Origin of the sequence: Nocardia cyriacigeorgica GUH-2, assembly GCF_000284035.1 — a bacterium.
GTDB classification, from domain to species: Bacteria; Actinomycetota; Actinomycetes; order Mycobacteriales; family Mycobacteriaceae; genus Nocardia; species Nocardia cyriacigeorgica_B.
Window position 1 is genome coordinate 5,788,313 of sequence record NC_016887.1, and the last position, 112,572, is coordinate 5,900,884.

Annotated in this window: 109 protein-coding genes, 1 tRNA gene, 1 pseudogene and 1 riboswitch (1 of these 112 running past the window's edge); of the genes and pseudogenes, 49 read left to right on the top strand and 62 right to left on the bottom strand. The window is 68.7% G+C overall.

All coding sequences use genetic code 11. The features are described from left to right. Positions 1-52 precede the first annotated feature (52 nt). The 3 genes from NOCYR_RS25975 to NOCYR_RS25985 form a co-directional block, all read right to left on the bottom strand. Complete coding sequence (locus tag NOCYR_RS25975; RefSeq protein WP_014353392.1) at positions 53-1,267, bottom strand: O-succinylhomoserine sulfhydrylase; 1,215 nt, start codon at positions 1,265-1,267, stop codon at positions 53-55. Beyond that, positions 1,264-1,680, bottom strand: a complete 417-nt coding sequence (locus tag NOCYR_RS25980; protein ID WP_014353393.1) for a rhodanese-like domain-containing protein — start codon at positions 1,678-1,680, stop codon at positions 1,264-1,266. The genes NOCYR_RS25975 and NOCYR_RS25980 overlap by 4 nt, the downstream gene beginning before the upstream one ends. A 19-nt stretch (positions 1,681-1,699) precedes the next feature. Then, positions 1,700-1,814: riboswitch (SAM riboswitch) on the bottom strand. A 65-nt stretch (positions 1,815-1,879) separates the two neighbouring features. Beyond that, a complete protein-coding gene (locus tag NOCYR_RS25985) occupies positions 1,880-2,257 on the bottom strand; it encodes a hypothetical protein (RefSeq protein WP_148280763.1) in 378 nt (125 codons plus the stop codon). A 257-nt stretch (positions 2,258-2,514) separates the two neighbouring features. Between NOCYR_RS25985 and NOCYR_RS25990 the strand changes: the two genes are divergently transcribed. Next, positions 2,515-3,906, top strand: a complete 1,392-nt coding sequence (locus tag NOCYR_RS25990; RefSeq protein ID WP_014353395.1) for an FAD-dependent oxidoreductase — start codon at positions 2,515-2,517, stop codon at positions 3,904-3,906. A gap of 59 nt (positions 3,907-3,965) precedes the next feature. Beyond that, the gene (locus tag NOCYR_RS25995; RefSeq protein ID WP_014353396.1) at positions 3,966-4,835 is read left to right on the top strand and encodes an amidohydrolase family protein; all 870 of its coding nucleotides are present in this window, start codon (positions 3,966-3,968) and stop codon (positions 4,833-4,835) included. Between the two features lie 6 nt (positions 4,836-4,841). Here the strand turns inward: NOCYR_RS25995 and NOCYR_RS28010 are convergent, their stop codons facing one another. Continuing rightward, positions 4,842-5,570, bottom strand: coding sequence for a C40 family peptidase (locus NOCYR_RS28010; RefSeq protein WP_052315516.1), 729 nt, complete (start codon positions 5,568-5,570; stop codon positions 4,842-4,844). A 340-nt stretch (positions 5,571-5,910) separates the two neighbouring features. Between NOCYR_RS28010 and NOCYR_RS26005 the strand changes: the two genes are divergently transcribed. Together NOCYR_RS26005 and NOCYR_RS26010 are read left to right on the top strand one after the other, a co-directional pair. Next, a complete protein-coding gene (locus tag NOCYR_RS26005) occupies positions 5,911-6,153 on the top strand; it encodes a type II toxin-antitoxin system Phd/YefM family antitoxin (RefSeq protein WP_014353398.1) in 243 nt (80 codons plus the stop codon). After that, positions 6,150-6,569, top strand: coding sequence for a type II toxin-antitoxin system VapC family toxin (locus NOCYR_RS26010; RefSeq protein ID WP_014353399.1), 420 nt, complete (start codon positions 6,150-6,152; stop codon positions 6,567-6,569). The genes NOCYR_RS26005 and NOCYR_RS26010 overlap by 4 nt, the downstream gene beginning before the upstream one ends. Positions 6,570-6,653: 84 nt before the next feature. On the opposite strand, the gene NOCYR_RS26015 is transcribed toward NOCYR_RS26010, so the two are convergent. Both NOCYR_RS26015 and NOCYR_RS26020 read right to left on the bottom strand, forming a co-directional pair. Further along, a complete protein-coding gene (locus NOCYR_RS26015; RefSeq protein WP_231855994.1) occupies positions 6,654-7,034 on the bottom strand; it encodes a hypothetical protein in 381 nt (126 codons plus the stop codon). Positions 7,035-7,107: 73 nt separating this feature from the next. Next, complete coding sequence (locus NOCYR_RS26020; RefSeq protein WP_048833731.1) at positions 7,108-7,713, bottom strand: TetR/AcrR family transcriptional regulator; 606 nt, start codon at positions 7,711-7,713, stop codon at positions 7,108-7,110. Positions 7,714-7,782: 69 nt separating this feature from the next. On the opposite strand from NOCYR_RS26020, the gene NOCYR_RS26025 reads away from it, so the two are divergent. Beyond that, positions 7,783-8,346: a TIGR03086 family metal-binding protein gene (locus tag NOCYR_RS26025; RefSeq protein ID WP_014353402.1), complete on the top strand. Its 564-nt coding sequence runs from the start codon at positions 7,783-7,785 to the stop codon at positions 8,344-8,346. Position 8,347: 1 nt separating this feature from the next. Here NOCYR_RS26025 and NOCYR_RS26030 read toward each other — a convergent pair whose 3' ends face one another. Both NOCYR_RS26030 and NOCYR_RS29515 read right to left on the bottom strand, forming a co-directional pair. Next, on the bottom strand, positions 8,348-8,890 hold the full coding sequence (locus NOCYR_RS26030; RefSeq protein WP_048833732.1) for a hypothetical protein: 543 nt from the start codon (positions 8,888-8,890) through the stop codon (positions 8,348-8,350). Continuing rightward, positions 8,887-9,087: a hypothetical protein gene (locus NOCYR_RS29515; RefSeq protein ID WP_148280764.1), complete on the bottom strand. Its 201-nt coding sequence runs from the start codon at positions 9,085-9,087 to the stop codon at positions 8,887-8,889. The genes NOCYR_RS26030 and NOCYR_RS29515 overlap by 4 nt, the downstream gene beginning before the upstream one ends. A gap of 542 nt (positions 9,088-9,629) precedes the next feature. Here NOCYR_RS29515 and NOCYR_RS26040 point away from each other — a divergent pair. The 3 genes from NOCYR_RS26040 to NOCYR_RS26050 are packed head-to-tail and all read left to right on the top strand — an operon-like array spanning position 9,630 to position 11,109. Then, positions 9,630-10,493 carry a DUF5753 domain-containing protein gene (locus NOCYR_RS26040; protein WP_014353404.1) on the top strand — a complete coding sequence of 288 codons (864 nt, stop codon included), beginning with the start codon at positions 9,630-9,632 and terminating at the stop codon, positions 10,491-10,493. Between the two features lie 5 nt (positions 10,494-10,498). Beyond that, positions 10,499-10,885: a DUF397 domain-containing protein gene (locus NOCYR_RS26045; protein WP_014353405.1), complete on the top strand. Its 387-nt coding sequence runs from the start codon at positions 10,499-10,501 to the stop codon at positions 10,883-10,885. A gap of 2 nt (positions 10,886-10,887) precedes the next feature. Continuing rightward, the gene (locus NOCYR_RS26050; RefSeq protein WP_014353406.1) at positions 10,888-11,109 is read left to right on the top strand and encodes a hypothetical protein; all 222 of its coding nucleotides are present in this window, start codon (positions 10,888-10,890) and stop codon (positions 11,107-11,109) included. A gap of 16 nt (positions 11,110-11,125) precedes the next feature. Here NOCYR_RS26050 and NOCYR_RS26055 read toward each other — a convergent pair whose 3' ends face one another. Further along, on the bottom strand, positions 11,126-11,608 hold the full coding sequence (locus NOCYR_RS26055) for a DUF456 domain-containing protein (RefSeq protein ID WP_014353407.1): 483 nt from the start codon (positions 11,606-11,608) through the stop codon (positions 11,126-11,128). Positions 11,609-11,890: 282 nt separating this feature from the next. Here NOCYR_RS26055 and NOCYR_RS26060 point away from each other — a divergent pair, with 282 nt between their 5' ends. Then, positions 11,891-12,985 (top strand): CaiB/BaiF CoA transferase family protein, encoded by a 1,095-nt coding sequence (locus tag NOCYR_RS26060; protein ID WP_014353408.1) that lies wholly within the window; start codon positions 11,891-11,893, stop codon positions 12,983-12,985. Positions 12,986-13,188: 203 nt separating this feature from the next. Here NOCYR_RS26060 and NOCYR_RS26065 read toward each other — a convergent pair whose 3' ends face one another. Then, positions 13,189-14,676 (bottom strand): PLP-dependent aminotransferase family protein, encoded by a 1,488-nt coding sequence (locus NOCYR_RS26065; protein ID WP_048833735.1) that lies wholly within the window; start codon positions 14,674-14,676, stop codon positions 13,189-13,191. Between the two features lie 61 nt (positions 14,677-14,737). Here NOCYR_RS26065 and NOCYR_RS26070 point away from each other — a divergent pair, with 61 nt between their 5' ends. After that, on the top strand, positions 14,738-14,992 hold the full coding sequence (locus NOCYR_RS26070) for a hypothetical protein (protein ID WP_014353410.1): 255 nt from the start codon (positions 14,738-14,740) through the stop codon (positions 14,990-14,992). 85 nt (positions 14,993-15,077) lie between these two features. Further along, a complete protein-coding gene (locus NOCYR_RS26075; RefSeq protein ID WP_014353411.1) occupies positions 15,078-15,641 on the top strand; it encodes a methylated-DNA--[protein]-cysteine S-methyltransferase in 564 nt (187 codons plus the stop codon). 325 nt (positions 15,642-15,966) lie between these two features. Here the strand turns inward: NOCYR_RS26075 and NOCYR_RS26080 are convergent, their stop codons facing one another. From NOCYR_RS26080 to NOCYR_RS26090, 3 genes are all read right to left on the bottom strand, one after another. Beyond that, on the bottom strand, positions 15,967-16,896 hold the full coding sequence (locus NOCYR_RS26080) for a hypothetical protein (protein WP_231855995.1): 930 nt from the start codon (positions 16,894-16,896) through the stop codon (positions 15,967-15,969). Positions 16,897-17,081: 185 nt separating this feature from the next. Further along, a complete protein-coding gene (locus NOCYR_RS26085; protein WP_014353413.1) occupies positions 17,082-19,682 on the bottom strand; it encodes a helix-turn-helix transcriptional regulator in 2,601 nt (866 codons plus the stop codon). Positions 19,683-19,788: 106 nt separating this feature from the next. Then, a complete protein-coding gene (locus NOCYR_RS26090; RefSeq protein WP_014353414.1) occupies positions 19,789-21,081 on the bottom strand; it encodes an adenylosuccinate synthase in 1,293 nt (430 codons plus the stop codon). Positions 21,082-21,338: 257 nt separating this feature from the next. On the opposite strand from NOCYR_RS26090, the gene NOCYR_RS26095 reads away from it, so the two are divergent. Then, entirely contained in the window at positions 21,339-21,995 is a 657-nt protein-coding gene (locus NOCYR_RS26095; RefSeq protein ID WP_148280765.1) for a hypothetical protein, read from the top strand. Then, on the top strand, positions 21,992-22,771 hold the full coding sequence (locus tag NOCYR_RS26100; protein WP_014353416.1) for a site-2 protease family protein: 780 nt from the start codon (positions 21,992-21,994) through the stop codon (positions 22,769-22,771). The genes NOCYR_RS26095 and NOCYR_RS26100 overlap by 4 nt, the downstream gene beginning before the upstream one ends. A gap of 376 nt (positions 22,772-23,147) precedes the next feature. Here the strand turns inward: NOCYR_RS26100 and NOCYR_RS26105 are convergent, their stop codons facing one another. Continuing rightward, a complete protein-coding gene (locus NOCYR_RS26105; protein ID WP_014353417.1) occupies positions 23,148-24,296 on the bottom strand; it encodes an FUSC family protein in 1,149 nt (382 codons plus the stop codon). Between the two features lie 12 nt (positions 24,297-24,308). Continuing rightward, positions 24,309-24,752, bottom strand: coding sequence for a DUF3151 domain-containing protein (locus NOCYR_RS26110; RefSeq protein ID WP_048834461.1), 444 nt, complete (start codon positions 24,750-24,752; stop codon positions 24,309-24,311). Between the two features lie 660 nt (positions 24,753-25,412). On the opposite strand from NOCYR_RS26110, the gene NOCYR_RS28715 reads away from it, so the two are divergent. Both NOCYR_RS28715 and NOCYR_RS26120 read left to right on the top strand, forming a co-directional pair. Beyond that, positions 25,413-27,563, top strand: a complete 2,151-nt coding sequence (locus NOCYR_RS28715; RefSeq protein ID WP_014353419.1) for a hypothetical protein — start codon at positions 25,413-25,415, stop codon at positions 27,561-27,563. Positions 27,564-27,663: 100 nt separating this feature from the next. Further along, a complete protein-coding gene (locus NOCYR_RS26120; protein WP_048834463.1) occupies positions 27,664-28,722 on the top strand; it encodes a fused (3R)-hydroxyacyl-ACP dehydratase subunits HadA/HadB in 1,059 nt (352 codons plus the stop codon). A gap of 12 nt (positions 28,723-28,734) precedes the next feature. Here the strand turns inward: NOCYR_RS26120 and NOCYR_RS26125 are convergent, their stop codons facing one another. Then, positions 28,735-30,195: a DUF4185 domain-containing protein gene (locus NOCYR_RS26125; RefSeq protein WP_014353421.1), complete on the bottom strand. Its 1,461-nt coding sequence runs from the start codon at positions 30,193-30,195 to the stop codon at positions 28,735-28,737. A gap of 175 nt (positions 30,196-30,370) precedes the next feature. Here NOCYR_RS26125 and NOCYR_RS26130 point away from each other — a divergent pair, with 175 nt between their 5' ends. Next, the gene (locus tag NOCYR_RS26130) at positions 30,371-30,703 is read left to right on the top strand and encodes an excalibur calcium-binding domain-containing protein (protein WP_014353422.1); all 333 of its coding nucleotides are present in this window, start codon (positions 30,371-30,373) and stop codon (positions 30,701-30,703) included. A 14-nt stretch (positions 30,704-30,717) separates the two neighbouring features. Here NOCYR_RS26130 and NOCYR_RS26135 read toward each other — a convergent pair whose 3' ends face one another. Together NOCYR_RS26135 and fbaA are read right to left on the bottom strand one after the other, a co-directional pair. Further along, complete coding sequence (locus NOCYR_RS26135) at positions 30,718-31,836, bottom strand: BTAD domain-containing putative transcriptional regulator (RefSeq protein ID WP_014353423.1); 1,119 nt, start codon at positions 31,834-31,836, stop codon at positions 30,718-30,720. 28 nt (positions 31,837-31,864) lie between these two features. Further along, entirely contained in the window at positions 31,865-32,935 is a 1,071-nt protein-coding gene (gene fbaA / locus NOCYR_RS26140; protein ID WP_267469020.1) for a class II fructose-bisphosphate aldolase, read from the bottom strand. A gap of 168 nt (positions 32,936-33,103) precedes the next feature. On the opposite strand from fbaA, the gene NOCYR_RS26145 reads away from it, so the two are divergent. Both NOCYR_RS26145 and NOCYR_RS26150 read left to right on the top strand, forming a co-directional pair. Next, the gene (locus NOCYR_RS26145; RefSeq protein WP_249357974.1) at positions 33,104-33,769 is read left to right on the top strand and encodes a DedA family protein; all 666 of its coding nucleotides are present in this window, start codon (positions 33,104-33,106) and stop codon (positions 33,767-33,769) included. 5 nt (positions 33,770-33,774) lie between these two features. Then, complete coding sequence (locus tag NOCYR_RS26150; protein ID WP_014353426.1) at positions 33,775-34,461, top strand: DedA family protein; 687 nt, start codon at positions 33,775-33,777, stop codon at positions 34,459-34,461. Between the two features lie 51 nt (positions 34,462-34,512). Here NOCYR_RS26150 and NOCYR_RS26155 read toward each other — a convergent pair whose 3' ends face one another. After that, the gene (locus NOCYR_RS26155) at positions 34,513-35,184 is read right to left on the bottom strand and encodes a LuxR C-terminal-related transcriptional regulator (RefSeq protein ID WP_014353427.1); all 672 of its coding nucleotides are present in this window, start codon (positions 35,182-35,184) and stop codon (positions 34,513-34,515) included. Continuing rightward, on the bottom strand, positions 35,181-36,551 hold the full coding sequence (locus NOCYR_RS26160; RefSeq protein ID WP_148280766.1) for a sensor histidine kinase: 1,371 nt from the start codon (positions 36,549-36,551) through the stop codon (positions 35,181-35,183). The genes NOCYR_RS26155 and NOCYR_RS26160 overlap by 4 nt, the downstream gene beginning before the upstream one ends. A 106-nt stretch (positions 36,552-36,657) precedes the next feature. On the opposite strand from NOCYR_RS26160, the gene NOCYR_RS30670 reads away from it, so the two are divergent. From NOCYR_RS30670 to NOCYR_RS26180, 4 genes are all read left to right on the top strand, one after another. After that, positions 36,658-37,065: a DUF4190 domain-containing protein gene (locus NOCYR_RS30670; protein ID WP_014353429.1), complete on the top strand. Its 408-nt coding sequence runs from the start codon at positions 36,658-36,660 to the stop codon at positions 37,063-37,065. A 51-nt stretch (positions 37,066-37,116) separates the two neighbouring features. Continuing rightward, the gene (locus NOCYR_RS26170; RefSeq protein WP_014353430.1) at positions 37,117-37,800 is read left to right on the top strand and encodes a TrmH family RNA methyltransferase; all 684 of its coding nucleotides are present in this window, start codon (positions 37,117-37,119) and stop codon (positions 37,798-37,800) included. Between the two features lie 122 nt (positions 37,801-37,922). Further along, positions 37,923-39,011: a glycoside hydrolase family 76 protein gene (locus NOCYR_RS26175; protein ID WP_014353431.1), complete on the top strand. Its 1,089-nt coding sequence runs from the start codon at positions 37,923-37,925 to the stop codon at positions 39,009-39,011. Beyond that, the gene (locus tag NOCYR_RS26180) at positions 39,008-39,211 is read left to right on the top strand and encodes a hypothetical protein (RefSeq protein ID WP_048833739.1); all 204 of its coding nucleotides are present in this window, start codon (positions 39,008-39,010) and stop codon (positions 39,209-39,211) included. The genes NOCYR_RS26175 and NOCYR_RS26180 overlap by 4 nt, the downstream gene beginning before the upstream one ends. Before the next feature lie 16 nt (positions 39,212-39,227). Here NOCYR_RS26180 and NOCYR_RS26185 read toward each other — a convergent pair whose 3' ends face one another. Further along, positions 39,228-39,770 (bottom strand): dihydrofolate reductase family protein, encoded by a 543-nt coding sequence (locus tag NOCYR_RS26185; RefSeq protein ID WP_014353432.1) that lies wholly within the window; start codon positions 39,768-39,770, stop codon positions 39,228-39,230. 138 nt (positions 39,771-39,908) lie between these two features. Here NOCYR_RS26185 and NOCYR_RS26190 point away from each other — a divergent pair, with 138 nt between their 5' ends. Then, positions 39,909-40,133 (top strand): type II toxin-antitoxin system VapB family antitoxin, encoded by a 225-nt coding sequence (locus tag NOCYR_RS26190; protein WP_014353433.1) that lies wholly within the window; start codon positions 39,909-39,911, stop codon positions 40,131-40,133. Further along, positions 40,130-40,552 carry a PIN domain-containing protein gene (locus NOCYR_RS26195; RefSeq protein ID WP_014353434.1) on the top strand — a complete coding sequence of 141 codons (423 nt, stop codon included), beginning with the start codon at positions 40,130-40,132 and terminating at the stop codon, positions 40,550-40,552. The genes NOCYR_RS26190 and NOCYR_RS26195 overlap by 4 nt, the downstream gene beginning before the upstream one ends. On the opposite strand, the gene NOCYR_RS26200 is transcribed toward NOCYR_RS26195, so the two are convergent. Further along, positions 40,553-41,020 carry a nuclear transport factor 2 family protein gene (locus NOCYR_RS26200; protein WP_014353435.1) on the bottom strand — a complete coding sequence of 156 codons (468 nt, stop codon included), beginning with the start codon at positions 41,018-41,020 and terminating at the stop codon, positions 40,553-40,555. Positions 41,021-41,182: 162 nt separating this feature from the next. On the opposite strand from NOCYR_RS26200, the gene NOCYR_RS26205 reads away from it, so the two are divergent. Next, the gene (locus tag NOCYR_RS26205; RefSeq protein ID WP_048834464.1) at positions 41,183-41,629 is read left to right on the top strand and encodes a DUF3592 domain-containing protein; all 447 of its coding nucleotides are present in this window, start codon (positions 41,183-41,185) and stop codon (positions 41,627-41,629) included. Between the two features lie 38 nt (positions 41,630-41,667). Here the strand turns inward: NOCYR_RS26205 and NOCYR_RS26210 are convergent, their stop codons facing one another. The 6 genes from NOCYR_RS26210 to clpB form a co-directional block, all read right to left on the bottom strand. Next, positions 41,668-42,360 carry a lysoplasmalogenase gene (locus NOCYR_RS26210; RefSeq protein WP_014353437.1) on the bottom strand — a complete coding sequence of 231 codons (693 nt, stop codon included), beginning with the start codon at positions 42,358-42,360 and terminating at the stop codon, positions 41,668-41,670. A gap of 4 nt (positions 42,361-42,364) precedes the next feature. Beyond that, positions 42,365-43,423: a beta-ketoacyl-ACP synthase 3 gene (locus NOCYR_RS26215; RefSeq protein ID WP_014353438.1), complete on the bottom strand. Its 1,059-nt coding sequence runs from the start codon at positions 43,421-43,423 to the stop codon at positions 42,365-42,367. Positions 43,424-43,486: 63 nt separating this feature from the next. After that, positions 43,487-44,035, bottom strand: coding sequence for an orotate phosphoribosyltransferase (pyrE, locus tag NOCYR_RS26220; RefSeq protein ID WP_014353439.1), 549 nt, complete (start codon positions 44,033-44,035; stop codon positions 43,487-43,489). A 116-nt stretch (positions 44,036-44,151) separates the two neighbouring features. After that, positions 44,152-45,309, bottom strand: a complete 1,158-nt coding sequence (locus NOCYR_RS30955) for a hypothetical protein (protein WP_148280767.1) — start codon at positions 45,307-45,309, stop codon at positions 44,152-44,154. 85 nt (positions 45,310-45,394) lie between these two features. Beyond that, a complete protein-coding gene (locus tag NOCYR_RS26230) occupies positions 45,395-46,192 on the bottom strand; it encodes a DUF5666 domain-containing protein (protein ID WP_014353441.1) in 798 nt (265 codons plus the stop codon). Positions 46,193-46,263: 71 nt separating this feature from the next. Beyond that, positions 46,264-48,819: an ATP-dependent chaperone ClpB gene (gene clpB, locus NOCYR_RS26235; RefSeq protein WP_014353442.1), complete on the bottom strand. Its 2,556-nt coding sequence runs from the start codon at positions 48,817-48,819 to the stop codon at positions 46,264-46,266. A 330-nt stretch (positions 48,820-49,149) separates the two neighbouring features. Between clpB and NOCYR_RS26240 the strand changes: the two genes are divergently transcribed. Both NOCYR_RS26240 and NOCYR_RS26245 read left to right on the top strand, forming a co-directional pair. Continuing rightward, on the top strand, positions 49,150-50,307 hold the full coding sequence (locus tag NOCYR_RS26240) for an FAD-binding oxidoreductase (RefSeq protein WP_014353443.1): 1,158 nt from the start codon (positions 49,150-49,152) through the stop codon (positions 50,305-50,307). An 8-nt stretch (positions 50,308-50,315) separates the two neighbouring features. Continuing rightward, complete coding sequence (locus NOCYR_RS26245; protein ID WP_014353444.1) at positions 50,316-51,101, top strand: FAD-binding oxidoreductase; 786 nt, start codon at positions 50,316-50,318, stop codon at positions 51,099-51,101. Between the two features lie 7 nt (positions 51,102-51,108). Here NOCYR_RS26245 and NOCYR_RS26250 read toward each other — a convergent pair whose 3' ends face one another. The 6 genes from NOCYR_RS26250 to NOCYR_RS26275 form a co-directional block, all read right to left on the bottom strand. Beyond that, complete coding sequence (locus NOCYR_RS26250) at positions 51,109-52,278, bottom strand: globin domain-containing protein (protein WP_014353445.1); 1,170 nt, start codon at positions 52,276-52,278, stop codon at positions 51,109-51,111. A gap of 372 nt (positions 52,279-52,650) precedes the next feature. After that, complete coding sequence (locus NOCYR_RS26255; protein WP_048833740.1) at positions 52,651-53,052, bottom strand: heat shock protein transcriptional repressor HspR; 402 nt, start codon at positions 53,050-53,052, stop codon at positions 52,651-52,653. Continuing rightward, on the bottom strand, positions 53,052-54,212 hold the full coding sequence (gene dnaJ, locus NOCYR_RS26260; RefSeq protein WP_014353448.1) for a molecular chaperone DnaJ: 1,161 nt from the start codon (positions 54,210-54,212) through the stop codon (positions 53,052-53,054). The genes NOCYR_RS26255 and dnaJ overlap by 1 nt, the downstream gene beginning before the upstream one ends. 51 nt (positions 54,213-54,263) lie before the next feature. Next, positions 54,264-54,944, bottom strand: a complete 681-nt coding sequence (grpE, locus tag NOCYR_RS26265; RefSeq protein WP_014353449.1) for a nucleotide exchange factor GrpE — start codon at positions 54,942-54,944, stop codon at positions 54,264-54,266. Then, the gene (gene dnaK / locus NOCYR_RS26270) at positions 54,941-56,788 is read right to left on the bottom strand and encodes a molecular chaperone DnaK (RefSeq protein WP_014353450.1); all 1,848 of its coding nucleotides are present in this window, start codon (positions 56,786-56,788) and stop codon (positions 54,941-54,943) included. Before dnaK ends, grpE begins: the two co-directional genes overlap by 4 nt. Before the next feature lie 348 nt (positions 56,789-57,136). Further along, positions 57,137-58,567 carry an MFS transporter gene (locus tag NOCYR_RS26275; protein ID WP_014353451.1) on the bottom strand — a complete coding sequence of 477 codons (1,431 nt, stop codon included), beginning with the start codon at positions 58,565-58,567 and terminating at the stop codon, positions 57,137-57,139. A 23-nt stretch (positions 58,568-58,590) separates the two neighbouring features. Between NOCYR_RS26275 and NOCYR_RS26280 the strand changes: the two genes are divergently transcribed. Both NOCYR_RS26280 and NOCYR_RS26285 read left to right on the top strand, forming a co-directional pair. Then, positions 58,591-58,929 (top strand): type II toxin-antitoxin system RelE/ParE family toxin, encoded by a 339-nt coding sequence (locus NOCYR_RS26280; protein WP_014353452.1) that lies wholly within the window; start codon positions 58,591-58,593, stop codon positions 58,927-58,929. Beyond that, positions 58,929-59,210, top strand: a complete 282-nt coding sequence (locus tag NOCYR_RS26285) for a helix-turn-helix domain-containing protein (protein ID WP_014353453.1) — start codon at positions 58,929-58,931, stop codon at positions 59,208-59,210. The genes NOCYR_RS26280 and NOCYR_RS26285 overlap by 1 nt, the downstream gene beginning before the upstream one ends. Positions 59,211-59,300: 90 nt before the next feature. Here the strand turns inward: NOCYR_RS26285 and NOCYR_RS26290 are convergent, their stop codons facing one another. From NOCYR_RS26290 to NOCYR_RS26305, 4 genes are read right to left on the bottom strand one after another with little or no spacing between them, the layout of a single operon-like run. Continuing rightward, positions 59,301-59,942 carry an endonuclease gene (locus NOCYR_RS26290; RefSeq protein ID WP_048833741.1) on the bottom strand — a complete coding sequence of 214 codons (642 nt, stop codon included), beginning with the start codon at positions 59,940-59,942 and terminating at the stop codon, positions 59,301-59,303. A 45-nt stretch (positions 59,943-59,987) separates the two neighbouring features. Continuing rightward, complete coding sequence (locus NOCYR_RS26295; protein ID WP_014353455.1) at positions 59,988-61,502, bottom strand: dynamin family protein; 1,515 nt, start codon at positions 61,500-61,502, stop codon at positions 59,988-59,990. Positions 61,503-61,506: 4 nt separating this feature from the next. After that, on the bottom strand, positions 61,507-63,354 hold the full coding sequence (locus tag NOCYR_RS26300; RefSeq protein WP_014353456.1) for a dynamin family protein: 1,848 nt from the start codon (positions 63,352-63,354) through the stop codon (positions 61,507-61,509). 35 nt (positions 63,355-63,389) lie between these two features. Then, a complete protein-coding gene (locus NOCYR_RS26305; RefSeq protein ID WP_148280769.1) occupies positions 63,390-65,939 on the bottom strand; it encodes an IniB N-terminal domain-containing protein in 2,550 nt (849 codons plus the stop codon). A 238-nt stretch (positions 65,940-66,177) separates the two neighbouring features. Here NOCYR_RS26305 and NOCYR_RS26310 point away from each other — a divergent pair, with 238 nt between their 5' ends. The 6 genes and pseudogenes from NOCYR_RS26310 to NOCYR_RS26340 all read left to right on the top strand — a co-directional run bounded on the left by NOCYR_RS26310 (position 66,178) and on the right by NOCYR_RS26340 (position 76,414). Continuing rightward, positions 66,178-67,992: an Hsp70 family protein gene (locus tag NOCYR_RS26310; RefSeq protein ID WP_158430216.1), complete on the top strand. Its 1,815-nt coding sequence runs from the start codon at positions 66,178-66,180 to the stop codon at positions 67,990-67,992. Further along, on the top strand, positions 67,985-70,465 hold the full coding sequence (locus NOCYR_RS30680; RefSeq protein ID WP_014353459.1) for a LuxR C-terminal-related transcriptional regulator: 2,481 nt from the start codon (positions 67,985-67,987) through the stop codon (positions 70,463-70,465). Before NOCYR_RS26310 ends, NOCYR_RS30680 begins: the two co-directional genes overlap by 8 nt. 1,393 nt (positions 70,466-71,858) lie before the next feature. Beyond that, a pseudogene (locus NOCYR_RS31060) lies at positions 71,859-72,128 on the top strand (helix-turn-helix domain-containing protein); the annotation flags it as partial. Between the two features lie 2 nt (positions 72,129-72,130). After that, the gene (locus NOCYR_RS26330; RefSeq protein ID WP_228780738.1) at positions 72,131-73,303 is read left to right on the top strand and encodes a hypothetical protein; all 1,173 of its coding nucleotides are present in this window, start codon (positions 72,131-72,133) and stop codon (positions 73,301-73,303) included. 168 nt (positions 73,304-73,471) lie between these two features. Beyond that, positions 73,472-74,818: a S1 family peptidase gene (locus NOCYR_RS26335; protein ID WP_014353462.1), complete on the top strand. Its 1,347-nt coding sequence runs from the start codon at positions 73,472-73,474 to the stop codon at positions 74,816-74,818. Between the two features lie 321 nt (positions 74,819-75,139). Then, a complete protein-coding gene (locus NOCYR_RS26340; RefSeq protein ID WP_014353463.1) occupies positions 75,140-76,414 on the top strand; it encodes a S1 family peptidase in 1,275 nt (424 codons plus the stop codon). Between the two features lie 258 nt (positions 76,415-76,672). On the opposite strand, the gene NOCYR_RS26345 is transcribed toward NOCYR_RS26340, so the two are convergent. Next, positions 76,673-77,416 carry a hypothetical protein gene (locus NOCYR_RS26345; RefSeq protein ID WP_014353464.1) on the bottom strand — a complete coding sequence of 248 codons (744 nt, stop codon included), beginning with the start codon at positions 77,414-77,416 and terminating at the stop codon, positions 76,673-76,675. A gap of 462 nt (positions 77,417-77,878) precedes the next feature. On the opposite strand from NOCYR_RS26345, the gene NOCYR_RS26350 reads away from it, so the two are divergent. Together NOCYR_RS26350 and NOCYR_RS26355 are read left to right on the top strand one after the other, a co-directional pair. Next, positions 77,879-81,187 carry a (Fe-S)-binding protein gene (locus NOCYR_RS26350; protein WP_014353465.1) on the top strand — a complete coding sequence of 1,103 codons (3,309 nt, stop codon included), beginning with the start codon at positions 77,879-77,881 and terminating at the stop codon, positions 81,185-81,187. A 109-nt stretch (positions 81,188-81,296) separates the two neighbouring features. Beyond that, a complete protein-coding gene (locus NOCYR_RS26355; protein WP_014353466.1) occupies positions 81,297-82,064 on the top strand; it encodes an SDR family oxidoreductase in 768 nt (255 codons plus the stop codon). 24 nt (positions 82,065-82,088) lie between these two features. Here the strand turns inward: NOCYR_RS26355 and NOCYR_RS29845 are convergent, their stop codons facing one another. Then, entirely contained in the window at positions 82,089-82,250 is a 162-nt protein-coding gene (locus tag NOCYR_RS29845) for a hypothetical protein (protein WP_158430218.1), read from the bottom strand. Between the two features lie 165 nt (positions 82,251-82,415). Between NOCYR_RS29845 and NOCYR_RS26360 the strand changes: the two genes are divergently transcribed. Next, a complete protein-coding gene (locus tag NOCYR_RS26360; RefSeq protein WP_014353467.1) occupies positions 82,416-83,645 on the top strand; it encodes an acyl-CoA dehydrogenase family protein in 1,230 nt (409 codons plus the stop codon). Continuing rightward, positions 83,645-84,793 carry an acyl-CoA dehydrogenase family protein gene (locus NOCYR_RS26365; protein ID WP_014353468.1) on the top strand — a complete coding sequence of 383 codons (1,149 nt, stop codon included), beginning with the start codon at positions 83,645-83,647 and terminating at the stop codon, positions 84,791-84,793. Before NOCYR_RS26360 ends, NOCYR_RS26365 begins: the two co-directional genes overlap by 1 nt. A 45-nt stretch (positions 84,794-84,838) precedes the next feature. Here the strand turns inward: NOCYR_RS26365 and NOCYR_RS26370 are convergent, their stop codons facing one another. After that, positions 84,839-85,369: a YdcF family protein gene (locus tag NOCYR_RS26370; protein ID WP_014353469.1), complete on the bottom strand. Its 531-nt coding sequence runs from the start codon at positions 85,367-85,369 to the stop codon at positions 84,839-84,841. Between the two features lie 302 nt (positions 85,370-85,671). Between NOCYR_RS26370 and NOCYR_RS26375 the strand changes: the two genes are divergently transcribed. Both NOCYR_RS26375 and NOCYR_RS26380 read left to right on the top strand, forming a co-directional pair. After that, positions 85,672-86,994, top strand: a complete 1,323-nt coding sequence (locus tag NOCYR_RS26375) for a UDP-glucose dehydrogenase family protein (protein WP_048833745.1) — start codon at positions 85,672-85,674, stop codon at positions 86,992-86,994. Between the two features lie 145 nt (positions 86,995-87,139). Next, positions 87,140-88,459: an Hsp70 family protein gene (locus tag NOCYR_RS26380; protein ID WP_081505518.1), complete on the top strand. Its 1,320-nt coding sequence runs from the start codon at positions 87,140-87,142 to the stop codon at positions 88,457-88,459. Positions 88,460-88,465: 6 nt separating this feature from the next. Here NOCYR_RS26380 and NOCYR_RS26385 read toward each other — a convergent pair whose 3' ends face one another. Continuing rightward, positions 88,466-89,740 carry a YibE/F family protein gene (locus tag NOCYR_RS26385; protein ID WP_048833746.1) on the bottom strand — a complete coding sequence of 425 codons (1,275 nt, stop codon included), beginning with the start codon at positions 89,738-89,740 and terminating at the stop codon, positions 88,466-88,468. A 457-nt stretch (positions 89,741-90,197) separates the two neighbouring features. Continuing rightward, positions 90,198-91,442, bottom strand: coding sequence for a pyridoxal phosphate-dependent aminotransferase (locus NOCYR_RS26390; protein ID WP_048833747.1), 1,245 nt, complete (start codon positions 91,440-91,442; stop codon positions 90,198-90,200). Positions 91,443-91,774: 332 nt separating this feature from the next. Here NOCYR_RS26390 and NOCYR_RS26395 point away from each other — a divergent pair, with 332 nt between their 5' ends. After that, positions 91,775-92,269 carry a hypothetical protein gene (locus NOCYR_RS26395; RefSeq protein ID WP_148280771.1) on the top strand — a complete coding sequence of 165 codons (495 nt, stop codon included), beginning with the start codon at positions 91,775-91,777 and terminating at the stop codon, positions 92,267-92,269. A gap of 6 nt (positions 92,270-92,275) precedes the next feature. Here the strand turns inward: NOCYR_RS26395 and NOCYR_RS26400 are convergent, their stop codons facing one another. Continuing rightward, positions 92,276-93,565, bottom strand: a complete 1,290-nt coding sequence (locus tag NOCYR_RS26400) for an XRE family transcriptional regulator (protein WP_419538302.1) — start codon at positions 93,563-93,565, stop codon at positions 92,276-92,278. Between the two features lie 301 nt (positions 93,566-93,866). Between NOCYR_RS26400 and NOCYR_RS26405 the strand changes: the two genes are divergently transcribed. Beyond that, a complete protein-coding gene (locus NOCYR_RS26405; protein WP_014353476.1) occupies positions 93,867-94,316 on the top strand; it encodes a hypothetical protein in 450 nt (149 codons plus the stop codon). Positions 94,317-94,376: 60 nt separating this feature from the next. Here the strand turns inward: NOCYR_RS26405 and dcd are convergent, their stop codons facing one another. Then, the gene (gene dcd, locus NOCYR_RS26410; RefSeq protein WP_048834469.1) at positions 94,377-94,958 is read right to left on the bottom strand and encodes a dCTP deaminase; all 582 of its coding nucleotides are present in this window, start codon (positions 94,956-94,958) and stop codon (positions 94,377-94,379) included. Positions 94,959-95,033: 75 nt separating this feature from the next. Here dcd and NOCYR_RS26415 point away from each other — a divergent pair, with 75 nt between their 5' ends. Then, the gene (locus NOCYR_RS26415) at positions 95,034-95,414 is read left to right on the top strand and encodes a VOC family protein (protein WP_014353478.1); all 381 of its coding nucleotides are present in this window, start codon (positions 95,034-95,036) and stop codon (positions 95,412-95,414) included. Positions 95,415-95,536: 122 nt separating this feature from the next. On the opposite strand, the gene NOCYR_RS26420 is transcribed toward NOCYR_RS26415, so the two are convergent. Together NOCYR_RS26420 and NOCYR_RS26425 are read right to left on the bottom strand one after the other, a co-directional pair. After that, positions 95,537-96,967: an amidase gene (locus NOCYR_RS26420; protein WP_014353479.1), complete on the bottom strand. Its 1,431-nt coding sequence runs from the start codon at positions 96,965-96,967 to the stop codon at positions 95,537-95,539. Between the two features lie 233 nt (positions 96,968-97,200). Beyond that, positions 97,201-97,271 (bottom strand) — tRNA-Gly (locus NOCYR_RS26425). Between the two features lie 226 nt (positions 97,272-97,497). On the opposite strand from NOCYR_RS26425, the gene NOCYR_RS26430 reads away from it, so the two are divergent. Then, positions 97,498-98,085, top strand: coding sequence for a dihydrofolate reductase family protein (locus tag NOCYR_RS26430; RefSeq protein WP_014353480.1), 588 nt, complete (start codon positions 97,498-97,500; stop codon positions 98,083-98,085). Positions 98,086-98,179: 94 nt separating this feature from the next. On the opposite strand, the gene NOCYR_RS26435 is transcribed toward NOCYR_RS26430, so the two are convergent. Next, on the bottom strand, positions 98,180-98,524 hold the full coding sequence (locus NOCYR_RS26435; RefSeq protein ID WP_014353481.1) for a membrane protein: 345 nt from the start codon (positions 98,522-98,524) through the stop codon (positions 98,180-98,182). Between the two features lie 9 nt (positions 98,525-98,533). Here NOCYR_RS26435 and NOCYR_RS26440 point away from each other — a divergent pair, with 9 nt between their 5' ends. Next, positions 98,534-99,253: a helix-turn-helix domain-containing protein gene (locus tag NOCYR_RS26440; RefSeq protein ID WP_048833748.1), complete on the top strand. Its 720-nt coding sequence runs from the start codon at positions 98,534-98,536 to the stop codon at positions 99,251-99,253. A 2-nt stretch (positions 99,254-99,255) separates the two neighbouring features. Here the strand turns inward: NOCYR_RS26440 and NOCYR_RS26445 are convergent, their stop codons facing one another. The 8 genes from NOCYR_RS26445 to NOCYR_RS26480 all read right to left on the bottom strand — a co-directional run bounded on the left by NOCYR_RS26445 (position 99,256) and on the right by NOCYR_RS26480 (position 106,665). Continuing rightward, positions 99,256-100,263, bottom strand: a complete 1,008-nt coding sequence (locus NOCYR_RS26445) for a hypothetical protein (protein WP_014353483.1) — start codon at positions 100,261-100,263, stop codon at positions 99,256-99,258. Then, on the bottom strand, positions 100,260-101,474 hold the full coding sequence (locus NOCYR_RS26450) for a hypothetical protein (RefSeq protein WP_014353484.1): 1,215 nt from the start codon (positions 101,472-101,474) through the stop codon (positions 100,260-100,262). The genes NOCYR_RS26445 and NOCYR_RS26450 overlap by 4 nt, the downstream gene beginning before the upstream one ends. Beyond that, positions 101,471-101,794: a hypothetical protein gene (locus tag NOCYR_RS26455; RefSeq protein ID WP_014353485.1), complete on the bottom strand. Its 324-nt coding sequence runs from the start codon at positions 101,792-101,794 to the stop codon at positions 101,471-101,473. The genes NOCYR_RS26450 and NOCYR_RS26455 overlap by 4 nt, the downstream gene beginning before the upstream one ends. A gap of 160 nt (positions 101,795-101,954) precedes the next feature. Beyond that, positions 101,955-102,452, bottom strand: coding sequence for a flavin reductase family protein (locus NOCYR_RS26460; protein ID WP_014353486.1), 498 nt, complete (start codon positions 102,450-102,452; stop codon positions 101,955-101,957). Next, entirely contained in the window at positions 102,445-102,957 is a 513-nt protein-coding gene (locus NOCYR_RS26465; RefSeq protein WP_048833750.1) for an NADPH-dependent FMN reductase, read from the bottom strand. The genes NOCYR_RS26460 and NOCYR_RS26465 overlap by 8 nt, the downstream gene beginning before the upstream one ends. Before the next feature lie 17 nt (positions 102,958-102,974). Continuing rightward, positions 102,975-104,168: an SfnB family sulfur acquisition oxidoreductase gene (locus NOCYR_RS26470; RefSeq protein ID WP_014353488.1), complete on the bottom strand. Its 1,194-nt coding sequence runs from the start codon at positions 104,166-104,168 to the stop codon at positions 102,975-102,977. Then, the gene (gene sfnG / locus NOCYR_RS26475; RefSeq protein ID WP_014353489.1) at positions 104,165-105,280 is read right to left on the bottom strand and encodes a dimethylsulfone monooxygenase SfnG; all 1,116 of its coding nucleotides are present in this window, start codon (positions 105,278-105,280) and stop codon (positions 104,165-104,167) included. Before sfnG ends, NOCYR_RS26470 begins: the two co-directional genes overlap by 4 nt. After that, positions 105,280-106,665: a styrene monooxygenase/indole monooxygenase family protein gene (locus NOCYR_RS26480; RefSeq protein ID WP_014353490.1), complete on the bottom strand. Its 1,386-nt coding sequence runs from the start codon at positions 106,663-106,665 to the stop codon at positions 105,280-105,282. The genes sfnG and NOCYR_RS26480 overlap by 1 nt, the downstream gene beginning before the upstream one ends. A gap of 96 nt (positions 106,666-106,761) precedes the next feature. Here NOCYR_RS26480 and NOCYR_RS26485 point away from each other — a divergent pair, with 96 nt between their 5' ends. Then, positions 106,762-107,244, top strand: coding sequence for a GAF domain-containing protein (locus NOCYR_RS26485; protein WP_014353491.1), 483 nt, complete (start codon positions 106,762-106,764; stop codon positions 107,242-107,244). Positions 107,245-107,433: 189 nt separating this feature from the next. On the opposite strand, the gene NOCYR_RS26490 is transcribed toward NOCYR_RS26485, so the two are convergent. Beyond that, positions 107,434-108,864 carry an LLM class flavin-dependent oxidoreductase gene (locus NOCYR_RS26490; protein ID WP_014353492.1) on the bottom strand — a complete coding sequence of 477 codons (1,431 nt, stop codon included), beginning with the start codon at positions 108,862-108,864 and terminating at the stop codon, positions 107,434-107,436. Then, positions 108,861-110,072, bottom strand: coding sequence for an acyl-CoA dehydrogenase family protein (locus NOCYR_RS26495; protein ID WP_014353493.1), 1,212 nt, complete (start codon positions 110,070-110,072; stop codon positions 108,861-108,863). The genes NOCYR_RS26490 and NOCYR_RS26495 overlap by 4 nt, the downstream gene beginning before the upstream one ends. A gap of 95 nt (positions 110,073-110,167) precedes the next feature. On the opposite strand from NOCYR_RS26495, the gene NOCYR_RS26500 reads away from it, so the two are divergent. Then, the gene (locus NOCYR_RS26500; protein WP_048833751.1) at positions 110,168-110,470 is read left to right on the top strand and encodes a DUF1905 domain-containing protein; all 303 of its coding nucleotides are present in this window, start codon (positions 110,168-110,170) and stop codon (positions 110,468-110,470) included. 20 nt (positions 110,471-110,490) lie between these two features. On the opposite strand, the gene NOCYR_RS26505 is transcribed toward NOCYR_RS26500, so the two are convergent. The 3 genes from NOCYR_RS26505 to NOCYR_RS26515 form a co-directional block, all read right to left on the bottom strand. After that, a complete protein-coding gene (locus NOCYR_RS26505) occupies positions 110,491-110,820 on the bottom strand; it encodes a hypothetical protein (protein ID WP_014353495.1) in 330 nt (109 codons plus the stop codon). A gap of 163 nt (positions 110,821-110,983) precedes the next feature. Next, on the bottom strand, positions 110,984-111,280 hold the full coding sequence (locus NOCYR_RS26510) for a type II toxin-antitoxin system PemK/MazF family toxin (protein ID WP_014353496.1): 297 nt from the start codon (positions 111,278-111,280) through the stop codon (positions 110,984-110,986). Continuing rightward, the gene (locus tag NOCYR_RS26515) at positions 111,267-111,500 is read right to left on the bottom strand and encodes a hypothetical protein (RefSeq protein WP_014353497.1); all 234 of its coding nucleotides are present in this window, start codon (positions 111,498-111,500) and stop codon (positions 111,267-111,269) included. The genes NOCYR_RS26510 and NOCYR_RS26515 overlap by 14 nt, the downstream gene beginning before the upstream one ends. A gap of 107 nt (positions 111,501-111,607) precedes the next feature. On the opposite strand from NOCYR_RS26515, the gene NOCYR_RS26520 reads away from it, so the two are divergent. Next, the gene (locus NOCYR_RS26520) at positions 111,608-112,387 is read left to right on the top strand and encodes an alpha/beta fold hydrolase (RefSeq protein WP_014353498.1); all 780 of its coding nucleotides are present in this window, start codon (positions 111,608-111,610) and stop codon (positions 112,385-112,387) included. A gap of 51 nt (positions 112,388-112,438) precedes the next feature. On the opposite strand, the gene NOCYR_RS26525 is transcribed toward NOCYR_RS26520, so the two are convergent. After that, positions 112,439-112,572: the end of a crotonase/enoyl-CoA hydratase family protein gene (locus tag NOCYR_RS26525; protein ID WP_014353499.1), read on the bottom strand. It continues 631 nt past the right edge of the window; only the last 134 of its 765 coding nucleotides appear in the window; its start codon lies beyond the right edge, outside the window; its stop codon occupies positions 112,439-112,441.

The following is a 112,572-nucleotide window of genomic DNA, read 5'->3' on the forward strand; positions in this document are numbered from 1 at the left end:
CATGAAAAAGGCCGGCACCACCACCGGGCACCGGCCTTTCCGCAGCTGAGACTCAGCTCAGCGCATGCTCCAGATCGCCGAGCAGATCCTCCACATCCTCGAGCCCCACCGAGATACGCACGACCCCATCGGTGAGCCCGATGGTTGCGCGACCCTCCGGACCCATCGCGCGATGCGTGGTGGTGGCCGGATGGGTGATGAGGGTCTTGGCATCGCCGAGGTTGTTGGACAGGTCCACGATGCGCAGCCGATTCAGCACCTCGAAGGCGCGCTTCTTCGCCTCGTGCTCGGGCGCCTTCAACTCGAAGGTCACCACCGTGCCGCCGCCGCTCATCTGGCTCGCGGCCAGATCGTATTGCGGATGCGATTCCAGGAACGGGTATTTCACCCAGCTGACGGCGTCGTTGCCCTCCAGGAACCGCGCGATCCGCAACGCGGATTCGGTCGAATGCTTCACCCGCAGCGGCATCGTCTCCAGGCCCTTGAGCAAGGTCCACGCATTGAACGGACTCAACGCGGGCCCGGTATGGCGCATCAGATTCTTGACCGGACCACCGATGTATTCCTCGGAACCGAGGATCGCACCGCCGAGCACCCGGCCCTGTCCGTCGATGTGCTTGGTCCCCGAGTACACCACCACATCGGCGCCGAGTTCGAAGCCGCGTTGCAGCAGCGGCGTCGCGAAGACGTTGTCCAGCACCACTTTCGCGCCCGCGGCATGCGCCATCTCGCTCACCCGGCGCACATCGACCAGGGTCTGCATCGGGTTGGCCGGGGTCTCGAAGAACACCGCGGTGGTGGGCACCGACAGCGCCTGCTCCCACTGATCGAGATCCTCGCCGTCGACGAACACCGTTTCCACACCCCAGCGCGGCAGGATCTCGTTGCACACCACGAAACACGAACCGAACAGGCTGCGCGCGGCCACCAGCCGATCACCCGCGCCGAGCAGCGCACCGAGCGCGGTGAAGACCGCAGCCATACCGCTGGCGGTGGCGAAACACGCCTCGGCGCCGTCGATCAGCCGCATCCGCTCCTCGAACGTGGCGACCGTCGGGTTGCCGTAGCGGGAGTAGACGAAATGCTCGACGTCGCCGGTGAAGGCCGCCTCGGCCGCCTCGGCGCTCTCGTAGACGAAACCCGAGGTCAGGTACAGGGCCTCGGAGGTCTCCTCGAACCCCGAACGCCGCAGTCCACCGCGCACACCGAGCGTGGCGGGACCGACCCCCTCCGGCAGCGGCCGGTCGAACGCGCCGCCGGTGATCACGACTGCCGCCAGGGCAGGCCGTCGGCACGCCAGCCGGCGCCACCGCGGTGACCGGACTCGTCGAGCGGGCCCTCGAAACCCTCGCTGACGTTGTAGGACGGCTCGATGCCCGCACTGGTCGCCAGGGCGGCGGCATGCGCCGAACGCTGGCCGGAGCGACACAGGAACACCACGGGGGCATCCGGATCGCGGCCGTCGAGGATGGTGCGCAACTGCTGCGCGAACTCGGGGTTGCGCGCGCCGGTGCCGTCGACCCATTCGATCAGGACGGTCTGCCGGTCGATGGCGCTGGTGTCGGGGATGCCGACGAATTTCCATTCGGCCTCGGTCCGCACGTCCACCAGGACCGCTCGGGGATCGTCGCGCAATATCTCCCACGCCTGTTTCGGGGTGATGTCGCCGGCATAAGTCATGTGTGGCACCTTCCTCGAGAATCCGCACTTGCCGCATCTGGCTTCGATGCGCGCCAGGTCGTCACCCGGAGCACCCCACCGCGGAGGAGGGTTGCCGGCCAGCAAGCCGGGGCTTGACGCTGGCACTCATGACCTGAGATGAGATTGCCTGGCCGGGGGTTGCCGTGTCAAACCCCCGATCAGGGCGTTGCGCTGGGGTTCAGGGGCAGACCAGCCAGGTGTTGTCGACCCGTTTCAGGGTCCAGGTTCCGGTCGCCTCGGCGCCGTCGACCTTGCTGGTGACGGTGGCCGTCGCGCGGTCGCCGTCGACGTTCAGATCCTCTAGTTTCGTGATTTCTACGGCTTTTCCGGTCTCGCCCTCGTCCAGGCGGCCGGCCATCGGCGAGCGTTTCGGATCGAAGTCCGGGCACACCGCTTCCTCCGGCGGCAGCAGCCCATACCGCGAACTCACCTCGCCGAAATCCCGCACCGCGGCGGCCACCCGGTCGGCCTCTGTGACATTTTTCTCAACGGGCGAAACCACCTCGGCGATGACGATTACGGCGAGCACGAGGGCCGCGATCGCCGCGGCGATCATGAACGGCGCCATCGACCGGGTCGAATCGCCCGATTCGCGCTCGTCGGCCGGTTCGCGCCGGGCGTCTGCCGGATCTGGCTGCTGATCGCTCATGAGCTGATGATCCCTGGTCCCCCGAGGCCACCGGAGAGCCCCCCGATAGAATCGGCGGGATCGCGGCCGGTGCCGTGCAGGTGAAATCCAGCCGTGCGTCAAGTTAGCCTAAGCTAAACACCGACGCCCATTAACTGTCTCGACCAATAAGGTGCGCGTAAACGATGACCGAACAGACCGCAGCTGCACGCCCGCTCCGCATCGCGATCGTGGGTGCCGGACCGGCCGGTATCTACGCCGCCGACGCGTTGATGAAGTCGGATGCGGATGTGTCCATCGACCTCTATGAGCGCATGCCCGCGCCGTTCGGCCTGATCCGCTACGGCGTCGCGCCCGACCACCCGCGCATCAAGGGCATCATCACCGCCCTGCACAAGGTGCTCGACAAGCCGCAGGTGCGCCTGCTCGGCAATATCGACTACGGCTCCGACATCACCCTCGACGACCTGCGGGTCTACTACGACGCGGTGATCTTCTCCACCGGCGCCAACGCCGACCGCGCCCTGCCCATCCCCGGCATCGACCTGGACGGCTCCTACGGCGCCGCCGACTTCGTCTCCTGGTACGACGGCCACCCGGACGTGCCGCGCACCTGGCCGCTGGACGCGGAGAAGGTCGCCGTCCTCGGTGTCGGCAACGTCGCGCTCGACATCGCGCGCGTGCTCGCCAAGACCGGCGACGAGCTGCTGCCGACGGAGATCCCGCCGAACGTCTACAAGGGCCTCAAGGAGAACAAGGCCGTCGAGGTGCACGTCTTCGGACGCCGCGGCCCGGCCCAGGCCAAGTTCACCCCGCTGGAGCTGCGCGAACTGGACCACTCGCCGACCATCGAGGTCATCGTCGACCCCGAGGACATCGACTACGACGAGGGCTCCGAGGCCGCGCGCCGCCACTCCAAGCAGGTCGACATGGTCGCCAACACCCTCGAGCAGTGGGCCATCCGCGACCAGGGCGACCGCCCGCACCGGCTGTACCTGCACTTCTTCGAATCGCCCGCCGAGGTGATCGGCGATGAGAACGGCAAGGTCATCGGCCTCAAAACCGAGCGCACCCAGCTCGACGGCACCGGCAACGTCAAGGGCACCGGCGAGTACAAGACCTGGGATGTGCAGGCGGTCTACCGTGCCGTCGGTTACCTGTCGCAGAACATCAGCAACCTGCCGTTCGACGATCAGGCCGGCGTGGTGCCCAACGAGGCCGGTCGCGTGCTGGCCGACGAGGACGCCGACGGCGCCGCCCGGTACATGCCCGCCACCTACGTCACCGGCTGGATCAAGCGCGGCCCGGTCGGCCTCATCGGCCACACCAAGGGCGACGCCAATGAGACCGTGGCCTGCCTGCTCGACGACAGCAAGGACTTCACCCCCGCCGAGCGCCCCGAGCCCGAAGCGGTGATCGAATTCCTCGAGGGCAAGGGCATCCCGTTCACCACCTGGGACGGCTGGTACCGCCTCGACGCCCACGAGCGCGCCCTCGGCGAGCCCGAAGGCCGTGAGCGCGTCAAGGTCGTCGAGCGTGAGGACATGCTGCGCGCCAGCGAGCCGCACAAGGTCTGATCTGACCGCTCCCCCGGATCGGGGAAGCGCGAAATCCGACGCTGAGGCATGCTGTACACGTGTTCGATGCCCATGTCCACATCATCGATCCGCGGTTTCCGCTGATCGAAAATGAGGGCTACCTGCCGGAGCCCTACACCATCGACGATTATCGAAAGCGTATGTCGCGCTTCGACGTCACCGGTGGGGCCGTGGTCAGCGCGTCCTTCCAGGGCAGCGATCAGAGCTATCTGCGGGCGGCGCTTGCCGAGCTCGGTGAGGGCTGGGTGGGCGTCACCCGGCTGCCGCTGGATGCGGGCGATGAGGAGATCGTCGAGCTGGACAAGGTCGGGGTGCGGGCGCTGCGGTTCAACCTCAAGCGCGCCGCCGCCGACATCGCCGCCATGACGTTGCAGGCGGTGCGCGCCTATGAGCTGGCCGGCTGGCATGTCGAGGTCTATATCGACGGCCAGATGCTGGCCTCGCTGCAACCGGTGGTGTTGAAGCTGCCCGCGCTGTCGGTCGACCATATGGGCATGTCCGAGGAGGGGCTGCCGTTCCTGCTGGATCTGGTCGACCGTGGCGCCAGGGTGAAGGCCACCGGGTTCGGCCGCGTCGATATGGATGTCGCGACCGCCCTGCGCCGCATTCACGCGGTGAACCCGGAAGCCCTGATGTTCGGCACCGACCTTCCGGGTACCCGCGCGGGGCGGCCGTTCGAGGACTCCGACGTCGACCTGATCTGCGATGTCGTCGGCGCCGATATGCACAAGGTCCTCGAAGACAATGCCCGCGCCTTCTACCGGCTGCCGCCGGTCCAGCGTCCGGCCGACGATCCGGCTCCGACGCTGCCGCTGCATGCCCCGCCCGCGCCGACCATGCCGATTCCGCGCGCGGATCTGCCGAAATCCGAAGCGATGGATACGGTTCCGCTGCCGATCGTGGAGTGAGCGGGCTCAGTACCGGCGCGCGCCCGCGAATGGCATTGTCGCCATATCGGATTCGACGACGCCCTCGCCCGACGTGGCGGCGTGGATGACCTTGCCGCCGCCGGAGTACAGCGCGGAGTGGCCGCCGCCGTAGAACGACACCAGGTCGCCGGGGCGAAGGTCGTTGCGGGAGACCGGCATTCCGGTCGCGAGCTGCTGGTGGCTGGTGCGCGGCAGGTCCAGGCCGGCGTGGCGGTAGGACCACTGCACCAGGCCGGAGCAATCGAAGGCGTGGGGGCCCGTCGCGCCTGGGGCGTAGTTCGCGCCCAGCTTGCTGCGGGCGGCGGCTAGTGCGGCGTCACCACGGGTCTGCTCAGGGACAGCCGCCGGGGCGGGCGAATGCGGTCCCGGGAGTTGGGGTAGTGCGAAGGGGAACGGTAGCTGGGGAATCGTGAATTCCACCAGCTCCACGCTGACGGCCGGCTCCTGCGCCGCGAACTCCGCGGCCGCGGGATTATCGCCGAAGCTCAGGCGGGGAATTTCCCGTGCGGGAATGTCGTCGATTTTCGGGGCCGTGAAGCCCGGCGGCACCGGCGCATTTCCCGGAATTTCGAAGCTCCCGACGCCGGGAACCTCCAGCGGCTGCGCCGTCGCCGTACCCGGTAGCAGCGCCACCGCGGCCGCCGAACCCAGTGCCAGCAGGATTGCCCGGCGCAGCCGGCGAGAATATCGAACGTCGTCGTCAGATGATGCCATGATGCGGTCCTCCGATGCTCACATCGAGGCCGATGGCGGACGATCATTGTTCACCACGGCCTTCGAATTGATTCGAAAAACGTCACGGTGATCTGTTCGTTCGAGTCGATCCGAGCGTCGATCTTTCATTCATCGGCATGAGCAGTACAGCGGAACACGCGCTCGTTATATAACGAGATAATAACGAACGCTTATCACGAGTTAATTACATCGTCATGTTCGGCTAGATACACGCGCCGCGTACGCGGCCTACCAGACGTAGCCGGGACAGGTCCGCCGACACTGGCGCTCGGTTCACCTATCCGATAACGTAGGTACGTACCTACATGAGGAGGTATCGATGACCACGATGAGTGCTCGCGAGTTCAACCGCGACGTCAGCGCTGCGAAGCGCGCAGCAGCCGAAGGTCCGGTCGTGATCACCGATCGTGGAGAGGACGCCTTCGTGCTGCTCTCGATCGAGGAATACCGGCGGTTGCGCGCGGACAGCCAGGACATCGTGACCCGGCTGAGCATGGAGGACGACGACATCGACTTCGATCCCGCTCCGTTGCACGTCGAACTGCGGGATCCGCCGCTGTGACGTATCTACTCGACACGAACGTCATCAGTGAGTTGCGGAAATCGTCGCGAGTCGCAAACCCCTCAGTACGCGCCTGGGTCGCGGCGCGGCGTCCATCGGAGTTGTATCTGAGCGTGATCACCGTGATGGAAATCGAGATCGGGATCGGCCGAGTAGAAAGACGCGACTCCGTTCAAGGAAAGCGGTTGCGGTCATGGCTCGAGGATGAGGTGCTCGATGTATTCGCCGGGCGGATTCTCGACCTCGATCTGGCCTCTGCGCGTCGCGCAGCACAGTCGCACGTGCCAGACCCACGCCCCGAACGGGACACCATGATCGCCGCGACAGCGAGCGAACACGGCATGACAGTCGTTACGCGGAACACGAAAGATTTCTCGCAGCTAGGTGTACCGACGATCGACCCGTGGACGTCCTGAGCAGCCCACTTCGCCCCGTAGTCCAACGTTGTCCGTCGCGCGAGGAAACCGCCTCCCCCGGCTCGCTGACCCACACCCGTAGGGTCACAGCTTCGCCAGCCGCTCCTGCTCCTTCTGGTACGCCCGCCACGCCTGCTGCGTCGGCGTCGGCCGGGCGGTGAGCGCCTTCCAGCCGGTGGAGCGAACGAAGTTCACCACCATCAGCACCGGCAGGATGAACGCCTGGAAGAAGATCAGGTAGCTGCCGCCCTCGAACACGAACGCCAAATACCCCGCGTAGGCAAGAAACCCGGCCCCGAACGCCCCGTTGAGCCACCGCGATGTCTCACTCTGTCCGCCCTTGACAGCAGCCATCACCAGCATGAGCGTGCCGCTGAACACGAGCATCCAGACATACCAATCGAACACGGCGGTTCCTCCCGCGACATCGCACTGCCCCTTGCAGCGCCGGATGCCGATAGACAACCGCCCGCCCCTTGCCGAACCCTTTCGGAACCCTTGCGCCTGGCGGCACGGTTGCGGCGCCGAGGCCGAGAGGCTACTCGGCTTCAACCCTCGTGACCGCCCGCATAGCGGCGCGGCCGCGCTCAGGTGCGGTGGGGTCATCGAGGAGCTGGATCTCCTGGTTGATCGACATGGAGATTCCGATGAGTACCGTGGCGAGCTCGTCGGGTGGGCGGTGCGGACCGGCCGTTTCCTCTTGGGCCGCGGCGATTTCGGCGGCAAGATAGGTGCGCCAGTTGGTGATGACCTCACGGAGGCGGTCACGCAGCCTTCCGGGCCTGCCGTCGAGCTCGGTCGATGCCGATGTGACGAAACATCCACCGGGGAAAGGACATTCGGCCAGGTAATCGATCCACGCATCGATCAGCACCGCGAGACGACGCGCGCCCGGCGGTAAACCGGCCGACGGTTCGAGTACGGCGGCGCGGAAGATGCGCCCGGCTTCCTCCAGCGCGGCCAGTTGAAGTTCTTCCCGCGATCCGAAGGGGCCGACCACACCGGCCTTGCTCATGCCGAGAATCTCGGCCAGTGAACCGATCGTGAGACCGTCCAACCCCACAACGGAGGCGTTGTGGACGGCCGCGTGCACGATCCGCTCCTGGGTGTGGCGCGCCGCGGCGACCGAACGTCGTGGGGACATCGCACAATCATAGCGTACGGTCGTTCGCTATAGTTAGCGAACGACCGTACGTTAAACAGGAGATCTCCCATGACCACCGACCTGTTGTCACTCGACGCCACCGCCGTAATGCTGATCGGCCACGATGTCGCCGCCCTCGACACCGCCGAACTCGACCTGCCCACCCCATGCACCGGCTGGACGGTCGCCGACCTGATCGCGCACATGAACGAGCGCCACGCGGCCGTCATCGCCGCGACCAGCACACCCGTACCGGCTCCGACCGGCGACCCGCGCGACGCCTTCGCCGTCATCGCCGCACACTGGGTGACGGCGATGGAACAGACCGGCAGCAGCGTCACCCTCCCCCGCGCCGGCACGCTGCCCACCGAACAAGTCCTGTCGATCCACTTCGTGGACATGCTGGTGCACCGCTGGGATATCGCACGGGCACTCGGCATCTCCCGCGAAACCCCCGCCCGCCTCACCGAAATCGCCCTCCCCATCGCCCGCTCGATCACCGCCCCAGGCAGCCCACTCAACGGCCCGGACGGCGTCTACCACCCCTCGCTCACCGAGAACCCGACCCGACCGGCAATGGACAATATCGCCGCCCTACTCGGCCGCGACCCACACCACGCTCCCAGCCGATAGATCAGCACTGATCAGCGTGACGTCGCTCGTCAGCCGGCGCGTCCGTAATCATCTGCGAGGCGTTCGATGTCGTCCTATGACCTTTCCGCGGAACCGGCGTCGTCGATCCACACCAGGTCCGTGGCAGGTCGACGCGCCTGGACAGCGCCTGAGGCAACAAATCATCGTAGCCATCCCGAAGTTCGGCCAACTGCACCCACGCTCGATGCACCCGTTCATCGGCCGCGGGTAGACGTGCCAATTCCCGGCACGCCAACACATGCGCTTCCGCAAGGCGCGATACCACGGATCCGAATGACTCGGTCCCCTTCGTGGGACCGCACCGGTTGGTGGGCAACTGACCGGCGAGCCAGGTGTCGATTGCGGTTACGACCGCTCGGATTCGCACACGAATCTCCTGCTGCTGCGGCAGGCTCGCGGCGAGCTCCCCGTACAAGCCTGCCAGCTCAGCGGCCCACGCCAGCAGCGGCGAATCGGTCACCCGCCCGCACCGAACCGCCGACAACACTTCATCTGCCGACGGCAGGGGCTGGTCATCGTTCATGCCGTACGCCTGTCGCGCAATGGAATCGGCGCGTGTCCATTCGCACGTCGCGCGGCCTGCTCGTACTCGAGCCGCGCCTGGATGCTTCGCACCGACCAGCCCGTATCCACAGGAGGAGGTCGCAGCAGCAGCGAACCGAACCAGACCACGATCGCCCCGACACCGATTCCCAGGACGAATATGAGCACGTCAGCCATAGCCTTCACCTCCTAGCCGACCGACGGCCGAAACGTCGCGAGGGCATGACGACGGAATCAGGAGCGGGACAGTCGATCCCGAGCAGTGCCGCGAACTCACGCGCGGTGTACCCGAGCAGACCCACATCCGAATGCACGCACGGCCACACCGGATCGTCCATCCCCGGGCGCCCATCCAGGACTTCCGCTGCCCGGATCGCCGCCACCGCACACTCCGTCGGCACAGTCCGCCCAGGTAGCCACAACATCGACCACCGGTTCTGCCCCACGTACCACGCCGATCGCACCGAGCCGCTCTCCGGCCCGTCCCCCGACACGAGCTTCATCATCGACACCCCTCCGATAGACGGGCCGTTGTGGTCGTGACCATCACGGTCCGGTCGTTGTCTCGAGTTGGCATTCAGTTCGCCGCCCGGCCCTGCGATAGACCAGCGGTGACCGAGGCCACCTGACACTATCTCTGACAACTTGTCAGCGCAACTGTCTGTTGGCTGTTCTTCAACGCGGTACGATCAGCGGGCCAACATGAAAGGAGCTGCTGCGTGCCGAAATCGCCCACGGTTGCACGCTGGGAGTTGCTGCTTCGGATAAACCAGTGGAAGGCCGAGCAGCAAATCGATGTGAAGACCGCTGCCAAGGCGCTCAACATCACGACCAACTATTGGCACCAGCTGATGAGTGATCGGCGCGCGCTGACCGACGAGAACTTCCACGCGCTGTTGAAGCTGCTCGGTATAGCCGCGGCCGACAACGAGGAGCGGCGCCTACTCGAGTCACTCCGCTCCGATGCACGCGCACGGGGCTGGTGGATGGACTTCTCCGCGCTGTTCGATGCCGAGACTCTCCGCCTGTTCGGACTGGAGCACGGCGCCAAGAGTGTCCAGAGTTATGAGGGTTTGATCATCCCTGGGCTGTTGCAGACGGTGGACTACATGCGCGCGATCATGGAGTCGGATCTCGCCCGAATCCGCCCTGTTGACGCCGACCTCTACATCGAGGCTCGACTGAATCGGCAGAAACGACTGGCCGGCGACGACCCGCTGGATCTGACGGCGCTGATTCACGAAGCCGCACTTCACCAAGTGACCGGCAGTCCAGAAGTAATGCTCGGCCAACTGCGGCACCTCAGCGCTATCGCACAGACCGATACGGTCGAGGTCAGAATCGTGCCGTTCAGCGCGGCGGTCCGGCCGATTCTGTCGGGGTCGCCGTTCCACATCATCCATTTCGCAAGCCCAGTTCTCCCATCACTGGCATGGCATGAATCAGTTGCGACGCGCGGGATCATCGACGACAGCGTGCGAGTGCGTGAGCTACGCATTCTCTTCGGGCGGCAGCTCGACCTGGCGTTGAGCCCGGATGATTCGCTGGCCCTCATCGACCGCATGGCAGATGCGCTAGCCTGACTGGCATGAGTGCAGCAAAACCCGCCACCAGCAAGAACGGCGGTTTCTTCAAGTCGTCGCACTCCAACGACGGCCCCGCGTGTGTCGAAGTGAAGTTCGATGGCGAATGGGTGCTTCTTCGGGACAGCAAGCAGACCAGCGAATACGTCAGCGCTCCCGCCATGCAGCCCACCATCGCTCTCCCTGCTGTGCATTGGGCCGCCTTTCTCGATGCCGCCGTACAACGCGGCCCCGCGAGCATCGCCGACGTTGTCGCCATCGAACCCACGCGCGACAACGGCATAACTCTCCGCGCTCCCGACAACACCACACTCACCTACACGACCAGCGAATGGGACGCATTCGTTTCCGGTATCGAAGGCGGCGAATTCTCGCTCCTCGAAGCCGCCTGAACATGTCCCGCATTGATTCCGGTGTGCTCGTCTCGTGGGACGAGGAGTCCAACACCGCGTCGATCGAATTCGCCCAATGCGACCGACCGCGCTGGACCGTGCCGGTAACCGACAACGAAAAGTTGATCGCCACTTTGCGCTTCGCCGACGACGGAGAGCTCCTCGAAGTGGAGTTACTGGACGCCGAGAAGCAACTGCCCCGAGGCCTCAGGGCCGCGCGGTAGCCGTCCCGTATCCGGCCTAGACGACGATCGCGGCCGCAAGCCACACACCGGCTGCCAGCAACGCCCCGAGCAGTTCCACGAGGATGGACAGGCCGACCCCCTTCACCGCATGCCAGGTGGACTGCCAGGCCAAACGCTGGCCGCGGACGCGTTGGAGTTCGGAGATGTACACGCCGGCGATGAATCCGACGAACAGGCCGACGACGGGGATGACGAAGAAGCCGATGATGCCGAGGATGGCGCCGAGGTAGAGGGAGCGGTTGGGGACGCCGGCTTCTTTCAGTTTCCGGCCGGGCCAGGTGTATTTGATGATGCCCGAGATCACCAGCAGGACAGTGCTTATGGCGAAGACGGTCCAGGCGGTGGCGCCGCCGGTGAGGAAGGCCCAGACGGCGATGGCGGCGAAGATCAGGATGACGCCGGGCAGGATGGGGATGACGATGCCGAGTAGGCCGACCAGGATCACCAGGCCGACGACGAGCTCGCCCCACACGCTCACTGAATAATCCCTCCGTTGTCGGCGCGGCGGCCTTCGACCGATCTCCGCAGACCCTGATGCGCTCGCGCCGTGCGAACGGGATGCCCGGACGGCAGACACTCCCCGCTCACCGGGCGACCCTTCTACCCGAATTCTGTCCTATCGAGCGAGGTCGTGCAGCGTGGAGGTACGGGTCACAATGGTCCGGGCTATTGTCGTACTGTCAATACAGTCTCCGGGCCGCTCCCGGCGACGAGCACCGGCCCCCGGTGCGCAGGATTCGACGACGAACCGAGGTAGGGCGTGAGCACTCCATCCACCACGCAGGGCCCGCTCGCGGGCATCCGGGTTATCGAACTGGCCGGCATCGGCCCAGGTCCGCACGCCGCATTGCTGCTGGCCGATCTCGGCGCCGACGTGGTGCGCGTGCAGCGGGCGGGTCAACTGCCCGGTGGATTCGACCGCCCGCAGCTGCGCGGCCGCACCATTGTGGAGGCCAATCTCAAGGACCCGGCCGATGTCGAGAAGGTGCTCGGTCTGCTCGACAAGGCCGACGTGCTGATCGAAGGCTTCCGCCCGGGCGTCACCGAACGCATGGGCCTCGGCCCCGACGAGGTGCTGGCCCGCAATCCGCGGCTGGTGTACGGCCGGATGACCGGCTGGGGTCAGTTCGGACCGATGGCCGACCGCGCGGGTCACGACATCAACTACATCAGCCTCACCGGCGTCCTGCACGCCATCGGCCGCAAGGGCGAGCGCCCGGTGCCGCCGCTGAACATGGTCGGCGATTTCGGCGGCGGTTCGATGTTCCTGGTGTTCGGCATCCTGGCTGCGCTGGTGGAACGGCAGACCTCCGGTAAGGGGCAGGTCATCGATGCCGCGATGGTCGATGGCGCCCTTGCCCTTTCGCACATGATCTGGGGTATGCGCGGTTCCGGCGCCTGGTCGGAGGAGCGCGGGGTGAACCTGCTCGACACCGGCATGTCGTTCTACGACACCTACGAAACCGCCGACGGCAAGTACATGGCCGTCGGCGCCATCGAGCCGCAGTTCTACGCGCAGCTGCTGGCCGGTCTCGGCATCGACCCCGAGGGCCTGCCCTATCAGATCGACCCGGCGGGCCAGGACACGCTGAAGGAGCTGTTCGCCGAACGCTTCCGCACCAAGACCCGCGATGAGTGGACCGAGATCTTCATCGGCACCGACGCCTGCGTCACCCCCGTGCTGACCTTCTCCGAGGCCGCCGAGAACGACCACATCAAGGCCCGCGAAGCCTTGGTCGACCTGGAGAACATCACCCAGCACGCCCCCGCGCCGCGCTTCTCCCGCACCCCCAACCCCACCCCCACCCCGCCGCCGACGGTGGCCACCCCGATCGAATCGGTCTGGGCGGACTGAACCAGCATCGCCGGACGGCCGGGCTCCTCGGGGCCCGGCCGTTCGGCATTTTCATGACCGCGACCGATCCGGTCCGGCATCAAGCTTCGGTATGGCGTGGGTGACGCCGAGCGCCGACGACGTGACCAGCGCGCCTTCGCCGGCCCGGGTTCCCGCCTCCTCGACGGTGTGCAGCCTGAACCTCGCGCCCGGCGACGCGTCCGTCAGTAGCACGTCAACGGCTGAAGTGGTTCCGCTGCACGCGGACTCAAGGTTTCGTAGGCGCGGGCGATGGATTCGGTGGCGCGGCGGAGGTCGGCTTCGGGGTGGGTGAAGGGGAGGCGGAGGAAACGTTCGAAAGCGCCTTGGACGCCGAAGCGGGGGCCTGCGGCGAGCAGGACGCCGTGGTTCGGAGCGGTGGCGGCCAGGGCGGTGGAGACGGGGGCGGGCAGTTGGGCCCACAGGGACATGCCGCCGGCGCCCGGGGCGACCTGCCAGTCGGGAAGGTGGGTGGCGAGGGCGTCGAGCAGGGCGGCGCGCTGGTCGCGGAGTTGGGTGCGGCGCTGGGCCAGGATGGTGTCGGCGTGTTCGAGCAGGTAGGTGGTGGCGAGCTGGTCCATCACCGGGGTGCCGAGGTCGACGGTGGCGCGGATGCCCAGCAGGCGGGTGATCAGCGACTGTCCGGCGCGGATCCAGCCGACGCGCAGGCCACCCCAGAACGATTTCGAGGCCGAGCCGATGGTGATGATCTCGGTGCCGCGGGCGAAGGCCGCGGTGGGCGGGGGCGGGGTGGCGTCGGTGAGGGCGAGGTCGGCCATGGATTCGTCGATGATGATCGACATCCGGGTCTCGCGGGCGATGGCGGCCAGTTCGGCGCGGTCTTCGGCGGGCATGAGCAGGCCGGTGGGGTTGTTGAAGTCGGGCACCAGATAGGCGAGGGTGGCGGCGGTCTGCCGGGCGGCGCTTCGGATTCCGTCGAGATCCCAGCCCGATTCCGGGCGCAACGGCACCGGCACCGGGCGGGCGCCGACGTCACGGATGGCTTCGATGGCATTGGGGTAGGTGGGGTGATCGATCAGCACCCGCGCGGCCGGCGGGGCGAGCACGTTGAGCAGCAACCGCAGACCGTGCTGGGCGCCGAGGGTGATCAGGATCTGGTCCGGGTCGGTGGGCAGCCCACGCTCGGTGTAGCGGCGGGCCACGGCCTCGCGCAACGCGAGCACACCGACCGGGTCCATACCGTGGGTGGCCAGGTAAGACGGAATACCTTGTAGCGCAGTGGCATACGCCTGCTCCATCTCCGGCGGCGCGGTCATGGCGGCGTAGGTGAGGTCGACGGTGGGCTGGTCGGAGGCGGCCATCATGGCCAGGATGCCCTTGGCCGGGCGGCTGCCGTCGTGCTGGATGCTCGGCGGCAGCGCGACGGTACTGCGCGAGCCCTGCCGGGTGATCAGGTAGCCGTGCTCGCGCAGCAGCGCATAGGTGGACGTGATGGTGGTGCGGCTGACGCCGAGCGTGGCGGCGAGATCGCGTTCGCTGGGCAGGGCGATGCCCAGCGGGGCGCGCCCGTCGTGGATGAGTAACCGGATGCCCTCGGCCAGCGCCAGGTAAGCGGGGCGCGCGGGTTTGCGGGACGACCCGTCGGGTTCGGGGTCGCGCCAGCTGCCGAGGTCGCGAGCCAGGCCCGCCGCACCGATCACACGTGTCGTCATACAGTCCAGTATTGCGGTAGTGGCTCTTTATCGGCAAGGCCAGTTGGCGCACGCTGGGCGAATGACCCTGCTCGTCACGCTCTTCGTCATCGTCACGTTCAGCCTGCTCGGCTACTACTACGCGCCGCGTCACACCGAGGAGGGCTGGGAGGTGGACCGGCTGCGGCCGCGCGATCCGCTCGGCAATCTCCCGGTCTCGCACTATGACGAGCAGCGATTGTTCCGGGATATCGCCGCTGTCTACGCCCGGCGGGAGGAGCCGGACGATCCACGCCGCGGCGAGTCTCCGGAGCGGCGGCGGGAGTCGTCGGCGTGATGAGAGCTACCGATCGAGCAGTCCAGTTCTGGCAACTGGACTGCTCGATTCTTACTTGTCGGTGGTACCGGGCAGACTGGCGGCCATGAACGCAGCAGTCGGCTCGCCGGTTCAGGCGGCACTGTTCGACACCGCGATCGGTACCTGTGCCATCGCATGGCGCGCGGACGCGGTCGTGCGGTTCCAGCTACCCGAGGCGAGTCCGGAGGCTACTCGCGCCCGAATCCTGCGTGCGAGCCCGGAGTTCGGTGCCGTCGTCGAAGCCGAGCCGACCGCCGTCATCGCCGAAGCCATCGCGGGTATCCGAGCCCATCTCGACGGGCAGCTCGACGATCTGCGCTGGATCCCGCTGGACACCAGCACCATCCCGCAATTCCACAAGGCGGTCTACGAGACGACGCGCGACATCGACCCCGGCCACACCCTCAGCTACGGCGAGGTCGCCGAACGCGTCGGCGCGGCGGGCGCGGCCCAAGCGGTCGGCCAAGCCCTCGGCCGCAACCCCATCCCGCTGATCATCCCGTGCCACCGGGTCCTCGCCGCCGATTACGGCCTGCACGGCTTCTCCGCGCCGGGCGGGATCGGCACCAAGCAGCGGCTACTCCAGATCGAACGGACGCCGGGCATCGGGGAACCGACGCTGTTCTGAATGGGGATCGGGCCCTATCACCGACCTGGCCGCCATTGCCGCCGATCAACGGCGTGGGAGGGGTGCCGGCGAGCCGCAGCGGCGCGACTGTCGGATCTATCGTGTGGCGCCCCGCGCCGGCCCCGCCCATGCCACCGAGCACCCGCCGCCCGCTCGCTGTCGGCGCGACCAAGTGAACATACGGCGCCCGGGGAAACCTCATATCTCGCGTAGCCCCGGGATCCGCCGACGGCAATTCGGCACGAGCGGACCACCTCTCGACCCAGACTGCTCCGGCCACGACCGATCTGGCCGCCGTTGCCGTCGATCACGACGTGGGAGAGCCCTAGAGCGTGGCGCCCGCGCTGGCGCCGCCCATACCGCCGAGCACTCCACCGACCGCACCACCCGCGACGGCAGCCGGGATGCCGAGTGCGGCCGCGCCGACTCCGGCGCCGATGGCAGCACCGGCGCCCGTGGTCGCGGCGGCAACCGGCCAGGCCGCGACGAAGGCGGCGCCCAGCGCGGGCAGGGCGGCGGCACCGGCGGTCGGGACGGCGCTGGCGGCGGCGATGATCGCGCCCGCGGCGGCCGTGCCCGCCACGCCGACGACGAATCCGGCACCGGCACCGATCGCGGCACCACCGAGCCCGCCGACGACCGCAGCGGGCACACCCGCGATCGCCGCACCGGCCACGGCGCCGCCGACGGCTCCCGCCGCGGTGGCGGCCGCGATCTTGTCGGAGCGGCTCGGGTTGATGCCGATGGACCGTCCACCGGTGGCGATGGCGGCTTCGGCCTGGGCGGCGGTGCCGTTGACGCCGTCGAGCACATCGTTGGGCACTTCGTCCGGGACGGGGCTGGTGAAGTCGCCGATGCGCAGCGTCCGGGGCGGCGGCGCGATGGGCGCGACCGGCTCGACGGGCTGCGGTGCGTGCAGTTGCTGCGGCTGGATGGGCGGCGCGGGCTCGGACCGGTCCGGAATCGGGCGGGTCTGCGGCGGGGCCGGCTGGAGCGAGCGCAGCTCCGGCTCGACGTCGATCTCGGGCGCGAGCCGGTCGGAACCGCGCGAACCAGGGTCGACGACGCCGGGCTGACGCGGCGCCGGAGTGGCGGGGGCAGGCCCGGGAGTGACGACTCCGGGCTGGCTCGGCTGCGGATCCGCGAGCGCGGTCCCCGAGGCGGCGACCGCCAGCGCCAGCGGCAGCGCCCCGATCATCGGTCGCAGCGCCCGCCTGGCGGCCGAATTCTTCACTTCTTCGTACCGACGACCCACGCCGAACACCACCATCGAAACTCGTGCGATTTCCCCCGCCGTTCGGCGCGATCGCAGGCACGATATCCGTAGCCATCGGGAAGCTGTCAAATCGATTGGCGTGTCGACTCCGCCCGCGTCAGCCCTCTTATCAGCATCGATACTCGATGCGCATCACCGGCCCATTGTTTGCCGGCATCGGCGAATCAGGGCGGCGTCTCACCGCGCAGCAGCGCCGCCAGCGACTCCCGGTCCGTCACATCCATCTTGATGCAGGCCCGGTACAGGTGCCCCTCCACCGTGCGGACCGAAACCGTGAGCCGGTCGGCGATTTGGCGATTCGACAGCCCGGCCGCCACCAGATTCGCGATCTCGCGTTCGCGCGCGGTCAGCGGAAGTGGTTGCGCCGCTTGTCTCAGCGCGGGCGTGCTCGCCCCGCCGCAGGCTGCGGCGAGCCGATTGGCGGTGGCCGCCGATTCCAGCAACCGACGGCGATCGCCCGCGCGTTCGTGCGCCGAGGCGGCTTGCGCGGCGGCGTCGGCGGCCGACAGCAGCGCGCCGATGCGCTCGAATTCCGTTGCGGCGGCGTCGAGTCCGGGTCCGTCGTGGGCGGCGAGGGCGACGGCGTGGCGGGCCTGTACCTGCACCAGCACACCGTCGACCTTGGCCGCGAGATCGGCGAGCCGGCCCGCCACCGAATGCTCACCGAAGCGGGCCGCGGTATGCAGCGCCATCGCCTCGATCGCGTGCTGATGGGAGCGGGCGGCGGCGTCGGCGGCGTTCATCGCGATGCGAATGGCGGGCGTGATCGTGCCTTCGGCGCCGGCCAGCCAGGCCTTGGCGATCTCGAGCTGCGGTTCGTAAACGGCGCTGTGCCTGCCGCCGCGTTCGGTGGCCCCGGCGATGGCCTCGGCCGCGTCACCGGCCCGGCCGAGCGCCGAATACGCCTCGGCCAGCCGCAGCCGGGCCGGAAACATCCAGGCCGCAGCGCCTTCGGTGCTCAACGCGGCCAGCGCCTGTTCCAGATGCTCGATACCGTCCGGGAACCGGCCCTGCGCCACGTCGACGGTGCCCTGCAAGATCTTCGACATTCCCCAGGCCAGGTACTGCCCGGGCGCCGAATAGCCGAAATATGCGGTGGCGCAGCGGCGCGCGGCTTCCATATCGCCGGTGAAGGTGAGCGCGAGCACCTCGGCGTGCGTGGACATGAAACGGTTCAGCCCGTCGATATGGGATTCCACCTCGTGTCCACGCTGGGCGTACTGCCGGGCGGCCTCGCCGCGGCCCATCAGCGCCAGCGCCAGCCCGCCGCCGAAGGAGGCCCACCACACCGCCCACGGCGGGGCGTCCTCGGTATTCATCACCGATTCGGCGTCGTCGAACGCGTCGTCGAGGCGGTTCTCGTTCACCGCGCAGGCCGAGGCCAGTCCGGTGAGGATCGAAGCGATCTTCGGATGGCGCACCTTCGACCGCACCAGCGCGAGCACTTCGTCGGCGCGGTCGGCATCGCCCATGGCCCACAGCAGATTCGATACCCGGGTGCTGCCCCAGCGCGCCAGCTGCACCTCGTTGAGCTGGTCCGGGTCGAAGCTGGCCAGGGTGCGTTCGGCCTCGATGCGATGGCCCTGCCACAGCAGCGCCCGGGCCAGCAGATCCGCCGACTCCACCCCGCCGCGACGCTCCACCGCCGCGCGCGCGAACCGTTCGCCCAGCGGCAGATTCGCCAACCCGATGGCATCGGCGGCGGCGGCTTCGAACAGTTCCAGATCGGCGGATTTATCGCTGTCGAGGGCCAGTTCGGCCAGGCGGATCCGGTCGGCGGCGGAGTTGATCCGGCGCTCACTCAATGCCGAATACAACCGGCCGCGCAGCCGTCGCGCCGACGCGATGCCCAGCCTACGCCGGATGACTTCGCCGAACAGCGGATGGTTGTATCGCACGACCAGTTCGTGCGAGTTCTCCACCACCCGGATGACGCCGCGGTTCTCGGCCGCCTCCACCGCCTCCTCGCCGGCGAGCTCGGCCATCACCTCCAGGTCGATGGGCTCGCAGAAAGTGAGCAGCTCCAGCACCCGCAGCACCGGCTCGGGCAGCTGTTCGACCCGATCCTCCAGCAGCGCAGCCAGTTCCGAGGTCACCGCGGCCCGGCCGCGCAGCTGCCAGACCCCGTTGACCTGCCGCAGCGAGCCCGCCTCCAGCGCACCCTCGACCAGATGCCGCAGGAACAGCGCATTGCCGCCGGAGGATTCCCACATCAGGTTGGCGGTGAAGCCCTCGAGCTGGCCGCCCAGCATCGACTCCACCAGATCCACACTCTGCCGCTGGCTGAACGGATTCAGATCGATGCGCAGCAGATGCCCGTCTTTCCACAGCGAGGTGACCGCGTCGGGCACCTGGACGCCGCTGCGGACGGTGGCGACGATGCGGGCGGCGCGGTCGATCGCCAACTGCAACAACAGAGTCGCCGACAACTGGTCGAGCAGATGGGCGTCGTCGACGCCGATGATGATCGGTCCATCGGCCAGCAGCGCCTCGCGCGCCGCCGACATGAACGTCACCGGATCGTGGGCGGTGTATACCCCGACCATATGGGCGAATACGCCGAGCGGAATGCTGCGCGCCGACTCGGTACCCGCGACCCAGCGCACATTCCCGCCGACCGCCGCGGTGGCCTGTCTGGCGAGGGTGGTCTTGCCGACGCCGGCATCCCCGGTGAGTACGGCACCGACCGGGCCGTCGCCGGTGAGCGCGGAGCGAATCGCCTCGAATTCGGTCGCGCGTTCGATCATCGGCCAGTTCCGAGCCATTCACCTACTTTAGAGGCAACGGTGTTCGATTGCGCCGCCTCCGGCGTCGCGGGTTCGCGGCCTGGGTGGTTCCGGTCGCCGACGGCGCTGGTCTGCCGCTCGGCGGCTAGGACTCCAGCACGTCGTGGCGGACGATCGTCTGATCGCGTCCCGGGCCGACGCCGATGCACGACATCCGCGCACCCGACAGCTCCTCGAGCCGTCGCACGTACGCCTGGGCGTTCGCGGGCAGGTCCTCGAAGGTCCGTGCGTGCGAGATGTCTTCCCACCAGCCGGGCATCTCTTCGTAAATCGGCTTGGCGTGGTGGAACTCGGTCTGCGTGGTCGGCATCTGCTCGACCCGCTCGCCGTCGACGTCGTAGGCCACGCAGATCGGCACAGTCTCCAGGCTGGACAGCACGTCGAGCTTGGTGAGGAAGTAGTCGGTGATGCCGTTGACGCGGGTGGCGTAGCGGGCGATGACGGCGTCGAACCAGCCGCAGCGGCGGGCACGGCCGGTGGTCACGCCGACCTCGCCGCCGGTCTTGGCCAGGTAGGCGCCGGATTCGTCGAACAGCTCGGTCGGGAACGGACCCGAGCCGACGCGGGTGGTGTAGCACTTGAGGATGCCGAGCACCGTGTTGATCTTGTTCGGCCCGATGCCCGCGCCGACGGCCGCGCCACCGGAGGTCGGATTGGACGAGGTGACGTACGGGTAGGTGCCGTGGTCGACGTCGAGCAGGGTGCCCTGCGAGCCCTCCAGCAGCACCGTCTCGCCGCGCTCGAGCGCCTGGTTCAGCTTCAGCCGGGTGTCGCTGATGCGGTGCTTGAAACGCTCGGCCTGCTCGAGCACCTCGTCGACCACCTGCTGCGGCTCCAGCGCGCGGCGGTTGTAGATCTTGACCAGCACCTGGTTCTTGAACTCGAGCGCGGCCTCCACCTTCTGGGTGAGGATCTTCTCGTCGAGCACATCGGCGACCCGGACGCCGACGCGGGCGACCTTGTCCTGGTAGCAGGGGCCGATACCGCGACCGGTGGTGCCGATCTTGTTGTTGCCGAGGAAGCGTTCGGTGACCTTATCGATGGCCACGTGGTACGGCATGATCAGATGCGCATCGGCCGAGACCAGCAGGCCGGAGGTGTCGACGTCGCGCTGCTCCAGACCGGCCAGCTCGTCGAGCAGCACACCGGGATCGATCACGACACCGTTGCCGATGACGTTGGTGACGCCGGGGGTGAGGATGCCGGACGGGATCAGATGCAGTGCGAAGTTGTCACCGTTGGGCAGCACCACGGTGTGACCGGCATTGTTGCCGCCCTGGTACCGAACCACCCATTGCACGCGCCCACCGAGTAGATCGGTAGCTTTGCCCTTGCCCTCGTCGCCCCACTGGGCGCCGATGAGGACGATTGCCGGCATGGTCGTGTCTCCTACGGTTCGACGCGCAACACCGTGTGTGTTGCAGCTACCTGCCCGTATCGAGGCGGTGGCCGGAAGCACAGTCTAGTCGACCCCCTTATCCGTCCGGCCGAACCCTCGACCGCCGGCGGATCGCGACGCCGCAGGCGGCGCTGAACAAACAGGGCTATGGTTGCTGGAGCGGACAGACAGTCGTCCGGGTGAACGGGTAGGACGACCGACGGGAGTCGGCCGGATCGAGGAGGGTGTACGGCAGTTTGAGTACCCACGTTCTCCGTTGCGACGGCGCACCGGTACCGATTGCCCTCGCTTCCCAGCCCACCACCCAGACCGACGCGATTCCCGATACCGGCGAGATCGATGAGCTGCTGCCGGTGCTCGCCGCCGACAGCCTGCCGCGGTTGATCGTGCTCGGTGACGACGCCGCGCTGGCCGCGGTGCTCACCCATCTGATGCGCACCGAGCGGCTGAACGTGGAGATCGGGTACGTCCCGGTCGAGAAGACCTACGGCTCGCGCGCCTACGAGACCGGCACCGGTAATGCCGCCGCCAAACGCGCACTGGAGGGCCGCGCCACCGAGGTTCCGTTGATCCGCGACGACACCGGCACGGTGCTGGTGGGCCGCGCGACCCTGGTGGGCGTCGAGGACAAGCTCGAGGGCGAGGCCTACGTCGACGACACCCTGCTGTTCTCCGGCAAGGTCGCCGCGATGCTCGTCTCGCCCACCTTGGAGATGCCCGGCGTGCGCGCCACCGTCCAGCGCGGGGTGCGCAAGCGGAAATGGGTCAGCGGGCGCGCCGCACAACTCGGTACTCCGGGCGCGCGGGTCACCCGCGACGGCATTGCCAACGATCGCACGGTGCCGCGATCGACCTTTTACCGTCATCACGAGCCCTGGCTGCTGGTCCGATGAGCTTTCCCGCCCAGGCCCGCCGCTCCGGCGCGGTGCGGCCGAGCCCCGTCTTCCTGCTGGTCGTGGCGATCACCGTGCTGGGTGGTGCGCTGGCCTGGGACGCCGAGCTGGACTCGGTGCGCGCCAAGGCCGGGGTGTTCCTGCTGGTGGTGTTCGGCTGGATCGTCAGCCTGTGCCTGCACGAATTCGCGCACGCGTACGTCGCGTGGCGGGCCGGTGACCGCGAGGTGGAGCTGCGCGGGTATCTCACGCTGAATCCGTTGAAGTACAGCCATCCGCTGCTGTCGATCGTGCTGCCGATCGTGTTCATCGCGCTCGGCGGGATCGGTCTGCCGGGCGGTGCGGTGTACGTGCACGCACACAATTTCTCGACCCGGATCCAGCGCATCATCAGCGGTGCAGGTCCGGCGGTGAACGTCGCCTGTGCGGCGCTGCTGCTGATCATCGTGCGGTTGTTCGGCAGCGCCGAGGAGCATGCCGCGTTCTGGTTCGGGCTCAGCTTCCTGGCGTTCCTCCAGGTGACGGCCGCGCTGCTGAACCTGATCCCGATTCCCGGGCTGGACGGTTACGGGATCCTGGAGCCGTCGCTGAGCTACCAGACCCGCCGCGCGCTCGACCAGTTCAAGCCGTTCGGCATGCTGATCCTGTTCGCGCTGCTGTTCACTCCCGCGATCAACGAAGTGTTCTTCGACGCGGTGTACGCGCTCTACGAAATCTCCGGGGTGCCGTCGCTGTGGTCGCGCTGGGGCGGCTATCTCACCCGCTTCTGGACCTGACGGTTCTGGACGCAACGCAGGGCCGCCCGGCCGGTAGACCGGACGACCCTGGTCTTCGCCGGCGACCGCGGCCCCAGCGCGCCGGCCACCACACCAACAATGGCCGGTTGCGCGTCGCGGTCTGCGGCGAAGTATGTGACCGCGCCACCCCTCGTCGACGCGGTCGGTTTTCACCGTAGGCAGCGGCGGTGGGCGTCGCCTGAGTAGTGGACTACGCGAAGATCGTTTGCCTGCGGCCGCACCGTTGTCCGTCCGCCCGCAGGCCCGGAGGGCAGACGGGCGGCGGGTCGAGTAGTCGTTGTGCCGACGTCCGTTCGACGCTGGTCAGCGTCCGGCTCGGCTCGTTGCGGACCTGCTGGACCGGGTTCGGCCGACCTCAGTCCTGCGGCCGCACATACGGATTCGGCACCGTCGGCGGGAGCAGCGCGATCGCCGAGATGCGCTGCATACCGCAGACCTGCATGAGATCGACCACCGTCGAGCGCACCTGCGCGAACACCACATGCGCCGAAAGACCGGCCCCCGCAACGAGCTCCGGGCGCGCGCCCTTGGCCACCGAGCGCAGCACCCGCGCGGCCTCGGCCTGATCGGGCTGCTCACCCGGGTCGGCGAGCATCATCCGGCGCACCACGTCGACGGCGTGACCGAGGCTTTCCACCTCGTCGATCAGGCGTGGATCGAGGATCTCGTCGTCGCGGACCAGGGTGAGGCCGCGGCGCAACAGCACACGGGTGTTGCGCACGGCGTTGTCGAGCGGATCGGCGGTGGCGCGGATGCGTTCGAGGCGTTTACGAGAGTTCCAGTACAGCGGGGAGATCCGGCTGATCTCGCGGCCGCCCTCCAGGGTCTTGCGCAGGGAATCGAGCTGCGCTTGAGTGGCCCGGACCGAGGTCAGCGCGGTGTGCACCTTGTCGGCGTCCTGTTCGAGCAGGCCCGCGGCGCCGTCGATCAGCGCCTTGCCCATCACGCCCAGGATTTCCGCCGCCTGCTCCCTGGCCCGGCGCACCGGGTGCAACGGGATCGCGGCCACGACCACCACCCCCACCAGACCGCCGACGAGCGCGTCGATCATCCGGGAGAAACCACCACCGGCAGCAGGCGGGAGCAACGTCGCGACCAGCACCGCCGAACCCGCCGCCTGCATGGCGATGATGGTGCCGCCGTCGAGAAACACCGCCAGGCTCATGGCAATGCCGACGACCAGCGCGATCTGCCAGACGCCGGTACCGACCTGGGAAATGAACAGATCGCCGATGCCAATGCCGACCGCCACGCCGACGACCAGTTCCACCGACCGCTTCAACCGGGCGCCGAAGGAGATGCCGATCGACACCACCGCCGCGGTCGGCGCGAAGAACGGCTGGGCATGCCCGATCAGGTAATGCGCCACGAACCACGCCAGCGCGGCACCGAGCGCGCACTGCAAGATCGGCAGCGCGGACAGGCGCAGGCGCGTCCACGAGCTGCGCAACCGGTCCATGCCACCGGCCCGGGCGAGGGCGACGCGCGAGTTCGGGTCGATCAACTCAGGAGGGTGTCAGTCCAGGCCGAGTTCCGCGGCGGCGCGCGGATCGCAATCCTCGAGCAGGTCGAGGCAGCGCGCGTACTCGTCGGACTCGCCGATCGCCCGCGCGGCCCGGGCCAGCGCGCCGACGCTGCGCAGGAAGCCCTGATTGGGTTCGTGGCTCCACGGCACCGGGCCGAAACCCTTCCAGCCGTTGCGGCGCAACAGATCGAGGCCCCGGTGATAGCCGGTGCGAGCGAAGGCGTACGCGGCGACGACGTCATGGTTGACGGTCTCGCCGGCCTCCTCCGCCCGAGCCAGCGCCGCCTCGGCCAGATACGCCCACGCGATCGAAGCGGCCGGATGATCGGCCGCGACCTGCACCGGATCGGCCTTGGCGAGGAGCGCGTCCTCGGCATCGGAGATTTCCGGCAGCAGTACCGGTTGCGGACCGAGCAGATCACCGAACGAGGTCATGCGCTTCATTGTGCACCGCCGGTGCGGACGTGGGGATGCGCGGGGCGCTCGGTCCGGGATCGGGCTGCGCGTCCCGGTCGCCATGCTCGCCCGAGCCTGCCGTCCCACGCCTGCCAGAAGCGAAGGGCAGTCCGCTGGATGCGCGAGATGCCCCGGACTGAGATCGGCATATGCGACGCCGGATCAGTGCGGGCAGCAGTTACATGCTGACGCGATGCAATGGCCGAGGCGGACGAGAATTCGGCGACGCGAACGCAAGGCCGGTCGGCGCCGGCACGGGCCGCTCGATGCGCGGGCCGATCCATCCGGAGCCGGTCACCGCCACGCGGTATCGCTGGGCTCCGGGCCTGCCGACCCGCACACGCAGACGCAGGGGCGGTCGACGGCCAACGCTGGGGCGATCGGCGGTAAGGGTCGGCCGACGTATGCGCGGGCAAGGTCGATACGGACATAGGCCCCGGCCACGTGGACTGGTGTGGTTGAGGCCGGCACGCGCGCGGTTGACACCAACACGGCCGACCGAGGTGCGCGTTGGGGTCGTAGCTGAGAACGTGCTGAGGCGGGTGTGTCGAACCCGGTGGGGCAATGGCGGCCCGGGTGGGGCGGGGCGCATTAGGCTGGCCGTCGAGTTCACATTGTTCCGCTGAGCGAGGGGTAGTGGTGTCCGACCCGAACGACGACAAGAATCCGGTGCGCAAACCCGCCGACGCCCGCAACCCGGACGCCCCGGCCGCACCGCCCGCCTCTGCCGCCAACGGGACCTCCCCCACCTCGCCGACCGCCCCGACCACTTCCGACGCCGACGCCGACGCGCCCACCAAGGCGTTCAGGCAGGTGCCCGCCGGTGGCGCGGATGACCCGGCCGACTCCGGCTCCGGCGATCCCGCGCGCTCCACGGCCGAAACGCCCACTCCGGCAGGCACATCCGACGAGGCCGATGCGGAGACTACCGAGATCCGGCGCGGCGGAAAAGAGACCGCCACCGGCTCGAATACGCCTGCACCGCAACCTCCCTCCGGCGCCGACGCCGACGCCGACGCCGAGACCGAGGCCATCCCGGCACCGGCCGCCGCCACGAAACAGGACGAGCCACTCGCCGACGACTCCGACGCAAAAACCGTCGCCATGCGCCGCGTAGACCCAGCCACCGGCGCAGCCAAAGCCCCCGCGAGCGCCCCGAAAGCCGCGAGCGCATCCGAGACGAACAAGACTGCGGGCGGCGCGGGCCAGACCCCTGCCGGCGACGCATCCGCCGACCAGGCCGACGAACCCGCACCCGGCTCGCACAAATCCGCCCGAGCCGCCGCGGCCGGAGCTGCCGCTGGAGCCGGTGCGGCTACCGCCGGCACCGCCGCGGCCCGTCCGGCAGGCGACGGTGCAGCAGAAAAAGGCGCGCCGCCGGTCGACGCGGCCCAAGCGGCTCCCGCTGATGATGGTGATGAGACGAAGTCGGCAGGTGACTCCGAGTCCGTTGACGGGGCCGGCGCTGCTGGCGCCGAGGACGCTGCTGAGAGCACGGACAACGCCGGAGCTCCTGGGTCGGCGAAGGACGGGGACAGCTCTGAGGAGGCCGCCGGCGACCCCGATGCTGTGTCCGCAGATTCCGCCGCGGCAGGCGACGAGGGCTCTGGCCTCCAGGAATCCGCGGGCGACCCCGATGAATCGCCAGCGGACGCCACCCCGGCTGCCGGCGACTCCCCCGGCACCCAGGGCTCCACAGATGACGCCGACGACTCCGCAGACGCGAAGACCGTTCAGATGCGGGTCGTGCCGAATCCGGCGGACGCACAGACCGTCGCCATCCCGGTGCAGCGGCCGGCCGGTACCGACCGGGTGGCCGGGTCGGGTGGCCGGCAGCCGCTGAGTAAGCCGCCGAGCACGCCGCGGCCGGCGGCCGGGCCGAAGCAGGCCGGGACGCACGGGCCTTCGGGTCCGGAGCACGGCGGTGCGCCCCAGCAGGGCAAACGGCCGCAGCCCGGGGCTCCGCAGCAGGGTGGGCCGAAACAAGCCGGGCCCCAGGGGCCCCTCGCGGGCGGTGCCGCGCCTCGCAACCCACAGCAACCCGGACCTCAGAATCGTGGACCGCAGCAGGGCGGCCCCGGTCAGAAGCCTCCGCAGCAGCGCGGCCCGCAGCAACCCGCGCCGGCCCCAGGCGCCCAGCAGCGCGACGCATCGCAGCCCACAGGCTCCCCCGCGGGCGGCGCACCCGGCGGCAAGCAGCGCCCGGGCACTGCCCCCTCACCGGCGGATATGCAGCCGACGATGCCCGCCCAGTCCCTGTCCGGCGGCCCGCGCCCACCACAGCCGCGCCCGGTGGCCGCACCGCAGCGTGTGGAGCCGGCAGCCGCGGAGCCGGAGCAGAAACCGGGCCGCCGTTCCAATCGCTGGTTGTTGGCCGTGGCCGGGGCGGTGGTGCTGGTCGTCGGGCTCATCGCGGCGGTGCTGGTGGCGGTGGTCGGCGGAGAGGACAACTCGCCGGATGCGCAGATCCGCAGGACCATCGGCAGCTACACCCAGGCGTTGAAGAACGGCGATCTGGAGACCCTGCGATCCACCACCTGCGGTTCGCTGCACGAGTTCTACCGGGGCATTCCCGACGATCAGTTCGCCGGCGTGCATCAGCAGTCGGTGGAGCAGGGCAGCATTCCGGTAGTCGAGCACATCCAGGCCATCCGGATCACCGACAACACCGCCATCGCCCAGGCCACCGTCTACACCAAGGCGGATCCGGCACGCTCGGCCCGGACGTTCGATCTCCAGCACACCGACGACGGCTGGAAGGTGTGTGACCCGCCGGACAGCGCCCCGTAACGATGCGGCGGCGATAAGACCGCGTATCCGGTATCGAAGGTCACAGTTACCCCCTTCTAGCTGGTCGCTGGTCCGAATCGCCAGTAGCATGGCCCGGATCATGGGCAGGGAACAATCGATGGCGCGGCCGGACGAGGTAGTGCGGACGGCAACGCTCGCGGGGCGGAAATTCCGGATCCGGGATCACTATGAGGTCGGCCGGGAAAAGATCCGCGAGTTCGCGCGAGCTGTGCAGAACGAGCACCGCGCGCATCAGCACGAAGTCGACGCACGCAAGCTGGGCTACGAGGGCGTCATCGCCCCGCCGACCTTCGCGTCGGTGATCGGGATGACCGCAACCAGGGCCCTGCTGGACTCGGTGCTCACCGAATACGACCTGTCCCAGATCCTGCAAACCGACCAGGTCTTCCGGGTGCACCGGCCGATGGTGGCCGGTGACCGGATCACCAGCGAGGTGGAGATCGAGTCGATCCGCCAGTTCAGCGATAACGACTTCATCCACGTGAAGTTCGTGTTGAAGAACCAGGACGACGAGATCGCGCAGGTCGGCTCGTCCACCATCGTGGCGCGGCGCGGGGTGGAGGTGGCCCCCGATATCGCCGAAGCGGTCGAGAACATCATGATGCACGGCCGCACCGACGCCGAGCCCACCGCACTCGGCGACCTGGGCGCGCTGATCGAACTGGACGCCGACACGATCGACACCGCGTCGACCCCGGCGCCCGCCCCGGTGCACACCCTCCCGGAATTCGACCGCCTGACCGAGGGCGAGGAGATCGACCTCGGGACCGTCTGGCTGACCCGCGGCGACCTGGCGAACTACGCCGGCGTATCCGGCGACTCGAACCCCATCCACTTCAGCGAGCACGCCGCCAAACTTGCCGGCCTGCCGACGACGGTCGCGCACGGCCTGCTCACCATGGGCCTGGCCGGCGGCAAGCTGACCTCCTGGCTGGGCGACCCGACCGCCATCGAATCGCTGAGCGTGCGTTTCGCCGGCTATGTGCCGGTGGAGGCCGATGCCCGCAGCGCCGTCGAGTTCTCCGGCAAGATCAAGAAACTCGACCCGCAGCGGCGCACCGCGACGGTGGTGCTGTCCGGGAAGTCGCAGGGCCGCAAACTCTTCGGGCGCGCGATCGCCGAGGTCCGGCTGGGCTGAGCCGCGCGGGGTTCATTCCAGCTTCGCGTGCATCAGATAGACGTTGTAGTCACTCCACGTGGTGATGTTGAAGTACAGGTCGGTCCCCGACGACCACGGGTGGATGAATCCGCCGTACAGCTCCGGATAGTCGCGCACGGTCACCGTCGGCGTGCCCTCGGACCACACACCCTGCGGTGAATTCGCTTCCCGCACAACGATGGCGGCCTTCGCCGTGTCGAGGTAGCTCATCTGCCAGACGCCGCGTTCGGCGTCGTACCGCACGGACAACTCACCAGCCGGCCCGTTGACGACGGGCGTAGCGGAGGCAGCGCCACCCACCGGCGTCCACGACCCATCCCGCCAGTATTGATACGCCGTCTTGTTGAGAATCTGGTCTTTTGGCACCCGCGCCAGCCCGACGGCGCCGAGCCGGGTATTCGGCGTCCCGAACATGTACACGTGTTCCCCGTGCGGAACCATCGCGCTCACTTGGAAATTCGCCAGCCCGAAGATGTTGTCCCAGCGCGCGTGCGGGTCCTTGGTCCAGGTCTGGCCGTGATCGTCGGAGTAGGCGATGCCGCCGTAGTTGGTGAAGAAGGTGCCGGGCAGGCTGTTCCAGGTGCGAATCGACATATAGCTCATGTACTGCCGGTCACCGAGCGCGAAACCCGAGGTGGGGATGGTGGTGACCTCCACATTGTCGAGTTTGCGGCTGGAGAGCACCTCGGCGGCGTGGCAGCGGCTGTCGGTGACCATCCGGTCGTAGGTCATGCCGTCGTCGAGGGTGCGGTCGGTGCTGAAGGCCAGCACATTGCTGCGCCAGTCACCGCCCATACCGCCGGGTGGATGGAAGCCGCGCCCCACGGTGTCGCCGAACACGGTGGCAATCTCGCCGGGCGCCGACTCCCACATGATCCCCAGGTCGGTCCCCTGCACCTGCCAGCGCTTATCGGTCCGATTGACCGAACTCGCCCCGGTCTGCTTGGCCACTTCGCGCACCGCGCCGACCTTGGGAGCCGGCCGCGCCGCCGTCTGCGGTGCCGCCTCGACCGGTGGCTGGACCGCGGGCGGTGGCGGCGGCACCGGACCGGGATCGGGGCCCGGACCCGGAATTGCGAAGTGGAAGGGCTTGGGGCTCAACAGGATTTCCGGAATACCCAACTGCTCTGCCAGACTCGGCGGCTGCGCGGCCTCATCCGTGAGATCCGGGCACGGGTCGACACACGGATCGGCCGGCAGTTCCATCTGCACCCGAGTCGGCGGCGGCTCCGGCGGTTGCGGCGGCAGCACGGTGATCACCGGATACGGCACCGGCACCTCGAGTGTTTCGGGGATCAGCGGTTCATGGGTGGGCGGCGGATCGCTGCGGCACGGGCCGGTCCCCGGCACACCCGCCTCCGGACCCGCACCCGCCGTCATCGGCTGCGCGCACACCAGCGCACCCGCGCCGAAGACCACCGCGCCGAGCGCGGCCATCACCCGCCTCGCCATCGTCGACCCCTCGTTCCATGGCTATCCGTGGAAGTTCCGCACCAGCGTGTGACCCTACCGGCCCACCGGCCGCCGAACCGGCCGAACTCGCGCGAATGCCGGTGGTGGCCCGGCCGGATCAGGCGGATAATCGGCGCAGAGTCAGAGCACGTCCGCAGCGTTGTCAGGATTCACCATGAAATTCGCGCCCATCCCCCGCCGGGCGCTGCCCGGTGCGGCGGCCGCCTGCCTGTCCGGAATCGCCATCGCGCTCGCCCCCTTGGCCATCGCCGCACCGGACCGACCCGACGGCCACAGCACCACCGACTGGCAGACCTCACCGAACCAACTGGACGAACCCCACCAGCGCCCCACCGGCTCGACCACTCCGAAAGCGTCGCCGTTCTATCTGACCTGCGGCGAAGCCCGACGCGACGGTGCAGCACCGATCCTGCAAGGCCAGCGCGGTTACTCCGTGCGGCTGGACTCCGACGGTGATGGGATCGCCTGCGAGCCCGGCGAACCGTGACGGACCGTCGGTAACTACCGCGCCGCCTGAAAGACCAGTACAGTCCCGCCGATCCGGATGGCATCCCCGTCGGCGAGCAACGCGCCGGTCTCGATCGGCAGCTCGTTGACAAACACCCCGTTGGCCGAATGCAGATCCTTGATCAGCAGCCCGGCCCGGCTCGGCAGGATCTGGGCGTGATAGCGGCTGGCCTTGGGATCGTCGATGACCAGGTCGTTATCGGTCATCCGGCCGATGCGCAGGCCCGCCTGGGCGACGACGACCGCGCGCCCGTCCGGCATCAGGATCTGCCCGCTGCGCACCGCGCTCGGCACCTCGGTGACGGTCTCGGTCATCGCCGCGGCCATCCGCTCGGCCCGCTTGAACTCGACGGTGTTCAACGGTTCCTGGCGCAACACCCGCTGCTCCAGCTCGATCAACGCCGGTCCCGGGTCGATGCCGAGTTCGTCGGCGAGCACGGTACGCACCCGCCGACAGGCGTCGAGGGCGTCGGCCTGCCGGCCGGACAGGTACAGCGCGGTGATCAACTGCCCCCACAGCGGCTCCCGCAACGGATGCTCGGTGGTCATCGCCACCAATTCACCGACCACCGAAGATGCACGTCCACACGCGATTTCGGCATCGATGCGAGCCGAGGCGGCGAGCAACCGCTCCTCGTCCATGGCGGTGGCGAAACCGTCGGCGAATTGCAGCCCCGCCAGATCGGCCAATGCCCGGCCGTCCCATTCGCGCAGCGCGGTGCCGAACAGGTGGGCGGCCGTGGCATGGTCGCCCACCTCGGCGGCCCGGGCGGCGGCATCGCGGGCAGCCTCGAAACGTCCGAGGTCGCAGGCCTCTTCGGCGATCTCCAGCCGATAGCCGGAGGACTCGGTGCGCAACACCGCGGCCGGATCGATCCCCGAATTACGCAGCGCCTTACGGATATTCGACACGAATACCTGCAGGCTCGCGGCGTAGGAATCGGGCGGATCCTCGTTCCACACCATGTCGGCCAGCGCGACCGACGACACCGCGCGCCGCCGATTCACCGCCAGCGCGGCAAGCAACGCCCGCGGCTTGGGCCCGCCGACCGCCACCGGCTCACCGCCGACGAGCAGCCGCACGGGCCCGAGCAGGCGCACCTCGAGACTCATGTGCTGTTGCCCCCGCCAGGGTTGTGGGTCAGGCGCTGATCGACCGTCCCGCGGACTTCAGATCATTGCACGCCTCGACCACACGCGCCGCCATGGACGCCTCGGCCTTCTTCAGGTAGCTACGCGGGTCGTAGGTCTTCTTGTTGCCGACCTCGCCGTCGATCTTGAGCACACCGTCGTAGTTGGTGAACATGTGACCCGCGACCGGCCGGGTGAAGGCGTACTGGGTGTCGGTGTCGACGTTCATCTTCACCACGCCGTAGCGCAGCGAATCGTCGATCTCGGACTTCAGCGAGCCCGAACCGCCGTGGAAGACGAAGTCGAACGGCTGCGCGTCGGCGCCCAGGCCCAGCTTGGCCGCGGCCACCCGCTGGCCCTCGGCCAGCACCTCCGGCCGCAGCACCACATTGCCCGGCTTGTACACGCCGTGCACATTGCCGAAGGTGGCGGCGAGCAGGTACTTGCCGTTCTCGCCCGCACCCAGGGCGTCGATGGTCTTCTCGAAGTCGGCGGGCGAGGTGTAGAGCTTCTCGTCGATGGCGGCCTCGACACCGTCTTCCTCACCGCCGACGACGCCGATCTCCACCTCGAGGATGATGTTGGCGGCCCGGGTGGCCTTCAGCAGGTCCTTGGCGATCTCGAGGTTCTCGTCGATCGGGATGGCCGAACCGTCCCACATGTGCGACTGGAACAGCGGGTTGCGCCCGGCGTTCACCCGCTCCTGCGAGATCGCGATCAGCGGGCGGACGAATCCGTCCAGCTTGTCCTTGGGGCAGTGGTCGGTGTGCAGCGCGATGGTGACGTCGTACTTGGCCGCCACCACGTGCGCGAACTCGGCGAGCGCGACAGCACCGGTCACCATGTCCTTCACGCCCTGGCCGGAACCGAACTCCGAGCCACCGGTGGAGAACTGGATGATGCCGTCGCTGCCGGCGTCGGCGAAGCCCTTGATCGCCGCGTTGATCGTCTCCGACGACGTGCAGTTGATCGCGGGGAATGCAAAGGAGTTCGCTTTGGCCCGACCGAGCATCTCGGCGTAGACCTCCGGAGTCGCGATGGGCACTGTGAAGACCTCCGTGTTTTGTGCGGCAAAAGACAATTTTGTCAGGCCCACCCTAAGACAGCAGGCTTTCGGCCGATATCAGGGGATCGATGCGCGGGCAGGATGGTGTTGGGGTCCCGACCCGGTACTGTGGGCCGGGTGATTGCGCTCGCAGCCTCCGACGCGGTGACAAGCAACCTTGCCTTGACTCAGTTGCTCGATCCGATGTACCTGCTCACCGAGACCTGGCTGCAGCACGCCGTCCTCCCGGCCATCCTGGTCATCGTCTTCATCGAGACCGGTCTGCTGTTCCCGCTGCTGCCGGGCGACTCGCTGCTGTTCACCGGTGGCCTGCTGGCCGCGCAACCGGATCCGCCGGTATCGATCTGGGTGCTGGTGCCCGCCGTCACCTTCATCGCCTTCGCCGGCGACCAGTCCGGCTACTGGATAGGCCGGGCCATCGGGCCCGCGCTGTTCCAGAAGGAAGACAGCCGGTTCTTCAAGAAGCACTACGTCACCGAGACGCACGCGTTCTTCGAAAAGCACGGACCGAAGACCATCATCCTGGCCAGGTTCGTGCCGATCGTGCGCACCTTCATGCCGGTGCTCGCGGGTGTGTCCACGATGAACTACCGCAAGTTCGTCGCCTTCGACATCGTCGGCGCGATCCTGTGGGGCGGCGGCGTGACCGTCCTCGGCTACTTCCTCGGCAACGTCGCCTTCATCCGCGACCACGTCGAGGCGATCTTCCTGCTCATCGTGTTCGTCTCGATCCTGCCCGGCATCATGGCCGTCGCGAAGAAGCTGCTCGGCCGCGGTTCGGCCGCCGAGCAGGCCGACCCCGCCCGTGATGTCGAGCTGACGGCGTCGACGAACGAGACCACGCGCTGATCGCAGTGACGCCGGCGTCCTCAACCCTCGCACTGGGCAGCTTCGAACCGCTGATCTCGGCGGGACCAGCACTCGTCTGGACGATCGTGCTGACGTTCGTCTTCCTGGAGTGCGCCTTCATCATCGGCCTGTTCCTGCCCGGCGATTCCATGCTGATCACCGCGGGCGTCGTCATGGCCTCGCACGCCTCCGGTGAGGCGCAGGTCTGGGGCCTGTCGCTGGGCACCATGGTCGCGGCCATCGCCGGCAATCAGGTCGGTTACGTCGTCGGCAGCCGCACCGGCCACCATCTGGTGGCCCGCAAGAACGGCCGCTACATCAACACCCGCAACCTCGCCCGCGTCACCGAGATGCTGCACCGGCACGGCTTCGTCGCGGTGCTCGTCGCCCGCTGGATCCCCTGGGTGCGCACCCTGTGCCCGATGGTGGCCGGCGCGGCGGGCATGGACCACCGCAAATACACCATCGCCAGCACCATCGGCGCCATCCTCTGGGCCCCGGTCCTGCTGCTCATCGGCTACTACGCCGGCGGCTTCATCCAGCGAGTCCCCTGGCTGATGCCCGCCGTCGTCATCGTCCTCGTCGTCGGTCTGATCATCGGCACGATCCTCGGCATCCGCCAGTACCGCCAGGAGATGGCGCAGCCGGCGGAGGACTTCGATCTGGATGCGGCGGGGGTGCCGGAGCACTGAGCGTCCGGCGGGTGCCCGTCGGCGCGGGCAGACTCCCGCTGGCCGACGGATTCACCCCCGCAGCCGCAGCACCGCCATCACCCTGCGGTGATGTGTCTCCGACGGCGGCAGGTCCAGCTTGGTGAAGATGTTGCCGATGTGCTTTTCGACCGCCCGCTCGGTGACGGTCAGTGAGCGGGCGATGGCGGCGTTGGTCAATCCCTGTGCCATCAGCTCGAGCACCTCGCCTTCGCGCGGGGTGAGCCGGTCGAGGGCTTGTTGCTGGCGGGAGGCGCCCATCAATTGGCTCACCACCTCGGGGTCGAGAGCGGTGCCGCCGGTGGCGACGCGGTCCAGGGCTTCCATGAACTCGCGGACGTCGGCGACCCGGTCTTTGAGCAGGTAGCCGACGCCGTTCGCGCCGCCGGCGAGCAGTTCGGTGGCGTAGCGGGTCTCCACCCATTGGGAGAACACGAGCACGCCGGTGAGGGGAAACTTGCGGCGCAATTCGATGGCGGCGAGCAGGCCCTCGTCGGTGAAGGTCGGCGGCATCCGGACATCGACCACGGCGACATCGGGTGCGTGTTCGGCCACCACGTCGGACAGATTCGTCGCGTCACCGACCATCGCCACCACCTGATGCCCACGTTCGGTGAGCAGCCCGGCCAGGCCGTCACGCAGGATGGCGCTGTCCTCCGCGATCACCACGCGCAGCGAATCTGGTTGGGCAGCAGCGGTACTCATCGCGGACCCGCCGTGGGAAGGGTGATGGTGACGACGGTCGGCCCGCCGACGGGACTGTCGACGGCGAGGCTGCCGTCCACGCTCGCGGCCCGCGCCGCCAACCCGGCCAGCCCGCTACCGGCCACCGGCTCACCCGGAATCGGTTGCAGCACGCCGCCATTGCCATTGTCGCGCACCGAGACCACCAGCGAATCGCCGGACGGCAACACCGAGACCCACGCATGGCTCGCACCCGCGTGTTTCACCACATTCGTCAGCAGTTCGGCGACCGAGAAGTAGGCGATCGCCTCGATTGCCGGATGCGGCCGCACCGGCAGATGCACCCGCAGCTCCACCGGCACCGAGCAGCGCGCGGCCAACGTCTCGAGCGCCGGTTCGAGCCCCAATTCCAAAGCGGGCGGGTGGATTCCGCGCACGAGTTCACGCAGCTCGGCCAGTGCTTCCTTGGTTCCTGCGTGCGCGTCGGCGATCAGGTCGCGGGCATCGCCGCCGTGGCTGAGCCGCTCCTCGGCCCGGCCCAGCGCCATCGCGATGGTGACCAGCCGCGCCTGGGTGCCGTCGTGCAAATCGCGTTCGAGCCGGCGCAACGTGGCCGCGGAATCCTCGACCGCCACCCGGCGGCTTTCCTGCAGGTCGGCCATCCGCCGGTCCCGCGCGGTCGGCGCCAGCAGCCAGATCGCCAGCTGCCGATGCACCAGGCAGACGACCCGGAACAGCCACGGCAGCAGGAAGCAGCCGATCACGCCCACCGCCGCGAAGCCGAGCACACGAGGCCAGGTATCGATGTAGAAATCGCCGAAATTGGCCAGCGAATGCCGCTCCACCCCGTTGGCATCGATATTGGTCGGGGTGAACAGGTACCACGGCAGCGGCGAGATCGCGGTAAAGCCGATCATCGCGGTCGCGATCAGCACGAAGTACCCGCCGACCAGGCCGACGATCGACTGGACCACCACGAACGCCAGCGCCCGCCAGCTCGGCATATCGGTGAACGCCGAGGTGAGGAATCCGATCAGGCCGGGTTTCGGGGTGAACGGCGGCGGTGGGTCCAGCGGGGTGCCGAGCAGGTCACGCACCAGGGCGCGATAGATATGGCCCCACAGCCGTCCGCCGAGGATCACCAGGGCGAGGATCGGGATGCCGATGATCGTCAGTGAAACCAGCACGCCACCGCCACCGGCCAGGTACACGTAGGCGGTGCCGAGCCCGCCCAGCACACACGCCGCGATCAGATAGGCGAGCTCTTTCCAGGTCCTGGCCGTGAACGGCGCGCGGAGCACGGCGCGCAGCACACGCGTCCCCGTCGGCTCGCCGGTGACGGCCGGTTTGTCGAGTACCAACGTCGGGGTGACGGAAGAATCGGTCATGAGCTCCATGGTTGTCGAGGCGGATGGCCCGATCGAGGGCGCTGACCACCGAGTCGATGGTGTAGCTCGCCCCACCATGGTGCCTGTCCGCGGTTAACATCACCGCATGACATACCCACCGCAGCAGCCGCCCGGCTCCGACCCCTACGGTGCGAACCCTTACGGCTCGGACCCCTACGCTGCGCAGCCATACCCCGCGCAACCCTACGGCGCGCCCGGTTATCCCCAGCCGTATGGCTACGGCCCGCAGCAGGATCACCCGCAGGCCACCACCATCCTCGTGCTCGGCATCCTCAGCCTGGTCATGTGCGGTCTGCTCGGGCCGTTCGCCTGGTCGATGGGCAAGAAGGCATTGGCCGAGATCGACGCGTCCGGGGGGATGCTCGGGGGTCGGGGGAACGTCAAGGCGGGCTACATCTGCGGGATGATCTCCTCGATCCTGCTGATCGTCTCGATCGTCTTCGTCATCCTGTACATCATCATCGTCGTCATCGCGATCGGCGCCTCTTCCTAGTTCGCCCTGCCGGGCTCGGGGGCTCTCACCTCGGGAATTAGCATCGTCGGCGTGACAGATCTCGCGCCGGACGTGCCGGAACAGCTTCCCGGCCCCACCGAATGGGGCGAGCATCCGCATGGCGTCGGCCCATGGGCAGACGAATTCGGCGGGCAGCCACCGGACGATCCACGACTCGATCCGGTGCTGCTCGCCGAGGGCGATCGGCGCAATGTGGTCGACGCGTACCGGTACTGGACCCGCGAGGCGATCGTCGCCGATATCGACGCGCGCCGGCACCCGTTCCACGTCGCGATCGAGAATTTCGGGCACGACGCCAATATCGGCACCGTCGTCCGCACCGCCAACGCCTTCGCCGCGGCGGCCGTGCACATCGTCGGCAGACGGCGCTGGAACCGGCGCGGCGCCATGGTCACCGACCGCTATCAGCACATCGAGCATCACACCGATATCGCGGCGCTGCTGGAGTTCGCCCGGCGCGAGGACCTCACCGTCGTCGCGGTCGACAATGTGCCGGGATCGGTTCCGCTGGAAACGGTTCAGCTGCCGCGACGCTGTCTGCTGCTGTTCGGGCAGGAGGGTCCCGGCGTCACCGAACACGCCCGCGAGGCCGCGATGCTGACGGTGTCGATCGCGCAGTTCGGATCCACCCGCAGCATCAATGCCGGTGTCGCCGCGGGCATCGCGATGCACGCGTGGATCCGTCAACATGCCGATCTGACCACAGCCTGGTAACAATTGAGCGGCGAAAACCGGTAGCGACCTGGCACCATTGAGCTATGACCACGCGGAGGGACGCACGGCGTCAGGGGGATTTCAGCGAGCCGACGCCCGCCTTGTGGTCCGAACGTGCGGATATGGCCGAATCGGCGATCATCTCCCGGCATCTGCGCCCGCTGTGGGGGCTGCCCGGCACCACGCTCGGCGTGGTCGGCTGGCCCGCGACCAAGCGCGAGCGGCTGTTCCTGTCCTGGCACTACTGGTGGCAGGCCCACCTGATCGACTGTGCCGTCGACGCCGCCACCCGTGTGCCGACCCCCGCCCGCCGCAAACGGCTCGGCGCCCTCGCCCGCTCGCACCGCCTGCGCAACATCACCGGCTGGACCAACCGCTACTACGACGACATGGCCTGGCTGGCCATCGCCTTGGAGCGGGCCCAGCGCACCCAGGACACCGAGGAGGCGCCCGGCGCGCTGCTCGCGCTGGAGAAGGAACTCTACGAAGCCTGGGATCCCGACACCGGCGTCGGCATCCCGTGGCGGGTCGGCGCCGACTACTTCAACGCGCCCGCCAACGGTCCTGCGGCCATCGCCTTGCTGCGGCTCGGCCGGCACGAACGCGCCGCCGAGATGGCCGACTGGCTCGACGCGACCCTGCGCGACCCGGAAACCGGGCTGATCCTCGATGGCATCCACCTGCCGTCCGGGGAGATCGAACGCCCGGTGTTCACCTACTGCCAGGGAGTGGTGCTCGGTTTGGAGACCGAACTCGCCGTGCACACCGGCGAGGCGAAACACCTCGAGCGAGTCCATCGGCTGCTCGCCGCCGTCGAAGACCGGATGACCACCCGCGGCGTCGTCCAAGGTGGCGGTGGCGGTGATGGCGGACTGTTCAACGGCATCCTCATCCGCTACCTGGCGCTCGTGGCCTTGATGCTGCCCGGCGACGACGCCGAACAGGAAGCCGACCGCCGTTGCGCCGCATCGATCGTGCTGTCCTCGGCGAAGGCCGCATGGGCCAACCGGCTCGAAGTCGAAGGCGAACCGCTGTTCGGCCACGACTGGAGCACCCGCGCCCAGCTACCCGGCGGCAGCTCCGGCGCCGGCTACTTCACCTCCGGCGGCTCGGTCACCTCATCGAAGGTGCCCGAACGCGATCTGTCGGTACAGCTTTCGGGATGGATGCTGATGGAGGCGGCGCATATGGTGAGCGCGGCGGGGTTGTGAGCGGGATCGAGGCCGAGATTTCCATGGATGCGCCCACGTCGCCGGATCACTCCGCAGTCGAGCCGAACCAGCTCCGCAACGACGCGATCTACAACCACTACTTCGAGGTCGCCCGGAACTGGGACATCGAAAGGGCGGAGGAAGCCCACCGGGCCGAAAAAGGCACAGGCGATGGTCCTTTGGCCGGACGCGCGGACTGAGCCCGGCGATCCCCGCTCAGTCCAACCGATAAGCGAGCTTGGCGAACTGACCCATCTGCTCGACCTCGACCAACCGCATTCGGTCCGACAGGATCCGGCGTGGCAGCAGTGGGGCGCCGGCGCCGAGTGTCACCGGAGTGATGCCGACGATCACCTCGTCGAGTAGGCCGGCGTCGGCGAATTGGCCGGTTAGTTCGCCGCCGCCGACTATCCAGATATCGCGGTCGGCGGCGGCTTCGGTCATCTGGGTGTGGATGGGGCGTACGTCGCCTGCGACGAAGCGGAGGTTCGCGCCGGGGATCGGGGGCAGGTCGCGGTGGGTGAATACCCAGCAGGGGCGGTCGCCGTAGTTGTCCGGCCAGTATTCGGGTGGGTTGTTGGCGGCCATCCATTCGTAGGTTGTGGCGCCCATGCACATGGCGCCGACGCCTGTCAGGAAATCGTCGACGTCGCTGGTCGCGGTATCGGCGTCGGCCACGGCCATCAGCCAGTCCAAGGAGTTGTTCTGGTCGGCGATGTAGCCGTCGAGGCTGGTGGCGGTGTAGTAGCTGGTCGTCATGGTGGTCGATCTTGGCAGCGAAACCTGACAGATCACGTCAGGTCAAGTCAGGGACGCATCGTTTCGGGAGTGACTGAGTGGAACACGTATGTACAATTTGAAGGGCGAGACCCAGAATTCATGTACAGGAGGTGCGCCGTGTCGCTGACTCACATCGAGATCGACGATGAGGCCCTAGAGCAGGCGAAGCGCTTGGGTGGGCACCGGACCAAGACCGCGGCCGTGGCCGCCGCGCTGGCCGAGTACAACCAACGGCTCTCGCGCGCCGAGGCCTACGACCATTACTTCGAGCTCGCCCGCGAGTGGGACATCGAGGGCGCTGAGGCCGCGCATCGCGCTGAGAAGGAGCCCCCCACTCGATGATCGGCTATTTGCTCGATTCGTCGGCGCTGTGGCGCATACTTCGCGACAAGTCCCTGCACGATCGCTGGCGCACGCCGACGGCATCGGGCGAAATCCGCTCGTGCTACCCGCAGCGGGCCGAATTCATGCGATCAGCACGCAACCTGAAGGAGTACTCCGCGTTCTGCGGAATGTACGACAGCCTCTATCGCGACGTGGCGGTACCGAAATCCGCGGGCACGTGGATATCGGGCTTGCAGTACCGAGCCGCCGAGATGGGGAGCCACAGCTGTCTATCGGCTGTCGACCTGCAAGTCTGCGCGACCGCCGCGTACCACGGTCTCGTAGTCGTCCACGACGACAGCGATTTCGTGACTGCGGCTCGCCTCGCCACCGAACTCCGTCAGCTGAACGTCCACGACGGCCCGCCTGATCTCTGATCACTTCCCCGAGGCAGACGATCGCTCGTCGGATTCGGAAGGGTGCAGCCTCGTCACGTCGGCGATGGTATGGGTGTCCCAGTAGAACGGCCGGATCTCGGCGATCCGCGCGTCCTCCAGGCGCAAGGTTTGCAGGATCGGGAAGCGGAGTTCGCGGCCGGTGGCGCGGGCTCGGGCCTGGATCCGGGTGTGGACCACGGCGGTGCTGCCGGTGGCGAGGAACTGCTGGTCGAGGAAGTCGAAGACTTCCCAGACGGCGCTCATGGCGGTGAAGAAGCGTTCGAGGCCGGCGTGGCCGCGCCAGATTCCGCCATATGGGAGGGCGTCGGCTTGGTGGAGGACGACATCATCGGCGAAGTACGGGGCGAGGATGTCGAACGACGCGTTGCCCGGACCGCCCGCGGCGAGGTACCGGGCTTCGGCGGCGTACATGCCGGTGAGGACGTCGAGCGTGGGCTGATCGGACATGGGTCAAGCATTTCGCCGGGGCCGAAGCGGTGCTGGCGGTAAACGGCCGTCGCGTTCACCGGCAGCGAGCAGCGGCAGCCCAGCACGCCACGGCCGCCCGGCCGGTAACCGTCGCGCCCATGGTCACCGGGCATATCCTGGAACCACACAGGGGTGATGGCGATGGACCATGTACGCGTACTGCGGGTGGTGCTCGGGGTGACGGCCGGGTACCTGATTCTGCTTGCGCTGTGGTTGGGGTGGGTCGTGCAGCATACGCCGGACGGGACGGTGCCGTTTCAGATCATCGCGCTGGTAGGGATCTTCGGCTCGTGTATCGGGATCGGATTGATGTGGGTGGAGCGGCCTTCGAAGGCGGATCGGCGGTTGGCGCGGCATGGGATCGAGGGGTGGGCGCGGGTGGAGCATGTGCGGCCGCTGGCGTGGACGGATCATCACAGTGAGCTGACCGAGCTGGATCTGGAGTTCACCGTGCCGGGGGCCGAAAGTTACCGGGGGACGGTGGTTTACGACGTGACGCCGGCCGACAAGGAGCGGTTGGAGGTCGGCGAGGTCATCTCGATCCGGGTGGACCCGGACAACCGGGATCGGGTGATGTTCTGCCTGTGATTCCGGGGCTGCCCCGTGTCACCGCTGCACCACCCGGTTCAGCTCCGATTCACGTGCGCCTTCGGATCGGCAAGCAGGAACTGCGCGGCACCATACGTCGCCAGGATGAGCCCTTCGGTCACCCGACGCGACCGCTCACTGCGCGCGAACAACCGGCGCAGCACGATCAAACCATCCGACACCGTGAACAGCAGCGCACCGAGCCCGAGCCGGCTGCGCGGATCGGTGTTCGGAATATTCAGTCCCGCAATATTCTCCGCGCCAGGAGCCAGCGCTGGATCGGACGCCAGTACCGCCGCCGTGCCGAGCGTCGCACCATAGGCGGTCAGGGGCGCCGCGATCGCAGGCGCCTTGGCATGCAGCAACGCGCCCGCGCCGAGCCACGCCAGCACCCGCGGCACCGCGATCGCGGGCTGGGGCCGCGCACCCCGGCGCCACCACAGCGCCGCGTACCCGGCCTGCATCACCGCGAACGACGACGCACCGGCGATCAGCTTGCGGTCGTCGTCCGGATCGATGAGCAACACATCGCCGACGGTGGCGGCGCCGAGCGAACTCAGCAGCACGGTCCGGTCGGTCGGATCGAGTTCGGCGCAGCCACGCGCGACGTCGGCCGCCAGCAGCGGCATCATCAGCGGCTTGGCGACCCACTGGAGCTTGTCACGGCCGGTGAGCGCGCCGAACACCGTGACGGCGGTGGCGGCCAGGTACCCGGCGCGGAACGGGCGCATACCGTCAGAAGCTCGGCTCGGCGGGCTTCGGCGGCAGGGTGACGACCTGTCCGGCGTAGCTGAGCCCGGCGCCGAAACCGAGCAGCAGCGCCAGCTGACCGCCCTTGGCCTTGCCGGTGACCAGCATTTCCTCCATGGCCAGCGGAATCGAGGCGGCCGAGGTGTTGCCGGTGTTCTCGATGTCGTTGGCCATCGGGATGTCCTCGGCCAGGCCGAGGTTCTTCTTCATCAGCTCGTTGATGCGGGCGTTGGCCTGATGCGGCACGAACACCTCGATGTCTTCCTTGGACACCCCGGACGCGTCGAGGGCGTCGGCCAGCGCGCGCGGCAACGTCACCGCGGCCCAGCGGAAGACCTTCGGACCCTCCATGCGCAGCGACATCCGCCCGATCGGCTCCACTGCCGGGTCGGTGCCCTGCATGGCCTGGGCCTTGTTCATGAATTCCAGGAAGTCGACGTCCTGGGCGATGGCCTCGGCGTTCTCGCCGTCGCTGCCCCACACCGTCGGGGAGATGCCGTTCTCCTCGCTCGGGCCGACGACGACGGCGCCCGCACCGTCACCGAAGATCATCGCGGTGCCGCGGTCGGTGGGATCGAGCCCGACGGTCATCGTCTCGGCGCCGATGACCAGCACGTATTCGGCCGAACCTGCGCGGATGAGGTCGGCGGCGACGCCGAGGCCGTAGCCGAAACCACCGCAGCCGGAGGTCAGGTCGAAGGCGGGGATGCCGTTGATGCCCAGGTCGGCGGCGATGGTCGGGGCGCCGTGCGGGGTGAGCTTGAGCCAGCTGGAGGTGCACAGGATCAGCGCGCCGATCTTGGACCGGTCGATGCCGGTGTTGTTCAGCGCGCGGTCGCCGGCGGCCGCGGCGATGGAACGCAGCGTCTCGTCGCCGCTGATCCAGCGACGGTTACGGATGCCGGTGCGTTCGTAGATCCACTGGTCGGTGGAGTCGAGGACCTCGCACACCTCGTCATTGCTGACCACGCGCTGCGGCCGGTAAGCACCGATACCGAGCATCGCGACATTGTCGCGGCCCTTCTTGACTGCAATGCTCACCACGGCGACTCACACGACCCTTCAACTACCGAATAAATCAGCACCAGGCTAGCGGAGGGCAACTACTCAGCCCAGCGCGAGATCCTTCAGCCCGAGAATCGAGCGGTACTCCAGCCCCTCGGCGGCAATGACCTGATCGGCGCCGGTCTCCCGGTCCACCACGGTGGCCACGCCCACGACGGTCGCGCCGGCCGCACGCAGCGCGCGCACGGCGGTGAGCGGCGAGTTGCCGGTGGTGGTGGTGTCCTCGACGACCAGCACCCGCTTGCCGACGATGTCGGGGCCCTCGATCTGGCGCTGCATGCCGTGGGTCTTGGCGGCCTTGCGCACCACGAACGCGTCGATCGGACGGCCGGGCGCGTGCATCACGGCCAGCGCCACCGGATCGGCACCCATGGTGAGCCCGCCCACGGCGTCGAAATCCCAGTCGGCAACCAGCTCGCGCAGCAGTTTGCCGATCAGCGGCCCGGCCTGGTGGTGCAGGGTCGCGCGACGCAGGTCGACGTAGTAGTCGGCCTCTTTACCCGACGACAGCGTCACCTTGCCGTGCACGACGGCGAGTTCGCGCACGAGCGCCGCCAAACTGTCCCGGTCGGTTGTTGCCTGATCGATCATCTGAGTCCTTCCGCGTGTGTTCAACGAGTCGCGTCACAGCGGTTTCGGCGAAGTCCGCCCGCCAGCACCTGCGCGTCAAGGGTACGGCGTGCGCTGCGGGCGCCGAGCAGAGCGGGTTACTTCGGCACCGGCCCCTGATACGGGCGGAATCCGGGGTGGAACGGGCCGCCGGGTAGCTGGGGTGCGTCGTCGTCGGAGGCGGGGGCGCGGAAGTCGCCGGGACGGCTGCTGCGCTCGACGGATTCGATGCGCTCGGCGACGCGTTCCTCCCGCGCGGCCGGGCGGGCGTCGGGGACGACGGCCAGGCTGGGGCGGCGCGAGGGCGGCTCGGGCGCGTCGGGTCGGCTCACGACATCGCGGTCCGGGGTGGCGTCGGCCCGGGCGGGACGAGCGTCCTCGGACCGGCCACCGATCACGCCGGGCGCATCGCGCTCGGGTTCGCCGGGTTCGTCGTAGTCGGAGTCGTCGTAATCGGCGTCGTCGTAGTCGGAATCGTCGTAGCCGGTGTCGAACTCGTCGTAGTCGGTGTCCTCGGGTTCCGGGTCTTCGTCGCGGAACCGGGGCGTGACGCGGGCCGGGCGCTCCTCGGGTTCGTCGACGTCGGCGGCCCTGCCGCGCGAACGGCCGTGCGCACGCCCGGACTCGGGATCGAGCCCGCGCGGTTCGGCGACCGGCGGCAGCACATGCAGCAGCCCGGACAACCGCAGCACCGCGTCGATGGCGGTTTCCCATTCCTTGGCCGGGGTGCCGACCGAGAGCATGCCGAGGGTCCAGTTGCCCTCGCTCCACAGCATCTGCACCGTCTCCGGCAGTGTCTCGATGAACGCGACCATCCGCTGGTCGACGGCGTGCCGGGCGATCTCGGGATTGGTCGCGAAGACCACCCGGTCGCCGATGGCGCCGAGCAGTTCCAGATCGTGGTCCTTGGGCGGAGAGGCGGTCTTCAGGCGCATATCGACGTCGATATCGGAGCCGATCTGCCTGCGCACGGCCACCAGCGTCGCCGAATCCTCGAGGTCGAACAGCACGAACTTCTCGCCCTTGCGGATACCGGAGACCACGTCGACCGCGGACAGATAGCCCAGCTTGGCCAGCGCACCGCGCCGCCACGTCGAGGGCAGCGCCGGTTCCACCGACACATACGTATAGCCCTGGGCCTTGGCCCAGACCTGGCGTGCGTGACCGGTCCGCTGCCGCTGGAGCCGATCGAAATACAGCAGTACGACCGCACCCACGAGTGCGATCGCCGCCAACCCGAACCACATAGCCGTCATCGCCGTCTAGCCTATCGAGCCGACCGGGGGTTTGCCCGGCACCACCCGCGCGCGCCGCAGCGTTTGTGACCGATCACGGAACTTCTCATCGCCCGCCGCCGGGAAGCGCGGTGCTGATGATGATTTTCGCGTGGATCGAGCCGTCGGGCGCCTTGTCGCCCTGAACGACCACGAGTTCGCCGGTGGGAAGATCCGCGGGCGACCCACCCGACAGCGAGATCACCTGGGTGTTCGCGTCGGTGGTCACCGTGACGGTCGAGCCGCCGATCGAGCTGACCGTGAGTGTGCCGGCGTTGTTGGCGGTGATGGTGCCCATGGTGGCGCCGATACCGTCGATGCCTTCGATCCCGGGCAGGCTGGGAATCACCAGCGGCGGCGTATTCGGCCCCGGCGTCGGGTTCGGGGTGCGGCCGGCGGTGGGCAGCGAGGACGTCGCGGTATCACTGGCCGACGGCGTGGAATCGCCGCCACCGAACAGCAGCCCGGCGACCGCACCGGCCACCGCGATCAACAGCACCACGGCCAACCCGAGGCCGATCCACAGTCCGGTATTGCGCTTGGGCGGACGCGGCGGCTCCCCCGAGGGCGGCATCGCGCCGAGATCGCCCATCGCCGCCGGATCGGAGGTCGGCTGGGTCGGCGGCTGCCACTGCTGCCCTTCGTACCCACCCCACTGGCTGTCGTAGGTGGGCAGTTCACGGGTCGGGTTGGACGGCGGCTTCCACGGCTCGTACTGGTCGCCGACCGGATACGCCGTCGGCCCGTAGGCCTCGGTGTATTCGGTGGTGTGCAGCGGCTCGGTGCCGGAACCACCCGGTGGACCCAGGTGTTCGGTCGGCGAATCGTCCGGCCGCTGCCCCCACGGATCGTTCGGGTTGGTCATGCACCCAGCGTACGAGGGACGGGCGCCGCGGGCATTGCTCTCGACAGACCGCGACGCCCGTCCCTGGTGATTCACCTGCCGACGACGAGCCCGTCACCATCGGGACTGACGCCGACCTTGACGGTGTCGCCGTCGGTGATCTCGCCGGCGAGCAGTTCCTTGGCGAGGGTGTCGCCGATGGCCTGCTGGATCAGCCTGCGCAGTGGCCGCGCACCGTAGACCGGGTCGTAGCCGCGCACCGCCAGCCAGAACCGCGCCGAACCGCTGACGTCCAGCGTCAGCCTGCGCTGCGACAGCCGCTTCTGCAGCTGGTCGAGCTGGATGTCGACGATGGACTCGAGCTGTTCCTCGTTGAGCGAATGGAACATCACGACGTCGTCGAGCCGGTTGAGGAACTCCGGTTTGAAGGCCGAGCGCACGGCGTTCATCACGAAGTCCTTGTCGCCACCCGCACCCAGGTTGGAGGTGAGGATGAGGATGGTGTTGCGGAAATCGACGGTGCGGCCCTGGCCGTCGGTCAACCTGCCCTCGTCGAGGACGGCGAGCAGGATGTCGAACACATCCGGATGCGCCTTCTCGATCTCGTCGAACAGCACCACGGTGTAGGGCCTGCGCCGCACCGCCTCGGTGAGCTGACCGCCCTGGTCGTAGCCGACGTATCCGGGCGGCGCGCCGACCAACCGGGCCACCGAATGCTTCTCGCTGTACTCGCTCATGTCGATGCGGACCATGGCGCGTTCGTCGTCGAAGAGGAAGTCGGCCAGCGCCTTGGCCAGCTCGGTCTTACCGACGCCGGTGGGGCCGACGAACATGAACGAGCCGGTCGGCCGGTTCGGGTCGGCGACACCGGCCCGCGCCCGGCGCACCGCATCCGACACCGCCCGCACGGCCTCGTCCTGGCCGACCACGCGCCGCCCGAGTTCGGACTCCATGCGCAGCAACTTCTGAGTCTCGCCCTCGAGCATGCGGCCCACCGGAATACCGGTCCACGACGACACCACCTCGGCGATATCGTCGGGCCCGACCTCTTCCTTCAGCATCACCTCGCCGTCACCGGCCGACGCGGACGCCTTCTCGGCCTCGGCGAGCTGCTTTTCCAGCGTGGGGATCTTGCCGTAGCGCAGTTCGGCGGCCTTGCCGAGATCGCCGTCGCGTTCGGCCCGTTCGGAGGCCCCGCGCAGCGATTCCAGTTCCTCCTTGAGCGCGCGGACCTGGTCGATGGCGTTCTTCTCGTTCTGCCAGCGGGTGGTGAGCTGGTTGAGCTTTTCCCGGTCGTCGGCCAGTTCCGAGCGCAGCTTCTCCAGCCGTTGTTTGGACGCCTCGTCGGTTTCCTTGGCGAGGGCGACCTCTTCGATCTCTAGCCTGCGCACCGCGCGTTCGACCTCGTCGATCTCCACCGGCCGCGAGTCGATCTCCATGCGCAGCCGCGAGGCCGATTCGTCGACCAGGTCGATCGCCTTGTCCGGCAGGAACCGGGAGGTGATGTAGCGGTCGGACAGGGTGGCCGCGGCGACCAGCGCGGAGTCGGTGATGCGCACACCGTGGTGCACCTCGTAGCGCTCCTTGATGCCGCGCAGGATGCCGACGGTGTCCTCGACCGAGGGCTCACCGACGAGCACCTGCTGGAACCGGCGCTCGAGCGCGGCGTCCTTCTCGATGTGCTGGCGGTACTCCTCCAGCGTGGTGGCGCCGACCAGGCGCAGCTCGCCGCGGGCCAGCATCGGCTTGATCATGTTGCCCGCGTCCATCGCCGATTCACCGGTGGCGCCCGCACCGACGATGGTGTGCAGCTCGTCGATGAAGGTGATGATCTGCCCGGCGCTGTTCTTGATGTCTTCGAGCACGGCCTTGAGCCGCTCCTCGAATTCACCGCGGTACTTCGCACCGGCCACCATGGCACCCATATCGAGCGAGATGACCGACTTGCCGCGCAGCGATTCGGGGACGTCACCCGCGACGATGCGCTGGGCCAGCCCCTCGACGATGGCGGTCTTACCGACGCCTGGCTCACCGATCAGCACCGGGTTGTTCTTGGTGCGCCGCGACAGCACCTGCACCACGCGCCGGATCTCGGTATCGCGGCCGATCACCGGGTCGAGCTTGCCGGAGCGGGCGGCCTCGGTGAGGTCGGTGGAGTACTTCTCCAGCGCCTGGTAGCTGCCTTCGGGATCCGGGTTGGTGACCCGGGCGCTGCCGCGCACGGCGGTGAACGCCGCGCGCAGGGCGTCGGCGGTGGCGCCGTATTTGGTGAGCAGCATGGTGATGTCGGAGTCGCCTTCGGCCAGGCCGACCATGACGTGCTCGGTGGACACGTACTCATCGCCCATCTCGGTGGCCAGCCGCTGCGCCGCGGTGATCGCGGCCAGCGCTTCGCGGCCGAGCTGGGGGGTGGTGGTGGCGCCGGTCGCGCTGGGCAACCGGTCGATGATCTCTTGCGCCTCGCGTCGTACGACCGCCGGATCCGTACCGACGGCCTTCAGCAAGGGGGCGGCGATGCCGTCGGTCTGATCCAGCAACGCCACCAGCAAGTGCGCCGGACGAATCTCCGGGTTGCCCGCGGCCGAGGCCGCCTGCAAGGCAGCGGTCAGCGCCGCTTGGGTCTTGGTGGTGGGATTGAACGAGTCCACAAAGCACCTTCCTACTGGTCGATAATCTCCCCGGTGCCGGACGCGAACGGCGGGGTGCCGTCGCCATCGGCACGGTGTCCTACCGTTCAACGCGCGAAAGGTTGAGTCTGTTCCGCTCAACTTTGCCGATTTTAGCGGGTGCGGCAAGCCGGACTCGACCCGAACGCTACGCCGCGTGAACCGGGGTTGCGCCTCCGTCCTGTGACAAATGCCGGTAACCTGCCCATACCCACATGACCACGGCGTTTTCAGGGATACTTGCCTCGACGGAGGACCGCCGGTTACGGGTAGGTCCCCGGGCAGCTCTTCGAGGGAAAGGAAGCCCACGCCGTGGATGCGCGTTCGGCTGCGCTGGTCCGCGCCAACTTCCGTTCGGTGGTCGATTCACCGCACGGACCCGAGCGGTTGATCAGTGCGTTTTATGGTCATCTGTTCGCCGAGAATCCTCGGCTGCGGGATCTGTTCCCGCCTGCCATGGATATGCAGCCGAAACGCCTGGTCACCGCGATCCAGTACATGCTCGATCACCTCGAGGACTGGGACCGGGCGCAGAAGTTCCTCGAACAGCTGGCCCGCGATCACCGCAAGTACGGCGTGGAGGCCTCGCACTACGACCTGGCCGGGCGCGCGCTGTTCGCGGCCGCGCGCACCTACAACGGCTCGGCCTGGAACGACGAGCTGGCCGACGGCTGGCGCGATGTCACCCTGCTGATCGCCGCCGCCATGGCCATCGGCGCGAACTCCGACGATTCGCCGCCGTACTGGGAGGCCACCGTCGTCGGGCACCGGCACGTACTCGAAGACCTGGCGATCGTGCGCCTGCAATCCGACAGCCCGATCCCCTATCAGGCCGGTCAGTACGTGCCGGTCGCGGTGCCGCAGCGGCCGAAGATGTGGCGGTACCTGTCGCCGGCGATTCCGGCGAATCCGTACGGCGAGATCGAATTCCATGTGCGCAAGGTGCGCGGCGGCTGGGTGAGCCCGGCCATCGTCAACGACACCACCGTCGGCGACCGCTGGCTGATCGGCGGGCCGCTCGGTGGTCTGCATGTGGATCAGGACAGCGGTCGCGATGTGCTGATGATCGGCTCCGGCACCGGGATCGCGCCGCTGCGCGCCCAGCTCATCGAGATGGGTCAGCGCGGCATCAATCCGCGGGTGCACTTCTTCATCGGCGGGGTGTACCCCTGCGATCTGTACGACGTGGAGAACATGTGGCAGCTCTCGCAGAGCAACCCGTGGCTGACCATCGTGCCGGTGTGCGAGCAGAAGACCAACCCGTGGTGGTATCCGCATCCGGCCGCCGACGCGCCGTACGGCATGCACCGGCGGCTGGTCGGTAATCTCGGAGCGGTGGTCGCCAGCTTCGGGTCGTGGTCGGATCGGCAGATCCAGATCGCCGGTTCGGCGAAGATGATCGCCGACACCCGGCGCGCGCTACTCGCGGTGGGCACCCCGGAGTCGATCATCAGTTCCGATCCCGTCTGAGAGTAGGTATGGACATCGATCCGCATGCGCCCCGCAACGGCGCGATTCCGGAAGCGCCCGTGTGGAAATCGACGGTCGTCGGGCACCACCGGCTGCGCCATGATCTCGCGGTGATCCGCTTGATCGGCGAGTTCGTGCCGTTCACCGCCGGGCAGTCGGTGGAGGTGCGGGTGCCGCAGTTCCCCGGCCTGCGCCGCCGATTGTCCCCGGCGCTGCCGCCGTCGCTGGACGGCAAGCTGGAGTTCCATGTGCGGACGGTGCCCGGCGGATGGTGCAGCGGCGGGATCGTGGCCGATACCGCGGCCGGCGACGAGTGGACCATCGGCGCTCCCGCGGGCACGTTCTACGTCGACCCGGAGGGCGACGAGGTCGTGATGATCGCGGGCGGAACCGGTTTGGCGCCGATGCGCGCGCAGATCCTGGAACTGGCCCGCCGCGAGGTGCAGCCACCGACGTATCTGTTCGTGGGCGGGTCGTCGCCACGCGATCTCTACGCCGCCGACATGCTGGCCCTGCTGGCCGAGGAATTGCCCTGGCTGACCGTGGTTCCGGTGGTGGAGAGCCTGGAGGATCCGGATCCGATCGACGAGTGGCATGAGCGTGCGCGGGTGGATATCGGCTTCGCACCCGATGACATGCTGCAGGGGACACTGGCGGATGTGGTCGGCTCGCACGGCGCCTTCGATCGGCATCAGGTGCTGGTGTGCGGCTCCCCCGCGATGACGCGCGCCACCGTGCAACGGCTACTGGACACCGGGACGCCGGCCGAACGCATTCAGTACGAGGGCGGCTGACCCCGGCTCAGAAGAGCGGGTCGTGACGAATGTTCATGGCGCGGGTCCCGGTAGCCATCAGGCGGAACTTGGTGGTCTGCACCATGGAGGGTGAGCCGACGATCTGCACATCGCGGTCGGCCCATGCGCCGTATCCGGCGACGATCTTTCCGATCTGCCCGGTCACCCGTGGTTCGAGGCCGGGCCAGGTTCTTTCCGACTCGCCGGAATCGTAGTACCACCAGGGATTTTCGTCGCGCTCGGTGACCGGGGTGACGGTGAGCCATTTGTTGGCGACCGCGAGTTTGCTCAGCGTCTCCAGATCGTAGAGATCGCACGGATGATGACCGCCGACAAACAGGTGCACCTTCGGATTGATGCGGCGATGCGTCATCGCCATCAACTGCGCGCGTAGCGGCGCGATTCCGGTGCCGCAGCCGATCATCAGCATTTTGCGTTTCACATTGCGTGGAATTCCCAGCCCGCCCAGCGGCGAGCCGAACAGCCACTGATCACCGACGACGGTATTGCCGACCATGGCCGGGCTGACCCAGCCGCCGAGCACCGAGCGGATATGGAATTCGATTTCGCCGTTGGCATTCGCCGGAACCGCGGGCGACATATAGCGCCACATGCGCGGCCGGGACGGAATCTGCACGCTCACGTATTGGCCCGCGGCGTATTGCATGGGCTGGTCCAGTTGCAGCCGGACCACCGCCAGATTGCGCAGCACCTCGCGGCGTTCGACGACGGTGCCGGTCCACACCGGAGGCGTGCGTTCCTGTTCGGCGGCGCCGATCATGGTGTCCGAGATCAGGGTGAGGCCCTCGGTCCAGGCGCGCTCGACCTCGTCGGTCCACATCTCCGAACCGGCGAACCGGCGCATCGCCGCCTTCAGCGATTCCGCGACTGCCGTGTAATGGGCCCGTTGCACACCGTACTTGCGGTGATCGCGGCCGAGCTGGGCGAGAAACGGCAGCAACTTTTCCGGCTCCTCCAGCCGGTCGAGCGCGTAGCCGATGGCCTTGACAAGGCGATCACGCTGTGCGTCCATCGCCGCGGGAAAATAGTCGCGGATCGCCGGATATTCGGTGAACAAGATCGCATAGAACGACCTGGACAACCGCTCCGCCCCACCCTCTTCCGCGGCAACCGCCTTGAACGTCGTTCTGATCAGCGCGACGGACCGCGAATCCATGTGTGCCACAACCTCATTCCGCATTCGAGCACTATCCGTGCCGGCGAGTGAGGTGCTGCGGGACACTCGTCAGCAGCCGTGAATTGGAGTGTAGGCGAGGTTTGCCGGCAGCGGAATGGACAGACGAAACATCCCACGCGCAATTCCGGCAAAACAAGGGTATGGCGTACGAATTCGAACCGAAACCGACTGAAAGACCGGATAAACCGGGTGAAATCCGTCACTCGACCGCTCAATATGCAAGCTTCACAATGAAGTTCGCACCCGACAGCGATCTACTGGCAAATCCGAAACGTTTCTGGACGCAGCTCGGGCCCCGACCCGGCTCATCGACTGAACCGGACCGGGGCCCGAGAACTCATCCGTAAACGGCTACCGGCGATGACGCGGCTGCCACACCACCAGCGCGGTGCTGCGCTGCGGCGGGGTCAGATCCGGACGGTAATTCGCCCGGGCCCGTTCCAGTTCCGCACTCAGCTCGGCCACTCGCTGCTGCAGTTGTTCGACCTGATTGGTGAGTTCGATGATGCGTTTGATGCCGGCCAGGTTGACGCCCTCGTCCTGGGACAGCCGCTGCACCTCGCGCAACAGCTCCACGTCCCGGGCCGAATAGCGCCGCCCGCCGCCCGAAGTGCGTTGTGGCGTCACCAGACCCAGCCGGTCATACGTGCGCAAGGTCTGCGCATGCATACCGGCCAATTGGGCCGCCACCGAGATCATGAAGTACTCGGCTCGCGACGGCCCCCCTGACGCCTGCTTCGGATCTCCGGACATCACGCACCTGCCCATCCTGCTCGCGGATCGAAACCGCTGGCCTTCTCCGCCTCCTGCAGCGCGCGCAGCGCATCGGTGGCGTTGTCATCCAGTTTCTGCGGCACCGCGACCTTGACGGTGACCAGCAGGTCACCGGCTCCGCCGCCGCGCTTGGGCACACCGCGACCGCGCACCCGCAGGATGCGGCCGTCGGCCGTGCCCGGTGGCACCTTCACGCCGACCCGGCCCTCCAGCGTCGGCACCGACACCGTGGTGCCGAGGACCAGTTCGCTGTAGCTGACCGGCAGCACCAAGGTCAGGTCGTCGCCGCTGCGGCCGAAGACCCGGTCCTGGCTGACGTGCACGGTCACGAACAGATCGCCCGAGGGCGCACCGCGCAGACCGGCCTCGCCCTGCCCGGCCAACCGGATCCGCTGCCCGTCCGCCACACCCGGCGGGATGCGCACGGTGATGGTGCGGGTCCGGTTCTGGATACCGCTGCCATGGCAGTCCACACACGGATTGTCGATGATCGAACCGGTCCCACGGCAGTCGTCGCAGGGTTCGCTGAACCCGAACGCGCCCTGGTTGCGGCTGATCACGCCGGTGCCGTTGCAGTGCGGGCACACCCGCGGGCTGGTGCCCGGCTTGGCCCCGCTGCCGTGACAGGTGGTGCACGGCGACGGACTGGTCATCCGCAGCGGGACGGTGGCGCCCTGCGCGGCCTCGCGGAAACCGAGGGTCGTCTCGGTCTCCACATCGGAACCGCGCCGGGGCCGGCTCGCCGCTCGCGTGCCGCCCCGGTTGAACAGACCGCCGAACAGATCGCCCAGGCCGCCGTCGGCACCGGTGGCACCGGCGCCGAAGATATCGCCGAGGTTGAACTCCTGGGAGAATCCGCCGGCACCGCCGGGGGTGAATCCTCCGCGCGGATAACCACCGCCGGCGAACAGCTTGCGCGTCTCGTCGTATTCCTTGCGCTTGGCCGGATCCGACAGCACGGCATGCGCCTCGCTGACGGCTTTGAACTTCTCCTCGGCTTTGGTGTCGCCGGGATTGGCATCCGGGTGCAGGTCACGCGCGAGCTTGCGGTAGGCCTTTTTGATCTCGTCCTGCGAGGCACCGGAGGAGACGCCCAGCTCCTTGTAGAAGTCCTTTTCGATCCACTCCCGTTGGCTCACCGGGCATCTCCTCCTCTCGGTCCTCTTGTGCGGTGCGGCTCGGCCGCGCTCTTATCCTTCGTTCGCGCCGGCATCAGCGTCCGATGCCTCGGCCTGGTCCGGTGCGGGCGCCTCGCCCTCGTCGGCGGGGGCGGGGGTGGGCAGATCGCCCACGCCGTCGGTTACCCCCACCAGCGCGTGCCGAAGCACCCGGTCACCGAACCGATAACCCTTGCGCATCACGAGGCCGATCACCGGATCGTGTCCGGAACCCTCGTGCTGCACCGCCTCGTGCAGAGTCGGGTCGAAAGGCTCACCCTCCGAACCGAACTCCTCGAGACCCTGTTTGCGCAGCGCGTCGCTCAGCTTGTCGGCCACCGACTTCAGCGGTCCCGATTCCAGGTCGCCGTGCGCCCGGGCGCGATCGAGATCATCGAGCACGCCGAGCAATTCGGTGACAACGCCGGCCTTGGCCGCGTCGACAGCGGTCTTGCGGTCGCGTTCGACCCGGCGCCGGTAGTTGGCGTACTCCGCGGTCAGGCGCTGCAGGTCGGCGGTGCGCTCGGCGAGCTCGACCGCGGCGTCGGAGACGGGCACCTCGGCGGCGTCGGCCTCCGCGGCGTCCGGCTCCGCCGGGGCGGAACCATTGCCCGCCCCGGCTGCCTCCCGCACCTCACCGGTGTCGGGATCGATCTTGCGCTTGTCGACGAAGCTGATCGGCTCCTCGGAGTTCCCAGCGTTCGCGTTCGTCACTTCTTCTCCGTGTCGACGGGCTCGTCAACGACCTCGGCGTCGACGACCTGATCGTCGTCGGCCGTCGCGGAGGCACCGTTACCGGACGCGGCGGCGTCGGCGGCCGACGACTCGTAGATCGCCTGGCCCAGCGCCTGCGACTCGGTGGCCAGCTTCTCCACGGCCGCCTTGACCGCGGCGATGTCGGTGCCCTTGAGCGCCTCGTTCGCCTCGGCGATGGCCGCCTCGACCTTCTCCTTGACGTCGGCGGGCACCTTGTCCTCGTTGTCGGAGATGAACTTCTCGGTCTGGTGCACCAGCGACTCGGCCTGGTTGCGGGTCTCGGCCTCCTCGCGGCGGGCCTTGTCCTCGGCGGCGTGCGCCTCGGCGTCCTTGACCATCCGGTCGATCTCTTCCTTGGACAGGCCGGAGCCGTCCTGGATCTTGATCGTGTTCTCCTTGCCGGTGCCCTTGTCCTTGGCGGTGACGTGGACGATGCCGTTGGCGTCGATGTCGAAGGTGACCTCGATCTGCGGCACGCCGCGCGGGGCCGGCGGGATACCGGTCAGCTCGAAGGAGCCGAGCAGCTTGTTGTGCGAGGCGATCTCGCGCTCACCCTGGAAGACCTGGATCTGCACCGACGGCTGGTTGTCGTCGGCGGTGGTGAAGGTCTCCGAACGCTTGGTCGGGATGGTGGTGTTGCGCTCGATGAGCTTGGTCATCACGCCACCCTTGGTCTCGATACCCAGCGACAGCGGGGTTACATCGAGCAGCAGGACGTCCTTGACCTCACCCTTGAGCACACCGGCCTGCAGGGCGGCGCCCACGGCGACGACCTCGTCCGGGTTCACGCCCTTGTTGGGCTCCTTGCCGCCGGTCAGTTCCTTGACCAGCTCGGAGACCGCGGGCATACGGGTGGAACCACCGACCAGCACGACGTGGTCGATATCGGAGACCTTGATGCCGGCGTCCTTGATCACGGACTGGAACGGCGCGCGGGTGCGGTCGAGCAGATCCGAGGTGATCTTCTGGAATTCGGCACGGGTCAGCTGCTCGTCGAGGAACAGCGGGTTCTTGTCCGCGTCGACGGTGATGTAGGGCAGGTTGATCGAGGTCGACTGCGACGACGACAGTTCGATCTTGGCCTTCTCGGCGGCCTCACGCAGCCGCTGCATGGCCATCTTGTCCTTGGTCAGGTCGATGCCCGAGGTGCCCTTGAACTTGTCGACCAGCCACTTGACGATGCGCTCGTCCCAGTCGTCACCACCGAGGTGGTTGTCGCCGGAGGTGGCGCGGACCTCGACGACGCCCTCGCCGATTTCCAGCAGCGAGACGTCGAAGGTGCCGCCACCGAGGTCGAAGACCAGGATGGTCTGTTCCTTGTCGCCCTTGTCCAGGCCGTAGGCCAACGCGGCCGCGGTGGGCTCGTTGACGATGCGGAGCACGTTCATGCCCGCGATCTGGCCGGCTTCCTTGGTGGCCTGACGCTGGGCGTCTTCGAAGTAGGCCGGGACGGTGATGACCGCGTCGGTGATCTCCTCACCGAGGTAGGCCTCGGCGTCACGCTTCAGCTTCATCAGCACGCGGGCGCTGATTTCCTGCGGGGTGTACTTCTTGTCGTCGATGCCAACGGTCCAGTCGGTGCCGATGTGGCGCTTGACGGAACGGATGGTGCGGTCGACGTTGGTCACTGCCTGGTTCTTCGCCGGCTGGCCCACCAGCACTTCGCCGTTCTTGGCGAACGCGACGACCGACGGCGTGGTGCGCGAACCCTCCGAGTTGGCGACGACGACCGGCTCACCACCTTCGAGGACGGCGACGACCGAGTTCGTGGTCCCGAGGTCGATTCCGACCGCACGAGCCATTGTTTCCTCCTATTTTTCGACTGCCTGTGATGTCGGGGCGATCAGCCCGTCTCGGCGCTTCCCGCGCCGTTCGGACCAGCCCCTGACACTCCACGGAGCACGGCCCCAGCAATACTGAGCGTGGTCGGCTCAATCCTGCCCGTCGCCCAGACGGGCGTCAAGTCAAACTTGAGTCGCACACACTCAACGTTGCTCGATCAGCTCAACCAGCGGTGGTCGGGGTCTATTCCCGGCGACCGAAAAATTCTTCCAGACCCCGCCACCGCGCCCCGCCCATCTTCCTCCGCGCACCGGCAGCCGTTCGGCATTGCCGCCCCCGCCGTCGAGCCGGGGCGGCCTGCGCGTCGTTCAGTCCGGCCGCGTGGCCCGGGCCGGCCGCATGAACAGGGTGGCGAGCAGGGCTGCGGCGAGCAGCGCGGCGCACAGGTAGCTCGACAGTTCGACGGCCGACGACATGGCTTCGCGGCCGGCGGCGGCAATCGGTTCGGTGGCGGGATCGGCGGCGAGGGCGGGGACGGCCGAGCCTGCGCTGTCGGTGATCGCGGCGCCGAACTGCTCGACCTGCTGATCGGGCAGCCCTGCGGCGGTGAGCCGGTCACGGACGCCGGAGCCGAGCGCGCTGAAGAACAGGGTGGTGAGCAGCGCGATGCCGAGGGCCGAGCCGAGTTCGCGGGCGGTGCTCTGAATACCCGAGCCTTGGCCCGCGCTCGGTCCCGGGACATCGGCGAGCGCCACGTTGGTCACGTGCGCGGTGGCGAATCCGACGCCGATGCCATAGATGAACAGGGCGATCGCGATCGACCACCACGCGCTGTCGGCGGCCGCGAAGAGCCCGAGCAGGACCAGGCCGACAGCTTCCAGCGCCAGCCCGATCCGCACCTGGCCCAGCGCCGACACCGACGCGGTGAGCGAAAAGCTCGCCCCGCTGGCGCAGAAGCTGCCGATCGCGAGCGGCAACAGGGCCAGGCCCGTCTGCAAGGCGCTGTAGCCCAGGGTGAATTGCAGCCACAGCGGCAGCACCGCGATGATGCCGAACTCACCGAGTCCCACCAGTAGCGTCACCGCATTGCCCTGCCGGAACGAGCTGATGCCGAACAGCTTCACGTCCATCAGCGGTTCGCCGCCGGTGCGGCCGAGCCGGGCCTGGCGGATCCAGAACGCCGCCAACGTTGCCGCAGAGAGCACGAACGCGACGGCCACCGGCGATGGCCCACCGGTCCAGTCGAATCCGGCGATGCTCAGCGGTTCGGTGGTGCGCAGCCAGCCGTGCGCGCGGCCCTCGATCAGGCCGAACGACAACAGGCCAAGGCCACAGATCGACAGCAGGGCGCCGATGATGTCGACCCGCCCGCGCACCGGGGTCGACGCGGGCAGATACCGCAGCACGGCCACCGCGATCAGGATCACCGCGGGGATATTGATGCCGAAGGCCCATCGCCAGGAGAAATCGGCCAGCCAACCACCGAGCAGCGGACCCACGGCGGCGGCCGCGCCGATGGTCGAACCCCACACCGCGAACGCCTTGCCCCGCGCTTCCCCGGAAAAGGCCGCGTTCACCAGCGCCAGCGACGTCGGCAGGATCATCGCCCCGCCGACGCCCTGCGCGAACCGGGCGAGGATCAGCAGCCCGCCGCCCGGGGCGAGGGCGGCCAGCAGGCTCGTCAGCCCGAAGACGGCCAGGCCGATGAGGAACAGCTGGCGCGCGCCATACAGATCCGCCAGCCGGCCGGCGAGCAGGAGGAGTGCGGCGAAGACGATCGCGTAGGACTCGGCAGACATACAAAATTCTGTATAATCAATGAGTGAAGCCCATCGAATTCGTCGCCACCTCGCTGGCCGACCTGCGCGAGTTTCCGCTTGCCATCCGTCGGCAATGTGGCTACCAGCTGGACCGCGTCCAACGAGGGTTGGAGCCATCGGATTGGAAGCCCATGCCGAGTGTCGGACTAGGCGTCCGCGAGATTCGGGTGCGCGATGAGAGCGGTGCGTATCGGGTCATCTACGTTGCAAAGCTCGGAGATCGCGTCTTCGTGCTGCATTGTTTTCAGAAGAAGACCCAGAAGACGCGGCCGGCTGATATCGAGCTCGCCGCAAAGCGCCTGGCACAGGCCGTGGCTCGGATCAAGAACGGAGAGTGCTGATGGCCGACGAAACCTTCGGCAGCGTGTGGGATGCGATCGAGGACACCCCACAGGAGGCCGAGAACATGCGACTGCGGGCGCGGCTGATGATCGAACTGACCGCGCGAATCACCGAGCAGGGCTGGACCCAGACCGAGGCCGCACAGCGTCTCGGCGTCACACAACCGCGGATCTCGGACCTCATGCGGGGCAAGGTTCAGTTGTTCAGCCTCGATGCCCTGGTCAACATGATCGGGGCGGCAGGCATGCACGTCGAGGTGACTGTCAGTCCGGCTGCGTGACTCGGGGCGATCACGTGAAAGGGCCGCGAACGACGCAGGGCGGCAGGTAGTTCGACAGTAGACCACCGACGACCTGGCTGCGCAGCTCAGCTACCGCCCGCTGCGCACTTCCTCGGCGATGTCGTCGTCGAGCGTGACGCGGACCAGCGCAGCCGCGAGGTCGGCGACGTGGCCGCGCGGCGCCAGGTCGGCCAGGCGGTCCGGGTCGGCGGGGAGGTCGATGCGTTCGGCGCCGTGCAGTGCGCGCTCGTCGAAATGCGGGCGTGCCCAGGTCCATACGTCCTGTACTTCGCGCAGGAAGATGTCGGCGCCGACCGGGCCGATGCCCTTGAACTGCTGCAGGAGTTCGGCGGCGCGAGTGGGGTCGTGGGCGGCTTCGTCGGCGAGTTTGCGCAGGTCGCCGTCGTAGCGGTCGAGGATGGTCACGGCCATCGCACCGAGCCGGGAGGCGGTGGACTCGTCATAGCGGCGGTAGTGGGCACGGCCGAGCGCGTCCACCAGTTCCTGCCAGTCGGCGTCGGCGACGCGCTGCGGGGTGCGGTATCCGCTATCGATGAGTTCGTTGGCGGCGTCGACCGCGAGGTCGGCCGAGATGCGCGTACTGAGTAGCTCCGACAGCATCAGTAGCTGGAACAGCGGGGCCGGTTTATCGGCCAAGTCGATGCCCGCCGCGGCGGCGCACCCGGTACCCGCCCGGTCCAGCAGTGCGTGCACGACATCTCGCTGTCCCATCACCTTCCAGTGTGCGACGGGCGTCCGCGCGATGCACGGATCGGCTCAATTCCGTGCCGTGAGCTGGGCGAGAACGCCTTCGGCGCTGCGGGCCGCGGTGCGGCAGGCGGTGGCGGTGAACTGGTCGGCGAGCGGATGCTGGGCGCGCGCCCGCCACTTTCGCGTGGCGGCGACGGCTTCCTCGCGCTGGATGTGCGCGGGCGTCTCCGCGGGCACGCCGAGGCGCCGATGCGTGGCGACGCCGGAACCGCCGATGAGCCGGATCAGCTCGGCCAGTTCGGCGGCGGGCAGGCCGGGTTCCTCGGTGCGCAGCCGGCCGAGCAGGCGCAGTTCGGTGAAGCCGTGATTGTCGGCGAGCAGGGTGCGCACCTGCGGCAGCAGCGCGTCGGCGGCGGTGCCGGGGTAGGTGGTGAGTACCCGGTCGAGGGCACTGAGGGCGGAGTGGGCCTTGAGTTGATCGGCGCGCTGGCCGAACTGGACGTCGAGTACCGAGCGCAGTTCGTTCACGCCGCTGCGTTCGGTGAGTTCGGCGGCCAGCGTCGTCGAATCGCGGGCGCCCAGGCGCACCAGGGTGATCGCCAGCCGGATGCCGAACAGGCCGAAGCGATCGGCGAGCTGGGCGCGCAACTCCGGGGCGACCGGCAGCGGCAGGTCGGGGCGGGCGAAGCGGTCGGCGGACAGCAGCACGGAGGTCAGCTCCTCGACGGGTACACCGGCCAGCGCCTCGAACGCGGCGAACTCCTGCTGGCGCAGCGTCGCGGCCGCGAACGCCAACAGCCCCGCGACCGGAATCACGGCCTGGCACAGCCCGGTGCGTTCCAGTTCGGCGGCGAATCCGGCGGCGACCTCGCGGGCCGAATGCAAGGCGTCGATGCGGCCTGCGCCGATCTCATCCGCGCGCGACACCACCCCGATCACGCCGAGCGGTCCGGAACCGCCGCCGACGGAGCCGACGCGTTCGAGAAACCGGACATCGGCGTCGTCGAGTCGGCGTAGCAGGTAGACGACGGCATCGGCGCCGGGAATGCTCGCGTCCTCGGGCGTCAGCAGGCGGGCCGTGCGCGCCGAGACCTCCCGTGACAGCGAGGAGGTTCCCGGCGTGTCGATGATGGTGGTGGCGGCCAGGGTCGCGGCGGGCCACTCCACTTCGAGATGGTCCACCTCGCGCGGGGCCGGTGTGCCCCAGTTCAGGCCGTCGAGATCGAAAGTCAGGCCGTGCGCGCCGCCGCCGCGCCGGACGATCACGTTGGCCGCGCGACCGTCGGCGGCGAAGGCGGTGACCGTCGGCGTCGGCCCATTGCGGTACCACGTGACGACCCGCGTGCACTCGGTGGCGTCGGTGGGCGCGATCTGCTGGCCGACCAGCGAGTTCAGCAGGGTGGACTTGCCGGCCTTGAGCGAGCCGGCCAGCGCCACCCGCAACGGCTGGTCGAGCCTGCGGGCGCAATCGGCGAGCAGCGCGCGCGCTCGCGGCACCTCCGCCAGCTCCCGGCGCGCGGCCGCGATCAGCCCGCGGGCGTCGGTGACAATTCCCGGCTCGGTCTCGAGCTCCGCTCTCACGCGGTCACCGTACCGGGCTGGTATCCGGCGCGGCCGGGGTCACCTCCGGTGGGCGCATGGCGTCGGCGTGCGAGCGCAGCTGGGCGACCACCCGCAGCTGGCGTTCCAGTTCCGCACAGCGTTCGGTACGGCGGGCCGACTCCATCGTCGCGGCCTCCTGCGCTGCGCGCAGCGAATCGTCGATGGAACGGAGGCTGCGCTGGGCGACGCCGGTGTAGTGGTCGCGCAGCGCGCGGTGGATGCGGTGCAGGCGGTCCTTGGATTCCTTGGCCGCCTGGAAGGCCACGTCGTCGACGTAACGGCGGACCGCGACCTTGGCCTCGTTGCGGCGTTTGGCGAGTCTGGCCTGCTGATCATCGCGGAACGCCTTGCCGCCCACCAAGACTCCCGCGCCGAGCGAGATCGGATTGAGCAGCGCCAGCCCGGCGAAGGTGCTGGCCAGGCCCACCATGAGCACACCGCCGTAGGAGCCGCGCATGCCGACGAGCAGCTTGCTGCCGACACCGATATCCGGTTCCAGATCCGCGAGAGTGACCGCTGCCGAACGGGATTGGTCGTCCTGTTCCCCCGGCCGCACATCGGGCAGATCGACCGCGCCGAGTTCGGTGAAATGCTCGGCCACCCGCTCGCTGAGCCGGTCCGCGCGCGCACCGGTCCACAGCAGGTTGTCACCCAGCGCCGAATCGACGGTGCCGGTGAGCCATTCCTCGATGCGCGACCAGTGGCGGCCGGGGTCGTGGCCGTCGATCCACTCCTCGGCCTCGCGGGCGATGCTGCGCAGGCGATCACGCAGGTCGTGATCGACATCGCCGGCCAGGTCGGTGATCCCGTCGGCAAGTGTCTGCTGCCAAGCCGCAGTACGGCGATGCAGTTCCTCGGCGGCCGCCTTCGCCTCCTGCAACTCCGCGACCGCCGCGGCGCCCTGCCGCGGATCACGCAGCGCGACCAGTTCGCTGCCGAGGGCGAGAGCTAGATGTTCTGCGGCCGAATGGATATCGCGCGACACCGCGATCCGCGTCGCCCGCTGATCGCGCGCCACCACCTGCTCGCGCAGGAACTGGTAGAGCACGCCGAAACCCGATTCGGCACCGAGCTGCTTGTCTTGCAGCCGCAGCGCATGCGAACGCAGCAGCGACGACACCGCGATGATCGGCACCGGCAGCTGCGCGCGGTCCAGATGGGCCCGGTCGGCGGCGGCCACTTGGCGCCAATGCGGGTAGAGGTCGATCTTGGTGAGGACCAGTGCAACCGCCGGGCACAGCTGGCGGACCTGACGCAGGAACGCCAGCTCGGGTTCGGTGAGTTCGGTGGAGGCGTCCGACAGCACCAGCACCGCGTCGGCGGCCGGAGCCATGCCGAGAATGGTTGCGGTGCAGTTGTTTCCCTGTCCGATACCGGGGGTGTCGATGAGGACGATGCCGTCGGCGAGCAGTTGATTCGGTGCGGTGATCTCCAAGCGGGTGGCGCGGCGGTCGGCCACCACCGGGTTGCGGGTGGCGGCGGCGATGTCGTCGACGTGGACGCGCTCCTCGTGGGAGCGGTCGGCGCCGGCGAACACCAGGTTCGCGTCGGGTGCGGGGCCATGGGCCAGCACCGTCGGCACGGTGGTAGTGGCGTCATCGCCGACCGGGCAGAGATCGGCGTTGAGCAAGGCATTGACGAACCGGCTCTTGCCCTGATCGCGCTGCCCCGCGATCACGATCCGCCGCCGCGGATCGCGGACCCGGTCGGCCGCCGTTTCCAGGCGGGCGACCAGATCACCGCGATCCGCGGCGCGTGCGGCGGCAATGGTCTCACCGAGCACCGAGAGCAGCGACGCCGCAGGCGGTGTTGTGGTGGCCGGTACAACCATCTCGGTTGTTCTCCTTCTCGGTGCGACCGTTTGTGTCAGAGCAGGGAGTCGTCGGTGCTGTCGACGGTAGGCGCGGAGGTGATCGCGGCGCCCGAATCGGCGAACAGGCCGCTCTCGCCCGAACCGCTGATACCGCCGTCGAGGCCGGTACCGAAGGCGCTGGAGACGTCGACGGTGGACCAGGTGCTCGCGGTGGAGTCGATGGCGGAGCTCGCCGATCCTCCCAGGTCGGTGGTCGCGTCGACCGCGCCCGCAGCGGACGCGCCCACACCCGCCGCGGCATCCGCGCCAGCGGTTCCGGCCGCACCGGCTGCGGCATCGACGCCACCGCCGAGCCCGCCACCCAGTTCCATGCCGGCGTCAGCCGCACCACCGAGACCGGCACCCAGCTCGCCGGTGGCTCCGACGGCCGAATCGACTCCGGCGGACAGCCCGGTCTCCAGACCTGTCCCCAGTTGTCCACCGGCAGAGCCAGCGACGCCGGCGCCTGTGGACAAACCCGTCTCCAGGCCCGTGCCGAGTTCGGCACCGGCACCGACAACGGCGTCGGCCGCACCATCCACGCCCGCGCTCAGCCCACCCGTCGCGCCGGCGCCTGTGGACAAACCCGTCTCGAGGCCCGCCCCGAGCTGCCCTCCGAGGTCGGCACCAGCACCGATGACCGCGTCAGCCGCACCATCCACGCCCGCGCTCAGCCCACCTGCCGCACCAACGCCTGTGGACAAGCCCGTTTCGAGACCCGCCCCGAGCTCGGCGCCGGCGCCGACGACGGCGTCGGCCGCACCGTTCACACCGGTGCCCAGGCCTGTGGACAACCCCGTCTCCAGGCCGGCGCCCGAACTGAACTCGCTCTGGAATTCGCCCACAGCTTCCACAGCCCCATCCACACCGGCGGAAAGGCCGGAATCTCCACCGAACAACCCACCGAGCCCGAGCTCCAGCCCGGTCCCAGCTTCTCCCCCACCCTCGATCACACCTTCGAGCCCGGTGCTCACCCCACCACCGATCTCGGCCCCCGCCCCCACCACGGTCCCCAGCCCAGCAGCCATCGTCGCCCCCAGATCAGCCCCGGTCTGCACACCCCCCTCGGCCCCACCGGCCAACTCACCGCCGAGCACGGAACCAACCCCGGCCCCCAACCCGAGACCCGCATCCACGGCCCCGTCCACCCCTGTGGACAAACCACCCTCCACCGCGCCACCAATCCCTGCGGCCAAATCCGTCCCCAGCCCAGCCCCCGCCTCGAGCGCCCCCTCAACGCCTGTGGACAATTCGCCACCCAGGTTTGCACCGAGATCGGCACCTGCTTCCACGGCACCGCCGACTCCGGTCTCGAGGCCCGCGCCGATGCCGGTGCCGAGTTCCACACCGGTATCGAGGGTGCCTCCGACGCCTGCGCCGAGGTCGCCGCCGAGGTCTAGGCCGCCGTCGACGGCTCCGCCGATTCCGGCATCTAGGTCGCTGCCGAGGTCGAGGCCGGCATCGATTGCCCCGTCGGCTGCGCCGCCCAGACCGAGCTCGAGGCCGCTGCCGAGGGAACCACCGAGGTCGAGGCCACTGTCGATGGTGCCCCCCAGGTCTGTGCCCAGCTCGCCACCGAGTTCGAGTCCTGCGTCGATCGCTCCGTCGAGATCGGTGTCGATGGCACCGCCGACGCCGGCCGCGAGATCACCACCCAGCTCCAAACCGGCATCGAGCGCCCCACCGGCCGTGCCGTCGACTACGGCGCCGAGGTCCAGACCGGTGTCGATGGCACCGCCGATGCCCGCGGCGAGATCGCCACCCAGCTCCAAACCGGTGTCGAGCGCACCACCGATGCCGCCTGCCAGGTCACCACCCAGCTCCAGACCTGCGCCGACCGCGCCACCGATACCGGCCGCGAGATCACCGCCCAACTCCAGACCGGTGTCGACAGCACCACCGACACCGGCGGCCAAGTCACCACCCAACTCCAGACCGGTGTCGACCGCACCGCCGATGCCGCCGGCCAGCTCGCCGCCGAGGCTCACGCCGGTGTCGATGGCACCGTCGACAATCGCTCCGAGGTCGATGCCGGTGTTCGCGCCACCACCCAGATCGAGGTCGATGCCGGTATTCGCGCCACCGCCGAGATCGATATCGATGCCCGTGTTCGCCCCACCGCCGAGATCGATATCGATGCCGGTGTTCGCACCTCCGCCCAGATCCACGTCGATGTCGGTGTCGGCGGAGCCGCCGAGGTCGAGGCCCAGGTCGGCGCCGAGGTCGAGGCCGGCGTTGGCGGCGGCTCCTGCGCCTACCGCGCCGACGGCTCCGAGGGCGGCGCCGGCGGCGGTCTGGGCACCGGCGGCGATGATGGCCGACAGTTGCGAGCCGCCGCTGACCAGGGCGGATTCGGCGACCATGGGGGCTACGGCGGTGATGTCTTCGGGGGTGACGTCCGGTAGCCCGGCGTCGGCGAGGGCCTGGCAGGGGTTGAGGCAGTAGCCGGCCGCGGCATCCTCGTCGCGCAGCAGGTCGAGGATGAACTCGAGAATCGCGTTGGGTGTCATCGAGAATCGTCTCCTGGGCTCAGCGGACCAAGATCCGCGGTCGTTGGAATGCATTTCACGCTAGGGACGCGTGGCGTTACTCCGGAACGGGGCAAAGCCCCCCATTCGCGTCGATGCACCCATTAGGGGCATTGGCTTCGTTAGGGGAATTTCCCCGTATCGCCCCGAGCCGGTAACAGCGGACACCCAGCAACCGACATGCGGGATGAGTCGGGCGCCCCCCGATTCGTTTCCTAATCAAACAATCTCGGTATCGGCAGCGGCACTCAGTTCTCGAATGGGGATCTTCGGCATGACACAGCGTCTGGCGCTCGGCATTACCGTCGGGTCGGCGAATTCGGTTGCCGTGGTGGCACACCGGGACGGTGAACCCGGCATCGACAGCGCCCTGGTCCTGACCCATCCGACCGTGCTCCGTCTCGTTCCCGACGGCACCGCACTCTTCGGCACCGAGGCCGTGGCGGGCGGCAGGCACGCCCCGGGTGTGCGGATCGACGGGTTCGTCTCCCGCGTCGGTGACCCGGTGCCGATGCTCGCCGACGACGGCACCTCATACGCCGCATCCGACCTGGTAGCGACCGCTATCGCGCACCTCGTGGACGAAGCCGCCGACGCCCCCGCGACGATCGTCGCCTGCCACCCCGCGCACTGGACGCCGCATACCGTGTCCACCCTGCGCACCGCGCTCGACGACGCCGGCCTCGCCGATGTCGCACTGACCCCGGAACCCGTTGCGGCCGTTCGCTGGTCGCGCGCGGCGGGCCGTACCGGCAACGGTGACGGTGCCGTCCTCGTCTATGATCTCGGCGCCACCGGCCTCACCGTCTCCTTGGTCCGTACCGGTGATCGCCTGGAACTGCTCGGCGCCCCCGTGCATTCGACCGATATCGCCGGCACCGAATTCGATCTGCTGACCATGCGTTATGCGCTGGCAAATGCTCCCGGCGGAATTGCCGCCGACCCCTTCGACCCCGCGGTCGAACGCGAATTATCGGCTCTCCGGGAACGCTGCAGAATTGCGAAAGAAGAGCTTTCCACACATACCGCGACCGTGGTGACGACCGGCTTCGGCCCGGACGAAAGCACAGTCCGGCTGGTGCGTGACGAACTCGAAGATCTGCTCCGCACGCCGCTGCGCGATTCCATGAGCCTGATCCGCGACGCCGTACACCGGGCAGGCATCGACATCGGTGACGTCCATCAGGTCCTGCTCACCGGTGGCGGCGGTGCGATCGGGCTGCTCACCGAACTCATCTCCTCCGAGTTCGGGCTCCCGGTCGTCTCGGCGCCCGAACCGGCGCACACCAGCGCACTCGGCGCGTCGGCCCTGGCCGCGGATCTCGCCGACACCGCCGTCGAGACCATCGCGTTCGCCGCCATCGACGACCAGCGCGAAGCCCCCGGCGAGCCGGTCACCGAGCCCGTGAAAACCTCATCCCCACTACCCCTCCCGGCCGACACCGGCCGACCGGCCGCCGCCAAGACGCGCCGCCGCCGGATCGCCATCGTCGCGGCGGCCGCAGCCGCCATCGGCCTGCTGGCCACCGGAACCGTCGCGGTCAGCACGGGCGCAGGATCGGGCACCCAGCATCCCGCCGCCCCGGAGCACACCACCTCGTCGACAGCCGGCACGCCCGCGACAGCAGGGGGATCGACGGCCACCACCGGCGGTTCGCCCACCACCGGCGGCACCAGCGCAGGCACCGTCGCCGATTCCGGAACACCGAAAGACACTGCCGGTCAACCGAACTCCTCGACCGGGCCGGTCACCGTCGTCAACTCACAGCCCGGCACCGCCGCTCGCGAAGGCGCACCGGCGCCTGCCGGTCAGGCGCCGTCGCCCGCTGCCCCCGGACCCGGCCAGGCCCCGCAACCCGCACCTCAGGCTCCCGCACCGGCGCCACAATCCCCGCCGCCGGCCCCGCAATCACCTCCGCCCGCGCCCGCGCCGCAACCACCGGCTCCGGCCCCGCAGCAGCCACAGACGCCGAAGCTACCGACCGACGGCCTGACCGACACGCTCGGCGAAACCGTCGAAGGTGTCGGCGGCACAGTGGGCACGGTGCTGCGCGCGCCCGGCGAGATCCTCGGCGGTTCAGGTGGCTGAACCGGCACCTGCCGCGGCCTTCGAGACGCTGCCGTGCGCCCGAGAGCTGTTCCGGGAACTGGATTCCGGCGTTCCTGTGGTGCACCTGATCCGTGGACGTTCCGGCACGGGCAAGTCGACGCTGCTCGAGGCGGTGCGGGCCCGGCTGCGTGAACGCGGCGTCGTCGTCTCCGACATCCCGCGGTCCAAGGGCGAGTCGGGCGCGCTGGTGATCGACAACGTCGAGGCCCTCGACCACACCGAACTCGCCGCGCTGCGCACCGCCATCGAATCCGGCGCGAAGACCGTCGTCGCGGCCGGCCGCCCCCGCCATCATGATCCTCAGCTGCGCGCCCTGTTCGACGCGGCGTTGCGGCGCGGCCGGGTCGCGGAGCTGCGGCCGCTCGGTGTCGCCGAAATCGCGCCGTTCGCACGGGAACTCGGCCTCTCGGTACCCCGCGCGGTGGCCGCGCATATTCACAAGCAGACCGACGGTATCCGCGGCGGTGTGGTGGCGGCGCTGGCCGCGGCCTGCCACGGCCGGCTGGACGCGGGCATCGATGCCGTCGACGCCGCGGTCGATGACTGGGCCCGGGCCGTACTCGCCGATATCGATCCCGCCCTACTCGACACCTTGGCCGTCGCCACCACCGGAAGTGGTTTGGACGCAGGCGAACTCACCGAGGTCCTCGGCGTCGACCCCACCACGGCGCGCGATCTGATCGACCGTGCCCGCGCCACCGCCCTGATCACCGACGCCGACCTGCTGCTCGCCCCCGCCGTGCGGCCGCTGCGCGCACTGTTGGGCGAACGCCGCTTCCTGACCATCCAGCGCGATCTGCTCACCGCCCGCCTGAACGCCGGACTGCTGCGCGATCATACGGCCGTGCAGCTCGCCGAATCCGGGGTTCGCGATCCGCGGCTGGCCGAATTCCTCTGCGCCGCAGCCGAGAACAACGGCAACGACGCCGTCCGCTACTACGCCGCCGCCGCGCGGGCCGGGGCGAACCGCGACGTCATCGCCGTGCGCTGGGCCGAAGCCGCAGCCCATGGTGGCGATTACGACACCGCGCTGCGCCTCACCGAACCCTTGCTCGCCCGCGACGACGTCCCCGCCGCCACGCTCGCAGCTACCGCGCGCCTGACGGCCTGCATCCTGACGCGGCGCGGGCTGACCGAGCGCGCCGCCCGCCTCTATACCTGGCTGGGCCCGGACCGGGCGGGCGTCGAATGGGCCGAAGGCGCCGCGATCGGTTACCTCGCCGGTGCCGCGACGACCGCCGACGCCATGACCGCGGGCGCCGACCGATGGCCCCCCACCGAGGCCAACACTCCCATCCGGCTGCTCGCCGAGGCCCTCGGCCACACCCTCCGCGGACGCGAGGGCGACACCGCGAACGCGATCGCCACCCTGATTCGCGCCACCCACACCACCACCACGCGCTTCGCGCCGTGCACCCCCACCGCCGCCGCGACCCTGCTGTGCCTGAGCACCGGCGACCCCGCCCGCGCCGCCCAAACACTGCGCCGAGCCACCCCCACCGGCGCTCAGCTACCGGTGCTGTCGGCCTGGACGGCGTTGGCCGGCGGTGACGAAACCGGCGCCGCCACCGCGCTGGCCACCGTCGATTGGGACGCCCTCGACGTCCGCGACGCCCTGCTCGCCCACGCCGCCGCCGTCGGGTTGGCCCGCCGCAGCGGCGATCAGGCCGCACTGACCCAGGCCTGGCAGGCGGCCCAACCGCTGGTGGACGAGGTGGAGGCCGATCTGCTCACGCTGCTGCCGATCGGTGAGTTGTGGCTGGCGAGCATCCGCTGCCACGACGAGCGCCGGATGACCGCGCTGGTCGAAGGGGCCCGCGCGCTGCTGGATCGGCTCGGCCATCCGCCGGCCTGGGCCAACCTGTTCCACTGGTACGGCGTGCAGGCCGCCATCGCCCGCGAACGCCCGGACGAACTACTGCCGCACGCCCATGCGCTCAAGGCCGCCGCCGAGGCAGGCGATCGGCACGCCGCCGCCCTGGCCGACGCGGGCCGCACCTGGGTGCTGGTACTGCGCGGCGACGTCCGCGCCGACCGGGTGGAGGCCGCGGTGGCGGAGCTGGGTGCGATCGGCCTGAGCTGGGACGCGGCCCGGCTGGCCGGTGACGCCGCGCTCGCCGCCGCCGATTCGGTCACCGCGACCACCCTGCTGAAGCTCGCGCGCACCGTCCGCGCCGATGCCCGCCCGTCGACCGTCACGCCGGTCGCGCCGCCGCGCCGCACCCCTGCCACCGAGACCGGTAACGACGGGCTGCTCAGCGACCGGGAGAGCGAGGTCGCCGAACTGGTGCTGCTCGGCCTGACCTATCGCGAGATCGGCGCGCGGCTCTATATCTCGGCCAAGACCGTCGAACACCACGTCGCCCGGATCCGCAGGCGCCTCGGCGCCGGTTCGCGCTCGGAGCTGCTGGCCATGCTGCGCGCGCTGGGCTACGGATCGTTGCTGGTCTGACACCCGGCGGGCCGTTAACAGCGGCACTGCCGAGATCGACAACCTCGGTGGGAGGACGCAAACACTCGAACGCCTGGCGCGCTGCGCCTAGGCTCGGACGGGGGTTCAGATGACAGCCGAGATCGCGAACACGAAACGACCGAAACCCAACGGCGCACCGCCGGCCACCGATCCACCGGCGGCGAGTGTCTCCGCGACCCGGCCGGGCGCGATCGAAGCGCCCTCCCCGACCCGCGCACGGAATCCGGCCGGATCGGCCGAGCGCCACGGGGAGGCCGACCCCGGGCCGGGACATCGATTCGAATCCATGCCGTTCGCGCAGGCGATGTTGCGGGAGCTGCGCCGCCGCGATGGCCGGCCACCGGTCTACCTGATCCGTGGCCGCGCGGGCACCGGGAAATCAGCGCTGCTCGGCGCCGCCCGCGAGCTGCTGACCGCGCACAACGTCAAGGTGTTCGACGATCTCGCCGCGCTGCCGAAACGGCTGCTGGCCGACGATGGCCCGGAACCGGCCGCCCGGCGCGCCCTGCTCATCGATGACGCCCACCTGCTGACCGCCGACGACGTGCAGACTGTGAGCGCCCTGGTGAGCGCCCGCCGCCACACCGTCGTCCTCGCCGCGCAACCCCGTCCGCACGACCGCGACCTACGCGCCCTCACCGACACGGTGACCCGCCACGGCCGGGTGATCGAATTGCGCAGCCTCGGCCTGCCCGAACTGTTGTCGTTCGCGCGGGAGCTGGGGCTGCTGGTGCCCCGCCAACTGGCCGAATACATCCATTTGTGTACCGGCGGCATCCGCGCGGGCATCGTCGTCGCCTTGCGCGCGGCCTGCGCGGCCCGCCGCGATGCCGCGGTCGCCGCCGTGGATCTCGCCGTCGCCGAGTGGGCCGCGAACCTGCTCGCCGGCCTCGAACCGGACCTGCTCGACACGCTGGTCGTCGCCGGCGCGGGCACCGGGCTCGATGCGAGCGAGCTGGCCGAGATCTTCGATATCGACTTCGCCGCCGCCCAGGACCTGGCCGACCGAGCCCGGGCGACCGCCCTGGTCACCGACGCCGATCTGCTGCTCGCGGCCGCCGTCGAGTCGTTGCGGGAACAGCTCGGCGCGCAACGATTCGTCACGGTACAGCGGCGATTGCTCGGCACCCGGCTCGACGCCGGCCTGCTGCGCACCGATACCGCGCTGCTGCTCGCCGAATCAGGAGTGCGCGATCCGCGACTGGCCGAGTTCCTCGTTTCCGCCGCCGATCGCGCGGGCGGTGTCGAGGCGGTCCGGCTCTATTCGGCCGCCGTCGCAAGTGGCGCCGACCCGAGCGAGATCGTCGACCGCCGGGCCCTGGTGGCCCACCACGCCCACACCGCCGCCCCCATCGATCCGCCTCCCCAGCAGAGCCCTGCCCCGCCGACCCCGCTGACCGACCGGGAGCAGCAGGTCGCCGAGCTACTGCTGCTCGGCCTCACCTACCGCGAGATCGGATCCAGGCTCTACATCTCCGCCAAGACCGTCGAGCACCATGTCTCCCGGATCCGGCGCCGGATCGGTGCCGGATCACGAACAGAGTTATTGTCGATGCTCAGCGCAATGGGACACGGTCCGCTACTGGTGTGGCCGTCGCGCGGACCGATCCGGATCGAGCAGGACGCCGAAGCGAGGACATGAGGATGGCCACTGGGGTGGGCCTGCGTATCGCCGCCGAGGAGTGCACCGCGGCGATCGTGACCAACGACGGCGAGCCGGAATACATCGTCCGTGAACCGGTACTGCACATGTCCGATGAGGGCGACGCCGAACTCGGCGGCACCGCACCGGCCGGGCACACCCACACCATCACCGGATTCGCCGAAGCCGTCGGCGACCCGGCAGGCATCTCGGTCGACGACGGCCCCGCCTACCGGGCCGAAGACCTGGTGGCCACGGCCCTGTTCTGTCTGATCAACCTCACCGCCGACCATCTCAACGGCGCCGCGGAGTTCTACGCCACCCATCCGGGCGATTGGCCGCAGCAGCAGATCACCGCCCTACGCGATGCCCTCGACTACCTGGGCCTGCGTTCGGTGGTGCTGGTCAGCGAGGCCGAACTTCCCGCGGCGAGCGAACTGCCCGCCGACGCCGGCGCCGACACCCCCGCCCGGGTCTTCGCCTACGGCGCGGCCGCCACCGCGCTGACCGCGGTGCTGGCCACCCCCGCCGGCAATACCCCGCCCGATCCGGCGACGGCCGAGAACTCGACCCTCGACACCGACATCATCCCGGCCGTCCCGGCGCCGGAACCGGTGGCGCAGGCCTATTCGGCCGCGTTCCCGATCGCCGAACCGCCCGCCACCGAGATGGCGGCGGAGATGGCGGCGGTCGCACCCGACGCCACGCCCGCCGAGAAGGCCAAACCCGCCGATTCGGCCGGACGGCACAACCGCACACCGGTGCTGATCGCGGTGGCCGCGCTGTTCGGCTTGATCCTCGGCGGTATCGGCGTCGCGGTGCTGTTCCGCGCGGACGACTCCACCCCCATCCCGCCGATACCCGACGCCAAATCCGAACAGGTGACCGCGAGCCCCACCCCGGTCCCGCCCCCGCCCGGCCCGCTACCGGTCGCGCCGCCGCCGACCACCGTCGCGCCGCCGGTCACCGAGGAGCCGGAGACGGTCGTCCCCACCACCGAACCCGAGCCGGCACCCCCGCCGCCGCCGACCACACCGCCACCGACCACCTCCGAGCCACCGGTCAGCACCCCGTCGACCAGCCCGACCAGGCCGACGACGACCACGCGCCCGTTCCAGCCGATGCCCCAGCTGCCGCTGCCGCCCGCCCTGGAAATCCCCGGCACCCGCCGATAATCAGACACAAGTGGCGACCGATGTGATGTGTGGCATAAAGTGATCCGCTGACCGGTCACAGCGGGATCCCGCGCACCGCCGGTTCTAAGCTCCACGTAGGCTGTGCGCCAACGGATTCTGCCCGTGGCCACGGATTACCTGGCACATCTGTGCCGACGAAGGGACTTCATGCGCAAGTCGGTGGCGCGTCGCGCCGCGGTCAAAGCTGCCATCGCCTCGACCGTTCTCCTCGCCCCCATGTTCGGCACCAGCCCCGCCGTGGCCGAGGCCCCGCAGCTGAAACCCGGTGAGCTACCGGCCGAGCTGGTGCAGGCGATCTCGCGCGACCTGAAGATGACCCCCACCGAATACCTCGACCGCTCGGCCCGGGCCCAGCAGCTGAGCAGCTACGCGCGCGAGTTCCGCGCCGAACGCCCCGACGCGTTCGCCGGTGCCTGGATCGGCACCGACGGCAAGCCGGTGGTCGCGGTGACCTCGCCGGACGCCGCCAAGATCGCCGCCGCCGACGGTTACCAGACCCGCCTGGCCCCGGTCTCGGCCGACAACCTGGAAACCTCGCTCACCCAGCTGAACCAATGGATCGGCACGCTGCCGAACGAGCTGGCCGGCGCGATCAACTCGGTGGCCATCGACTTCCTCAACAGCCAGCTCGTGCTCAGCGTGGCCAACACCCCGGTCGGGCACATGCTGAACCTGCCGACGCTGATCGCCAATATCAAGGTCATCCTCTCGCCCGGTGGCGGCGGCCCGGTCGAACGCAGGCCGATGGGCGGCGACACCTACATCAGCGCGCCCGGCTCGCTGAAGGACACCGCGCTGCGCGGGGTCGATGTCTGCTCGTTCGGCTTCAACAGCGTCGACGCCGCCGGCAATGCGCTCAATATCAGTGCCGGACACTGCAATCCGAATCTGGGCAAGGGCGACCAGCAGGCCGGGGTCTACATGCCCAACGTGCGCGACATTCCGGCCAGCCCGGAACTGGGCACCTTCGTGCGCGCCAACCTCGGCGGGCAGAGCGGCCTGGACTACTCGGTGATCAAGCTGAACGACCGCGCGGTGCGGGCGGGCATGGACCAGCCGTCGGTGCGCGGCGCCAACGGCACCACGCTGACCGTCACCGGTATCGCCGACCCGGTGATCGGCGCCCCGGTCTGCAAGTCCGGCCAGTCGTCCACTTTCACCTGCGGGTTCGTGGTGGCCGACCGGGTGGAGACCCAGCTGTTCACCGCCGACGGCGAATCCAAGACCGTGCGCGGCTTCGCCAGCACCGCCTGCACCCTCGGCGGTGACAGCGGCGGCGCGATCGTCACCGGCACCCTGGCCCTCGGCATCACCAGCGGCTCCAATGCCGCCGAGGCGCCCAGCTGCGACGAGGCCAATATCGCGCTGGCCCAGTACGGCGGCACCGCCACCCTGGGCATCCCGATCCGCCCGATCCTCGCCGATATCAACGCCTCCGCCGGTGGTGGTGTCGGTAGCGGGATCACCGTGCGGACCCGGCCGAACGCGGGCTGAGCCGCAAGGGTTCCGAGCTTCCGATCCGGGCCGTCCGAGCGCTGCGAACCAGCGCGCGGGCGGCCCGGTTCGTTGTGTGCCGAAACGGCCGGATGACGGCGGCGTTCGTGGTGGTCGACAACGTTATCCGGGCAAGATCAGTGTCGACCTACAAACCCTGCGCGCCAGGCGTCCTCGCACCCCGCCTGATCTGTCCGGATTCGAGCAAACCGGTCGGCCGAACAAGTAGGCATCGCGCGCGAGACCCCATATAGTCTGGTCATGCTCCTGCCACGCATAGGTAAATTCCGGTCGCACCGGACAGCTCCGCAACGGACTGGGATGCGAAAAGCCGCGATCGCCGCCTCGGCCGCGATCCTGCTGTTCGGCCCCACCGCGGCGGTGGCGTCAGCACAGCCCGACACCGATCCCGGGCTGCCCGCCGAGCTCATCACCGCGGTCTCCCGCGATCTGAAGATCTCGGCCGACGAATACCTGCGCCGCGCCGACCTCGCCCAGCAGGTCGGTGCCTTCGCGACCACCGCGCAGCGGCAGTTCCCGCAGGTGTTCGGTGGTGCGTGGCTCGACGACGCGGGCAAGGCCGTCGTCGCCCTTGCGCCCGGCTCCGGATTCGACGAGGCCCGCGCGGCCGCCGAATCCGCCGGTTTCGAGGTGCGCAACGTCGCCAAGAGCCAGTCCGCGCTGCGTGGTGAGAAGAGCGCGTTCGAACGCTGGCTCGACGAACAGCCGGAGCCGGTGGCCTCGCTGGTGCGCGGCGTCGTCATCGACACCGTCAACAACAGCATCGCGGTGCGGGTGGACAAGCCCGGCCTGCCGATGCCCAGCTTCGTCGACCCGGCCCGCGTCATCGTGATGGCCCCGCCGGTGGCCGGTGAGGCGCTGCCGTCGGCCGAGCCGATCGCCGAGGTCACCGGCGCGTCGCTGGCCGGTGGCGACGGGTACGCCTCGGTCGCCGGGCGCACCTCGCTGCGCTGCTCGTTCGGCTTCAACGGCGTCGACCGCGACGGTGCCACCGTCAACATCACCGCAGGCCACTGCAACCCCGACATCGGCAGCGCCGGTGGCGGTAACGCCGCGGCCGTGCACGAACTGCTGCCCGGCGACAAGCTCGGCGGCAAGCTCGGCACCTTCAGCAAGTCGGTGCTCGGCAACCAGGACTACTCCATCGTCCGGATCGCCGACCAGGCCCGGGATCGCTTCGCCAACAACGCGGTTCGCGTGCCCGGCGCCGCGCCGATCATGGTCGACGGTGTCGCGACGCCCGTCGTCGGCGCGCCGGTCTGCAAGTCCGGTTCGCGCACCGGCTTCAGCTGCGGTGTGGTCAACGCCGTCGATCAGACCGTGCAGGTCGGCGACCGTCAGCTCACCCAGAGCTTCTCGGCCAATATCTGCGCCCTGCCCGGCGACAGCGGCGGCCCGATCGTGACCGGCCGCCTGGCCCTCGGCATTTCGAGCGCCTCCTCGGTGGCCGACTTCCCGATCTGCGAGATCCCCAACCTGATCGGCGCCCTCACCGGCAACGCCCCGCAGCTGTTCGCCCAGCCCGTGAGCGTGGTGCTCTCGGACAACCCGGGCCTGCGGATCCGCACCAACTAGGTTCCGCGCTTCGGCAGCGACGCCGAGAGGCCGGCAGCATTCGTGCTGCCGGCCTCTTTCGTTGTGCAGTGGAGGGTCGACCGCCGCTGCGGCGCAAGGGATACGGCCGTTTCACCGTCTGATCGCCACGCAGCGCCACGAACGAACGCCGGATGAACTCCGGGTTACCCGACGCCGCCAGAAGCTCCCGGAAACGCAAACCGGCCCGTCCCTTTCGGGACGGGCCGGTTGTTGCGGCGCGAACTGCCACTAGGGCAATTACTTGCCGCCCTTCATGTTCTCGTCGGACCACTTGGTGGTGCCGGGAGCCGCGTTCAGGGTGTTGATCAGGTCCATGCCGGCGATCGCCAGGGCCGGGCCACCCACGGCGATGGTGCCGAGGATGCCACCGATGCCGGCGAACGCGACGATGGTCGGGATGGCCGCGATGCAACCGACGATGGTGAGGCATTCGATCAGGCCGACGGCCGTTCCGATGATGCCACCGGCGACGACGCCGAGCGCGGTGCCGAGGAAGCCGCCCACCGCGGTGGCGATGCCGAACTGGCTGGCGAACTCGTTCTGCGCACGCTGGTTCTCGATCGGCGAGGCCACCGGCTTGAGGGCCATGTTCACCGCGTTGACCTTCTTGTCGGCCAGCTTGTCGGCGGGGACGGCGGCCTTGTCCGGGGTCAGCTCGAGGACCTTGCCCTCCTCCTTGACCACGGGCTTGACCGGCACCTCGACGTCGGCGACGTTGAAGGCGATCGGCAGCGACACCACCGTGGCGCCCTTCTCGTCCTTGATCACATAGATGTCGTCTTCCTTGACATCCTTCGAGGACTTGGCCAGCTCGAAGGTGCCGTTCTTCAGGGTGGTGACGACGGTCTTGTCGACCAGCTTGACGGAATAGCTGATGGGCTGCGCCGCCTCGGCTGCGGGTTCAGCGTGGGCCGTGCCGAACCCCATGGCCATCGCGCCGGTCACCATCGCGGCAACCGCGGTGGTCTTGCGGAGTTTCATTCAGTTTCCAATCCATCATCAGGTTGTCCGCATGCCCTGGACGCCTCACGAGCGAGCTCATTCATTCCGGTCGGCCGGACCGAAATCCCCTCCGAGCATTGTGAAGACAGACATACAGAACAGAACGCCGTGAGCCTAGACCAACAAAACTCCAGATGCGAGATTCATTACGTCTAGTTACGAGTCCGAGCGGGTAAGCCTGTCCTTATCTCCTACCCGGTTCTGCATGCCCTTTACGGTGTTGAACAGCTCAGGTCGCATATGGATCGAATCCACTTATGTGAGCTTGATCACAGCAGAATAGGCGGTCAACCCCCAGGAAGATGGGGCACCACCCGACCGCAGATCCTACGCTGGACACCAGTAGTTACTGGCGAGTAACTTACTGGCAGTTAGGATACGAGCCAACCCCGAGGCGCACCGCCTCGACAGCTCGTGTTGCCTCTAAAGAAAGGTCGCGACATGAATGCCCTGACCGTGACGCTGGGCACCCTTGGAGCGGCGCTCAGCCTCCTTTGTTGGGTGTCGTTCTTGGGCGGCGCCGGAAACATCGTGCGGACGATCATGATCGGTCAGTCCGCCCCCGACCGGTGGCGGCCGTTCTTCCCGCGCTTCAAGCAGATGCTGGTGGAGTTCATCGCGCACACCCGCATGAACAAGTTCCGCACCGTCGGCTGGGCGCACTGGCTCGTCATGATCGGCTTCCTCGCGGGCGCGCAGTTCTGGTTCATGGCCTACGGCCAGACCTTCAAGCCCACCTGGTCGTGGCCTTTCATCGGGGAAACCTGGTGGTTCCACCTCGGCGACGAAATTCTCGGCGTCGGCACCGTTGTCGGCATCGTCACGCTGATGGTCATTCGCCAGCTGAATCACCCGCGCCTGCCCGAACGGCTCTCGCGGTTCAGCGGATCCAAGTTCGGTCCCGCCTACTTCGTCGAGTGGGTCGTGCTCACCGAGGGCATCGGCATGGTGCTGGTGAAGGCGGGCGTGCTGTCGCTGCACGGGCACTCGAGCTGGACCGACCCGGTCACCGGCCAGATCGCCAAGATCATCCCGGCCAACGTCACGCTGATCTCGATCTTCGCCTTCATCAAGCTGATGTCCGGCATGGTCTGGCTGTTCTTCGTCGGTCGCAACATCACTTGGGGTGTGGCCTGGCACCGCTTCTCGGCCTTCCCGAACATCTACTTCAAGCGTGAGGATGACGGTGGTGTCGCCTTGGGTGCGGCGAAGCCGATGATGTCGAAGGGCAAGGCCCTGGACATGGAGAACGTGGATCCGGATACCGACACGTTGGGTGCGGGTCGGATCGAGGACTTCTCCTGGAAGGGCTGGCTGGATTTCACCACGTGCACCGAGTGTGGTCGTTGCCAGTCGCAGTGCCCGGCCTGGAACACCGGCAAGCCGCTGTCGCCGAAGTTGTTGATCATGTCGTTGCGTGATCACGGGTTCGCCAAGGCGCCGTACCTGCTGGCCGGTGGCCGCAAGGACATGGGCGGTGACGAGGTCGGCCTGGTCGACACCGACGGCAACCCGAACGAGGCCGCGCTGGCCAAGATCTCCGAGACCGCGCGTGCGGAGGCGCAGCGGCCACTGGTCGGTGGCGAGGATGTCAGCGGCATCATCGACCCGGAGGTGCTGTGGTCGTGCACGACCTGTGGTGCGTGTGTGGAGCAGTGCCCGGTCGATATCGAGCATGTCGATCACATCATCGATATGCGCCGCTACCAGGTGCTGATCGAGTCGGAGTTCCCCTCCGAGCTCGCGGGGTTGTTCAAGAACCTGGAGAACAAGGGCAACCCGTGGGGCCAGAACGCCAAGGACCGGCTCAACTGGATCAACGAACTCGACTTCGACATCCCGGTCTTCGGTCAAGACGCCGACAGCTTCGACGGCTACGACTACCTGTTCTGGGTCGGCTGCGCCGGCGCCTACGAAGACCGCGCCAAGAAGACCACCAAGGCCGTCGCCGAACTCCTCGCCACCGCCGGGGTGAAGTTCATGGTGCTCGGTCAGGAAGAGACCTGCACCGGCGACTCCGCCCGCCGTGCGGGTAACGAGTTCCTGTTCCAGCAGCTCGCCGCGCAGAACATCGAACTGCTGGACTCGGTATTCGAGGGTGTGGAGCAGAAGCGCAAGAAGATCGTGGTCACTTGTGCGCATTGCTTCAACGCGCTCAACAACGAGTACCCGCAGGTCGGTGGCAGCTATGAGGTGGTGCACCACACCCAGCTGCTCAACCGCCTGGTGCGCACCAAGCAGTTGGTGCCGGTGGCGTCGGTGTCGCAGAACGTCACCTACCACGACCCCTGCTACCTGGGCCGCCACAACAAGGTCTACAACGCACCCCGTGAGCTGATGGAGGCCTCCGGGTCGAACCTGGTCGAAATGCCGCGCCACGGGGAACGGTCGATGTGCTGTGGTGCCGGTGGTGCCCGCATGTGGATGGAAGAACAACTCGGCAAACGCATCAACATCGACCGCGTCGACGAGGCGTTGACCACCAACCCGGCCAAGATCGCTACCGGCTGCCCGTTCTGCCGCGTCATGCTCACCGACGGCGTCACCGCGCGTCAGGAAGACGGCAAGGGCGAAGGGGTCGAGGTCGTCGACGTCGCCCAACTCATGCTGGATGCGATCGAACGGGTCGAACCGTCGAAGCTGACCGAGAACCTGACTGTCATCCAAGAACCCAAGGCCGAACCCGAACCCGAACCTCAGCCCGAGGCCGAGCCGGAGCCGGTGGCCGAGGCCACGCCCGCGGCGGCCAAGGCCGCTCCGGCCGGTGGTGGGCTGGCCATGAAGGGCCCGGCCAAGGCACCCGGTAAGGGTCTGGGCATGAAGGGTGCGGCGAAGGCACCCGGTGCGAAGGCCGCGGCTCCGGCCGAGACCGAAGCCGCTGCGGCCCCCGCGAAGGGTCTGGGCATGAAGGGCGCTGCCAAGGCGCCCGGCGGCAAGGGACTGGCCATGAAGGGCGCCGCGAAGGCGCCCGGCGCCAAGGCCGAAGCTCCGGCCGAGGCCGCTGCCGAGGCCCCGGAGGCTCCTCCGGTCAAGGGACTCGGCATGAAGGGCGCGGCCAAGGCGCCCGGCGGCAAGGGCCTGGCGATGAAGGGTGCCGCCAAGGCACCCGGCGCCAAGGCGGCGGCTCCTGCTGAGGCGGCGCCGGCGGCCGAAGCGCCGGCCGAAACCGCTGCGGCGAGCACCGACACGGCTTCGGCTCCCACCGAGACCAAGCCGACCGTCGCTGCCAAGGGACTGGCGATGAAGTCCGGCTTCAAGCGTCCGGGACCGAAGGCCCCCGGCGCCAAGGCACCGGCGGCCGCTCCGGCGGAACCGGCCCCGGCCGAGCAGGCTCCGGCGGAATCGGCTTCAGCGTCCACGGAACCGGCCTCGGCGCAGGCCGCGACCGAAACCGCCTCGGCCCCTGCCGAATCCATGCCGACGGTCGCTCCCAAGGGCCTCGCCATGAAGTCGGGCTTCAAGCGCCCCGGACCGAAGGCCCCCGGTACCAAGGCATCGGCGGCTGCTCCGCCCGATGCGGCACCGGCTTCGTCCGAATCCGCTTCGGCTCCGGCGGAATCCGCGCCCGCCCAAGCGGAAACGGCCTCGGCGCCGGACACCGGTTCGGCGGCCACCGCGACGGAATCCGCCGAGTCGGAGACCCAGGCCCCCACCAACGGCAACGGCGCCACGCAGGCCCCGCTGCCCACCGCCAAGCCGGGCGGTCTCGGCTTCAAGTCCGGTGCGAAGGCACCGGGCAAGAAGAACTGACCGACCACAACTGAACAACCGTGATTCGACCCGGGCCCCGCACAGCGGCCCGGGTCGAGTCATTTCAGCGGCAGCCGAAATCCGCAGGCCCAGAGGGGAGCTGAACGAGATGAGCACGGTTCTGATCTCCGGGGGCACCGGTGCGCTCGGAAAGCTGATCGTCGAACGGTTGCGTTCGACCGAACACGAGATCCGCGTGCTGTCCCGGCGGCCCGGCGCGGGCACCCACGTGGGCGATCTCCAGACCGGAGCAGGTGTCGCCGAAGCCGCGGCGGGCGCCGATCTGATCATCCATGCCGCCTCCGATTTCCGGGCCTCCGGCCGTCACGACCTACGGCAAACCGAGAATCTGCTCGCTGCCGCCGGCGAGGCCCGGCATCTGCTGTACGTGTCGATCGTCGGCATCGACCGCATCCCGCTCGGGTACTACCAGCGAAAACTGGCCTGCGAACGGGCGATCATCGACAGCGGCATCCCGCACACCATCCTGCGCGCCACGCAGTTCCATGAGCTCATCGCTTTCGCCCTCCGCACAGTCGAACGCTGGCCACTAGCACCCTTGCCGCTCGAGTTCCGCTTCCAACCGGTCGCCGCCGCCGACGTCGCCACCAGAGCCGCGGAACTCATCGCCGACGACCCACTGGGCCGCACCCCCGACTTCGGCGGCCCCGAACTGTTCACCCTCGCCGAACTCACCGAAGCTTGGCGGCGCGCATACGGCCGCCCCCGCCACACGATCCGCCTCCCCCTCCCGGGCAAGGTGGCCCGCGCCTACCGTGCGGGCCACAACACCTGTCCCGACCACCGCGACGGCACCCAGACCTGGGCGCAATACCTCGATTCCGCCCCGGCCGCCGCCTACCGCCTGCGGGGATGAGGCGAGTGGCCGCGCACGCTGGGCCTACTCCTTTTCGGGGTGCTCCCGCTCGGGGCGCGGCACCGGCACCGGCACGTCGAGGTAATGCAGGTCCGAGCCGTCGGCCCGGATGCGGGCATCGGCGCGCGCTGATGCCGTATCGCGCCACGCAGCGACACAGATCGACAACCTGGTCATGACACCCATAGGCCCAGCATGTCAGCTTCCAACTGGCGAGGCCAGCACATCAGGAAGCAACCCTGATGGCATATGCCTTCAGTTTGACTCCGTGCGAGAATTGCGGATAACTTCTCTCATGGGTGCCCGGTTCGCGGGCGCTGCGGCGACTATGCACAGCCCTCGGGAGTATGGATGGATTTCGACTGGTCGGAGGCCGATTCGGCCTTTCGGGACGAGGTGCGGGAGTTCCTGCGAGAGAAGCTGACGCCGGAGTTGCGGGCGGCGGGGCGTTTGGCAACGAGCGTTTATCCCGACCATGAGGCCAGCATGCAGTGGCAGCACATTCTGCACGAGCGGGGCTGGGCGGCGCCCACCTGGCCGGTGGAGTACGGCGGCTGCGACTGGACCCTCACCCAGCACTACATCTTCAATCGGGAATTGGCGCTGGCCGGTGCGCCGCCGCTGTCGCCGATGGGTATCCGGATGGTGGCGCCGGGCATCATCGCCTTCGGCACACCCGAGCAGAAGCAGTTCTTCCTCAACGGCATCCTCACCGGCGAGGTGTTCTTCTGCCAGGGCTACTCCGAGCCCGAGGCCGGCTCCGACCTCGCGTCGCTGACGATGAGCGCGGTCGAGGACGGCGAGGACTTCATCTGCAACGGCAGCAAGATCTGGACCACCCACGCCACCGAGGCGAACTGGATCTTCTGCCTGGTCCGCACCTCGCGCACCGGCAAGAAGCAGCAGGGCATCACCTTCCTGCTGATCGATATGACCTCGCCCGGCATCGAGGTCCGGCCGCTGGTAATGACCTCCGGCGAGCAGGTGCAGAACCAGGTCTTCTTCGACAATGTGCGGGTGCCCAAGAGCAATGTGCTCGGCCGCGTCGACGAGGGCTGGTCGGTCGCCAAGTACGTGCTGGTGCACGAACGCGGCGGCGCGGCCGCACCGGCGTTGCAGGTGATGGCGCAGGATCTGGCCGAGGCCGCGGCAGTGCAGTCCGGACCGGACGGCGAACCGCTGATCGACGATCCCGCCTTCGCCGCGCGACTGGCCGATGCCCGCATCCGCGCCGACGTGCTGGAGATCCTCGAGTACCGGACGATCTCGGCGCTGGCGCAGGGCCGCGACCCCGGACCGGCCTCGTCTATGCTGAAGATCCTCGCCACCGAACTGAGCCAGCAGCTCACCGAACTGGCGTTGCTGGCAGCCGGACCGCGCGGCCGGGCCTACCAGCCGCACGCCACCAAACCGGGTGGCCCGATCGCCGATTTCACGCCACCGGCCGATGGTTATCACAGCGGGCCGCAGTGGCAGGCCGTCGCGCCGCTGCGTTATTTCAACGACCGCGCCGGTTCGATCTACGCGGGTAGCAACGAAATTCAGCGGAACATTCTCGCCAAGGCAGCATTGGGGCTCTGATGGACTTCTCACTCACCGATGAACAGCAGTTGCTGCGCGATTCCGTCGCGGGGTTCCTGACCGCGCGGTACGAGCTGGAGAAAAGTCGCAGCGCGGCCAAATCCGTGGCCGGCTGGCAGCCCGAGATCTGGCGCGGATTCGCCGAGGAGCTCGGCATTCTCGGCGCGACGCTGTCCGAGCGGGTCGACGGCATGGGCGGCGGCCCGACCGAATTGATGGTCATCGCCGAGGAATTGGGCCACGCCCTGGTGGTGGAGCCGTTCGTCGACACCGTCGTGGTCGGCGGCGGGTTGTTGTCGCGGGCGGGCGGCGAACGCGCCGACGCGGTGCTGCGCGAGATCGTCGCGGGCAGCGCGCGCACGGCCTTCGCGGCGCTCGAGCCGTCGGCGGGGGAATCGGCGCACGATATCTCGCTCACCGCCCGCAAGGACGGCGACGAATGGGTGCTCGACGGTTCGAAGATCGTGGTCACCAGCGCACCGCTGGCGACGCATCTGATCGTCTGCGCCCGCACCAGCGGAGACCGGCGCGATCGCGACGGCGTATCGCTGTTCCTCACCGAGTTCGACGCGGCGGCCCCATCGGCCGGGCTCGAGGTGCACAGCTACCGCACGATCGACGACCGGCAGGCCGCCGACCTCACCTTCACCGGCTTCCGCCTGCCCGCCGCGGCCCTGCTCGGTACCGAGGGCGAGGCGACCCCGATCATCGAGGCAACCCTGGAGGAGGCCATTGCCGCGATAGCCGCCGAATCGGTGGGCCTGATGCGCAAGGTCGTCGCCGATACCGTGGAATACAGCAAACAGCGTCAGCAGTTCGGTCAGCCGATCGGCCAGTTCCAGGTACTGCAACACCGCATGGTGGATATGTATATGGAACTGGAACAGGCCACGGCCGCAGCGTATTTGGCCGCCTTCGCGTTGTCCGGCTCGCCCTCGGAACGCGCTCGCGCCATTTCGGCGACAAAGGTCACCATTGCCCGCGCTGCCCGTTTCATCGGCCAGCAGTCGGTGCAATTGCACGGCGCGATGGGAATGACCGAGGAATTGGCCATCGGCCACTATTTCAAGCGGCTCACCGCGATCGAGAACGAATTCGGTTCCAGCGCTTACCATCTGAACCACTACGCGCGCCTGACCAGGCCGTGAACGTCCGCGCTGCCCGGTTCCGCCGCCGGGCAGCGCGGCTTTCACTCAGCAGTCCTCGAACACGGCCTTGACGTAGCCCGCGGACTGGTAGAGATAGTCGTAAGCCCAGCGCACCACGGAAAGCTGCGGTTTCGGATCCACGAAAAGCAATTCCCCGGACCAGCATTTGCCGAGAATGTAGCGGGCGCGGGAGATATGCGGCGTGAACGTCACCACGATGACGCGCGTCCACCCTTCCTCGCGCGCCCGCCGAGCCAGATAGCGCCCCTCACCCCGGGTCGTTCGCGGGTCGGGATCGAAGCATTCCACCTCGAAGCTGTATCCACCGTGACAGATCCGGTTGACCAGCGCACTGTGCTCATACGGATTCGACACCAGCACTCGCGGCGCGTAACCGTCCCGGGCGAGGGTCAGACCCAATTCCTCGCGCCCGTCGTGGGCGCCGCCGAGAATCAGGATCGCATCGGCAGGTGCGGGTTCTTCGGTCTGCGGCCGCACATACACCGGCCACAGCGCGGCCGTGACGATCGCGAGCACCACACCGAGAACCAGCACAGTCCCGCCGATCCGCCGCATCGGCCGATCCTATCCACCGGTGGTAACGGTCCCGCGCGATCGCGCAGCAGCTCGACAGCGCGTCAGCGGGTCGATCGGGTCCGCGCGGACTCGAGCTGCACTTGGACCGGCCGGTCGGCGTCGACCGAACGAATCCTCGATGACCTGCGTGCCTCCGGCGATCAGGTGCCTTTCCCGCCCGAGCCGGCGCAGTAGAGCGAATCCGCAGGTCAGGCGAGTTACCACTCCCTGTACATCTACTGTTGCCCCGACTCTTGCCTCGGTGTGGCGGAGTAGCCACCGGGGCGGCTTACCAATCGATCATGCGATGCACAGTCTTCGGAACCGGGTACCTGGGGGCCACGCACGCCGCGTGTATGGCCGAACTCGGGCATGACGTGATCGGGGTGGATGTCGATCCGGGCAAGGTCGCAAAGCTCTCGGACGGGGTGGTGCCGTTCTACGAGCCGGGGCTGGAGGAGGTGCTGCGCCGCAATCTGGACGCCGGACGACTGCGCTTCACCACCTCCTACGCCGAGGCGGCCGCGCACGCCGACGTGCACTTCCTCGGCGTCGGCACGCCACAGAAGAAGGGCGAGTACGCCGCCGACCTGAAATACGTGCACGCCGTGATCGACGCGCTGGCGCCGATGCTGGAGCGGCCGTCGGTGATCGTCGGCAAGTCGACGGTGCCGGTCGGTACCGCCGCCGAACTCGGTGCCCGTGCCAGGGCTTTGACCACCACCGAGGTCGAAGTGGCATGGAATCCGGAGTTTCTGCGTGAGGGCTTCGCGGTGCAGGACACGCTGCGCCCGGACCGGCTGGTGCTCGGGGTGGATCGCGACCGGGCCGAATCCGCCTGGGTGGAACAACTCTTGCGCGAGATCTACGCCGACCTGATCGACGCCGATATCCCGTTCCTGCTGACCGATCTGGCCACCGCAGAGCTGGTGAAGGTGTCGGCCAACGCGTTCCTGGCCACCAAGATCTCGTTCATCAACGCGGTCTCGGAGGTCTGCGAGGCGACCGGCGCCGACGTCACCGTGCTGGCCGACGCCCTCGGCTACGACGCCCGCATCGGCCGCCGCTTCCTCAACGCCGGACTCGGCTTCGGCGGCGGATGTCTGCCCAAGGACATCCGGGCGTTCATGGCCCGCGCGGGTGAACTGGGCGCTGATCACGCGCTGACCTTCCTGCGCGAGGTCGACAACATCAATATGCGCCGCCGCACCAAGATGGTGGATATGGCGACCAAGGCCTGCGGTGGTTCACTGCTGGGCGCGAACGTGGCGGTCCTCGGCGCGGCCTTCAAACCCGAATCCGACGATGTGCGTGATTCACCCGCGCTCAACGTCGCGGGAATGATGCAGCTCCATGGCGCGGTGGTCACCGTGTACGACCCGAAGGCACTGGAGAATTCGCGCCGGGTGTTCCCCACCCTGAACTACGCCACCTCGGTCGCCGAGGCCTGCGATCGCGCCGACGTGGTGCTGGTGCTGACCGAATGGTCCGAATTCACCGCGCTGCGACCGCACGACCTGGATCCGGTGGTGCACGGCCGGTCCATCATCGACGGCCGCAACTGTCTCGTACCGGCCACCTGGCGCGATGCCGGATGGGTGTACGCGGGGCTCGGCACACCGTAGAGTTGCCTGTCGAGGCGGGGGCCATCAGGTAAACGGCCAGCACTGCCGCGAACTCCACGGATCTCGGTCGGTAGGGTTCGGGGACGAGCCGCCACGAGGAAATTGCGCGAGCTCAGATGTCGTTGAGCGGGAAGATGAGCAGCTGATGGGTGCGGTACTGGGAGTTGCGGTGGGGGCCGGCGCCGTTCGCCTTGCCCGTCCCCGAACCGGGCACCCGCACGAGCTGCCTGCCCACTCGTTCGACATCCAGACCGTCGCCGTCGGCGAGCAGGACCCGGCCGAACTCGCCGCCCAGGCTGTCGGGGTGACGCTGGAGGCGTTCACCGACATCGCCGCCACCGCCATCGCCTACCGCACCGACCAGCAGGCCAGGTCGATCCGCGCGGCCATGGCCCGGCAGCAGATCACCAACTACGAGCTGGTTCCCGAACTCAACGCCATCGTCGAATTCGCCCAGAGCAGCGGCGATACCCGCGGGGCGTCGATGCTGGTGGTCTACGACCTCGGCAGTTCCGGGTTGTCGGTGAGCATTGTCGACGTGCAGACCAGGCAGGTCCGCCACACCGAACGCACCAGCGATATCAGCGGCGACTACATCGATTCGCTGATCCGCGAACAACAGATCGCCTCCGGCCGGATCGCGCACCCGCACGACCCGTCCGGGCTGGCGCAGCTGGACGCGCTGTGCCGGCAGGCCAAGGAACAGCTGTCCAGCAATACCGCCGTCGCCCTGCCCAGCGAGCAGGGTTTGGTGCTGTTAGCGCAGGAGAACTTCGAAGCACTGATCACTCTCGCGGTGGAATCCTCGGCGCGGATGACGCGCGAAGTGGTGATGCGATCCGGCCTGCCGGTCAACGGCGTGCTGGTGGTCGGCGGCGGCACCCGGATTCCGCTGGTCGCGCGGGTTTTGGAATATGCGATGGGCCTGCCGGTGGTGGTGCCGGAGAATCCGGAGACGGTCGCGGCCCGCGGTGCGGCGATGCTGGCTCGGACGGCGCCCGCGCCACGTCCGGTCGCCGCCGCGCCCAGTCCGGCCCCGGCGCCCGCCTTCACCGACGACGACCTGGCGCCGTCGTGGCTGTCGACCCCCACCGAACGCCGGCGCGGGCGCCCCGAGATCAGCGGCGCCGTGCTCACGGTGAGCGCGCTGGCCGTAGTGGCCGCGATCGGGCTCGGACTCGGCTACGGACCACAGGTGCTCGAGCGCGATTCCCATACCAGCGACGGCAATACCGCACCGCTGCCCACCACGCCCTCGCAGGCGAGTGCACCCCATCCGCAGACCGCCGCGCCCACCACCACCGAGGCCGAAGAGGCGATCGCCGAACCGCCGCCGCAACGTCAGCGGCCGGAGCAGCCCGCGCCCACGACCGTCGGGCCGAACACCATCGTGGTGGTGCCCGGCCTGCCGCCGATCATCGTTCCGACGATTCCGCCGCTGTTCCCACCCCCGCCGCCGGGCTGATCGGGCTCAAACTTTTGCGTGCCGCGGCCGGTTGCTCACCTGCGGCGCGGATTTCGCCGCACCGAACGGACGCGCCAGCAGCACCGCGATGCCGGTGGTCAGCGGCACCGACAGCGCGAGGGCGATACCGCCGACCGCCGAGCGCGCGATTTCGATGGCGACCGCGTCACCGACCAGCACATCGCGCATGGAGCGTCCGGCGACGCTGAACAGCAGCAGCAGCGGCAGCGCACCACCGGCGTAGGCGAGCACGAGCGTGTAGACGGTGCTGGCGATGTGGTCGCGGCCCACGCGCATCGCCGCGGCGAAGATCTCGCGGCGCGAGGCCCCCTCATCGAGCGCGGCCAGCTCGAACGCGGCCGAGGCCTGGGTGATGGTGACGTCGTTGAGCACACCGAGCGAGCCGATGATGAACCCGGCCAGCAGCAGCCCCGTGATGCTGACGTGCTCGAGGTAGGTGGCGACGTTGGTGTTCTGTTCCTCCGAGAGCCCGGTCAGGTCGGTGACGCCGATGGCGATCCAGGACAGCACCGCCGCCAGCACCATCGACGTCAGCGTGCCCAGTAGCGCCGAACTGGTTCGCAGGTTCACCCCGTGCGCGAGATAGAGCACCGCGTACAGGATCAGCGACCCCGCGACCAGCGCGACCGGAATCGCGGGTTTGCCGTCCAGCAGCGCGGGCAGCATGAACACCACCAGCACACCGAACGCGAACCCGAGCCCGAGCAGCGCCCGCAGCCCGCGCCAGCGCGCGACGGCGATGATCACCACGACGAACGCCAGCGCGATCAGCGTCAATGGCAGTCCGCGGGCGTAATCGTCGAACGAATACAGCGGTGTCCCGTCCGGCGCCGTCTGCCGCACGATCCGAATACTGTCCCCCGCCTTCAACTCCGGTTGCCCCGGCCCCGGCGCGATCTCCAGCAACGTGTGGTTGCCCTCGTGCGGCCCGGATTCGATGGCGATCAGACTGCGCTGACAGGTGTAGGCATTGGTGGCGGGCGGATCCGGCTTATCGGCGAACACCTTCCCCAGCGACGGACTGCCACAGGCCCCCATGTCCTGCAACACCACCGTCCCCGCCTCGGTCTCGACCGCCCCACCCCCCGCGTTCTGCATCGGCAGCGGAATATCCACCTGCTGCTCACTGGGCCACAACGCGATAGTGGCGATCACCACGACAACCCCGATGGCCGCAAGTAACCCGACAACAACCCGCGCCGCGGTAGCCCCGATAGCAATCGGCCCGGAGTGATCGTGATGGTGATGGTGGTCGCTCACGCGCCGAGCTTAATGGACGTGATTTTCAAGAGCAGCGCAAGCCGACCAAAATGCCCAGCTGGTCTTTTCACCAACCGCACCAACTGATCTCGCAAGATCCGGGTAACTCACCGGGAACGGGCTAACACGCCCATATGCACAACCCCCACTCGCCAACGCAAAGAACCCCGCGCCTAAGTCTGGCTAAAAATCCCGGAGAGGCGGGAGAGCCGGCGGAGAGCAGGGGGATGTCTCCGCCGGCCGCAGGGTGGCGCCCAGGGGGGTAGGCAGCCTGACCCACGAGGTCGGATTGCCCAGGGGGGGTAGACAACCCGACCGGGCGCTCGAAAGCGCCGATGCCCACTGTACACAAAAGAACTTGTTTTGCGCTAGTAAGTCTCCAAAAACCCCTATTACCCGGACACGAGGTCTGTTTTGACCCCCGGGAACCAGGGGCATGCCCGGTTGCGGTCGGCGGCTACTGCCGGTAGCTGGACAGGAAGTTGCCGAAGCGTTCGATCGCGACGGCCAGGTCACGGGCCCATGGCAGGGTGACGATGCGCAGGTGGTCGTGGTTGGGCCAGTTGAAGCCGGTGCCCTGCACCATCAGGATCTTCTCCTGCAACAGCAGATCGAGGATGAGCTTGGCGTCGTCGTAGATCTCGTAGACGTTCGGGTCCAGCCGGGGGAAGGCGTAGAGCGCACCCTTGGGCTTGACGCAGGAGACGCCGGGGATCATGTTCAGCCGCTCCCAGGCCACATCGCGCTGTTCCAGCAGCCTGCCGCCGGGCAGGATCAGGTCCTCGATGCTCTGGTGTCCGCCGAGGGCCACCTGGATGGCGTGCTGAGCGGGCACGTTCGGGCACAACCGCGACGAGGCCAGCAGGTCGATGCCCTCGATGAAGCCGGCCGCGTGCTCCTTCGGGCCGGTGATCGCCAGCCAGCCAGATCGGTAGCCCGCCACCCGGTAGGCCTTGGACAGACCGTTGAAGGTGAGGCAGAGCAGATCGGGGGCGAGGGTCGCCAGCGAAATGTGCTTGGCGTCGTCGTAGAGGATCTTGTCGTAGATCTCATCGGCCAGCAGCAACAGCTGATGTTTGCGCGCCAGGTCGACCAGTTGCTGCAACACCTCGGCCGAGTACACCGCGCCGGTGGGGTTGTTCGGGTTGATCACCAGCAGCGCCTTGGTCTTGTCGGTGATCTTCGACTCGATGTCGGCGATATCGGGCTGCCAGCCGTTGGACTCGTCGCACAGGTAATGCACCGGCGTGCCGCCCGCCAGGCTGGTCATCGCGGTCCACAGCGGATAGTCCGGGGCGGGGATGAGCACCTCGTCACCGTTGTTGAGCAGCGCCTGCATGGTGATGGTGATCAGCTCGGAAACACCGTTGCCCAGGTAGACGCTGTCCACGTCGAGTTCCGGGAAGCCGGGCACCAGCTCGTACCGGGTGACGATGGCGCGCCGGGCCGACAGGATGCCCTTCGATTCGGAGTAACCCTGGGCATACGGCAGCGCCGCGATGATGTCGCGCATGATCACATCGGGGGCCTCGAACCCGAACGGCGCCGGGTTGCCGATATTGAGCTTGAGGATGCGATGCCCCTCGGCCTCCAGCCGTGCCGCATGCGCGAGTACCGGTCCACGAATCTCGTAGACGACGTCCTGCAACTTGGTGGATTGTTCCAGCACACGCGGCGGGCGATGATGATGACCAGTGCTCACCGCTCCATGGTGCCATCCTCGGTATTCGCATCTCCGGCTCCCCGCCCCGTCATCCCGTAGGGTGACCGGCGTAACTGCGGGTGGAGGAGACCGGTGTGGACAGCGGAAACGGTGGGGCGGGCGGGCCGGATCAGCCGGGCGGGCCGAGCGAACCAGGCTGGACAGGCGGGCCGGGCCGACCTGCCGAATCAGGTGGACCGAGCGGGCAAGGCGGGCCGATGCATCCCGGCGCGCCGATGCCGTACCCCGGCCTCGCGGGGCTGCAGCCGCCCCCACCTCCTGGGCCCGGCCGTCGCCGAATCGCCCTGATCAGCGCCGCGGCGGTCGCGGCCGTGCTGGTGATCGGCGGTGCGGGAGTGGCGATCGGTGTCGCGATCGGCGACTCATCCGGTGCCGAGCAAGCCCAGCCGACGCAAGCCCAGCCGACGCAGACCGAGCGGCGGTCGCAGGATTCGCGAGCGGCGGCACAGCGGGCGGCGTGCGATTTCGCTGCCCTGACGTCCACCTACGACTATCGCGATCTGGATTCCTACCAGCGGGCCATCGACGCCGGCTCGACCGGTAGGTATAAAACCGACTTCGCCAGCGGCTTCCCCAATGTGCGCGAGTTCATCGTCCTGACCGAGATGTCGTCGACCAGCGATGACGTCCAGTGCACTTATCAATCCGGCGACGACAAGCGCGCCGAGGTGAACGTTCAATCCACGCACACCGTGACGAAAGCCTTCGAGCCTCCCCAGACAGTGCGTCAGGAATTCACGGTGACGATGGAACAGGTCGACGGGCGATGGCTGTGCGCCGCGATGGAGCCCACCCAGCCGAAGTAGCAGCGCTCACCCCGGAGAACCCGCCGCGAGCCCGTTAGCCGCGGTCGTGCCGCAGAACTCCTCGATGCGCTCGTCGAGCGCGACGGCCTCGGTGGCGCCGTCGAAGGCGGGGGCGGCGAGACGGCGCCGGACGCCGGTCAGCCGTTCCTCGAGCTGGGCGATGCGTTTGTCCTCGGCCAAGCCGAGCACCGGGTGCAGGGCCTCGGTGGCGCCGTCGAGGCTGCCGTTGATCAGGTGCGCGGCCGCCGAATCCACCCGTGCCAAAGCCTCGGCGCCATAGGAGCGCTGCCAGGCGGGGCCGGTGGAATACAGCGCGATCGCCTGCTCGGTGGCGACCAGCGCGGGCTCGGCCAGGCCGAGATGGATGTAGGTGGCGCCGGCGTAGTACTGCGCCTTGGCGTCCGGGAAACCGAACACACCGCCGATGCCGTCGTGCAGCGTGTCCGAACCCGAGCCGCCGCGGGCGTCGCTGGCGGCGCGCAGGCAGCGCTCGGTATCGGCGGCGCTGCCGATCTTGGACCAGATCCGGGCCTCGATATTGCTCAACCGCACCCGTGCCGTGGCCGAATCGGCGAATTCCAGTCCGCTCTGGGCCAGTTCGACCGCCCGGCGCGGGCGCTCGGACCAGTACTCGATCAGCGCGTGCATGCCGCGGGTCCAGGCCCGTAAACCGTTGTGCCCGCATAATTCGGCATAAGCGCGGGCGGCGCGGATCTGTTCGGCGGCGGCATCGTAATGGCCGAGGTCGGTGCTGGCATTGGCGAGCAACCCGGACAAGCTACCCGCGAGCAGATACAGATGGCTGGTATCGGCGGGACGCTGCTGACCCTCCAGCAACCGGTACACCCGCCGCCGCACCCGCAGCATCTCCACCATCATCGGGACCGGCGGAATATGCACGTAGTCGTTGGCGATTCGGGTGACATCGGCGTCGAGCTGTTCCAACGTCATCGCGCCGATATTGGTGCTCTCGGCCCGGCTCGCGTGTTCACTGGCCTCGTGGGCAGCCGCCATTATCAGATCCCTCTCCGAAATCGCTGCTAACGCATCGCCTCTCACCGCGCCGGCGTCTATGAGGTCCAAGAGTTCCGCGTCGCTGGAATAACTGCTGTGCGCCGAGTCGCCGGCTCGCGCGTCGAATCGCGGTGTGGCGGGCTGACTGATCAGCTCCGCGAACCGTGCCCGCACCACATCGTCGGACCTGGCCAGGGAGGTATCCAGCGCGGCCTGATTCACCGGCCGCGGATGGACCCGGCTACCGCCCGCCTCCCATTTGGATACCAGGCGCTGGTGCACCCCCAAATGGGCGGCAAACTCCCGGATACTCATCCGCATGGCGTCGCGCAGCGCCCGGGTCTCCTTCCCTGACCACTGCCGGACCACGTTGTCTTCCCTTCGAACGAAACGTCCTCCACAGGTTACGAGCAAATTGTGAGCGCTGCCACATGGCTTTTCGGTTCCGAATAACTGGCAGCGCAAGGGCAGTGGAACGCCGGCGTGTAGGCGCTTGTGGCACGCCGGGGATTACCGCGAGCCTGGAATCGGTGGCGAATCCGACTCCGACCGGCCCGGCGTCAGCGGGCCAGGGGGCTACGCGATGAACGTGGAAAAACTGAGGACGATCGATGATTGGGCGGCGTTCTACCGGCACGAATTCGGGCTGGTGGTCACCGAACGCGGCGGGTTCGTCATGCTACCGATCACCGCACGGGCCTGCGTGATTCATCTACCCACCTGGCGAGCCGAAAAGGTTCGCGCCGCGCTGGGACAGCAGGGTGTGCGAGTTCCCATGCTGGCCAGGCAGATCCGCTGGAGTTTCCTGGCCGCCCCCGACAGCAGGCCGGGCGCGCAGATCATGGAGGTGCTCAACCGCCTCGACATCGGTATTCCGGCGGTCGGCAGCGCGGTCATGCTGCCCACCGGTCTCGGGCGCTGGACCCGCGAAGGCTGTCACTGGGTCGAACCACCCGAACGCGGCAAGCCGCTGCCACCGTTGTCGACGATTGTCACCACCGCCCTCGCGGTCGGTTCGGATCGGTCGGCCTGATCCGGCCGCGCCCGGCCCGCGCGCATAGACGAGGAAGCTGTGCGCCGGGCCGGGCGGGGGTCAGCGGTCCAGGCTGGGCAGTGGGAAGTTCAGGTAGGCCTTCGACGGCGTCGGACCACGTTGGCCCTGGTACTTGGAGCCGGTGCTGGCGCTGCCGTAGGGATTCTCGGCGGGGCTGGTCAGCCGGAACAGGCACAGCTGGCCGATCTTCATCCCCGGCCACAGCGTGATCGGCAGGTTCGCCACATTCGACAGCTCCAGCGTGATGTGCCCGCTGAAACCCGGGTCGATGAACCCGGCGGTGGAATGGGTGAGCAGGCCGAGGCGGCCCAGGCTCGACTTACCCTCCAGCCGGCCGGCCAGGTCGTCGGGCAGGCTGCAGACCTCGAGGGTGGATCCGAGCACGAACTCACCGGGGTGCAGCACGAACGGCTCCCCCGGCGCGGGCTCGACCAGGCTGGTCAGCTCGTCCTGACGTTGCGCCGGGTCGATATGGGTGTAGCGGGTGTTGTTGAATACCCGGAACATCCCGTCCAGGCGCACGTCGATACTCGACGGCTGGATCAGGTTTTCCTGGAACGGCTCGAGCCCGAGACGCCCACCGGCGATCTCCGCCCGGATGTCACGATCGGAAAGCAGCACGCGCACGAGCGTAATGGCAGGCCATCGCGGCGCGGACACCGGGAAGTTGTCGTACCCCTGCGGCATCATCGGCCCATGTCCGATTCCGACGCAGGCGGCCACCGCCATCACGCCATCGACTACATCGAAATCGCCGTCACCGACCTGCCCGCGGCCAAACGCTTCTATACCGAGGCGTTCGGCTGGCAGTTCAACGACTACGGACCTGCCTATGCCGGCATCCGCAACCCTGCCGGACCGGAAAACGCCGAGGTCGGCGGCCTGGCGCAGGCCGAACAGGTGCGCGGGGGCGGGCCGCTGGTGCTGCTGTACTCCAAGGATCTGGACGGCTCGGTCCGGGCGGTGGAGGCGGCGGGCGGGACCGTCGTCAACGGGCCCTACGAGTTCCCCGGCGGGCGGCGATTCCACTTCACCGACCCGAGTGGGAACGAGCTCGGGGTGTGGGCGGCGAAGTAGGCCCGCGCCGGGCTTATGTCCGCCCTGGACCGTTGCGCAGGTTCGTACCGGATCGAGCGGGGCCCGCCCGGGGCAGCTGCCCGATGCGCACGGCCGCTTCCGGCGCGGTCGAGCCGAGGCGCCTAACTCGCGTTCTGTTCGCGCGGGGCCGCCACATCCGTGATCCGCGGGAACGGGCTGGCCGACTCGAACTGGTAGGCCAGGTCGAGCAGGGTGCGTTCGGCGCCGCGCCGGGCCGACAGCTGGATCGAGCCGGGCAGGTTCGCCGACATGCGCCCGTGTGGCAGCGATACGGCAGGGCCGCCGCCCACATTGTTGAGCGGGGTGAACCCGACGTAGTCGACGAGCTTGGCGAACAGCTCGTCGAACGGCAGGTTCGGCGATTGGTCGCCGATGCGCGGCGCCGGATGTGAGAGCACCGGGCTGAGCAGCACATCGACCTCGGCGAAATGAGCGTCGTAGAGCACCGGCGCCGCGCGTAGCCTGCGCACCGCGCCCGCAACGCTCAGCGGCCTGCTCGTCGCCAAGGCCGCCAGCCCCTTGGTGAACGGGTCACGCAGGCGCGGGTCGAAGTGCTTGCGCTGCGCGATCCGGAACGACGTCGACAGCAGCGCCGCGAGTGCCGCCCAGTACAGCTTGAAGTCCTCGACGAACTGCTCGTCGACCGCGAGCCGGGCCTCGACCAGCTCGTGGCCGAGGCCGGCGAACACGGCCGCGGCGGAGTCGAGCACGGCTCCGGTTTCCTCGTGCACTGCCCGCCCACGGACGTCGTGCCTGATCACGCCGATCCGCAGCCGCCGCTCGCTCGGGCCTTCCACCAGGCCGATCGGGGGCAGCTTGGTGTTGGTGTGGAAGCGTTCGGCGGCGGCCAGATAGTGCGCGGTGTCGCGCACCGAGCGGGTCACGACTCCTTCGGCGACCAGATGGACCGGCAACTGCCGGGCGCCAGGCTGATCCAGCAGCCGGGTGCGGGTCGGCTTCAATCCGACCAGCCCGTTGACCGCGGCCGGGATCCGGGTCGAGCCGCCACCGTCGTTGGCATGAGCGATCGGCACGACCCCGGCCGCGACCAGCGCCGCCGACCCGCCCGATGACGCACCGGCCGAGTGGTCGGTGTTCCACGGATTGCGGGTGGGCGGCCGGTCGGCGTACTCGGTACTGGCGGAGAGGCCGAACTCCGGCAGCGTCGACTTGCCGAGCGCGACGAATCCGGGATGCAGGAACTGGGCACCGGGGCCGGTGGTGCGCTTGGCCGGGCGCGGGTCGAACGCGGCCGATCCGTGACAGGTCGGCAGCCCGGCGATGTCGGTGTTGTCCTTGACGAAGACCGGCACACCGGAGAACACCCCGGAGGTGGCCCGCGCGGCGCGCGCCTGGGCGAAGCATTCCGCCTGAATGGCGTTGAGCTGCGGGTTGACTCGCTGCGCCCGTTCGATCGCGGCCTCGATCACCTCGGCGCGGCTCACCTGCCCGTCCCGAATCGCCGCGGCCAGGGCCACCGCGTCCAGCTCGCCGAGCGCGTCGTCGGTGAATGCGTGTGTGGGTGTGCTCATGTGCTGGGTGTTCCTTACTTCCGGTGCGCGCGGGCCGAGCGGTCGCGGTACCTGCCACTGCTTTCGCAGGATAACGACCCTCAGGCCGCGGCGACGCCGGTCGATGGTTTGCGCAGCTCAGCGCGTCCAACCCGTCTGGCAGCAGGTGGGTCGGCAGCAGCTCGAGCAGCAATCATCAACCCCCGACAAAAGCGAAGGCCCCGAGTGACTGATCACTCGGGGCCTTCGCTCGGAGCCGATGACGGGAATCGAACCCGCGCTACTTGCTTGGGAAGCAAGAGTTCTACCATTGAACTACATCGGCGTACGCCTTCGCGCGTCCGCGAGCTTATCAGACCAGGCGCTGCGCCGGTCAATTTCCTGAGCGTGCCCACCTGGTCAAGGTCATCGTCGATCTCATCGAGACCGACTCATATCCAGGACTCATCGGTGCGATGAGTTTGCCCGCTACGCGAAGTCTTAACTGTGACACTCCCGCGACACGCGAACCGGGAGCATCCCCATGCAGTGAACGAGAGCGGGAGGCCAGTGTGAACAATCCGATTCGCCTCTACATGTCGATGTCACTCGACGGATACATCGCCGGTCCGGACGACCGGCCCGGCCAGGAGCTCGGGCGCGGCGGCGGCCGTCTGTTCAACTGGCTCGACGACCGGGAATCCGACGGTCCCAGCGGTCAGGTGTATCGCGAGGCGCTGGAGACAGGCGCGCTGATCTCGGGTCGCCGCACCTTCGAACTCGCCGGGCGCTGGCAGGGCGACCATCACGACGGTGTGCCGATCTTCGTCCTCACCCACCGAGTGGCCGATGGGGACGTGCCACCGGGCCACGCGCGGTTCGTCACCGACGTCGACGACTGCGCCCGTCAGGCGCGCGCGGCCGCCGGGGACCGGCCGGTCATGGTGCACGGTGCGAGCGCGGCACAAGCGCTACTCAGAGCCGGGCACCTCGACGAGATGGAGATCCACCTGGTTCCGGTCCTGCTCGGCGAGGGCCGGCGGTTGTTCGACCACCTCGGTGGTGAGCACATCGAACTGGAGCTCGTCCGGCGGCTCGAGGACCGAGACGTCACGCACCTGCGCTTCCGGGTCCGCCGGCCCGATGCGGACGTCGCCTGACCCGGACGCCGCCCCCACCCGACTGCTCACGTGCAAGCACCCGGGGAAACAACGTCTGGGCACCCAGCCCGAACACTGCCCTTGACCGGATCGCTCACCCACCGGCCACCGCGACGTATCCGCCCCACACGAGGTAGGCCGCGTTGACTGCCACGCCGGCGGCCGACGCGCGCCCGGGCTCGGTCCGCAGGCGGTCCAACCAGACCAACAGGTAGACCGCGAGCATGGCCGCGGCGAGCGAGCCGCCGATGTCGCGGGTGACGGGCAGGATGACCATCGTGCCGAGCGCGATCTCCGCGATGCCGGACGCCGCGACAAGCAGTTTCGGTCGCGGCATCCACGGCGGCACCAGGTTCGCGAAGTAGGCGGGGGCCAGGAAGTGTGCGAGGCCGCAGGCGAGGAGGAACAGTCCGAGCAGGGTCGCTGCGATAGCGTACATGGGGTGAGCATGTCGCCGGAGGGCCTGTGGCGGCTTGAACGAAACGATCGCCGCGTGCTGTTCGCCTGCGACGCGACGACGGCCCTGTTCGCCGATACCGGCAGCGCGGCGGTCGGCGTCCACGACCATCCGGCCTGGAAACTGCTGCTGCCGTTGGGCGACAGTCCGGCCGAGGTCGAGCACAGCGGCCTCCTGGCACCGTCGGCGGTGCTGATCCCGCCCGGCTGGCCACATGCCAGCCGTATTTCCGATGGCTACGTCGGCGTCTTCTTCGACACCCCGCTCCTGCCGCGTGGCACCGGACCGATCGCGCTGTCTCAGCGCAGTAAGCACCGGCTCCGAGATGCGCTGGCGCTCCCCGATGACCTCGACGGCGCCCCCGACCTGGCTGCGATCCACCGTGAGATCACCCTGCTCACCGGCCGCACCGACCACCTCGATCCGCGGATAGCCCGGGCACTCGAGCATCTGGTCGACGCGCCCACGCTCGCCGACCTGGCAAGAACCGCAGGACTTTCCGCGCCGCGGCTGCGCCGCCTCGTCCACGACCAGATCGGCGTCCCGCTCACTCGCTTGCGCCGATGGCGGCGTCTGCGCACGGCCATCGGCGTCCTGCCCACGGGCTCGGTGGCCGACGCAGCCGCGCACGCACGGTTCGCCGACAAAGCCCATCTGGCGCGCACCGCACGGAACATGGTAGGCCGTGCGCCGTCGTCGCTGCTGCTCTGAACTCAGCTGGGCGCTTTTTCGATCCGGGTGATGCGGGTGTGGCCGTCGAGGGTGGCGACGGTGATGAGCTGGTGGAAGGTGTCGGGGGGCTCGCCGGGGTACTGCTGGACCAGGTCGACCAGGAAGCGCTGGGGGGCGGAGTTGGCCAGGGGGGTGATGGTGACGCAGTAGCGGGTGCCGAGGGGGACCTGGGCGATGCCGCGGTCGATGCCTGCGGCGTCGGAGACGGCGGCGTCGGCGGTGACGAAATTGCGGGCGCGGTGACCGTCACGGGCGACGTAGTAGGCGTGCTCGAAGCCGAAGATCGCGTCGGCGCCGGAACCCGTGCCGCCGGTGGGCGTTCCGGAGACGACGGCGCCGCCGGTGCCGTCGAGTTGCTGCACACAGCCGTCGGCCGCGTACGGCGGCGATTCGACCGGCGACTCGGGCGGGGCCGAGGTGGGTGCCGCGGTGCTGGTCGGCAGTTGGTTGCCGCCGTTGGGCTGACCGGACGCGTGCGGCGCCTGCCCGCGGACGTCGGCCGAGACGGCGCGCTTCTCGTCGCCGCCGGTCGAGGTGGAGATGACCACGGCGACGGCCGCGATCCCGATGGCCAGGCCCACGCCCATCAGAATGCTCAGCGCGCGGCCGCCACCGTTGCCGTCGTCGCTGGTCGAGCGCTTCGCCCGAGGCGTGCGCCGGCCACCACCGATCTTGCCGCTGCGATCGATCAACGGCGGCAACAGCGACGGCTCGTGATCGCGGTAGGCGGCGACCGTTTCCTCCGGCGCGTCGTACTCCGGTTCCTGCTGCCACTGCTCCACATCGTCGGCGACCGGTTCGGCAGCCGCGGGCGGTTCCAGTGGGCCGGTGGGTGTTTCGAGCCAGTCGTCCCAGCTGCCCTCGCGCTCACCGGGACCACCCGCACGCGCGGCGGCATCGCCCGCGGGCGGTGGCCTGCGCCGGCGCCCGCGTTTACGGGGCGGCACCCGCACCATCGGCAGCCCGGGGTCGAACGGGTTGTCGCTCATCGGTCGTCGTCGGCGCCGATCGCGGGTGCGGTGACCATGGTCGTCGTCGCCGGGACGGTCACGCCGAGCTGGCCGGGCCGCGGCTTGCGTTCCTGATCGCCGCCGCCCTGGCCGGTGCCGGGCGGAATGACCATGCCGCCGTGGTGCCCGCCCGAGTTCGGCGGCGCGGCGAACGGACCGTTACCACCGCCACCTCCGCCGTTCTCGGACGGTTTCGGCTCGGCCGGAAGCGAACGCGGCGGGGCCGGGGGCGGCGCGGCCATCGCCGCGCCGGGGGCGGACGGCGCCGTTTCCGGTTTCGGCGCGGGCCCGCCACCGAAGTCGAACGCCTTCGGCGGCACCGGACTACCCGGAGTGCCTGCGGGCGCGGTGGAGGCCGGGCCGGTCTTCGCGTCGTCGGCCTTGTCCGGGTTGAGCGCCTGCTCGATCGCGGTGCCGGCCTGCGCGCCGACCGTGTCGACCACCTTCAGGCCGACATCGGCGATCCGGTCGATGATCTTGGTGCCGAGTTCCACGCCCGCATCGATGGCGGTGGTGCCCAGCTGCACACCCGCCGCCACCAGCTGCTGCTGCAACTGCAACTGCATCACCAGTGCCGGGTCCATCGGCTGGCCGGGCACGGCGCCCGGCACGGTGGTCGTGGTGGTGCCGGGGACGGGAGTGGTGAGCACCCCTTGTGGGGTGGTCATGGTCATCGGGCCCATATCGCGCAATCGCTGCCGGTGACCGTCCATCTCGCCCTGGGCGGTATTCACCACACCCAGCGCCTCGCGGATGGCCTGGGCCGCGCGGTCGATCACCGCATCGGTTTCCGGGGCCGAGGTGGCGGTGTCGAGGATGGCGCGGGCGTCGCGACGGAAATCGTCGATGATGACGTCGACCTCGCGGGCGGCGCGGCTACTGGTGCCATGCGCGTCCGACAGCAACGCCGCGTACAGCGGGCCGCGATCGGCGACCGCGCCGATCTCACTGCGCGTGGTCCGGATGACGGGCACCGCGGTATCGGCGGCCTGCCCCGACCACGACGATTCCAGCGCGTGCAGCCCACGGGTCTGGGTGGATTCGGTGGCGTCGGCGGTGGCCGAGGCCGTGGTCAACGCGCCGAGCACCTGCTGATCGGGTGCGGGCGCGCCGGAACCGAGCCCGGACCGTAGCCGGCGCAGCGGTTCGGCCAGCACCGTCACCATCGGCGGATCGGAGATCGGTTTCATGCCTGATCACCCGCCCGGCCGAGCGCGGTGGCGGCGGTGGCGTCCAGGTCGGCGGCCGCGGCGGCCTGCCCCTGCACCGTCTGCCCGTAGGCGGTGACCAGCGTCGCCGCGGTGGTCAGCGCGGTGTGATCGTCGGCGACGGCCGCGACGAACTCGGTCGCGAAATCGGCACCGAGCAAACCCACTCCGGCGGCGATGCGCGCGATATCGGTACCGGGCTCCAACTGGGCCGCCGCACCCGCGAGCTCATCTGCCACCTGATCCGCGACCACCTTGTATGTGCTCACCGCATCCGGATCGATCCGCACAGTTCGCGCCACTTCGGCCCCCTTCGCTCGTCGTTCGGGTACGACTGGACTGTAGAACAAAAGCCCTGACCCAGCGTCTTCCACGATGGGTTACCCAGCGGGACACCGCAACCCCCACGACCGAAACGCGACGCCCGCGCGTGTCGCGCCCCCTACACGCACCGCCGCGCGCTCACCCCGCGCGCAGCAGCCGGAACCGGGAGCCGTGGAAGATGAGCGGTTCGCGGTGCGGATGGGTGGCGATCCGATCGATCCCGAGGATGACGACCTGGTGATCGCCCGCCGGGACCTGCGCCTGCACGGTTCCTTCGATCCAGGCCGACGCACCGTGGATGAACACGCCGTCCCCGCTACCGTGATGCAGCGCCAGCCCCTGGAAACGGTTGGCGGACCGGCTACCGAGGGCGCGGGCCGCGTCCTGCTGTTCGGTGCCGAGCAGGCTGAGGCCGAGTTGGTCCGCGCCCGTCAGCCGGGGCCAGGTGGTGGAGGTGTTCTGCACGCAGAACGACACCAGCGGCGGATCGAGCGACACGGGCACGAAGGTCGCCACCGCCAAACCGTGCGGGACGCCGTCGACGCGGGCGCAGACCGCAACCACCCCGCTGGGGAAGTTCGCGAACGCGCGACGCAGACCGGCGCCGTCGGCGGGTACGGAGAACAGTTCATCCATGATTCGGTACTCCCGTTCTGGTCAGCGCGTCGACCACCGGCCGCCACCGCCGCGCGTATTCGGCGATGACGCCGTCGTCCTGGAAGGTGCGATCCGACAGGTAGAGCCCGGGCAACGGCGTGGTGGCGCCGAGTTCCACCAGGACCGGTTTGAGCAGCAGGTCGGGCGCGAGAGCGTGCGCCGGGCCCGCACCGAGCATCAGAGGTACCGCCACCACGCCGGCCAATCCGGTTCCGCCGTCGAACTGTTCGAGGAACAGTTTCAGCAGGCCGGTGTAGGTGGCTTTGAAAGTGGGGCTGGCGAAGACCACCAACTCCGATTCGGCGACCGTGCGCACCGTCTCGGCGACCCGCGGATCACCCCACGACAGCAGGGCGGGCCCCAACGACACCAGATCCACCACCGTTGGCGTGGACTCCGGCCGCAAAGCTTCGGCGAGCAACGTCGCCGCGGTCGATGTGCGCGAGCCCGGTTTCGGATTGCCGACCACCACCGTCACTGCCACTTTCTTCTCCTCACTCCTCAGATCACCCCGTGTAGCGGCGGCGGGGTGCCGTGCAGCACCGACCGGCCGATGTGCTGGTATTTCCACCGCACCGGGTCGTGCAGGGTATGTGTGCGGGCGTTGCGCCAGAAATGGTCGAGGTTGGTTCCGGCTGCGGCGCTTCGGGTTCCGGAGACTTCGAAGAGAGCAGATGAGACCTCGTTCGCCGCGCGGTCGGCGACGATCTTGGCCGTGGCGACCGCCAGCGAGGCCTCGGCCGCGGTAGCGGCGTCCACAGCCGCACCGGCCGCCGCCAGCGTGGCTTCCGCCGTCCGCACCGTCACCGCCAGTTCCCCGAACCGCTGGATCAGCAACGGATCATCCACCGCCCGATCCACTCCGGCTTCGAACCACGGCCTGGATCGTGTCCGCACGAATTCCGTTGCCGCATCGAGGGACCCGCGTGCGATCCCGGTATCGATCGCGGCATGCACCAGCTGCGCGAACGCACCGTAACCGGTGGGTGCGCCGACCGCCGCCGCCCGGGCGACCAGCTGATCGCGGGCCACCAGCACCCCGTCCAACTCGACGGTGCCGCTGCCGGTGGTGCGCTGGCCGATGGCGTGCCAATCGTCGATGATCCGGACACCGTCGGTGTCGGCGGGCAGGAACGCGACGTACTCCCCCGGCGGCAGGCCGCTGCGCCCGTCCGGATCGTCGAGCCTGGTGAGCACTGCGAGGATGTCGGCGAACAGCGAGCCGGTGCAGTAGAACTTGGTGCCGTCGATGCGGAAACGGGACCCGGCCGGGCGGACGGTGGTGGCGATCTCGGCCACCGTCGCGCCCGTCCGCTCCGATTGCGCGTTCGCGATCCGGGCTCCGTCGAGCACCGCCCCGAAATACCGGCTGCGCTGCTGCGCCGAACCGGCCAGCCGCAGCAGGTTCAGATACACGAAATGGCTGTGCGGGATCTGCGCGATATTCGGATCGGCCGCCGCAAGAATGCGCACCACCTCGGCCACCACACTCGGCGCCAAGTCCGCCCCACCGAATTCGGCGGGAACGGTAACGGCGAGCAACCCCGATGCCGACAGCTGATCTAACTGGGCATAAGGCAATTCGCGGTCGCGGTCACGCGCTGCGGCGTCCGCGGCGAACTCGGCTGCCAGCCGGGCGGCGACCGAGCGGGCCTCGTCGGCGGAGGTGATGCGGTCGGCGGCGACAGCGGTCATCGGCCCGCCGCGACGGGCGTGCGCGCCGCCTCCAATTCCCGGACCAGGGGCAGCACCTTGGCGCCGAAATACTCGATTTCCTCCTGGAAGTGCATGAATCCGCCGAGAATCAGGTCGACGCCGAGGTCGCGGTAGGCGACGATCCGTTCGGCCACCTGCTCGGGGGTGCCGATCAACTGGGTGCGGAATCCGTCGTTGTATTGCACGAGGTCCTCGAACGTGGAATCGGCCCACATCCCCTTGCCGTCGCGAGTGGACGCGCCCGCCTGCTGAACTGCATCGCGGAACCCCTGCACCGCAGGCTTGTTCGCCTTCTCGATGATCTCGCGCAGGGTATCCCGCGCCTCCTTCTCGGTATCGCGGGCGATGATGAACCCGTTGAGCCCGAACTTCACCTCCCGCTGATGCTCGCGCGCGACCGCACGCAGATCGTCGAGCTGCTCGGTGACGCCGTCGAAGTCCTTGCCGTTGGAGAAGTACCAGTCGGCGAAGCGGCCGCCATTGCGGCGCGCGGCGGTGGAGTTACCGCCCTGGAACAGTTCGGGATTCGAGCGTTCCGGGGTATTGAGCGGTTTCGGCTTCAACGTGAAATCCCGGATGCGGTAGAAGTCTCCGCCGTAATTCACCTTGTCCTCGGTCCAGATCTTGCGGATCACCTCGAGGAATTCCGCGCTGCGCCGGTACCTTTCGTCGTGTTCGAGCCAGGGTTCACCGAGCGCGGTGAACTCACCGGCGAACCAGCCCGACACCACATTGATGGCGAAACGACCGTTGGACAGGTGGTCGGCGGTGGCGCCGAATTTCGCCAGCACCGCTGGATGCCACAGTCCGGGATGTACCGCCGCGATCACCTTCAATCGCTCGGTGGCGCCGAGCAGGGCCAGGCTGAACGAGGTGGACTCGTGCTGGTATTCGGCACCGTAGGAGGCGGTGTAGCGCACCTGCGAGAGCGCGTAGTCGAAACCGTTGTTCTCCGCGGTCTGCGCCAGTTTCTTGTTGTATTCGAAATCCCAGCCGGTGCGCTGCTCGATATCGCTGGTCACCAGGCCACCACTCACATTGGGCACCCAATAGGCGAACCGGATCCGGTCGGCGATCTGCTCGGTGCTCATCAGGCCACCGCCACTGCGGGCGCGAACGACGACCGCTCGAAACGGCCCGCGGGCGCGAACCGTCCGAGCAGCTCGGCGGCGTCGACTCCGGTGACCTGCGTGATGTAGGCGGCGGCGTCGGCGGCCGACTCTATGGCGAGCAGGGGCTGCGGCCGGTGTAGCAGACCCACCAGCGCCGAGGCGAACCGCGGATCGACGGCGGCGGCCGCGAAGAACGGTTCGGCGATCTCGCCGAGGGCGGGGTCGCTGAGGAACAGCCTGGTCACCTTGTTCGCGGCATCGCTGCGGGCGGCGAGGAAGCTGTCGTATTGCGCCTGGAGCCACGCGGCGTCGAACGGACCGTCATGCACGGCGGCGGCCGCGATCAGCCGCTGTGCCTGGATCAACCCGCTCTGCGCGCCCTGTCCGGCGATCGGGTCGTAGGCGACCGCGGTGTCACCGAGCGCGGCGACCACATGTCCGTTGGCGGTATGCCCCACGCCCGCCCGGACCACCGGCCGCACCGCACCCTTCAGCCAGGAATGCGGGTCCTCGGCGATCACCTCGGTGGCGAGCACCTCCGGCAGATCCCAGTCGGCGAAATCGCGGTAGAGGTCCTTGACGATCGCCAGCGCGGATTCAGCGGAATCGGCTGCGGCGAACCGCGATTCCCATTCGCTGCCGGGCCGCGCCCAGCCGAGGAACGCCCAGCTCGGGCCGGCGTCCTTGTGCAGGTACGGGCCCCACCAGCCTTCGCCCTGGTCGGCGATGATGGAGAAGCCGCTGTGTGCACCGCCCGCCGGTCCGCGATGGGCGAACACGCCCTGGTCATGTCCGAGCCCGGTGACGGTGACGGTCAACAGGGACCGCTGCGGCTTGTCGTAGACGGTGCGCCGCTGGTCGATGGCGAACAGATCGGACAGCCCGGCCTTGCCGGTCGCGACGAGGGTGAGATCGTTGGCGGCGGCAATGCTGTCCAGGGTTTCCGGAGTCACCGGCTCTACGAGGAAGGCGCCGCCGCGCTCCCGGAAGGCGGTCAGCCGCTCGTCGGCCTTGAGCCGGGTATCGACCGCGACGCCGACGTAGCCGTCGAACTGCCCGTCGAAGGCGATGAGCTCGGCCCCGTCGGGACCGGCGATGCGCGCGCTGAGCCCGGTGTGCCGTGGCGCGCGCCCGGTGTAGCTGTCCAAGCCGAGCGCGGCCTCGGCCTGCTGGGTCTCACCGAACTCGAGCGCGGTGCCGGTGGCGGGCACGTCGTCGCGCAGCGCGCGTTGGTCGCGATCGCTGTAGAGGGTGACGTCGAAGCCTGCGTCGAGCAGGCCGAGGGCCGCAGTGACGCCGGTCTGGCCGGCGCCGATCACCGCGGCCGTACGGGTGGAGCGGGAAGCGGATTGCTGCGTGGTCATGGGTGAATGGTGCTGGTGGCGCGCCTGTTGCGGCAGTATTGCGATCACGCAGAATCAATAGGGAGACCGTATGAGCTCCGGGCATACGATGACCGCATGTCGTTCACCGTCACCGAACTGAGCGGGGACCGCACCGAGCAGTACCGCGAGCTCGCCGAACAGGCGCGGGCGCTGGTCGCGGGCGAATCCGACCGCATCGCCAATGCCGCGAACCTGTCCGCCCTGCTGTTCCACACCCTGCCCGGCCTCAACTGGGCCGGCTTCTACTTCTTCGACGGCCACGAACTGGTGGTCGGGCCGTTCCAGGGCAAGCCCGCCTGCGTGCGGATCGCCCTCGGCAAAGGGGTATGCGGTACCGCCGCCACCACCCGCGTCACCCAACTCGTCCCCGATGTGCACGCCTTCCCCGGCCACATCGCCTGCGACGCGGACACCCGCTCCGAAATCGTGATCCCGCTGGTCCGGGAGCGCGAGCTGATCGGCGTCCTCGATCTCGACAGCCCCCAGCCCGCCCGCTTCGACACCACCGACCGGATCGGGCTGGAAGCCGTGGCCGCGATCTTCCTCGGCTCGTTCTGAGCCGGCCGGCCGCGCCACGACAGCGCCACGTCAACAACTACGGCGGCAGCGCGCTCATCCCGGCCGCCGAACACGGCTCGGTCCGTACCGTGCGCCGACTCATCGACGCCGGCGTCGCGCCCGGCGACCTACCCTGAGTACGCCGCAGCGACAATCGGTGCCGCGACTCACCCGGCGGTGATCACCGACTTACCCCGTGTGCGCGGCAGCGACCCGACGGACAGCCTCCTCCGGCAACACGGTCGAACCCGGGCCCCCGAGCCGATAACGCGCCCCGCGGTGCTCTTCCGGCAGCCGATCACCGGCGCCGAAGAGCGCGTTGCGCAGCGTGCCCGGCTGATACTCCGTGGCGTACACGCCGCGTTCGGTCAACACCGGAACTACATGCCGGACAATATCTTCGAAGCTTCCGGGCGTGATCGCGTATGCGAGGTTGAACCCGTCCAGGTCGGTGTCGTCGACCCATTCCTGCAACCGGTCGGCCACGGTCTCCCCGGATCCGACGAACACCGGGCCCATCCCGCCGATGCCCGCCCAGCGGCCGATATCGCGGACGGTCCATTCGCGCCCGTCGTCGTCGAATTCCTGGAACGCCGCGACCGCCGACTGGATCGCATTGCTGCGCACCTCGCCGATCGGGTCGTCGAGGTCGTAGGTGGACAGGTCGATGCCCATCCAGCCGGACATGAACACCAGCCCGCCCTCCACGCTGGCATAGGACAGGTATTCCTCGTGCTTGCGCTGCGCGGCGACGTCGGTCGCATCGGTGACGATGGTGGCCAGGGCATAGATGCGGGCCGCGTACCGATCCCGTCCCGCCGCTTCCAGCGCATCCCGCACCCGCGCGACCGTCTGCGCGAGCACGCGTTTCGACGGCCCGGCGATGAAGATCGCCTCGGCGTTCTCGGCCGCGAACCGCACCCCGCGCGGTGAGGCGCCCGCCTGATAGATGACGGGCGTGCGCTGCGGCGACGGCTCCGACAGATGCACGCCGGGCACGGTGAAATGCTTGCCCTGGTGCCCGATGTGGTGCACCTTGGCCGGGTCGACGTAGATGCCGCGCTCGCGGTCGCGGACCACCGCGTCGTCCTCCCAGGAACCCTCCCACAGCTTGTAGAGCACCTCCAGGTACTCGTCGGCCTGGTTGTAGCGCTCGTCGTGATCCAGCTGGTCGTCGGCGCCGAAATTCCGTGCCGCCGAAGGCAGATAGCCGGTCACCACATTCCAGCCGAGCCGTCCCTTGGTGAGGTGATCGAGCGTGGACAGCCTGCGTGCGAACGGGTACGGATGCTCGAATCCGGTGCCGGTGGTGATGCCGAATCCGAGATGTTCGGTGACCGCGGCCATCGCCGAGACCAGCAGCAGCGGGTCGGCCAGCGGGATCTGGGCGGCCTGGCGCAGGGCCGCGGTGTCGTCGCCGCCGTAGACGTCGTAGGTGCCGAGCACATCGGCGATGAAGATGCCGTCGAAACGCCCGCGCTCCAATAGTTTCGCCAGTTCCGTCCAGTAGGACAGGTCCTTGTAGCGGTGCGATTGGTCGTCGGGATGACGCCACAGCCCGGGCGACTGATGCGCCACGCAGTTCATATCGAAGGCGTTGAACCGAATCCGCCTGCTCATCGCGCCACCGCCGCCCCGCGCGCGCCCGCGCTCCACGCGAACGGCAGCTCGGTGCCGTTGAGCAGGTGATCGCCGATGGCGCGGGCCTTGAAGATGGCCGGGTTGTGCACCGAGATGGTGCGGGCATTGCGCCAATGCCGGTCCAGCCGCAGCCGCTCCGACACCACCGACGCACCGCCCACCTCGAACAGCTGAGTGGTCGCCGTCAGTACCGTATCGATGACGCCCAGCTGCGCCTGCGCTGCCGCCAATTCCGCCGCTGCCAGCGCCTTTTCGTCGCTCGCCCCGGCGGCCAGCACCTCGTCGAGCACATCGGCCACCGCCAGCACACTCGCCCGCGCCCCGAACGCGGCCGCCGACAACCGCCCGATCACCTGCTGCACCAGCGGATCTTCCCGCGGCAGAGCCGCGGCGGCGTGGGTATAGGTGCGGGTGCGTTCGGTGACCCACGCGCGGGCATCGCGTTCGGCGCGCGCGGCGATGCCGGCGAGCACGGCCAATTGGACCAGCTGAAGATACGAGGTGGCATAGGTGCGTCCGGGCGCGCCGTAGCCCGGCCCGAGTATGCGTTCCTCGGCCACGACCACATCGGTGAATTCGGTGGTCCCGCTGGCGGTGAGCCGTTGCCCGAAACCGTCCCAGTCGTCGTGCTGACGGACCCCGTCGGCGTCGGCGTCGACCAGCACCCCGACGCGCTCGCCGTCCCGGTCGGCGGCCACCAGGATGTGATCGGCGTACAGCGAGCCGGTGCTGTAGTACTTGACGCCGTTGAGCAGCCACTGCTCGCCGCGGCGGGTGAGCGTCGTCCGATAGCGGTCGACGGCGCCGACCCCCGGTTCGGTGATCGCATTACCGACCAGCGTGCCCGCCGCCACCGCGCGCAACCAGGCATCACGGGACGGACCCGGCGCGGCGAGCAACTGATCCTCCACGAAGGAGAAATGCACTCGCAGCGCCTGCGGCAGATTGGATTCGGCGGCGGCCAGGTCGATGAGCAGGCCGAACAGCTGACGCACGGTCGCACCGAACCCGCCGGCCTCCACCGGGACCCGGAGCGCACCGAAGCCGGCCGCCTTCAGCCAGCCGATCTCCTCGTGCGGCAATCGGCGGTCGATCTCGCGCTCGACCGCGCCCGCGGCGATCCGGTCGAATATCGGCGCGAAGGTCGCGGCCAGCTCAGCGTCGGAAAGTGATGTCGCGGATGTCATCGGCCCACGATCGCCCAGCCCGCCGCCGAGATCACCGGTTACGCGCAGCGCGATCGAAAGGCATTCGTGTCGGTGCCGCGGGCTATGGTCACGGCGTGACTGGCGGGCGGTACACCTTTACGGCGCAGGTGTGGGAGCACCACGGGCAGGGCTCATGGCATTTCGTCGACCTGCCCGAAGACATCGCCGACGAGATCGAGGAGATGTACGGGCACCGCGCGGGCGGGTTCGGCTCGGTGCGGGTCCGGGTGACGATCGGGGACAGTCGCTGGTCGACCTCGCTGTTCCCCGACAAATCCAGGGCCACCTATATCCTGCCGGTGAAGAAGCCGGTCCGTCTCGCCGAGGATCTGGTGGCCGGGTCGCGGGCGCGGATCGAGATCGTCATCGCGATCTGATCCGCGCTCCGCTCATCGGGTCAGCTGGGCAGCTTCACGCATTCGGTGACGATCTTGCCCTGGGCCGCGCGGGTCTTGTCGGCGTCTTCCTTGCTCATGCCGAAGTTCTCCGCGTCCGGCGACTGCGGGTCGTGCTCGCCGGACATCAGCGTGCGCAACCCGTCTTGGGAGATGCCCTCGGCGACGAAGACCTTCGCCACGCAATCGGCGAGCGCCTTGTCCTGCATGCCCTTGTCCTGCATGGATTTGGACAGGTCCGCCTCCGTGACGGTCGCCTCGGCATCGCTGCCGCCGCACGCAGCCAGCAGCGGCAGGGCGATGAGCGCCGTGGCAATCAGCTTGATCCGCACCGAATTCCTCTCTCAGGGGGTGTCGCAGCCGGGCCGGCGGTGGCGCCGGAGCGGCGGTTCCGCGGCGGGTGACGGCGCGGATCCACGCCCGTGTGTAGTCGCAGCGATGCGAAGTCCGCAACCCGAACCGGCGTTTTTGCGGGCATTCCACAATGGGCGTCGCTCAGAGGTCCATGGCGGCGCGTAGTGCGGTGTCGAGGCGGTCCATCGTCTCGGCGTCGGCCTCGTCCACCCGTTCGGCCAGCCAGCCCCGGTAGATCCGGCCGATATTGCCCGCGTGCACCCAGCCCAGCGAACCCAGCGGGACGGCGAGGATGTCCTGCGGATCCTGCTCGAGCAGTTCCGCGGCGATCAGCCAGGGGCGCGGCGATTCGTTGATGCCATCGCTGCTGATGAGCACGACGGTGCGGGGTGGTGACGAACCGTGCGGGTGATACAGCCAGAGCTCACCCCTGCGCACGCATCGCCTCCTCCGCGGCGGCCAGCTCGGCCGCATCGCGCGCGGCCTGGGCCGCGATCTCGGCCGGTTCCGGCATCGGACCGACCCCGGTGCGCACGGCTTCGCGGCGCGCGGCCTTGGAGATCCAGGCCGACGGTGACATGCCCGCGCGGGCGGCGGCCTGTTCGGCATACGACCAGGCGGATTCGTCCAGCGACAGGGTGACCTTACGCGTTGCCATACCAATTATCGTACCGCCGGCCGGGTCGGCTGCCCACCCTCGTAATCGAACTGACAGCACGCGCCTGCTGTTAATCTGACGGCTCACGACAGCGATCGGAGTCGACCATGAGCACCCTGCGCCACGACCGTTTCGGCAGCGGCGAACCGCTGGTCCTGGTGCACGGCGTCGGCAGTCGCCGGCAGGTGTGGGAGCCGATGATTCCGGCGCTGGCCGACACCTTCGAGGTGATCACGGTCGATCTGCCCGGTTTCGGCGAATCGGCGCCGCTGCCGCACACCACCGTCACCACGCTCGCCGACGCGCTCGCCGAGTTCCTGGCCGAAGAAGGGATCGAGCGCCCGCACCTCGCGGGGAATTCGATGGGCGGCGGCATCTCGCTCGCCCTCGGCGCCCGCGGACTGGCTCGCTCGGTGACGGCCTATTCGCCGATCGGTTTCTGGGATACCGCGGGCCGGATCTGGTGCCAGCAGTCGCTGGGCAAGTCGAAGGCCATCGGCAACCGCCTGCGGCCCGCGCTGCGCACGGTGCTCGGCACCGCGGCCGGCCGGACCGCCTTCCTGGGCCTGGTCATCGGCAAGCCGTGGGCCCTGGACACCGAGATCGCGGTCGCCACCGCTCTCGGCGCCATGGACGCCCCCGCCTTCGACGACGCCCTCGCCTCCTTCACCGACTTCCGCCTGCCCGATCCGAGCGCACTGACCGATCTCCCGGTGACCATCGCATGGGGCAACCGCGACATCCTGCTCACCTACGCCACCCAGGCCCGCCGCGCCAGGGCGCTACTGCCGGGCGCCGAGCACATCACCCTGCGCGGCAGCGGCCACACACCCACCTACGACGATCCCGAGGGCTGCGCGCGGGTGCTGCTGGACCGGCTCGCCTGACCGGCCGCCGCCTCCCCCTGCGAGGCGACGGCCGGACTCGACGCTAGTGGGTCAGCGCCCCTGCCACTGCGGCTCGCGCTTCTGCGCGAAGGCCAGCGCGCCCTCGGCGGCGTCCTTGGAGAACAGCGCGGGCAGCGCCACCTCGCCCTGTTTGGCGAAGGCTTCGGCGGTGCTCCAGTCCGGGG

Coding starts and splice junctions, on each gene's coding strand:
- NOCYR_RS26460 (WP_014353486.1), bottom strand. CDS start 102,452: ATGGATGAACTGTTCTCCGTACCCGCCGACGGCGCCGGTCTGCGTCGC.
- NOCYR_RS26285 (WP_014353453.1), top strand. CDS start 58,929: ATGGCCGACGAAACCTTCGGCAGCGTGTGGGATGCGATCGAGGACACC.
- NOCYR_RS26345 (WP_014353464.1), bottom strand. CDS start 77,416: ATGAAACTCCGCAAGACCACCGCGGTTGCCGCGATGGTGACCGGCGCG.
- NOCYR_RS26290 (WP_048833741.1), bottom strand. CDS start 59,942: ATGGGACAGCGAGATGTCGTGCACGCACTGCTGGACCGGGCGGGTACC.
- NOCYR_RS26255 (WP_048833740.1), bottom strand. CDS start 53,052: ATGTCCGGAGATCCGAAGCAGGCGTCAGGGGGGCCGTCGCGAGCCGAG.
- NOCYR_RS26155 (WP_014353427.1), bottom strand. CDS start 35,184: ATGAGTACCGCTGCTGCCCAACCAGATTCGCTGCGCGTGGTGATCGCG.
- pyrE (WP_014353439.1), bottom strand. CDS start 44,035: ATGATCGATCAGGCAACAACCGACCGGGACAGTTTGGCGGCGCTCGTG.
- NOCYR_RS26145 (WP_249357974.1), top strand. CDS start 33,104: ATGTACCTGCTCACCGAGACCTGGCTGCAGCACGCCGTCCTCCCGGCC.
- NOCYR_RS28010 (WP_052315516.1), bottom strand. CDS start 5,570: ATGGCATCATCTGACGACGACGTTCGATATTCTCGCCGGCTGCGCCGG.
- NOCYR_RS25980 (WP_014353393.1), bottom strand. CDS start 1,680: ATGACTTATGCCGGCGACATCACCCCGAAACAGGCGTGGGAGATATTG.
- NOCYR_RS26360 (WP_014353467.1), top strand. CDS start 82,416: ATGGATTTCGACTGGTCGGAGGCCGATTCGGCCTTTCGGGACGAGGTG.
- NOCYR_RS26100 (WP_014353416.1), top strand. CDS start 21,992: ATGAGCTTTCCCGCCCAGGCCCGCCGCTCCGGCGCGGTGCGGCCGAGC.
- NOCYR_RS26485 (WP_014353491.1), top strand. CDS start 106,762: ATGTCGTTCACCGTCACCGAACTGAGCGGGGACCGCACCGAGCAGTAC.
- NOCYR_RS26445 (WP_014353483.1), bottom strand. CDS start 100,263: ATGAGCGACAACCCGTTCGACCCCGGGCTGCCGATGGTGCGGGTGCCG.
- NOCYR_RS26125 (WP_014353421.1), bottom strand. CDS start 30,195: ATGGCGAGGCGGGTGATGGCCGCGCTCGGCGCGGTGGTCTTCGGCGCG.
- NOCYR_RS26275 (WP_014353451.1), bottom strand. CDS start 58,567: ATGTCTGCCGAGTCCTACGCGATCGTCTTCGCCGCACTCCTCCTGCTC.
- NOCYR_RS30955 (WP_148280767.1), bottom strand. CDS start 45,309: ATGACGGCTATGTGGTTCGGGTTGGCGGCGATCGCACTCGTGGGTGCG.
- sfnG (WP_014353489.1), bottom strand. CDS start 105,280: ATGAGCACCGAGCAGATCGCCGACCGGATCCGGTTCGCCTATTGGGTG.
- NOCYR_RS26300 (WP_014353456.1), bottom strand. CDS start 63,354: ATGGTTGTACCGGCCACCACAACACCGCCTGCGGCGTCGCTGCTCTCG.
- NOCYR_RS26085 (WP_014353413.1), bottom strand. CDS start 19,682: ATGGCTCGGAACTGGCCGATGATCGAACGCGCGACCGAATTCGAGGCG.
- NOCYR_RS26470 (WP_014353488.1), bottom strand. CDS start 104,168: ATGACCGCTGTCGCCGCCGACCGCATCACCTCCGCCGACGAGGCCCGC.
- NOCYR_RS26250 (WP_014353445.1), bottom strand. CDS start 52,278: ATGGATTCGCGGTCCGTCGCGCTGATCAGAACGACGTTCAAGGCGGTT.
- NOCYR_RS26340 (WP_014353463.1), top strand. CDS start 75,140: ATGCGAAAAGCCGCGATCGCCGCCTCGGCCGCGATCCTGCTGTTCGGC.
- NOCYR_RS26160 (WP_148280766.1), bottom strand. CDS start 36,551: ATGACCGATTCTTCCGTCACCCCGACGTTGGTACTCGACAAACCGGCC.
- NOCYR_RS26025 (WP_014353402.1), top strand. CDS start 7,783: ATGACCACCGACCTGTTGTCACTCGACGCCACCGCCGTAATGCTGATC.
- NOCYR_RS26370 (WP_014353469.1), bottom strand. CDS start 85,369: ATGCGGCGGATCGGCGGGACTGTGCTGGTTCTCGGTGTGGTGCTCGCG.
- NOCYR_RS26365 (WP_014353468.1), top strand. CDS start 83,645: ATGGACTTCTCACTCACCGATGAACAGCAGTTGCTGCGCGATTCCGTC.
- NOCYR_RS26020 (WP_048833731.1), bottom strand. CDS start 7,713: ATGTCCCCACGACGTTCGGTCGCCGCGGCGCGCCACACCCAGGAGCGG.
- NOCYR_RS26310 (WP_158430216.1), top strand. CDS start 66,178: ATGACACAGCGTCTGGCGCTCGGCATTACCGTCGGGTCGGCGAATTCG.
- NOCYR_RS26045 (WP_014353405.1), top strand. CDS start 10,499: ATGAGTGCAGCAAAACCCGCCACCAGCAAGAACGGCGGTTTCTTCAAG.
- NOCYR_RS26350 (WP_014353465.1), top strand. CDS start 77,879: ATGAATGCCCTGACCGTGACGCTGGGCACCCTTGGAGCGGCGCTCAGC.
- NOCYR_RS26195 (WP_014353434.1), top strand. CDS start 40,130: ATGATCGGCTATTTGCTCGATTCGTCGGCGCTGTGGCGCATACTTCGC.
- NOCYR_RS26230 (WP_014353441.1), bottom strand. CDS start 46,192: ATGACCAACCCGAACGATCCGTGGGGGCAGCGGCCGGACGATTCGCCG.
- NOCYR_RS26405 (WP_014353476.1), top strand. CDS start 93,867: ATGAACGTGGAAAAACTGAGGACGATCGATGATTGGGCGGCGTTCTAC.
- NOCYR_RS26130 (WP_014353422.1), top strand. CDS start 30,371: ATGAAATTCGCGCCCATCCCCCGCCGGGCGCTGCCCGGTGCGGCGGCC.
- NOCYR_RS26415 (WP_014353478.1), top strand. CDS start 95,034: ATGTCCGATTCCGACGCAGGCGGCCACCGCCATCACGCCATCGACTAC.
- NOCYR_RS29845 (WP_158430218.1), bottom strand. CDS start 82,250: ATGGGTGTCATGACCAGGTTGTCGATCTGTGTCGCTGCGTGGCGCGAT.
- NOCYR_RS26185 (WP_014353432.1), bottom strand. CDS start 39,770: ATGACGACCAGCTACTACACCGCCACCAGCCTCGACGGCTACATCGCC.
- NOCYR_RS26030 (WP_048833732.1), bottom strand. CDS start 8,890: ATGAACGATGACCAGCCCCTGCCGTCGGCAGATGAAGTGTTGTCGGCG.
- NOCYR_RS26050 (WP_014353406.1), top strand. CDS start 10,888: ATGTCCCGCATTGATTCCGGTGTGCTCGTCTCGTGGGACGAGGAGTCC.
- NOCYR_RS26520 (WP_014353498.1), top strand. CDS start 111,608: ATGAGCACCCTGCGCCACGACCGTTTCGGCAGCGGCGAACCGCTGGTC.
- NOCYR_RS26515 (WP_014353497.1), bottom strand. CDS start 111,500: ATGGCAACGCGTAAGGTCACCCTGTCGCTGGACGAATCCGCCTGGTCG.
- NOCYR_RS26420 (WP_014353479.1), bottom strand. CDS start 96,967: ATGAGCACACCCACACACGCATTCACCGACGACGCGCTCGGCGAGCTG.
- NOCYR_RS26440 (WP_048833748.1), top strand. CDS start 98,534: ATGTCGCCGGAGGGCCTGTGGCGGCTTGAACGAAACGATCGCCGCGTG.
- NOCYR_RS26205 (WP_048834464.1), top strand. CDS start 41,183: ATGGACCATGTACGCGTACTGCGGGTGGTGCTCGGGGTGACGGCCGGG.
- NOCYR_RS26175 (WP_014353431.1), top strand. CDS start 37,923: ATGGCCGAATCGGCGATCATCTCCCGGCATCTGCGCCCGCTGTGGGGG.
- NOCYR_RS26330 (WP_228780738.1), top strand. CDS start 72,131: ATGGCCACTGGGGTGGGCCTGCGTATCGCCGCCGAGGAGTGCACCGCG.
- NOCYR_RS26480 (WP_014353490.1), bottom strand. CDS start 106,665: ATGACCACGCAGCAATCCGCTTCCCGCTCCACCCGTACGGCCGCGGTG.
- NOCYR_RS29515 (WP_148280764.1), bottom strand. CDS start 9,087: ATGGCTGACGTGCTCATATTCGTCCTGGGAATCGGTGTCGGGGCGATC.
- NOCYR_RS26335 (WP_014353462.1), top strand. CDS start 73,472: ATGCGCAAGTCGGTGGCGCGTCGCGCCGCGGTCAAAGCTGCCATCGCC.
- NOCYR_RS26135 (WP_014353423.1), bottom strand. CDS start 31,836: ATGAGTCTCGAGGTGCGCCTGCTCGGGCCCGTGCGGCTGCTCGTCGGC.
- NOCYR_RS26305 (WP_148280769.1), bottom strand. CDS start 65,939: ATGCATTCCAACGACCGCGGATCTTGGTCCGCTGAGCCCAGGAGACGA.
- NOCYR_RS25985 (WP_148280763.1), bottom strand. CDS start 2,257: ATGATCGCCGCGGCGATCGCGGCCCTCGTGCTCGCCGTAATCGTCATC.
- NOCYR_RS26380 (WP_081505518.1), top strand. CDS start 87,140: ATGGGTGCGGTACTGGGAGTTGCGGTGGGGGCCGGCGCCGTTCGCCTT.
- NOCYR_RS26120 (WP_048834463.1), top strand. CDS start 27,664: ATGGGCAGGGAACAATCGATGGCGCGGCCGGACGAGGTAGTGCGGACG.
- NOCYR_RS26200 (WP_014353435.1), bottom strand. CDS start 41,020: ATGTCCGATCAGCCCACGCTCGACGTCCTCACCGGCATGTACGCCGCC.
- NOCYR_RS26075 (WP_014353411.1), top strand. CDS start 15,078: ATGAACGCAGCAGTCGGCTCGCCGGTTCAGGCGGCACTGTTCGACACC.
- NOCYR_RS26110 (WP_048834461.1), bottom strand. CDS start 24,752: ATGACCTCGTTCGGTGATCTGCTCGGTCCGCAACCGGTACTGCTGCCG.
- NOCYR_RS26375 (WP_048833745.1), top strand. CDS start 85,672: ATGCGATGCACAGTCTTCGGAACCGGGTACCTGGGGGCCACGCACGCC.
- NOCYR_RS26065 (WP_048833735.1), bottom strand. CDS start 14,676: ATGACGACACGTGTGATCGGTGCGGCGGGCCTGGCTCGCGACCTCGGC.
- dnaK (WP_014353450.1), bottom strand. CDS start 56,788: ATGGCTCGTGCGGTCGGAATCGACCTCGGGACCACGAACTCGGTCGTC.
- NOCYR_RS26210 (WP_014353437.1), bottom strand. CDS start 42,360: ATGCGCCCGTTCCGCGCCGGGTACCTGGCCGCCACCGCCGTCACGGTG.
- NOCYR_RS26070 (WP_014353410.1), top strand. CDS start 14,738: ATGACCCTGCTCGTCACGCTCTTCGTCATCGTCACGTTCAGCCTGCTC.
- NOCYR_RS26355 (WP_014353466.1), top strand. CDS start 81,297: ATGAGCACGGTTCTGATCTCCGGGGGCACCGGTGCGCTCGGAAAGCTG.
- NOCYR_RS26450 (WP_014353484.1), bottom strand. CDS start 101,474: ATGAAACCGATCTCCGATCCGCCGATGGTGACGGTGCTGGCCGAACCG.
- NOCYR_RS26005 (WP_014353398.1), top strand. CDS start 5,911: ATGACCACGATGAGTGCTCGCGAGTTCAACCGCGACGTCAGCGCTGCG.
- NOCYR_RS26245 (WP_014353444.1), top strand. CDS start 50,316: ATGGACATCGATCCGCATGCGCCCCGCAACGGCGCGATTCCGGAAGCG.
- NOCYR_RS30670 (WP_014353429.1), top strand. CDS start 36,658: ATGACATACCCACCGCAGCAGCCGCCCGGCTCCGACCCCTACGGTGCG.
- NOCYR_RS26090 (WP_014353414.1), bottom strand. CDS start 21,081: ATGCCGGCAATCGTCCTCATCGGCGCCCAGTGGGGCGACGAGGGCAAG.
- NOCYR_RS26490 (WP_014353492.1), bottom strand. CDS start 108,864: ATGAGCAGGCGGATTCGGTTCAACGCCTTCGATATGAACTGCGTGGCG.
- NOCYR_RS25990 (WP_014353395.1), top strand. CDS start 2,515: ATGACCGAACAGACCGCAGCTGCACGCCCGCTCCGCATCGCGATCGTG.
- NOCYR_RS26495 (WP_014353493.1), bottom strand. CDS start 110,072: ATGACATCCGCGACATCACTTTCCGACGCTGAGCTGGCCGCGACCTTC.
- NOCYR_RS26435 (WP_014353481.1), bottom strand. CDS start 98,524: ATGTACGCTATCGCAGCGACCCTGCTCGGACTGTTCCTCCTCGCCTGC.